Below are 111,464 nucleotides of genomic sequence, written 5' to 3' on the forward strand. Positions count from 1 at the left end.
TCGGTTTCACGGCGTCGGCGACAACCAGCACACCGCGGGCCCGACCGCGAAGTCGCCAGTCTCGGCCGCTCGGCAGCGAGACATCAAGGGCCGCGAACCCGCCGCGCCCGCGCGGCCAACAACACAGGAGTCCTTGGATATGGACGTCGTGATCGGTCAGCTCTTCACCGGTTTGAGCCTCGGATCGATACTTCTGCTCGCGGCGCTCGGCCTATCGTTGACCTTCGGTCAGATGGGCGTGATCAATATGGCGCACGGCGAGTTCATTATGGCCGGTTGTTACACCACTTATGTTGTGCAGAAGGTCATCTCGTCGGCGGGAGTCTCGCTGTTCATCTCGCTGTTGGTCGGGTTCGTGGTCGGCGGTGCGTTGGGGGCGGCGCTGGAGATGGGCCTGATCCGCTGGATGTACGACCGGCCGCTGGACACCCTATTGGTCACCTTCGGTGTCGGTTTGGTCTTGCAACAGGCGGCCCGGGATATCTTCGGCGCGCCCGCCAAGAATGTGCTCGTCCCCGAGTGGTTGAGCGGTGGCGTCACCATTCTCGGCGCGGTGGTGCCGAAGACTCGCATCTTCATTCTAGTGCTGGCCGTTGTCTCGGTATCGGCGCTGGCGGTTGCGCTGAAGGCGACACCGCTGGGGCGGCGTATTCGCGCCGTGGTGCAGAACCGTGGTCTCGCCGAAACCAGCGGCGTATCCAGCCGTTTCACCGATATCAGTACCTTCGTCATCGGTTCCGGTCTGGCCGGTATCGCCGGCGTCGCGCTGACGCTGATCGGTTCGACCAGCCCGACCATCGGACAGAGCTATCTGATCGACGCCTTCCTGGTGGTCGTCATCGGCGGCCTCGGTCAGATCAAGGGCACGGTGATCGCCGCGTTCGCGCTGGGCCTGCTCAATTCCTATATCGAATATTCGACGACCGCGTCCATCGCGAAGGTCGTCGTCTTCGTCCTCATCGTCATATTCCTGCAGGTTCGTCCGCAGGGTCTGTTCACCGTTCGGACAAGGAGTTTGGCGTGACCACACTCACTCGGCGGATGCGGGAGCATTCCTCCGCGACGGCACTCGGCGGGTTCGCGATCGCCGCGATCCTGCTGTTCGCGGTCGCCCCGGCTGTACTCAGCGACTTCCGACTCAATCTGCTCGCCAAATTCCTCTGCTTCGCGATCGTCGCGGCGGGCATCGGATTGGCCTGGGGCCGTGGCGGAATGCTCACCCTCGGTCAGGGCGTGTTCTTCGGTATCGGCGCCTACATCATGGCGATGCATCTGCAAATGGCCGATGCCGCGCGCCTCGGCAACGATGTTCCGGAGTTCATGGAGATCGCGGGCATTCGCGAATTGCCGTCGTTCTGGCAGCCTTTCGCCTCCGCGCCGGTGGCGCTGATCGGCATCCTGGTGCTGCCCGGCTTGATCGCGGCGGTGTTGGGGTATGGCGTCTTCAAGCGCCGGGTCAAGGGCGCCTACTTCGCCATCCTGAGTCAGGCGCTGGCCGCGGCGCTGGCCATCCTGCTCACCGGCCAGCAGGCCATCGGCGGCTTCACCGGACTCTCGGATTTCCGCGCCTTCTTCGGCTTCAAACTGTCCGATCCGGCCAACCGCCGCATGCTGTTCTTCATCGCCGCGGGCACGCTGCTGGTGGTAGTCGCGCTGGTGCGGCAGCTGATGCGCAGCCGCTACGGCGAATTGCTTGTCGCGGTCCGGGATCAGGAGGAGCGGGTCCGATTCCTCGGATACGACCCCGCCAATGTGAAGATCGGCGCGTACGTGGTCGCGGCGTTCTTCGCGGGGATCGCGGGCGCGCTGTTCACCCCCATCGTTGGCATCATCTCCCCCGCCGATATCGGTGTGGTGCCCTCCATCGCCTTCCTGATCGGCGTCGCGATCGGCGGCCGAACCACGCTGCTCGGCCCGGTACTCGGCGCGATCGGCGTGGCGTGGGCGCAGACGGCATTATCCGAGCAGTTCCCGTCCGGCTGGACCTATATGCAGGGCGTGCTGTTCATCGTGGTGGTCGGATTCATCCCCGCGGGCCTCGCCGGGGTGTGGCCGATGCTGAAGGGCCTGCTGGACAGCAGGTTCGGTAAGGAACCCACCGCGCCGGCACCGAGAATCGAACCGGCGCCCGAGGTCGAGACCGCGCCGGTCACCGAGGAAAGGGTGGAATCCCGATGACCACAGCAACCCACGAACCCAAGCTCGGCGGTAACGCGGGCATGGACAGCGACTACCTCGAAATCCGGGGACTTTCGGTTGTTTTCGACGGTTTCAAGGCCGTGACCGACGTCGACCTGACCGTGCTCCAGGGCGATCTGCGCTTTCTGATCGGCCCCAACGGCGCGGGCAAGACCACGCTCATCGACGCGATCACCGGTCTGGTCCCGGCGACCGGATCGGCGTCCAAATCCGGTGCGCAACTGCTCGGCGAGAAGGTGCACCGGATCGCCCGGCTCGGTGTCGGCCGAACCTTCCAGACCGCCAGCGTTTTCGAGCAATTGAGCGTATTGCAGAATCTCGATATCGCGGCCGGCGCGCACCGCTCGGCGCTGACCATGCTGCGCCGCCGCAGGTCGGTGCTGCCGAGTATCGAAGAGGCACTGGAGATCACCGGTCTGGGGCAGCTACGCGATAAACCAGCGGGTGTGCTCGCGCACGGCCAGAAGCAATGGCTGGAAATCGGCATGCTGCTGGTGCAGAACGCCTCGGTGCTGCTGCTGGACGAACCGGTCGCGGGCATGAGCGCCGAGGAGCGCGAGGAGACCGGTAACCTGTTGCGCCGCATCGGCGGTGAACGCGTGGTTGTGGTGGTGGAGCACGATATGGATTTCATGCGCGCCTTCGCCACCTCGGTGACGGTGCTGGCGGGCGGCAAGGTGCTCAGCGAGGGCACCGTCGAGCAGGTACAGGCCGATCCGAAGGTGCAGGAGGTCTATCTCGGCACCGCGGCGGAAGTCGAGTCGACCACGCAGAGCAAGGAGGCAGCCGATGCTTGAACTCATCGATATCCACGCGGGTTACGGGCGCACCGAGGTGATCCACGGTGTCACGGTGACCGTTCCGGACGATAGTGTGGTCGCCATCATGGGACATAACGGCGCGGGCAAAACCTCCTTGCTGCGCACCGCCGTCGGACTGATCGGCGCCAAATCCGGCCGGGTCGTGTTCAATGGTGAGGCGATCACCAAGATGTCGCCGTCGCGTCGGGTCAAGCGCGGCATCGCCTACGTCCCACAGGGTCAGCAGAGTTTCCCGCAGCTCACCACCGCGGAGAATCTGCAGGTGGTGGCCGACGGCCGCAAGCGCGGTAAGGCGCTGATCGACGAATCCCTGGATCTGTTTCCGGCACTGCGCGAATTGCTCACCCGCAAGGCGGGTCTGCTCTCCGGCGGCCAGCGCCAGCAGCTGGCGATCGCGCGGGCGCTGATCACCGAGCCGACACTGCTCATCCTCGATGAACCCACCGAGGGCATCCAGCCCTCGGTGGTCGCCGAGATCGAGCGCACCATCATCGATCTCACCGGCCGCGGCGGGTTGAGCGTGCTGCTGGTCGAACAGCACATCGGCTTCGCACTGCAAGCGGCGCAAAGCTATTACGTTCTGCGATCCGGACGGGTGACCTCGACCGGTGCGGGCGGTGCGGGCGCGGAGACCGACGTCCGCTCGGCGATGGCGATCTGAGACGGCCGCCATGACTCGCAAGGGGCAGGTTCCGCTAGGCGAGCGGGTATATCACTCGCTGCGCCAGGACCTCGCCGCGGGAGCGATCGTGCCGACCGAACGCCTCGGCGAGGAACGCCTCGCGGAAATCTACGGCGTCTCGCGGACTCCGGTGCGCGAGGCGCTGGCACGGTTGCAGGCCGACGGGCTGGTCGAGCGTCACTCCGACGGCCTGTATCCGTACCGGCCCCGGCTCGAAGAGCTCGACAATCTGTACGAGCTGCGAATGGTGCTGGAGACCAGGGGAATTCAGCGGGTGCTCGATCTGTCCGAGGTAGACGCGGCACAACAGGTGGCGGCACACGATCTCGCACCGGTGCGCGCGGAGCTACAGCGGTGGCGGCAGTTGCGCGACGATCCCCCCGAGCCGGGCCCGGCGCTGGTCGCCGCCGACGAGCAGTTCCACACGACCCTGCTCGCGGCGGCGGGCAATGCGGCGCTGGCGGATGCGCTGACCGCGGTCTACGTCCGGGTGCGCCCGGTTCGCACGCTCGACCTGCCCACCCCGGACCGCATGGCGGTGATGGCCGGCGAACATATCGCGATCGCCGAACAGCTGCTCGCCGGTGACCCCGGCGCGGCGCTGCGTACGCTCGTCGCGCATATCGATTCGTCCCGCACCCATGCACTCGCCCGGGCACAGCGGGCTCTTCAGCTGACCAAACTCGCTCGTGCCATGCGTGATTGACCGCTCAGCACCCCGTCTGCAAGGGCCAGCATTCCTTCGGGAGGTACGGGGCGGGTGAGGGCGTCACCGAGGTGGTCCGCTCCGGCCCTGGTTGCTCGCCTGGGCCCGCGGTGTCGCGCACCCAGGCGGAGATGATCACGCCGAATACCACCATCATGCCGAGCAGCGCGATGGCGAGTACGGCCCACCCGCCCGCGGTCTGGCGCTTCGTCGACGGTCCCGGAACGGGTTTCGGCTTGGGTTGCAGTTCGGGCAGCACGGCAGCCAGCACGGACGGCGGGGTCGCGTCGAAGCCGTCCGCGATGAGTTCGGCGCGCGAGGGGCCGTTCTCCAGCCCGAGCGCCTGGGCCGCCGCGACCACCCTGTCGGCGGTCCAGGTGCGCGCGGCGGCGGAGAAGCTGTCGACGTAGATGCGCAGTTCGGTCGAGTCCGGCACATTCGCCACCACGATATCTACGCCGGGGCGCAGGTTGGTGCGCGCGGGCCGGATCACCACACCGCGGAACGGGACCAAGACCACCACACCGCAGACATGGCCGGGATCCAGCAGCGCCCGCTCCAGCTTGCTGCGGACCGCGTATACGCCTTGCTCCAGCCGATCGGAGGGACTCGTCGTGGTCTCGTCGTCCAGATCGGCCGGGGTATCGCTGATCTTCCACGGCCCTTCGTCGGTCACATTGAGGATTCCGCTCTGGCGGCGTCGGAATCCCTTGACCTCAACCACGGTTATGCCGCGCGGGGTGAGCAGTACCGCGTCTATCTGCCGGGTTCCGTTGTCGCCGACGTGGATATCGATCGCCGCGAGACAGGTGATCGGAAACGACCGCAGGCAGTCGACGAACTCCTGTTCGGCCCCGGAGAGAGTCGCTCCGGGCCTGACCTTCACCAGCATTCGCGCTATCCCCTGCCCGCCTGATCCGAACCCTCGGCGTGGCCGACTGCGTGACCGCGACGATCCACACCGGTACTGATGATGCCGCCCCCGGGCACCGAAAACCACTGGAAGCACAAAAGAACGGTTACCGTACGGTACCGGCGCGGCATCCGCCGCGCACTACGCGAGAGGCATACCGCCATGGTTTCGGCGTCGCAACCACGTATCTCGCCCGGTCGGCTTCGAGAACTCGGGCCGATCAACTGGGCTGTCTGGCAGATGCTTTCACGCGCGGCCGGAACTCCGGACGCGCATCTGTTCAGCACGCTCGGCCGCACCAAGGGCCTGTTCCGCGGCTGGCTGCACTATTCGGGCCGGCTGATGCCCGGCGGCAAGCTGCCCCGGCACGAATCCGAATTGGTCATCTTGCGCGTCGCCCATCTGCGCGAGTGCGAATACGAGACCGACCACCACATTCGGCTCGGCCTGCGGGCCGGGGTCACCCCGGAGATCCTGGAGCGGCTGCGCTCCGGACCCTCGGCCCCGGAGTGGTCGGCGAAGCACCGGGCGCTGCTCACCGCGGTCGACCGGATGGTGACCACCCGCGATATCGACGACGCCACCTGGTCGGAGCTCGCGGCGCACTACGACGAGCGCTGTCTGATCGAAATCGTGCTGCTGATCAATCAATACGAGGGCCTCGCCGCGACCATTACCGCCCTGCGCATCCAGCGCGACGGGCTATAGCTCCGCCGATGCCGGGGGTCAGCGTTCCTCGATGAGTACCGCCAAGCCGTCGAGGACGCGGGCCAAGCCGAACTCGTAGGCGTGGTCGGCGCTGTACGCGGCGTTGTGGGCCTCGCCCGCGACCGCGCCGACGCGGGCCGCGAGCGGGTAGCGCTCGGCGTCGAAGACCTGCTCGAGTAGCGGCGCGGCCCGCTCCCACCACTGCCGATCGGATAGCGCGCTGTCGGCGGTGGCGCGGGCGGTGTCGATGGCGATGCGGGCCACCGAGGTGACGAAGCCGAGTACATGGGTGAGGGCGGCGTCCATGTCGACATCATCGAGGCCGAGGCCGTCGAACGCGCGCAGCTCGTGGTCGTACTTGGCGGCCAGGCCGGGGCCGAGCGGCGGGCGGGTGGTCGGCAGGTAGGCCACCCAGGGGTGGCGGTCCAGTAGTGCGCGATTCTGCGCCGCGATCATGGTGACCCGATTCCGCCATGGCAGGTCGGCGAGGTCGGGACGCGGCATTTCGCGATAGACCGCGTCCAGCATGAGGTCGATCAGTTCGGCCTTTCCCGGCACGTAGGTGTAGGTGGCCATCGGGGTGAGACCCAGTTCGGTCGCGACGGCGCGCATGGTGAGCGCGCCCAGACCCTCCCGGTCGGCGATTTCGATGGCCGCCGCGACCACCGCGTCCACACTGCTGCGCTGTTTGGGCCCGCGCGCGGGGGCCGAGCCGCCCGGCAACCGCCAGAGCAGTTCCAGCGTGCGCATGGGATCGCCCGCACCGCTGCGTTCCTTCGGCTCCCTGCGCGGTCCGTCCGTCACACCCGCCTCCTCCGCTGCCCGAATCGTCGATGGTATCGGCGTGAGCCAGGTCATAGTGCGGCGCGCCGGAAATTTCCATACAAAGTACAGCGTACTAAGTATAGAGTTATTTGACCAGCTCAGAGGAGGGCATATGCACATCACCGCTTCCGCCATCTCGCTCAACGTCCCCGACCCACTGGCTTCGGCGCGATTCCTCGTCGACCACCTGGGCTTCGCGGAGAAGATGTCCGCCGACGGCTTCGTCTCCCTGGAGCGGGAAGACGCCGGAATCAATGTCATCTATCTGCGCACCGGATTGGCAACCTTCAAGCCGCAGAGCAGGGCGGGCAGCGCGGGCGAGGGCCTGCTCGTGGTGTTCGTCGTGGACGATATCGACGCCGAATACGCGCGACTCCGGGACGAGGGGGTGCCGATCGTGACGCCGATCGAAACCGAGGAATGGGGTGAACGCTACTTCCAGATGACAGACCCGAACGGCATCGTGATCCAGCTCGTGCAGTGGGTCTAGCCACGACAGCGCTGCCCATGGCCGAGCCCCGTCGCGAAGCGCCGCGACGGGGCTCGGTGCGGCGCTATCAGGCGAGGGCGGCGCGGAAGACCTCGGCCGCGGGGGTCGAGGACCGGCCGATCAGCTTCTGCAGGTCCCCGGAGTCGACATCCAGCAGGCCCGCGACGATCCCGGTATCCGAGTCGGCCAGCGCCGCGGCATAGGGACCCGGCAGACCCGCACCCTCCAGCACGGCGGCGTACTGCGCCTCGGACAGATCCTCGTAGCGCACCTGCTTACCCGCCGCCTCCGAAATCACCTGCGCCAGTTCGGCATAGGTGAGCCGCTCGTCACCACCCAGCTCATACACCGCACCGGCGTGCCCGTCGGTGGTGAGTACCGCGGCGGCGGCCGCGGCATAGTCGGCGCGGGAAGCGCCCGCGACCCGGCCCGCACCCGCCGCGCCGTGCAGTACACCGGACTCGATCGCGTGCGCGAGCCCACCGAGATAGTTCTCCCAGTACCAGCCGTTGCGCAGCAACACGTGCGGGACGGTCGATTCCGCGAGCGCCGCCTCGGTACCCCGATGCTCCTGCGCGAGGATCATCGAGTTCTGATCGGCCTTCGGAATGCTGGTGTAGGCGAGCAGTTCGACACCCGCCCGCTCGGCGGCCCGGATGACATTGGTGTGCTGCGTAACTCGGGCGCCGAATTCGGTGCCGGAGATCAGCAACACCCGGTCCACGCCGGACAGCGCGCGATCCAGCGCGGCCGCGTCGTCGTAGTCGGCCGGGCGTACGTCGACACCGCGCGCGGCCAGATCCGCCACCTTCTCCGGATCGCGCACGATCGCGACCGGGGTGACACCGGCGCGCAGGAGTTCTTCCACCACGAGACGACCCAGCTGTCCGCTGGCACCGGTGACGGCGACGGTCATAGCTACCTCCAAAGTGAGAACGTTTTCGTATGCACTAACTAATAGTTAGTACTATGCATTCCCTCACCGCTGCGGTCAAGTTGGGTACTATCGATTCCATGACCACCCAGCGCACCGCGTCGGAGCAGACCGACGACCCCACGCTGGAAGCCGACGTTTTCGCACGGGACTGCACCTCGCGACCCGTGCTGCAGAACGTGGCCAGCCGCTGGGGCACGCTGGCCCTCGTCGCATTGCGGGAGGGCCCCTATCGCTTCAGCGCGCTGCGCAGGCGCGTCGACGGCGTCAGCGAACGGATGCTCGCGCAGACCTTGCAGGCCCTGGAGCGCGACGGCATGGTGCACCGCGAGGTGCGGGAGACCATCCCGCCGAAGGTCGAATACACCCTCACCGAACTGGGCGCACAGGTCGCCGAACACCTGGAAGCCCTCATTGTCACGCTGGAGACGAATATGGCGCGGGTGGCCGAAGCGCAGGAGTCCTACCACCGCGACTGATCCGCGGTAACCGGAAACCGCCGTCCGGGAACTCCCGCCGGGTGTGAGCGGTTGCACAGGACATGGAACTCTCCACCGCCCTCGATTTCGCCGGCGCCACCCGGCGTTCCGTGCTGACCACCATCCGCCGCAATGGCCGCCCGCAGCTGTCCAATGTGCTGCATGTCGTCGGGGACGACGGCGTCATCCGGATCTCCATCACCGCCGACCGCGCCAAGTACCACAATCTGCGCCGCGACCCCTGGGCCGCCATCCACGTCACCCGCGACGACTTCTTCGCCTACGCCGTACTCGAAGGCACCGTCGAACTCACCCCGGTGGCCGAATCCCCCGACGACCCCGCCGTCGACGAACTGGTCGCCTACTATCGCGCCGCTTCCGGTGAACACCCCGACTGGTCCGACTACCGCAAGGCCATGGTCGAGGAGCGCCGGGTACTCGCCCGCCTCATCCCCACCAACGCCTACGGCATGCTCTGATCAGCGGGTGAGCAAATTGGAGACGGTGACGAAACGGTAACCCGCAGTATGTAATTCGGTGACGATGCGGGGGATGGCGGCACGGGCGTCGACCCCCTGATCGCTCATGACATGCAACAGGATGATCGAGCCGGGACGGGTATTCGCCACGGTTTCGGCGACGATCTCATCGGTGGTCGCGATCTTGCCCGAGTCGGGCTCGACATCCCACATCACCGTGGTGCGGTCGTGGTCCGACAGGTACGCGGGCAGGCCCCAGAGCTTCTTGCCGTAGGGCGGGCGGAAGGTGATCGGACCCAGATAACCGGTCTTCGCGATCTCGGCGTCGGTGCCCTCCACCTCGTCGCGGATGGTGTCACCGGAAACGAAGATCATCCGGCGGTGATTGTAGGTGTGATTGCCGATCTCATGGCCTGCCCGCGCGATCGCGCGACCCGCCTCCGGATGCGCGGCCAGATCCCGCCCATTGAGGTAGAACGTGGCCGGGATATCCGCGTCGGCAAGGACTTTCAGTACCTCGGGAGTGTTGGCGGTCGGTCCGTCGTCGAGCGTCAGCGCGACAACCTTCTCCGCGGTGTCGACCCGATCCACCAACCGCCCCCGCAGCTGGTAGGTGCGCGAATTCATCAGGTAGTAGCCGCCGATCGCCATGACCACCACGACGACCAGGACCAGCGCACCACCGATCAGCAACCTACGACGCATCATTCGTGTCTAGCAGCCGGGCGTGGCCGCCGCCAGCAGGTCCCCACCCGGAAAACGGCGGCGCCCAGCCCTTTCGGACCGGACGCCGCCGCTCGGAGCTACGCGATCAGAAGTTGATCATATGCCCGGCCAGGCCGTGGATGGCCTCCTGCAGGGCCTCGCTCAGCGTGGGGTGGGTGTGCACATTGCGGGCCAGCTCGTTGACCGTGAGATCCCACTTCTGGGCCAGGGTCAGCTCGGGCAGCAACTCGGAAACATCCGGGCCGATGAGGTGGCCGCCGAGCAGCTCGCCGTACTTGTTGTCGGCGATCAGCTTGACGAAGCCGGTCGGGTCGCCCAGGCCGTGCGCCTTGCCGTTGGCGGTGAACGGGAAGGTCGCGACCTTCACGTCGTAGCCCTCGTCGCGGGCCTGCTGCTCGGTGAGGCCGAAGCTGGCGACCTGCGGCTGGCAGAAGGTGGCGCGCGGCATCATCCGGTAGTCACCGAGGGTCACCGTCGGGGCGCCGGCGATGGTCTCGGAGGCGACCACACCCTGCGCCTCCGCGACGTGGGCGAGCTGAAGCTTGCCGGTCACATCACCGATGGCGTAGATATGCGGCACATTGGTGCGCATATTGTCGTCGATCGCGATGGCGCCGCGTTCGAGCGCGACACCGGTGTTCTCCAGACCGTAGCCCTCGACGCGGGGCGCGAAGCCGACGGCCTGTAGCACCTTGTCCACGGTGACGGTCTCGAGCGCACCGGTCTTGTTGTCCTTGATCGAGACGGTGACCTTCGAGCCGTCGTCATCGATGCTCTGCACGGCCGCACCGGTGGTGATGGTGACGCCGAGCTTCTTGTACTGCTTGGTGATCTCCTTGGAGACGTCGGCATCCTCGTTCGGCAGCGCGCGGTCCAGGAACTCCACGATGCGCACGTCAACGCCGTAGTTCTTCAGGACGTAGGCGAACTCCATGCCGATCGCGCCCGCGCCGACGACGAGGATCGAACCGGGCAGATCGCGGGTGAGGATCTGCTCCTCGTAGGTCACCACATTGGCGCTCAGCGCGGTGCCCGGCAGTAGCTTGGTGACGGTGCCCGTGGCGATGATCACGTTGTCGAAGGTGATCGACTCGGTGCCGCCCTTGGTCAGCGCGACCGAGAGGGTGTTCGCGTCGACAAAGGTGCCCTTGCCGTCGAACTCGTCGATCTTGTTCTTCTTCATCAGGAAGTGGACGCCCTTGACCCGGCCGTCCGCGACCTTGCGACTGCGGTCGAAGGCAACCCCGAAGTCGAAGCTCGCCTCGCCGGAGATGCCGAAGGTCTTGGCCTCCTTGGTGAAGATATGGGCCAGCTCAGCATTGCGCAGCAGCGCCTTCGATGGGATGCAGCCGACGTTCAGGCACACACCGCCCCAGTATTTCTGCTCGACAATTGCTGTTCGCAGGCCGAGTTGAGCGGCGCGGATCGCGGCGACGTAACCGCCGGGACCAGCGCCGAGAACGACGACATCGTAGTGGGAAGTCACGCCACCGAGCCTAACTCCGCCGCGCAATCTTCACCCAGCGTCCCCCCGCATCTGTGAGAAGACGACAACGGTGTGCCCTTACCCGGTCCTCAGCCCACCGCTTTCCGCACCAGCTCGCCCAGCTTCGCCTCATCCTCGGCGGTCATCGTCGTCAGCGCGAAAGCGGTCGGCCACATGGTGCCCTCGTCGAGATTCGCGCTGTCGTTGAAGCCGAACGTCGCATACCGCGCATTGAACTTCTGCGCGCTCTGGAAGAAGCAGACGACCTTGCCGTCCTTCGCGTAGGAGGGCATGCCGTACCAGAGTTTCGGGGAGAGCTCCGGCGCGCTGGCTTTGACGACGGCGTGAACCCGCTCGGCCAGAGCGCGATCCGAATCCGCCATCTCGGCGATCTTCGCGAGCACATCGGCTTCCCCGTCGGCCTTGCTGGCGCGGGAACCGCGGCGCGCGGCTGTCTTCAGCTCCTGCGCGTGCTCCTTCATCGCGGCGCGTTCCTCCGCGGAGAATCCCACGGAGGACTTGGTCTCGGCGGCGGTTGCCTCGGTCGACGTCTTCGCTTTGCTCATCGCCGTTTCCTCACTGTCAGTTTTCCGCTTGTGGATGATTCTGATGTTATTGAGGGGATATGGGCGATGGCTTCTCGAAAACTGATCAATCGTTTCCAGGGATCGATGCCACCGCTTCGACCCAGCTGATCCGGCTGGTCCGTGACGTCGCCCTGCGCTCCGGCGTCGGCGCCGACGAGGTGGCCGCGGTGCCGGGTACCGACGATGCGGTGCTGACGGGGGAACTCAACCGGATTCCGCTGAATTCGCTCGTGCGGCTGTGGGAGCTGCTCGCCTACGCGCGGCCGGGCGCGGGGTTGGCGGTGGCCGCGGCCGCGCCGCTCGGAACCCTGACGACCTGGGACTATCTCGTCACCACTGGGCCGACGCTGGCCGATGCGCTGCGGTCCGCACAGCCTTACCACCGGCTGGTAACCGCCGCCGCCGAAGGCTTCGATCTATCTGACGACGGCGAGCTCACCGTCGGCTTCCGCACCACGGCCGGTGATCCGGTGGTCGCCGCGGCGGTCAACGAGTACGTACTCGCCTACTATCTGCGCCGCGCCCGCGAGGCCACCGGCCGTCCGGTGCGGCCCACCCGGGTCACCTTCGGCCACGCCGCGCCGCGCAACCACAAAGCCCTGACCGAGGCCTTCTATATCGCCGATATCGAATTCGACGCGCCCGCCGACACCATCACCTTCGCGGCCGCCGACGCCACCGCACCGCTGCCCCGCGCCGACCCGATGCTTGCCGGACTCCTGCGCAGCCACGCCGACCTGGTACTGGCCTCCGCTCGTCCCATCCCCGGCCCACTGGAAGCCTTCCGCATCGCGCTGGACGCCGCCATCACCGCGGGCGATCCCTCGCTGTCCACCGTCGCGCACCGCCTCGCCGTGAGTCCGCGCACCCTGCAACGCCAGCTCGCCGAACACGGCACCACCTGGCGTCACGAATTCGACCTGGTTCGCTACGAACAGGCGAAAACCCTTCTCGCGCAAGGTCATCTGACCACCGCAGCCATCGCGGGCCGCCTCGGCTTCACCGACGACCGCGCGCTGCGCAAGGCGTTCCGCCGCTGGAGCGGCGCCGCCCCCTCCGCCGCTCGCCCCTGACGCCGGCGCCCGCGCGACAGCGTGGCGCGGATGGACCGGTGGGTGGCGTCGGCGGACCTGGGAACGGGGGTTGTGGGCTCATAACGTTCTGGGTGCCGGATCGAACGGTCCGGCTGACCTCGAAGTAAAGGCAGTGCCATGCAGAACCAGGCCACCCCGAACGCGACCGCGCCGCGGCTCCCGACCACCTCCTGGGAGATCCACCTGGCCGCGCGCCCGACCGGCGCTCCCACCGCCACGAACTTCGCACTCGTCGAGCGTGCGCTGCCGGAGCTGACCGAAGGCCGGATCCTCGTCCGGAACACCTGGATGTCGGTCGACCCGTATATGCGCGGCCGGATGGATGATCGCCCGTCCTACCTTCCGCCGTTCGAGCTGGGTGCGGCGCTGGAGGGTTCGGCGCTCGGTACGGTAATCGCCTCCCGCGTGGCCGAAATCCCGGTCGGCACAATGGTTTCACATTTCGCGGGCTGGCGTGAATACGCCGTGCTCGATGCCGCGGCGGCCACCCCGATCGACCCGGATGTGGCCGATGCGCACCACTACCTCGGCGCGCTCGGCACCACCGGGCTCACCGCGTACGCCGCGCTCACCGATGTGGCGCCGGTCCGGCCCGGCGACACCGTCTTCATCTCGGCCGCCGCCGGGGCGGTGGGCAGCGTCGCCGGGCAGATCGCGAAGGCGCTGGGCGCCGCCCGGGTGATCGGCTCCGCGGGTGGGCCGGTGAAAACCGAACTACTGCTCCAGGAGTTCGGCTACGACGCCGCGATCGACTACCGCGCGGGCGATGTGGCCGGACAACTGGCGGCGGCCGCACCGGAGGGTATCGACGTCTACCTGGACAGCGTCGGCGGCGAACAGCTGCGCGTCGCGGTGGAGGCCATGCGGCCGAAGGGCCGGATCGCGCTGGTCGGCGCCATCAGCGGCTACAACGGCGGCACCGGAGCGGCCGGACCCGACCTGTACCAGGCGGCGACCAAGGAGGTTTCGCTGCGCGGCATGCTGGTGACCAGCTACTTCCCGATCTTCGGCGAGTACATCGGCAAGGCGGCGGGCTGGCTCGCGGACGGCACCCTGCGCACCAGGGAAACGGTCTACGAGGGCCTGGAGCAGGCGCCCGCGGCCTTCCTCGGCGTCCTCTCCGGCGCCAACACCGGCAAGATGCTGGTCCGGCTGGGTTGAGCCGGGTCCTCAGTCGCGCCAGACCCGCGACGCCACCCGCGCGAAGTTCCCGCCGAATACCGCCGCACGATCCGCCGCGGAGAAGCCCCGGTCTGCGAGCACCTGATCCAGACCGGGCACATCGGCCAGACCCATCAGATCCTCGGGCGGAACCCATTGCAGTGCACCGTATTTGGTGTATTCCTCGGAGAAATTCCACGGATGCGCCCTGATCTCGGCGTTGAAATCGTCACCGTCGAACGAGAAGTCCGATCCGACCCCGATATGCTCGATCCCCACCAGTTCCGCCCCGTACTCGATATGCCGAGCCATCGCCGCCACCCGCGCGGCCCGCTCGGATTCCGCGTTGTGCCCCAGGAAGATTCCCACCCCGTTGATGCCGATCACCCCGCCGGTGCGGGCGCAGGCCAGCGCCTGTTCGTCGCTGATATTGCGCGGATGTCCCCACAGCGCGGCGAAATTCGAGTGGCTGTAGATCATGGGGGCCGTCGTCAGCTCGGCCATATCCAGACCGCTGCGCCGCGAACAATGCGAGCCGTCGACGAACATGCCGACCTCGTTGAGGGTGCGCACCAGATCGCGGCCGTAGGCGGTGAGGCCGGTGTCCTCGGCATCCAGGCAACCGCAACCCGCCGCATTGGCGTGGTTGTAGGTGGCGGCGAGGGAACGAACGCCGAGTTCGTAGAACATCGCGACATTGTCGAGATCACCGCCCAGCGGTCCGGAGTCCTCCAGATCGAAGGCCAGCGCGATGGATTCGCCCGCGGTGTCCGCGATATCGGTGTAGCGCCGCACCAACCGGAACCGGCCGTCGTCGAGTGCGTCCTTGCGGAACAGGTGCACCATCGCCAGCGCGTCCGCGGTCGACTGCGGCGCGTATCCGACATTCACCGACAGATACGAACCGACCGGATACCGTGCCAGCTCGGTGATCCGAGCCGAGGGCAGCATCGGCAGGCAGCAATGCTGTTCCCACAGAAAGGGAGACACAATCGGGCTCCTGTTCGCTCGGATCGGAGTATCCGATCCTACGGAGCCTCGATTCGAGACGATGCCGCGACCGAACCGTGTCTAACGACGTACCCGATCTGTCCGATCTATCGGGTAACTCATTGCTACTTCCGAAAGCGGGCGACATGCGTCGCGCATCAATCCTTCTTGCTTCATTCGTGGCCGCCCTCGGCCTCGCGATCATTCCGGCACCGGCGACCGCGACGCCGTCCTATTGCGGCCTGGTCTGGGGATCACTCGACAAGGCGAACTCGAATCCTTCGACGGCGCCGCTCACCGATGTCCGCTCCGGCAGGAACCGCTGCTTCGATCGCCTGGTCCTGGATTTCGCGGGCGCGGTGACCGGCTACCACGTCGGCTATGTCGACTCGGTCTCGATGGACGGATCCGGGGCCGCGGTCCCGCTGCGCGGTGGCGCCTACCTCAGCGTGGTCGCGCTCGCCCCGGCCTATGACGACGCGGGGAGTGGCACCTACCGCCCGGCCGACCGTCGCGAACTGGTCGACGTCACCGGTTACGGCACCTTCCGTCAGGTCGCCTGGGCAGGCTCGTTCGAGGGCCGGACCACGGTCGGGCTCGGCGTGCGCGCCCGGCTCCCATTCCGCGTCTTCGGCCTCGAAGGTCCAGGTAGCGGCTCCAGGATCGTGCTGGATGTCGCACATTACTGGTGACCGCTGCCACTGATCGACCACCCCTCGGCAACAATGTTGAGATGAACGGCGTTGAGCAGAACGTGACCGATCCTTACCTCTGGCTGGAACAGGTGACCGACGAGCGCGCCCTGGACTGGGCCCGCGCACATAACGACGTGGTGGTGACCCGGTTCGCCAGCTCCGACCGGTTCACCGATCTCGAGCGTCGCATCCTGGACATGCTCGACACCGATACCAAGATCGCCTACCCCGGTCGGCGCGGCCGCTGGCTCTACAACTTCTGGCGCGATGCCGACCATCCGCGCGGCCTGTGGCGGCGCACCACCTTCGCCGAGTACGCCAAGGAATCCCCCGTCTGGGACGTGCTGATCGACGTGGACGCGCTGGCCGCCGCCGAGGACGAGAACTGGGTGTGGGGCGGCGCGGCGGTGCTGCGGCCCGAACAGACCCGCGCGCTCATCAGCCTGTCCAGGGGCGGCGCCGACGCCAAGGTGATCCGAGAATTCGATATCGAGAGTCTCGAATTCATCGACCCGGCCGACGGGGGCTTCTACCTGCCCGAGGCGAAATCGGAACTGCGCTGGATCGATATCGACGCGGTGTATGTGGGAACCGATTTCGGGCCCGGCTCACTGACCGATTCCGGATACCCTCGAATCGCCAAGCGCTGGCGACGCGGGACCGAACTCGCCGACGCGCAGACGGTGTTCGAGGGCGAGCCCGGCGATGTCGCGGTGTCGGCCGGATACGACCGGACGCCGGGATACGAACGGCACTACGTCGGCCGCGCCACCGACTTCTTCAATGAAGAGGTGTACCTGCTCGAGGCGGACGGCACACTGCGCCATCTCGACGTGCCCACCGACGCCAGTGAGTCGTGGTACAAGGATTGGCTGCTGATCCGGCTGAAGTCACCGTGGGAGATCGCGGGCACCACCTATCCGGCGGGCGCGCTGCTGGCCACCGACTTCGAGAAGTTCCTGTCCGGCGCACGAGATTTCGAGGTCATCTTCACTCCCGATGCACACACCTCGCTGCACGGCTACGGCTGGACCGAGAACCATCTGCTGCTGATCACCCTGGAGGATGTGCAGACCAAGCTCTACGTCGTCACCCCGGACGCCGACGGCTGGCACCGGCAACCGCTGGCCGATACCCCGCCGATGGCCACCACCAGCGTGATGAATCTGGACCCGCTGGAGGGCGGTGACGAATTCATGCTGACCACCAGCGGATTCACCACCCCGGCGACGCTGCTGGCCAGTGCGGTCGGCGGCAATACCGAGCAGCTCAAGCAGGAGCCGGGCTTCTTCGACACCGAGGGTATCGAGACCGAACAATTCTTCGCCCGCTCCGACGACGGAACCATGGTGCCGTACTTCGTGATTCGGCACCGCGATCACCAGGGCACGCCCGGTCCCACGGTGATGTCGGGCTACGGCGGCTTCGAGGTGTCACGCACCCCCGCCTACAGCGGCGCCTCCGGCATGGGCTGGCTCGAACGCGGCGGCACCTGGGTGATGACCAATATCCGCGGCGGTGGCGAGTACGGCCCGGAATGGCACACGTCGGTGCAGAAGGCCAACCGGCACAAGGTGTACGAGGATTTCTCCTCGATCGCCAAGGATCTGGTGGCGCGCGGCATCACCACTCCCGGACAGCTCGGCGCGGTCGGCGGCAGCAATGGCGGGCTGCTGATGGGCGTCATGTTGACCCGCTACCCGGAACTGTTCGGCGCGATCGTCTGCCAGGTACCGCTGCTGGATATGAAGCGCTACCACCTGCTGCTGGCGGGGGCCTCGTGGATGGCCGAGTACGGCGATCCGGACAAGCCCGAGGAGTGGGAGTACATCGCCGAATATTCCCCCTACCAGAACACCCGCGCCGACGCGGACTATCCGCCGATCCTGATCACCACCTCCACCCGCGACGATCGCGTGCACCCCGGCCACGCCCGCAAAATGACCGCACTGCTGGAGGAACAGGGCCACACCGTCTGGTACCACGAGAATATCGAGGGCGGCCACGGTGGTGCGGCCGACAATAAGCAGTCCGCCTTCCAGGCCGGACTCATCTACGAATTCTTCACCCAGATGCTGGCCGAACGCGGTACGTCGGCCTGATCCACCCGCCGCACCGGGATCGATGCCCGGTGCGGCGCAGCGAACTGCGCTCAGTTCGGCGCGACTACCGGCGTGAGCACCACCACCGGGATCTCCCACGGCACCTTGGATTGGAAATCGACCAGGAATGGGAACCGCTGGAGCGCACTGTCCCACAGCCGCTTTCGTTCCGCACCCTCGACAACTTCGGCGACAGCGGCCGTGGACTCGGCGCCGATTTCGACGCTGACCTCGGGGTTCGCGACGAGATTGTGGTACCAGCCGGGACGATTCGGTCTGCCGCCGTTCGCGGCGAAGATGACCAGCCGCGTACCGTCGCGCCCGTAGCCGAGCGGCCAGGTATAGGACTCGCCGGATTTGGCGCCGGTCGTGGTCAGCAGGAGCAGATCCATACCCGCGAACTGTCCGCCGACCGCTCCGCCATTGGCCCGGAAGTCCGCGATGATATCCCGATTGAGTTGCTGCCGTTGCTCATTGGACACGACTCATGCTAACCGCGAACGCGGAATCTCACCGGTCGCGCAGCCATTTTTCGATCCGGTCGATGGTGGAGTCCGGATCCTGGATCCAGCCATTGTGCCCGAGGCGCTCCGGCTGATGCCAGGTGGTGAGCTCGGCATCCGGCATCTTCGCCAGCAGATGTTCGGCCGAGCCGTTCGGGGTCAGTTCGTCACCGGCCACGGTGATCGACAGCACCGGCAGCTTCAAGCGGGTGATCCGCTCCTCGTAATCGATATCGGCGCCAACCGGCGTGAACCGACCGGTGCGCGCCAACCGGGCCCAGTCCGAGATCAGCACCTTGGACTGACGCCCGAAGCCACCCACCGTGATCCGGTCACCGGGCCAGAATCCGGCCAGATTCGCGGTGGCCGCGGCCGCGGCGGTGCCGAACAGGATGCCAGGGCCGAACACCCCCCGGTAGCCGCGGAAGTACGGTGTGCCGGAGGCGATCAGGATAAGACCGCCGAGCCTGCCGCGGATCCGGGAGGCGTACATGACCGCGAACTGACCGCCCATGCTGTGCCCGAGCAGATACGGGGTACTGGCCGGGAATCGGTCGCGCACCACCTCGAATATCGCGGGGAAATCCACGGATACCAGCTCGTGGTAGCCGTAGGTGCTGGTGGCGCTCGGCTTCGGCCTGCTGTCGCCGTTGCCGCGCAGTTCGCCGATCGCGACGTCGAAACCACGGTCGGCGAGGCGCCGCGCGAACAGTTCGTAGTACCCGCCCGGCACCCCGAGTCCGGGCACCATGACCACCACCGGACGCGGCGCATCCGGCGTCACCGGATGCCGGTGCGCCCCCGTGGCCGGTAGCAGCCGCACCGGAACGGTGCTGCCGTCCGGCATCTGGATCGGAACTGTCTCCATGCAGCGCACGCTACCGCGTCGCGGTTTTCGTGAGGCAGTCCGCTAGGCGCCGACCGCACCCATGATCACCCGGCTGAGCACCTTGATCACATCGTCGAGCGGCGGACGCGGATCCGAGCCGCTCCACGAATCGACCACGTAGTTGACCGCGCCGATAATGGCCAGCACCCGCATCTCGTAATCGCCCGTGGGGATTTCGCCGTGCATCGCCGCGTCCTCCGCGGCGCTGGCGAGTAGCGAGCCCCATACCCGGCGTAGCTCGAGCCGGAACTTCTCGACCTTCGGCCCGGCGCCGACAACTTCGACCAGCGCCACGCGCGCTTTCCTGGGATCGGACCCGATGGCCTCGACGTAGGCGCGGACCGCCGCGTCGATGATCTCCAGAGCGCCGGCTTCGGCCTTCTTGTCCAACGCGGAGGTGACCGCCTGGCGCGACTCCCTATCGATCTGCTCGTAGAGCTCTAGTAGGAGAGATTCGCGCCCGGTGAACTCCTCGTAGAACTGCCGTGAAGAGAGCCCGGCGTCCTTACAGATGGCGCCCACCGAACTATTGGCGTAGCCGTCGCGTGCGAAGACCGTGAGGCCCGATTCCAGAAAACGCGCACGCCGCTGACGTTGCCGGTCCTCTACGGGTTGCCCGGCATACATTCGTCCCGTATTCGCATCCTGTGACATTGGGGCAGACAATACCGAAGGGCTCGATCGCCTCGTCATGGATCGGGCCCTTCGTTTCAACCTTCGGCCGACCGCGTGTTAGCCGAAAGTTGGCAGCACGATTGCTAGATCGCACATATCGCCCGAAACGCCGAAGCCCAGCATCGCCGGAAGTACCTGCGCGAGCGCGCTGTAAAGCAAATATGCCCTATGAAGAGCCCGCTTCAAGGGCGTGACTTCCCTTGTCACTGGTTGTTTGCCGAATCGCGGCGATACTTGGCGTCGAGGTGGTCGTGGGCAATTTTGAAGGGAAATCTTAGAACTTTTTTCGCCCCCTCCATCCCTCCCGATCAGCCCGGCGGCGACCCCTTCTCGAACAACGAAGGCAGGGACGCGACCGAGTCGACGACATGATCCGGTGCGACATCCGCCGTGGCGAGCACGGACTCCCGGAATTTCCCGGTACGCACCAATACTCCCGTCATCCCCACCGCCTGTGCGGCCAGTACATCGGAGTGCAGATCGTCGCCGATCATCAATACCTCGGACGGGTCGAGCCGCATCAGCTGCGCACAGGTGCGAAAACCCGCCGCGGCCGGTTTGCCGACAACCTCGATCCGCGCGTTGCCCGCGGTTTCCAGACCGGGCAGGTAGGCGCCCGCATCGATGCGAAGACCATCATCGGTGGCCCAGGTCAAACCGCTGTGCATGGCGACGACCGGTATTCCGTTCAACATCAATTCGGCCACCCGGCTCAATGCCAGATGCGTGAATTCCACACCGGCCCCACCGATTACGACGACATCGGGATTCCGTTCGTCGAGTTTCACACCGTCGAGATCGGCCTCGATGGCGCCGTGGTTGAGCACCCACACCGCGGCATCCGGAAAGCGCCTGCGGACATATTCCGCGGTGAGCCGGGCGGCGGTGACGATCTCATCGGTTTCGACGTCGAATCCGATGTCGCGCAATCGATGCGCGATTTCCGCGCAAGTGCGGGAGGTGGTGTTGGTGAGAAATGCTCGGCGAATACCGTTTTCGCGCAAGCGGCGAACAGCGGCGGCGGCGCCATCGATCTCCCGCCAGGAGGTCACCAGCACACCGTCGATGTCGTAGAGCACACCTCGGATCCGGCCGTCGGACATATATCGAGCCTACGACCGCGGCCGCCCGCTCACCCCGCGATCCCGGAATCCCGCCGATACAGCGCCCGCACCTGTTCGATCCGGCCGGGCCAGATGCCGCGCCAGATCCGGCCGGGAAGGTAGCGGCCGCGCTCCTCACGCCAGACCCGCCCGCGCGGATGGCCGAGCCAACCGGCCGGACCGGGATCGTAGTCGCGCAGATAGTCGATGGCGCACAAGCGCTTCACGCTCTTGTAGCCGTAATGCGCGGGAGCCACCAGACGCAACGGCGCACCGTGGTCGTCGGTCAGGTCGGCGCCGTCGAGGCGGTCGGCGAGCAGTACGTCGGCGGCGAGTGTGTCGTCCAGACGCATGGTCGCGCGGTATCCGTCCAGACCGGTGAAACGGACCCAGCCCGCCTTCGGATGCGGCCGGACCAGCGCGGTGAGCTCGGCGTGGACCTCCGCGAAAGATACACCCGCCCAGGACAATCGCAGCGAGCTCCAGGTGGTGACGCAGTGCAGATCACTGCGCTGGTCGCGGCGCGTACCCAGTGCGAGCAGTTCATCGACGCGGAATTGCGTCGGGGTTCGGGTGGCGCCGCCGACGGTGACCATATGTCCCGGCACCGGCTGGGCCCGCACCCCGGCGAATTCCGGCAGGCCGAACGGCAGCAGCGGCGCGGCACGCTGACCGGGCGGCAGCGTCGACTCACCGCGCACCGGCACGGACCCGCCGGGCGGCACGCGCCACCATCCAGGGGACGAGTCGGCGATGAAACGGCCGGACCACCGTGAAATACCATCGGCCCGCCCGGGTGCGGTAGCGCACCACGGTGGTCACCGTGACGGTGCCGTCGAGCACCAGCACCGAGGCGAGGAAGTCCAGCGCGACCGATCCGAGCACGGTCACTGACTCGCCGGTGAGGCATTCGCGCCCGTTTCGGTCCCGTTCCGGAAACGGCTTGCCGAAGAAGATCTTTCGCGCCCATTCCCAGGGCTCCGTGGTCGCGCCGGGCGGCAACTCGACGGCATAGGAGTCGGTGTAGTCCCAGCGCTCGAAGGCCTGCCTGGCGAGGGTGGCCCCGGCCGGGATGTCGGTTCGAGCGGCTCGAAGTGTGCGCATCGGATCCCTCCGGATCTCAACGAATCCAACGGTGACGTAAGGACACGGCGCGTCCATACGGTTGCGTATGGATCACCGTACGGTAGCGTATGTGGATGGCACAAGAGGGGAATCGCAAGCTCAGCGCCGAGGACTGGGCCCAGGCCGCGCTGAACGCACTCGGGGAGGGTGGACTGTCCGCCGTCGCCATCGAGCCGCTCGCCAAACGCCTGGGCACCACCAAGGGCAGCTTCTACTGGCATTTCAAGGACCGGGCCGCGCTGATCGAGGCGGCACTGGCCACCTGGGAGCAGCTCGGCACCGACGCGGTGATCGCGGAGGTCGATTCCGAAGCCGACCCCGCCGACCGGCTGCACCGCCTCTTCGCACACGTCATCGATTACGCCGCGCACGACCGAGTCGAACTCGCCCTACTCGCCTCGGCCGATCAGCCGCCGATCGCCGCCATGCTGCGCCGCATCGCCGACCGCCGCATCGAATACGTCGCGGGCCTACTCCGCGAGATGGGTATGCCCGCCGCCGAAGCCCGGACCAGAGCCGTCGTCGGCGTCAGCATCTACCACGGGTTCAACCATCTGGCCCGGGTCGCACCGGAATCCCTGCCCGGTACCGACGAGCAGCGAAAGACACTGGTGGACGCCACCTTCCATACCCTGCTGCCCTGAACCGCCGGGCGGTCATCGCCTCACACGGCCCGCACCGCACCGATGACCAGACAGGACCTGGGTCAGCGTGCCGAGTCGGCGAGAACCGCGCCGAGCAAACCCGGGAAGCGCGCCTCCAGATCCGCCCGACGCAGTTCGACCAGGCGGTTGCGGCCGGAGGCGAAGGTGGTGGTGATTCCGGAGTCCCGCAACACTTTCCAGTGATGAGACAGGGTCGCCGCGGTCACCTCGACATCGAATCGATCGACATTGCAGCTGAGCGGTTCGCGCACCCCGGCCAACGACCGGACCAGCTCCAGCCGGACCGGGTCGGCGAGCGCGCTCAAGACCCGGACCAGATCCAGGTCGGCGGTGCTCGGCTGGGGCAGTTGGCGCACTCCCCGACTCCAATCGTTTGACAATGATCGAAGTATATCGGGGCAGCAGCGGCCCGGATCGTCGCGGCCCTCGGCGCGGCCGCCTTCCAAGCCAACGCCTTCGCGGTCGCCGACGACGCGAACCGCGGCCGTGCGCTGGCGCTGGTCGCCAGCGGCCTCACCCTCTCCACCGTGGCCGGGGTACCGATCGGCATCTTCGTGGAACGCTGGATCGGCTGGCGCGGGGTGCTGTGGCTGATCGCCGCGGGCGGCGCCATCGCGGCGCTACTGGTCGATCGCTACGGACCGAACCGGACACTGACGATCGCGCTCATGGGCACCGGCCTCGGCTTGCTCGCGCTCGGGCCCGCGACCCACACCGCGTGGACGGTATTCGCGGTGCTGGCGGTTACCGGCCTCTTCGGCGGAATGACCATGGTGCCGCAACAGCATCGGCTCTTCGGCATCGCGTCAGACGCGCCGACCGTGGCACTCGGCCTCAACGGTTCCGCGATCTACCTCGGCGGCGGCATCGGTTCACTGCTCGGCGGTGCGGTGCTGGACACCGCGGGCAGCCGCTGGCTGCCGTTGGCCTCGGCCGTCGGGCTGCGCACCGCACGATAGGCCACCGTCACCCCCGCCTGACCCGAAACCATTGCCGCCCAATCCGCCCCGGGACGGCCGAGGATCCCCCGCCACCGGCCACCTCGGGGGCGCGAAAACCGCTTCGACCAGCATGAATACAGATCGGACCAAGCCGGAGCAGGCGCGGTGCCGAATATACTTCTCGACCACCATCGCATCGAACAAGTTCTGAGAAGTCACGAAACACCGGTGCTGCGGTAGCGGCTATCGGTCGAGTGGCATACGCTTCGCGCGGATGAAAACCGCCTTGTGGAGGGACGATTGGCCACTCCGAACTTGACGGAGCACGATGTGGGCGCGACCGGCGAACGACGCACGGTCCCGCTGACCCAGCTGATCCATTTGATGTCCGAGTATTTGAAGCTCGGCGCACACCGTCAGACGTTCCTGCCCGCGCCGGCAGCGAGCGATACGTTGGTGCGCGGATACACCATCGTGGCCGGTGGATTCGGCGTGCTCGGCGTCATCTGCGTGACGGTCGGCGCGGTGGCGGGCGGCATAGCGACCGCCCTGGTCGCCCTGATCCCGATAGCGCTCGCGCTGTGGCGCGCACGGCGCAACCGGCGCAATCGCGCCGCCCGGCTCGATCTGTTCGAATTCGGTATGACCGTGTACCGCCGAGGCGAGCGGGTACAGGGATTCCGCTGGGACAGTGCCGAAGTACGCCAGCAGGTCATCGCCTTCCAGAGCAATATGCCGACCGAGTACTCGTTCGACATGACCGGCCCGGGCGGCGCGCACGCGGTCTTCGACGACGTCCTGTTCGCCGACGGGCCGGAGTGGGGCAGGACGATCCAATCCGCCATCACCGGAACCCAGCTGCCCGGCGCGGTCGCGGCCATCGACGGCGGAGAGACCGTGCACTTCGGCGATATCGGCCTGCACCTGGATGCGCTCGTCTTCCACGGCACGCGCTTCACCTGGGAGCAGATCCAGCTGATCGACGCCCGCAGCGGTCTGGTCCGGATCAAGGTCGACGGTCGCTGGCAATCACTCGTCGCGGTAGCGGCGATCCCCAACTTCTACATCTTCAACGAACTCGCCGAGCGGCTGCGGGTCACACCGTTCGACTGACCACGGTTCCCGGGTCACTCACCTCGGCCGAAAAGTCGCGACGGCGCTAGGTCTTCGAGTCCGCCGTGGGGTCGGCGCGGGTCGCGTCGAAGGCAGAATCGGAAGTTGCGCACCTGCGACGAACTGCCGCACCGCAGCTCCGACCCTGTGTGAACCGCCCGCACGATCCTCCTGTTCCGCCACCGCCGCCGCCCGCTGGTGATGCGGAGCCGCCGGTGTCGGCGCGATCAGCAGGCGGCGAGCGTCGGCTAAGACTTCGAATCGCCTTCGGCGCGGGTCGCGTCGTAGGCGTCGGCGCAGCGGGTGAGAAGGGTTTCCAGGGTGGCGCGTTCGTCGGCGGTGAATGCCGCGGCCACCGCGTGTTCGACCCGAATGGCGCGAGCGTCGGCATCCCGCATCACCTCCTCGCCCCGTTCGGTGAGGCGGGTCTCGAGCACATTCCGATGCCACGCGTGCGGGCTGCGTTCGATCAGTCCGCGGTCCTGGAGGTTGGTCAGGATCGTATTCATGGTCGGCGGGGTGACTCCGCACAGCCGGGCCAGGGCGGCGGCCGAGATGCCCGGGTTCTCGACGAGGAAGAGCAGGGCCGAATACTGCGGCACTGTGACACCCGCCGGCTTCAATGCGGCGTTCTTGGCCATGGCCAAGGCCTGCTCGGCGCGCTTGACATAGGACCCGATGCGCTCGGCGGCCGGCATGGACGTCATGCACGCATCGTATCCGCCCGACTTCTCATTCGACTCTTGACGATCATTAGAACTCTAACCTAGATTCGCATTCGTCATTTGATGTGTCCACATTCGATCATTCGACCCAATAGAGGCAGGACCATGTTCCACGCGCGCTTCCGCCGAACCCTCACCGCGACCACGGCCTTCGCGATTGCCACCCTCGCGCTGACCGGCTGCGGCACGGATGACGCCACCGAGCCGCCCCGTATCGGCACCGCCTACACATTGCCCGGCGATCGCGTATATCCGGAGGGCATCGCCGCCGACCCGCGCACTGGCGACACCTATGTCGGCTCCTACACCACGGGCGCGATCTACCGGGCCGCCCCCGGCGCTACCGAGGCCGAGGTGTTCCTGGCCGAGGGCGCCGATGGCCGCCGCACCGCCAACGGGCTGAAGGTCGACCGGGCCGGTCGGCTGTGGGTGACCGACTCGACCAAGGGGGTGGCCGTTTACGACACCGCCACCCGCGGCCTGATCGCCCGCTTCGACCTTCCCGGCACCGACCCGCGCTTCGTCAACGACCTCGCCATCACCCCGGACGGCACCGCCTACCTGACCGACTCGATCCGCGGCGTCATCTACCGGGTCACCCAGGATCAGCTCCGCGAAGCCTCCGCGCGCGGTGGAACTGCCGATCTGACAGCGCGATTCGACCTGACCGCCAGACTCACCCCGCGCGGCCCCGGCGGCTACGGCCTGAACGGCATCGTCGCCGACCCCGCCGGGAACTACCTGCTGGTCGTCGATATGGCGCCGGGCGAGCTGTACCGCATCGCCCTCACCACCGACGCCACCGATCCGATCCGCAAGGTAGCCCTGCGTGGCGGCGATCTGACCCACGGCGACGGCCTCGAGTTGCGAGACAACACCCTGTGGGCGGCCCAGAACAAGATCAACACCATCAGCCGCTGGTCCCTCACCGACGACGGCGCGACCGCCACCCGGACCGGCCACCGCACCGACGACGCCCTGAAGATCCCCACCACCCTGATCCGCGTCGCGGATCGAACCCTTGTCGTCGCATCCCAATTCGATCGGGGCGGGCCCATGGGTCCCGGCACCCCGACGACCTTCGAGATTCTCACCGTCGACGGCATCTGAGTCCCGCGGGCGAGCGCCCCGGCTTAAGGTGTGGCGCATGGCGAAAGCGCTGCTCTACGGACTGGGCACAGCCGTTCCGCTCATCGTGGGAGCAGCGATCGGGCTGCGGTGGACATTGTCGAAACAGCTGCTGGCGTCGCTGATGGCCTTCGGCGCGGGCACCATGATCGCGGCGGTGTCCTCGGAACTGTTCGAACCCGCTTTCCAGCGGTCCGGCGTGCGCATCGCCGGACTCGCGCTATTCCTCGGCGCGGGTGTGTACGTCATCGCCGATCACCTCATCGAAACTAGGCTGGGTCCGGCCGCCATCGGCTGGGCATTGATGCTCGGCACCATCCTGGACGGTGTTCCGGAGAACACCGCCCTCGGCGTCTCACTGATCTCGGGCGGCGGCCTCGTCCTCCTCGTGGCCGTCGCCGTCGGCAATGTTCCCGAGGCCATCGGCGGTGCCGCCCTCATGCGCGAAGACCACGGACTCTCCCGGATGCGAGCCTTCTCCCTCTGGACCGCAACGGGTCTCGTCCTCGTGGTGGTGACTGTCCTCGGATATACGCTGTCCGACAATCTCTCCGAGGTTCAGATCAGCGCCGTCCAGGCCTTCGCGGGCGGCGCCACCATCGCCGTCCTCGCCGACTCGCTCATGCCGGAGGCATATCGAGAGGGCGGCTGGTGGGTGGGAATGGCCACCGCCGCAGGCTTTCTCGTGGCCTTCATGCTCGAGGGCTGACCCGCCGGTCGTATCGGACAACCCGTGCATGGCACAGAAATGCCGGAAGCCGGCCCACCCGAGAATGGACCGGCCTCCGGTTCGAAATATGGTGCAGGGCACCGAGACTCAGAAATATAGGAAGATGTCACCGGCGGGTGATCCCACCCCAGGGGTCGTGTTGGTCACCGTGACAGCCGCGCCGTTGATCGGAATGGCTACCGCGCCCGCGACGCCGGGGGCGTGGGCGACGGCGCCCGCTCCCCCGACATTGACCGTGAAGGTACCCGCCGCCGGTGTGGTGACCGTGAGATTGCCCGCGATGACACCGGCGCCGATATTAGCGTTCGCACCCGGTGTAAGTGTTTGTGGCATGAAAAACTCCATCTTGCTGATCGGAGTCGTGGATATATTCGCCAACCCCTTTGGGGTGGCGCTGAATTCATTTACCGGGCCCCGGCGCCCGCCGTTTGCGCAATCGCAGAATACCCCGGAATCCAGCCGTACATATTCGGTACGGCGAAACCGAATAAATCCAACCGGTCTCGAAATGCCTTGCCCCAGCGACAATCCGGAGCCACAACCGGGATATCGGCAACGATTTTGCGGCCCCCGAGAACGAGCCGATCAGTTGTCGAGGTCCACGAATGAAATCTTCACCGGGAAAGGCTCATTCAATACGAGAACCTCCTGGTGCGGTTCCGCCCGGCGGGATGCACCTGTGTACCACGACATCCGGTCTGCGGAAAGAGAACCCGAAGGTGCGCGGCCGTATGTTCTTGTAGTGCATCTCATAATCGGTGACTACCCGGATGCATGGATCGCCGGGGCAGGCGGCGTCGAAACCGTTCGCCAGCCGTCGCGCCACGATGTTGTGCTCGACACTGCCCCTGCGGCAGAAGATGACCCTGCCATCGATTACTTCGATCTGCTTCTGCGCTTCTTCGGACAACGCTTCGTACCCCTCCTCGGTGATGAGGAGCATTTCCGGGTCCGATGCCCAGGCCGGCAGGGGCCCCATGGCCACCTCGATTTCGGGGAGCGGGTCCCGCCCATCCTATGCGGAAGGCCGGCCCACCCGACGGTGGACCGGCCCTCCTGACTAGCGAGAACTAGCTGATCGCGTGGATCAGAAGTCCATGCCGCCCATGCCACCGGTCGGGTCGCCCGCGGGAGCGGCGGCCTTCTCCGGCTTGTCGGCCACGACGGCCTCGGTGGTGAGGAAGAGCGCGGCGATGGAGGCCGCGTTCTGCAGGGCGGAGCGGGTGACCTTGACCGGGTCGGCAACGCCGGCGGCCAGCAGGTCCTCGTACACGCCCGAGTCGGCGTTCAGGCCGTGGCCGGCGGGCAGGTTCGAGACCTTCTCCGCGACGACGCCCGGCTCGAGACCGGCGTTGAAGGCGATCTGCTTCAGCGGAGCCGACAGCGCGACACGCACGATGTTGGCACCGGTGGCCTCGTCACCGTCGAGCTTCAGCTCGTCCAGCGACGGAGCCGACTGCAGCAGGGCCACGCCACCACCGGCGACGATGCCCTCTTCGACGGCCGCCTTCGCGTTGCGAACGGCGTCCTCGATGCGGTGCTTGCGCTCCTTGAGCTCGACCTCGGTCGCGGCGCCGGCCTTGATGACCGCAACACCGCCGGCCAGCTTGGCCAGGCGCTCCTGCAGCTTCTCACGGTCGTAGTCCGAGTCCGAGTTCTCGATCTCGGTGCGGATCTGCGCCACGCGGCCCTTGATGGCCTCCGCGTCGCCCGCGCCCTCGACGATGGTGGTCTCGTCCTTGCTGATGACGACCTTGCGGGCCTGGCCGAGCAGCTCGATGCCCGCGGTCTCCAGGGAGAGGCCGACCTCTTCGCTGATGACCTCGCCGCCGGTCAGGATGGCGATGTCGGCCAGCTGGGCCTTGCGGCGGTCACCGAAGCCCGGGGCCTTGACGGCGACGGACTTGAAGGTGCCACGAATCTTGTTCACGACGAGGGTCGACAGGGCCTCGCCCTCGACGTCCTCGGCGATGATCAGCAGCGGCTTACCGGCCTGGATGACCTTCTCCAGCAGCGGCAGCAGGTCCTTGACGGTCGAGATCTTCGAGCCGACCAGCAGCAGGTACGGGTCCTCGAGGACCGCTTCCTGACGCTCCGGGTCGGTGACGAAGTAACCGGAGATGTAGCCCTTGTCGAAACGCATACCCTCGGTCAGCTCCAGCTGGAGCCCGAAGGTGTTGCTCTCCTCGACGGTGATGACGCCTTCCTTGCCGACCTTGTCCATGGCCTCGGCGATGAGCTCACCGATGGACGCGTCGCCAGCCGAGATACCGGCGGTGGCGGCGATCTGCTCCTTGGTCTCGACCTCCTTGGCGGTGTCGAGCAGAGCGGCGGTGACGGCCTCGACGGCCTTCTCGATGCCGCGCTTCAGACCGAGCGGGTTGGCGCCGGCCGCGACGTTACGCAGACCCTCGCGCACCAGCGCCTGGGCGAGCACGGTGGCGGTGGTGGTGCCGTCGCCCGCGACGTCGTCCGTCTTCTTGGCGACTTCCTTGACCAGCTCGGCGCCGATCTTCTCGTACGGGTCCTCCAGGTCGATCTCCTTGGCGATGGACACACCATCGTTGGTGATCGTGGGGGCGCCCCACTTCTTCTCCAGGACAACGTTGCGACCCTTGGGGCCCAGCGTCACCTTGACCGCGTCGGCGAGGGCGTTCAGACCCCGCTCGAGACCCCGACGGGCCTCTTCGTCGTACGCAATTGTCTTGGCCATTGCGTTGAGATCCTCCACATGTAATGGGGCTGACACACAGGACGACCGCTTGTCGGATCGCCCCATTTACGCTGGCCAGGTTCGGTGCCCGCGACGGACGACCGAGGGTGTCGATGGAACCCGGTCTCACCGTCCCGACCCTGGCACTCACAGGTCGAGAGTGCCAAAGCCATTTCTAGCACTCGGGAATGCCGAGTGCAAGGTCCGGGGGACCCGCTACGACCGGTCGTCGATGCGCAGCACCAGCGCCACGAACGCGTCGGTGCGGCGCTCGTCCGGCGTGCGCGGTTCCTCGTTGTCCACGGTGACCAGCTCCGCATCGTGCAGCAGAAGTTCGGCCTCTACCCGCATGATGGCCCTGATGAAGGGCGGCGCCACCTCCGGCGGGAGGTCGCCGTTCACGATGTATTCGCCATCCGGCCCGGACTCGGTGGAGACGTAGGAGAGCGCGCGCAGCAGATCGACGCGTCGTTCCCCCGCGACTAGGTCGGAATCCATTTCATCCGTGTCATCCGCCATCGCTATAGCTTAGCGGGCGGGTCCCGCGTGCTGAGCGCACCAGTACGCAGAAGTGTCGCCGTCACCAGCGACGATGCTCCGGGGCCGGTAGATGACGTGTTCCTCGTCGGCACGCCGACACGGTCCGAACTTAAGGTGACCGGGTGAGTGATAGACCCGGCTGGGATGCGATCGAGGGCGTCCTGGCACCGCTGTACCGCGAGATCACACCCGTGCACTGGGGGACGGAGCAGCCCTGGTCGCTGGGTGGAGCGGATCCGCTGGAGGGGGTCAGCGCCTATCCACGGACCGATCCGGTGCCGCACTGGCACTACATCAGCTTCGGGATGACGGAGCTGTACGAGAAGGAATGGGACAACCCGGACGACTCGGGGTGGGGGTTCGAATTCACCTTTCGGCTCGCGCGGCCGACGGGCGAGACCGAGGCGCCGATATGGCCGGTACGTTTCATGCAGAACCTGGCCAGGTACGTCTTCCAGTCCGGCGAGTGGTTCGAACCCGGACAGACCATCAAGGCGAACGGGCCGATCGCATCGGAGCGCACCGATTCGGCGATTCACGCGGCCGGATTCGTCATCGACCCGGAGCTGGGCACCATCGGCTCGCCGTTCGGCCGGATCGCATTCCTGCAGATCGTGGGGTTGACCATGCCGGAATACCGGGCCGCGCTGGGCGGGAAGCTGCTCGGGATGCTGGGGGAATTGGCGGATCGACTACCGCTGTACGTCACCGATATCGACCGCGCCACCCTGGTCCCCGAGCCGAAGCCGCAGGCGCACTGGCCGCGCTGGGGCGGCGGACTGCGCGGGCGGGCGTAGATTTCGAACCGGACCATGATCATGTTCGTCTCGGAACCCTGAGGGGGCTCGCGGTGCACGACCTGCCGTTCGATTCGCTGTACCGGCACGGATTCGCCCGGGTGGCGGTGGCGGTGCCGCGGATCCGAGTCGCCGACCCCGCCTACAACGTGATCGAGACACTGGAATCAGCGCAACAGGCGGCCGCCGCGGGCGCGGTGCTGACGGTCTTCCCCGAACTCGGGCTCTCCAGCTATACCGCCGACGATCTGTTCCACCAGGACGCGCTGGACGCGGCGGTGACCGACGCCCTGCAACAGGTGGTCACCGAGAGCGCGGATATCGATACCGTGCTGATCGTCGGGGCGCCGGTGCGCGCCCAGGGGCGGCTGTTCAATTGCGCCATCGCGGTGAGCCGTGGAGTCGTACTCGGCGCGGCGCCCAAGAGCTACCTGCCCAACTATCGGGAGTTCTACGAGAAACGGCAGTTCGCCGCCGCCCGCGAGGCCGTGGACGACCACATCACCATCGCCGGGCAGCGGGTGCCGTTCGGGGCCGAATTGCTGTTCACCGCGACGAATCTGGCGGATTTCGTCTTCCACCTCGAAATCTGCGAGGACGGTTGGGTACCGCTGCCGCCCAGCGGATACGCCGCGCTGGCCGGGGCCACGGTGCTGGTGAATCTGTCGGCCAGCAATATCGTCATCGGCAAGGCCGATTATCGGCGTGCGCTGTGCACCTCCCATTCCGCGCGCTACCTGTCCGCGTATCTGTATTCGGCCGCAGGACACGGCGAATCGACCACGGATATGGCCTGGGACGGCCAGGCACTGGTATGCGAGAACGGGGAACTGCTCGCCGAGGGTGAGCGATTCGCCGATCATCCCCAGTTGGTGACGGCCGATCTCGACCTGCGCAGGCTCACCGCGGATCGGCTGCGCACCACCAGTTTCGCCGATACCGTGCACGACCATCGGGAGCGGCTGGCGCGAATGCGGCGCGTTCCGGTGGAACTGCCGATACCGGGTGGGGCGGTCGCACTGCGGCGCGAATTCCCGCGCTTCCCTTACGTTCCCACCGATCCAGCGGCGCGCAACGAACGCTGCGCCGAGGTGCATCACATCCAGGTGGAAGGTCTGAGCACGCGGCTGCGAGCCACCGGCACGCAGCGCGTGGTCATCGGCGTCTCCGGTGGACTGGACTCGACCCAGGCCCTGATCGTCGCGGCCAAGACCATGGACCGGCTGGGGCTGCCGCGCACGAATGTGCTCGCCTACACCATGCCCGGATTCGCGACCAGCACCCGCACCCGCACCGACGCGCACCGATTGATGGACGCCCTCGGCGTCACCGCACAGGAAATAGATATCCGGCCCTCGGCCACCCAGATGCTGCGCGATCTGCATCATCCGGCGGCCGACGGCGCCCCGCAGTACGACATCACCTACGAGAACGTCCAGGCGGGCGAACGCACCTCGCATCTGTTCCGGCTGGCGAACCAGAACCACGCGCTGGTCGTCGGCACCGGCGATCTCAGCGAACTCGCCCTCGGCTGGTGCACCTTCGGTGTCGGCGATCATATGGCGCACTACGGCGTGAACGCGTCGGTGCCGAAGACGCTGATCAAATACCTCATCGCATGGGCGGTGGATACCGATCAGTTCGGCCCGGAAGCGGGTGCCGTGCTGAAATCCATTCTGCGGACCGAGATCTCACCAGAACTCATTCCAGGCGCCGACACTTCCGGACCCGGCCAGAGCTCCGAGGCCACCGTCGGACCCTACGAACTACAGGACTTCCACCTGTACTACCTGCTGCGCTTCGGCTACCGTCCGAGCCGCATCGCGTACATGGCCCGGCACGCCTGGTCCGATCCGGCACGCGGCAGCTGGCCGGACCTGATCCCCATCGACCAGCGCAACACCTACGACCTGCCCGTGATCAAGCACTGGCTGGCCGAATTCTTGCGCCGCTTCATCCAGACCAGCCAGTTCAAACGCTCGACCCTGCCCAACGCACCGAAGGTCGGCTCCGGTGGATCGCTTTCGCCGCGCGGCGACTGGCGTGCCCCGAGTGACGCCTCGGCCGCCGCCTGGCTGGACGAACTCGCCCGCAACGTGCCCGACGTCTGACACCCTCGCCTAGGCATCACACAGGTCGTACCACTGACCTTCTAGGAATCACCGTGGAGCGGTGGATCTTTCGACGGGGGCGCCGGGGGTTCGGCCATGAGCATCCGGAGACCGAGTACGAGGTGGCCGAGCGGGACGCCCGGGTGACGCGGCGAGGATACCGAATCCTGGGCCGCCCCGCCGGTTTCGTCACGGCTCGGCCTCCCGCTCATGACTTTTCGGCGATGAACTGCGAGAGCAGCTCCGTCAGATCGGCTTCGATCTTGTCCTTGTCGAGGCCGAGCCCCGTCAGCAGGCCGTCGCCGTTCTCCTGTTCGAGCAGGGCGAGCAGGACGTGCTCGGTACCGACGTAGTTGTGGCCCAAGCGCAAAGCCTCGCGGAAGGTCAGTTCGAGCACCTTCTTCGCCTCCGGGCCGAACGGGACCAGCGCGGGCACCTCGTCGCCGTCCGCCGCGGGCAGTGCCGCGGTCGCGGCGGCGCGGACCGCGTCCACCTCGACACCATTGGCGATAATCGCTTGCACCGCAAGCCCGCTCGGCTCGGTCAGCAGGCCGAGGACGACATGCGCGGTGCCGATCTGCGTATTGCCCGCCACCCGCGCCGCCTCCTGCGCGGCCATCACCACCGTGCGGGCGCGCGGGGTGAATTTGGCGAACCCCGAATTCGGATCCATGGCGGCCGCGTCCCCCGGCGTCTTGGGCACGAAGCGCTTCTGCGCCGCCTGCTTGCTGACGCCCATGCTGACGCCGATATCGGTCCAGGACGCGCCGGAGCGGCGGGCCTGGTCCACGAAGTGACCGATCAGATGATCGGCCACCTCGCCGAGGTGGCCGGCGGCGACCATGGCATCGGACAGCTGCTCGAGCACATTGTCGGGACGGGCTTTCTTTATGGCCGAGATCAGATCATCGAGCCGGAGCGAAGACGTCATACGTCAACCATAGGTTGACGATCTCGCGTCGTCAACCATTGGTTGACGACTTCTCGGCGCCGCGTGAACCGAGCGCGTTCCGAACCGGCCTAAATCCCGGAATACGCACGGCTCCACCACGATTCAGGGCCGGGCGGCCCATGCGGCGCCACGCACCACCCGCTCTTTGAACCACGCCGCGGTACGCCCGGTCAGCACCGTGCGACCCGGACTGTCATCGGCGTTCAGGAATTGGATGAGACCATCGCGACGCCCCAGGCTCAGGCACTGGAAGACATAACGAAACCGCAGGTCGGCCGCTTCACGACCGCGCATCCGCGCGATCACCGCATCGGCGGCGTGCTTGCCCGTGGGCAGCGCGGTGGCACAGGACATGCGCAATTCCCGGCCGTCGGGTCCGGCGATCACCGCACAGTCGCCCGCGGCGTAGATATCCGGATGCGAGACCGAACGCAATGTGGGTTCGGTCAACACCCGACCCCGGCCGTCGACGGCCAGACCGGCCCGCGCGGCCAGATCCGGCACCCCGAATCCGGCGGCCCAGATGGTCGCCGCCGACCCGACGACAGTGCCGTCGGCGAGCCGGACCCCCGCGGCCGACACCTCGATCACCTTGGCGTCGGAGCGGATTTCGACACCGAGCCGTTCCAGCACCCGCCGCACATGACCCTGCGCGCGCGGCGACATCCAGGCCGCCGGCTCGTCGGAACCGAGCAGCAGCACCCGCGAATCAGGCTGGGATTCGGCGAGTTCCGCGGCCAGCTCGATTCCGGTGGCTCCAGCGCCGACCACGACCACCGGCCCGCCCGAGATAGAGATAGGCAGCGCCCGTGCGTCCGCGGGCGTGGCAACCGACAGCGCATACTCCGCCACCCCGGGCACACCCGTCGAATCACCCGCGCTGCCCAGCGCGTAGACGAGCGTGTCGTAGTCGAGCGCGGGTTCCCGGTCCAGAATCACCCGCCCGCCGACCGTGTCGAGCTCCCGCACCCGATCATGGACGAAATGAATCTTCCTGCGCTCCAACAGCTCCCGAATATCCCAGTGCGGAATTCGCTGTCCGGCGACCTGTTGGTGCAGCCGCACCCGCTCGACGAATTCCGCGTGCGCGTCCACCACGGTCACACGGGCGTCGCGCCCCTTCTTCGCGAAACGGCGGGCGGCGGCAAGTCCCGCGTACCCGGCGCCGAGGACGACGATCCGATGCTGTCCGGTCATGATGGGCTCCTTTTCGATCGGCCGACATCCCTCAGACTGGGCAGCGACGGATTCCCTGACAGCCGGTGACCATGAGCCGGGTCACATCCCGCGGGGCGGGCGCGGCGACCACTCGTTACGCGGTGGACCGCGCCAGATAGACCAGCTTCTCCGGATTCGCGATCAATCGCAGTGCCGTCACCACGTCGCCCGCCGTCTCGATGCCGATCACGATCACCGGATTGCTCTCCGCCCAGGCCGCCACGGCGGTCGCCCCGTTGATCTCCGTCAACTCGATCCGCATACCCGGGACCTCCCAGCGGAACAGCCCGATGAGGTAGCGCGCGACATTGTTCGCGCCGAGCACCGGCCGCCGGGCCGTATTGATCCGCCCGCCGCCATCGGCCGTCGCGGTGACGTCGGTGGCGAGCATTCGCTCCAGCTCCTCGACATCCCCCGTGCGCGCGGCCTTCAGGAAGCGTTCGATCAGCTCGCGCGCCTGATCGGCGGAAACATCGAAGCGAGCCCGGCCCTCGCGCACCCGCTGACTCGCCCGCCGGTAGGTCTGCTGCGAGTTGGCCTCGGTGAGCGCGAGCATGTCGGCGATCTCCCGGTGCGCGTATCCGAACGCCTCACGCAGCACGAAGACGGCCCGCTCGACCGGGCTCAACCGCTCCAGGACGGTCAGCAGCGCCAGCGAAACCTGCTCGCGCTCCTCCACCGTCTCCAACGGCCCCAGCTCCCCGCGCGCGGTCGGCACCGGCTCCGGCAGCCACGGACCGACATACGCCTCACGGCGGGCCCGCGCCGAAACCAGCCAAGTGCGGCACAGATTCACCGTCGCGGTGGTCAGCCATGCCTCGGCGGACCGGATCAGGCCGCGGTCGGTGCCGTCCCAGCGCAGATAGGTCTCCTGCACCGCATCCTCGGCCTCGCTCGCCGATCCGAGCATCCGATAGGCCAGCGCGAACAGCCGTGGGCGATGCGCCTGGAATTCGCGCAGTCCATCGGGTTCCACGGCCACCTTCTTCCGCGCTCGGTTACCGGAGGAGACAGTACCTTTCACGCCGAACCCCCCGACACCGCACGAATATTCCGGCCCCCGCGAGCGTGCGCGGTGGGGCTAGCCGAATCCTTGGGGAAATCAGGAGATTCAGCGCGTGATGTCGTCCGCGGTCGGTCGCTTCGTACCGGGGCGCCGCAGGCGCAGCCTGCTGGAACCGCGGATCGCGGGCCTGCGAATGGCCGGGCGACGCCGTTGCGCCCGGCGCTGGGCGCGCCGCTCGGACGGTTTGTGCTGCCAGGTCTCCGGCCGCGCGGCCACCCAGCGCTGGGAATGCCAGGCGAACGGAATATGCCCCAGATACAGCGCGACCAGGATCAGCAGCAGCACGATCGGATAGGTGACCAAGAGCGCGGCCGCCACGGCGACCAGCACCAGCAGACCGGCCGCGGCCTGCGGCGCCACCGACACCGACTTCATGGCCAGTGTCGGAATGGTGCTGACGGCCAGCGCCGCGGCGAAGATGGTCCAGGCGGCGACCTCGTAGAAGCCGACCCACCAGCCGTCACCGAACTGCACGAACAGCGCGATCGGCACCAGCGCGATCAGCGCGGCGGCCGGTGCGGGCACGCCGACGAAGTATTCGCGCGACCATTCGGGCCGGGTGTCGTCATCCAACAGCGTGTTGAACCGGGCCAGCCGCAGCACGATGCTCACCGCGAACAACAGCGCGATGATCCAGCCCGCGCTGTTCTGGTCGAGCAACGCGATATAGAGCACCAGCGCGGGCGCCACACCGAACGAGATGGCGTCGGAGAGCGAATCCAGCTCCGCGCCCAACTTGGTGGTGGCGTCGAGCATGCGAGCCAGCCTGCCGTCCAAGGTGTCCAGCACCGCGGCCGCACCCACCATCGCGAGCGCGATGTCGAGCTTGTCGTCCAGCGCGAATTTCACCGCGGACAATCCGGCGGCGAGCGCCATGATGGTCACGATGCTGGGGAGCAGCCGGATGGACCGGCGCCTGTTCTGGGTTGGTGTGGGCAGAGCCGCCTCCATCATGAGTCAGCGGATGCGGAACCGGCCGTCGGCAGCACGGCCAGTACGGTCTCCGCGCCGATCGTGCGCTGTCCGGGCTGCACCAGCAGCTCGGTGCCGATCGGGAAGTACGTGTCGACCCGGGAACCGAAACGGATGAGACCGTAGGTGTCGCCGATGGTGAGCACATCGTCGACCCTGGCATCGCAGACAATGCGACGTGCCAGCAGTCCGGCGATCTGCACCACCGCGAGCTGCTGACCCGCCGGGGTTTCCAGGACCATGCTGTTGCGTTCGTTCACCGAGCTGGCCTCGGGCAGATCGGCGGAGCGGAACTGGCCGGGCTGATGGATCACGGTGCGCACGGTGCCGGAGACCGGGGTGCGCTGCACGTGTACGTCGAGCACCGAGAGGAAGATGCTGACCCGGGGCAGCGGCTGGTCGCCCATACCCAATTCGGCGGGCGGAGCCGCGGTGTCCACCAGGGCGATCTCGCCGTCGGCGGGGGCGACCACGACACCGGGCCGATTCGGCGGCACCCGGTTCGGGTGACGGAAGAAGGTCGCGCAGGCCGCGGCCGCGATGAGCCCGGTCCGGCGCACCCATTTGCGTTTGCCGCCGACCACCGCGAGCGCGAGCGGCCCGGCGACGAAGGGAAGCCCGGCGGGGTGCAGCGGGGGAATCGCGGCCCGAACCAGGTCGACGACATGGCCGACTCCGGTGGTCTCGGGCGTGCCGGGCGGGGTGGGACGGCGTGCCACAGGCTCCTCTTTCGTGCTCGATGCAGACGTTTGCGCCCTTTAACGATAGGTCCGGCGCAAGCGATCACACCTTACGGGAACAAGAGCTTGTAGCACCGGTTGTCAGACGGCCTTACGTCCGGTGACCAGTTTCACCAGGAACAACAGGACTATCGCGCCGCCCAGGCAGGTGAAGAAGCTGAAGATGAGACCCCCGCCCTCCACGTCGACTCCTAGCAATTTCAGGAGGAAACCACCTAGAAGACCACCGATCACACCGACCACGATGTTGAGGATGATGCCTTGTTGCGCATCGGTCTTCATGAACTTACTGGCTATCCATCCGGCAAGCCCGCCGATGATGATCCACCCGAAGATCCCGAGACCGAGCATGGTGACCTCGCATCGTTAGTTGGGAGCACGAAGAAACAGCAATCGACGTGCTATTCGAGGGTATACCCGGTCGAATGTGAGAATACGCACTTCCGCCACACCGGCCGGAGGCTAATATGAGGGGGCCTCATGTCTACGGTGACGTAGGAGTGGCCCATGATGAGGACATTTCGGATGCTTCGGGGACAACCCGGCGGCAGCGCCGCAGGTACATAGGAGACGCACCATGTCTGCTCGACTCGCCCAGACCATCGGGGCTGAGCACACCGCGATCCTCGGGCTCGGCGTATATCGCCCCGCCCGAGTAGTGACCAATGACGAGGTCGCGGGGCCGATCGACTCCAGTGACGAGTGGATCCAGACCAGATCCGGGATAAAAACCCGGCGCTTCGCCTCGGAGACCGAGACGATCCAGAGTATGAGCGTGGCCGCCTCGCGCGACGCGCTCGAATCCGCGGGTGTCGCGGTCGACCAGGTCGATTGCGTCATCGTGGCGACCTCCACCCATCTGCTGCTCACGCCCGCGGCCGCGCCGCGGATCGCGACCGAGCTCGGCATGGACGGCGCCGCGGCCTTCGACGTCTCCGCCGGTTGCGCGGGCTTCTGTCACGCGCTGGCCATGGCCTCCGACCTGGTTCGCTGTGGCACGGCGAAGAACGTGCTGGTGATCGGTGTGGAGAAGCTGACCACCACGGTCAACCCGACCGATCGCTCGACCGCCTTCCTGTTCGCGGACGGCGCGGGCGCGGTCATCGTCGGCCCGTCCGAGGAGCAGGGCATCGGTCCGACGGTCTGGGGGTCGGACGGCACCCAGCACCACGCGATCCGCCAGGACAAGGACTGGATGGAGTACTTCGCCGAGATCGATGAGAAGGGCCTGGACGCGGTCCGCCCCTACCTCACGATGGAGGGGACCGCGGTATTCCGCTGGGCGGCCCACTCGCTGGAGAAGGTCTGCCGCGACGCCATCGATCGGGCCGGATTGTCGACCGACGATATGGACGCGATGATCCCGCATCAGGCCAACGGCCGGATCATCGAGATCATGGCGCGGGTGCTGAAGCTGCCGGAGAGCTGCGCGCTGGCCAACGATATCGAGGAGACCGGCAATACCTCGGCCGCCTCGATTCCGCTGGCCATGGAGGCGCTGCTGCGCAAGGGCGAGTCGAAGCCGGGTGATACCGCGCTGCTGATCGCCTTCGGCGCGGGGCTGTCCTACGCCGCGCAGGTCGTCACACTGCCCAACTGGCAGTAGTCACCGCAGCGACCAGGTGACCTTCACCGTGAAGGTCACCGTCTGCGTGCCCGGCTCCAACGCGAACGACTGCGCGGCGGCGTCTCGGCCCGGTTCCTTCGGGCTCTCGTCGGTACCACTGGCCTCGGTGATGGTGATGACATCACCGAGGGTCAACCCGGCGAGCACCGCGTACTGATCGGCCCGCGACTTCGCCTCGGCGAAGGTCGAGCTTTAACCTAATAAGCTGTGAGCGTTTCAAAACAGCCGGACAGCGCGGGCCAGGCCCACAAGCTACGCGGCGAGCGACTGCCCGAGCCGCTGCAACCGGGTGCAGAGTGGCGGCTGCACAGCAACGGCCGCTCGGGCTGGTGGTACCACCCTGGGGGCGTCGACCCGTCGCAGGCGGCGGTGATCTCGGTGCGGTTGTCCAAGGACCGCGAGGGCGCGAAGCTTGGCCCGAGGACTCAAATCAACGATGGCCGTGAACTTGCCGCCGCGAAGGGCCTCACGGTCGTCGGTGAGTTCGTCGACGATGACATTCCGATTTCGGAGTCCAACGGCAGGACGCCGAAGGAGCGGCCCGCATTCAAAGAAATGCTGACCGTCTTGGCTAGCGAGCGTGTGGGCACGCTGATCGCTTGGCACACCGACCGCCTCTATCGTGGCTTCGGCGAGCTGGACAAGTTGATGAAAGTCTGTAAGCCGCTTGAACTTCCGGTGCTGACCGTGAAGTCGGGTGAACTCGATCTGGCCACCGCCACAGGGCGTTTGATAGCGGGAATTCTTGCCGTTGTCGGTATGGCGGAAGTCGAACGCGCTATCGAGCGGATCAAGGCGCAGAAGAGGCAAGCAGCGCTGGACGGGCAGTATCAGGGTGGCCGCAGATCGTTCGGCTTCGAACCGGACGGCGTCACACACCGAGAGGCCGAAGCGAGAGCACTCCGGGATGATTCCAAGCGCGCACTTGCCGATGTAGCGCTCGGTCAGATTTCGCGTGAGTGGAATGCGCAAGGACTTCGGACCACAGGCGGGAAAGAGTTCAGGGCATTGGAGGTCAGGAGGATCCTCCTGCGCCCGAGAAATGCCGGTTACAGCGTGTATCACGGAGAGATCGTGAACGACGCCGTGTGGGACCCGATCGTGGATCGGGACACGTGGACTGCATTGCGAGCGAAGCTGGAGACGCCTGGTCGCGGTGGCAATTCGTTCGAACGCAAGTACCAAGGCTCCGGGGTGTACCGGTGCGGCAAATGCAGTTCGGTGACATATCTTTCGGGCGCGAAGCGTGTCGACGGTACGCCGATCTACAAGTGCAGGGACACGGGCCACTTGTCACGGGCGGTCGAACCCGTTGACGACATGGTTACCAAAGTCATCGTCAAACGCCTTTCACTGCCGGATGCTGCGATCACCTTCGGCACACACAACGGGGTGGACCTTTCGGAGCTTCATACGCGCCGTGCGGCAACCCAAGCTCGGTTGGACGAGTTGGCGGAACTGTTCGCGGCCAGGCACATCGACGCCTCACAGTTGAAGGCTGGCTCGATCCCGCTGCGCGCCGAACTGGAATCTATCGAACAGCAACAGGTTGCGGCACGCGAAGAATCTGTGTTGGCGAACCTTCCGCTCGGCACCGATGGGGTTTGGGAGGCGTGGAAAGCTTGCAGCCCAGATGTGAGGGGAAAAATGATCGACGCCTTGCTGACAGTGACCATCCTCCCCGGACGTGGCAAGTACTTCGACCCATCCAAAGTTCAAATCGAATGGAAGGACGCCGCTGCCGCAGCGTAGCGATGTGAGGTGGTTCCCGGTTCCGGAACTGGTGTCGGGAACCGGAACCACGTCGGCACCACCAGTTGATTCGATGACACCCAGTGACAGACTTAGATGTCTAGCGCTGGGTGCCATTTCGGTTTCCTAGGCGGCTTGGCCGTCTTGCTGTGCTGCCTCCTCGCGCAGCTTCGCCCATGCCGCCAACACGACCCCCCGATTCATCTTCAGCCGCTTTTGCGCGTCGTTGGCGCTCGTAGCGGGAGGGTCCAACAGTTTGATCGCTGCGAGACATTGGCTCACTGCGTCGGCGTCGCTCCCGGCACGCCGGTCCTCGGGCACCCGTTCGCCCTCTTGCGGTGCCCGGATGTCCCACACAAGCGCATCGGATTCCTGGGTGAGAGTGAACAACCCGATAACAGGCTCCTGTGCACCAGAAACGGCACAGTGCACGCTCAGTCCGCCGTGGCGGTCCTTGACGACCGACAAATACGCGGAACCACCCCTACCGGGAATGAACTGTTCTTTGAGTGTCGCCCTGATGTAGGAGCCGTCAACGGCGCGCTTCTTCGCGGCGGTGCCACCGGCACCGTGGTTACGGGAATCGAGCCCTTTCGACATGTGGTCGATGTACACCACGCTCGCACCGGTACGCGCAAGCTTCACCAGTACCGCCCTGTTCACGTTGGTGAATTCGTCGGCGTGATTGGATTTTGCCCCGTACATGGGCAGCAACTCTCCCATGGAGTCGACAACCGCGAATGTCGGTTTCCACCACCGCATCTGATCCACCACCGCCGACAAGTGCCGTGCGTCTTCGGGCTCCACGTGCAGGAAACGGTCAGGGTCCTTCAACACTGCCGCGTCCACACCGAGGTCGAGCAGGCGGCGCAACGTCGAGACGACTCCGTTGTGATCCAGATCGGCGACCAGAACACGACTTCCCGGAATCTTCAACACTTCCTGAGCAGCCGCGAGCGCGAGCCATGTTTTGCCGGTGCCGGGGTCACCGAACACGGCGTTGACCGCTTCCGGATAGAACAGCGACGGGCCGTCATTGCGGGAACAGATCGTTGGTGTCGGAGCTTCGAGGTCGGAGCCGTCCAGCACTGCGGAAACGTTGGTGAACAACTCCAGTCGCAGCCGGTTCCCGGTTCCCGACACTGGTTCTGGAACCACGGAACCATCGTCGCCGGAGCGATCCGCAGCAGCATCGGTATCCATCATCATCTCCCCGGGGTCGTTTTGGTCGCTCAGCGTGGACGCTTGGGCCGCTGTCGGTGTGCCACTCTTCGGCAGGTGGCGGTCACGAATCGCAAGGGCCTGGGCCATGGACGTGATTTCCTGGATGCTCACGCCGCCACGGGCCAATCCTGCTCGGGTTCCTGGGCGGCGGTTGCCGGTACTGTCTTGCCCGTACGCAGCAACGCCGTAATACGTTCCCGGACTTCGGGGGTCAGTGGCGGGGCCTTCGCCACGATGGCATCCACGTACGCGTCGATGTCGGTCACGTTCACTGCGCCCGCCCGTGCAGTTCCACCACCAACGTGTCCAGCTCGCTCGGGTCGACTTTGAAGTTGCGTGGTCCCACCCGGTACCCGGTCAGCAGTCCCGCGTGAATCCATGCGCGGATCGTCTGGGCGGTCACCCCCACCCGCTTGCCCGCTTGGCCCGTCGTGACGTGATCGTTCATAGGGTTACCTCCGGTATTTAGTTGTCTCGGCAAACGCCGCATGAATCCTCCTGCGGTTGCCTCCCCGCATTATTCGGGAAGTTACCTGGTTCGCAAGTTTCTGTCACTCGTCACGACGCACTGTTGCTCGCGTGCTGTTTCTTCCGCGCGCTACCACCGGCCCGAGGAACCCTGGGAATCCGTATACGGAACGCTCATGTGAGCGGTGCGGGCGCAGGTCAGACCCCCGGAGGGGGGTGGTATGCCCCCTGGACGCAGTACGGTCGGACCGCCTTTGTATTGCAACGTCACCTACCTTTTCATTGAGTGTCCGCCACGCGTCAAGTCGCGATTCCGCGCGGCGACCACGGAAATTGTGGTGCCCGGTTGCTTTTCGAATGCCCGCGTATGCCCGCAATTGCCCGGAATGTCCCGCCGTGTCCCGGAAACCCACGAATAACCAACACGGCCAAGTGACGAGCATCACAACGAATACGCGGCGGGCATCGCTATCGGTGAGTGCGCCAGCTGCCCTGGAGGCACGCTCCCGGACGTCTCGGAAACGTTCGGTTGATGCGACGAGACAACGGGTCTACGTCGGCCCATGCGGCTCAGACGTTTTCAGTGACCCGGCTGTCTTGAAAACCCGTCTCATAACCTCTAGCCTCAAAACCTGTCAGGCAACGGGATAACGAGACAGAATCGAACTCAGATGGCCCTCATCGGATACGCACGAGTCAGTACCACCGACCAAGACCCTCAGTTGCAACTGGACGCGTTGGACGCTGCCGGGGCGGTGCGGATCTTCACCGACCAAGGCGTGTCCGGCGCGAAGACCGAACGCCCCGAGCTGGATCGGTGCCTGGACCACCTTCGCGAAGGTGACACGCTCGCTGTCTGGAAGCTGGATCGGTTGGGCCGCAACACCGTTCACGTTCTCCAGCTCATCGAGGAGTTGACCGCCCGGGGGATCGGATTCCGCAGCCTCACCGAGGGACTGCACACCGATGGCCCGATGGGCAAAGCAATGCTGACGATCATGGCCGCGTTCGCGCAGTTGGAGAGAGACACGATGATCGAACGCACCCGTGCCGGACTGGCCGCAGCAGCAGCCAACGGGCGCAAGGGTGGCCGCCCCCGCAAGGTCAGCGACGACGACGCAGCGAAGGCGCGCGCGCTCAAGGCAAAAGACATTCCCGTGCCTGATATCGCGAAGATGCTGGGATGCTCTCGGGCCACCGTGTACCGGTACCTCTCCGACGCTGAGCCCGCCCCTCCCCTGTCCTCGCAAACTCGGTGAGCGGGGTCAGGGGCGGGGAGGCATCGGCACCGCCCGCCCGTCGTTGGTGCGCACCCGGATCTCGGGCAACTCGACCTCTGGGTATTCGCCTGCCCGCGAAAGCACCGATGTCCGCACCAGCGCGAACACCAAACCGTTCTCGCCGACCGGCACGGTCGTCGCATCCGCGCTGGAGGTCAGCGAAACCTCCACCGCATCAGCGGCGGCCTGCCCCGTCACCGCGAACCACGCGAAATCCGATTCTTCGTCGGTCGGCTCGGCCGCGGCAGTCCATCGCGGCGACATACCCGTCAACGGCACCGGACCCGTTTCGGCGTCCTGCTGTTCCTTCATGCGGCGCGGTGTCCCGGTCGTCATCCCCGGCGCAACCCAGCGCCCGTTCTCGCACCGCACGAAAACGACGAACCGCTTATCGCTGCTTTCCAGCAGTACCGCCGCCATCTCCGCGCGCACCAGGATCGCCACCGGAACCAGCTCAGCATCGAGACTGTGCACCACCCCTTCGGCGACGACCACGGCCGGATGCCCCAAACCCGATGCACTCACAAAGTCGCTCCCTTCACTCCATGCTCCCCTGCATATCGGATGGGAGCCAGCGAGCTATTTCGTTGGTTCCCGTTCTTGCTCAACTAGCTGGCAGATCCGAAACCTACTGTCTCGTCGTGACTCACTGAATCCGACTGTATTCCACTGAAAACGTATCTTAAGCGTGTCGCGGGTCAAGTGCAGGAACATGTTCCCCACCTGCGGGTTTCACACGATCGCAAAGGCAAAGCTCCCTCAACGGCATTCGGCCGTTGCTGCGTGGACCAGGCGCACGCTGGTTCGATTCCGAACAACTGTCCTGCAACAGCTCGGACTACCATCTATCGGTCACGGTGCAGGCTACGGTCTCGTTCGCGCCCTTCTTCGATGCCCTGGGTAGGCATCGGTGGGTCAATCGAACGGGACCGTGCCGCTTCGATTACGGGTGCGTTGTGACCGTTATTCATGACGTCGAGCCCGAGCACTAGGTCTAAGCTCAGGCCCTTTTCGACGTTCTTTGTCAGCTCGGCAAGTTGCCGTTCCGGTGCATCGTGCGCGACTTTCACGGGTGGTTTCCCGGCCTGCTGATACGTGTGTGTCTTGTCGCTCGTGTCGTAGCCGAGCGAGCGACCGTCGCGGACTGCCCTGAATATGTCGATATCGAGTTCGGCGACTTTCCCGGGGTCGATGACGAGTCGTTCGGCTTGCCGCTGTGCCTGTTCAACACGCAGTTGCGATTCATAGCCGTGACCGTGACCGCGCGACTGTGCTTCGACTTGCTGTACGTGTTCGACACCACGCTGTTTCGCCCGTACGTTGTGCTGTTCGAGTTCCTGCGCCCAATCTTGCTGACGTACTTCATTCCCGATGCTGTCGATACCTCGCACAACGCCTTTCCGCTGGGCTTCCCGACGCTCTCTCAGGACAGGTTCGATCTGCTGTATCTGCGCTTGGCTGAGTCCGTTTCTTTCGAGCAGTGCGCGGGCTTGCGCGTCCTCCATCCCCCGGACCGCAGCTAGCTGTTTCGCGAGGCTGCGGTGTGCGTCCCGGAGTTCTTTCACGGGAACCGTTGTGCCTTGCTCTCGTGCTTCGGCCAGCCATCTCAGCTGGTCGGCAACGGTTCGTTCGAGTCGGGCTTTCGCCTCTCTCAGCTGTCTTCCGCGCGCCCGCTGTTCGCGTTGCCGCTGTCTGTCGGCGCGTTCTTGCTGCTGCTTCTCGGAACGGACCAGGGAGACGCGAGGTTGCTTGCGCTGCTTGACCAGGGATACGGCAGGTTGTTCGCGTTGTCGCGTCTGTTGGCGTGCCTGCTCGCGGACGCCGGTGATTTCGAGTTGCTGGCCGGGTTCGCGTTGTATTCCAAGTGCCCAGATCTGGCGGGCATCGTCTCGTGAGATGATCTGGTGCGTGAACCTATCCGGGAAGTCTCGGTTCAGGCCATCGATGAGTTTCTGGGCCGCTTTCGATACGTATTCACCCTCGACGGATCGAAGCACGTGCCCTTGAATCACGCCTTTTTCAATTAGGGATCGGACGACTTTTAGTTGTTTATCATCTTTTGGTCCATCGATTCGGCCGGATTTTTCCTCGATAGAGTAGACACGCCCCTGAGAGTCGGTCCTAACTTTGTCGAACTGAATACTTCTGCCCTGATCTTTAAATAGTCCAGTATGTCGCAGGTACCCCTTCTCGTGGTCGCCGAAGTATTCGTTCGCACCCCTTTCGAATATCCGTCCGCGAGTGTTGTTGTCATCGAATGGAGCGCGGTCTTTGTCATACCCGTCAGGCATAGCTCTACCCTCCCCCCGAAGTATGGAATTATGCGGTAATGGAATTTAACGACGAGTCGTCAGTTCGAGAACTCGGTTTCCTCGCGACGTTTCTCTTCATGGTCTGCCGCGTAATCACGCAGCGCAGCCGCCAAGTAAGAGAACATTCCGATATACCCGTCGGGATCGTAAGTGATAATATCTTCCATCAATGACCACATGGTCATTTCGTCGCCATCGTAGGTGTCGCATCGCACCGCCGGGTTCACGTCATCGTAGAACGAATTCTCGCGGCCGAGCCATTCGTAATCGAACCATTCCGCGCCCACAAATCGAACGAAGCACTCTCCAACGAAGCAAATAAACGCATCCGCCATATCCTCGTTCTCGGAAGCCATTGCTGTATCCATATCTGGAAACAGCTTCGCGATGACAGGGTCAAGTCGTTTCACATCCGGTGAGCCTTCCGGCCACGGCTTGGACGGAATGCCTTGCAATCCCGCATAGTCCAAGAATTTCCGCACCTGTGCCGCTCGCCGATCGGGGTCGACCCATTTACCCCATGCGGTTTGCTCGACCTCAACACCGAGGTCCATGCTCAACTGGTCGTCGGTCCCCACGTTTCCTCCTCGCTGATGCGCACTCGGTTGCCGCCCATGGTCGCAGACCCGGGATGACATGGACGGGCGAGCGCACGGTCTGATCGTTGATTTGTCGCAGTTCGAGGGGACAGAAGCCCCCGGGCCGGGGGTGTTCCGTATGCACATCGGACACACCGATTCGGGTTGGCCCAGGGGCTTCTGCTTGCCCGCGCGGCCATCCCACCTGCAAAGGGCATCGGTCACGGTGGGACGCGGGCAAGTTCATTGGTCAGCCTTCCGGCAAATACAGTCGCTCACAGGGGAGACGCGGCCACTGCCCAGTTTCCTCGGTCACCGATACCGCATCCATGTAATGCTGGGTCCGGTGCTCGTGGACGAATTCCATTGCCGCCGTGAGGCATGCGGTGAAGTCGAAACGAGCGCCGTGCAAGAACACCGACAGATGCACGTCTCGTTCGTCCGGTCGCGGAGATATCGTGCCGCTCATAGCCTGGCTCTCCGAGCGACTAGGCACGTGTCGATCGCTGCAATGACATCCATGCCAGAGGGACGAAAAGAGCTGTGCGGCGCTGTGATCCAGCTCCGATATGCCAGTCTCTGATCAGTAGGCGAAGGCAACACGATCTCTCCGGAGCGAAGGACGGTCGCGTGTTTGCGCCAAATCGCGGTGGGGGTGGCGAGGTAAAACGCTGGGATATCCGATCTGACTAGGAACGTCCACGTGTGGCTACGCGGGTGCGAAATGATCGGGCCGCCACCACGTTGCCACCGGTCAAGCTCGCTCTTCACTGTCTGCCCGAGGTCCGAGGCCATCATTACGCCCCATACGTGTGTGGCGCGGAACGTGATTCGACCTGTGTGGTCTGCGACAGCAGGCAAATTGCACACTCGGCGGTAGTACTCGCAGCGCGAGCGTGGGGTATCGGTCATCGTGTCCCTTCCCACACGGTGATGGTCGCCGGGGCCGGAGGAGTCGAGATCACCGCGGCCCCGGGACGTTTAGGGTGCGCCCGGGTTGCCTCTGAGAAAACCGGCCCCGTTGAGGTAGGGGGTTGTTTGTCTCAGCCGGGCGCATGTCCCAGAGCATCACGGCGAGGTTGGTCTGTGCAGGGCTACGCTGTTTCCAAAGGGCGCGACTCCGAAGTGAAAACACGCAGGCGGGTGTGTGGTGGAAGCGGCAGCAACAGGATTGTTGGGGATGGAACCTCAACGGACTGGCCGAGTTCTGAGACAGCTTCGCGACGATCGGGGGCTCAGTCTCCGTGAGCTTGCGGGAATGACTTTCTGTGCTTGGTCGCATCTCGCCAACATCGAGGCAGGCCGACGCTGGCCCAAGGATCGAGGGTGGGCCGAGCGTGTAGACCGAGCGCTCGGCGGCGATGGTGCGTTGATCACGGCATGGGATGCGGACCAACGAGACCAGGCGCGACGGCAGGACACTATGCGGATGCTCGAACGGGCGCGCCGTGAATCCGAAGCGCTGCTTGCCGCCCCGGATGCGGCTCCACTGGATGAGATACAAGACGGCGTAATCGAAGTGGCGCGCAACGCTCGCTTCGAATCCTACGACGAGACTCTCTCCCGAGCCTTGGAGATCAGAGCCGAGCTGATGCGCCGAATCCGTGCTGGTGCCCATCGGCCGGAAGAAGTCCGCGAACTGTACGTAGCCCTGGGACGAGTATGTGGGGTTCTGTCGTACCTGACGCTCGATCTGGGGCAGGCAGACACGGCGCGTGTTCACGCGCAAGCTTCGTTCCAGCTAGGCGACCGTGCTGAGCATGACCAACTACGGGCTTGGGCGCGCGGGACTCAGGCTCTTGCTTTCAGGTTCACGAAGGATTTTGCGAAGGCACGCGACGCCGCGACAGATGGCCTGCAATATGTCACAGCGTCGACTGGGACCGCCGAGGCGCGGCTTCTGTGCGGGCTCGCCGCGTCCGTCGCCAACCTCGGAGATTCGACGCGAGCATTGGAGCTACTAGACGACGCCGAACGGGCGCGTGACGCGGCGGGGCCGGATGAGATTCCGGGCCTGTTCACCTTCACCCCGGCAAAGCAGATCTACTACCGAGGGTTCTCGCTCATGTGGGCCGACGACAACAAGATGCTTCGCAGGTCGGTCAAGGCGTCGGAGGAAGCCATCTCAGCGTGGCAGGTGCAGCGGTCCCCGGGTGACGAGATGCTGAGTCAGATCTACCTGGCGTCAGCGAACGCGCGTCTGGGGGATCTGGACGCATCGCTGGCTGCTGTGACACCCGTTTTGGAAAGCCCGATCTCGGCACACTTCTCTTGGGTCCGTAAACGGCTCAACCAGTTGGAGGAACTGCTAGGTGACAACTTCCCTGATTCGCCGGTTGCGAGCGAGATGCGGGAGACGTTGACGATGTACATACACACCAAGTAGGTAGAAACGGCCCAACGCTGGCTTCACTCCTAGCGAGTGGCACGCCTTCCCGGCTGGCATAGTCAACGCCGAGTTCAACCGTCGCTAGGCCAGTACCGACCAGAGTCCTGCATATCCGGCCTGGATGTGTGGAGCTTCCTACCGTCTGTGGCACTCAAGTCCCTGACCTGCGAGTTTATTTAGGTCATTTATTAGCATTTGCCTCGCCGAAGGCGCGGGCACGCGCGTCGGAGAGCAGCTTCGAGTTGTCGTCCAAGGCGAAAGAGACATTGTGCAGGCGGGTCGCGTTGCCGCCTGCCCGCACCGCGCTGTCCAGGCGGCCACGACGGCGACAACGCGGGTGATTCGTCGCATAACCCGGCAACATACGCACCCCGCGAGCAGGTCCGCGGGCGAACACGCCGGACGTCGGGCGGCTAAACCACCGCCTCGACCGCGGTCTTGATCTTGCCGAGGGTCTCGTTCATGCCCGCGACCAGATTCGTCTCGAAGGCCTGCTCGCCACCGAGGAAGGCATCGACGGCCTTACGCACCGGCCAGGAGACGCCGTTGACGACATCGCGGCGCTCGATCAGGCGGGTCCCGGTCGCGGTCGGCTCCAGCGTGTAGCTCCAGACCGTGAAGTTCTCGTTCATCCGGAAGGCGAAGGCCTGGTTCGGCTCGTACCGCACAATGCGCGAGGTGGTCGGGTAGTACTTCTTGCCGTCCCGGTTCCAGTTGACGGTCCAGGTGCCCGCCTTCGGCTTTCCGAGTGGAACCATGCGGACGGTGTGCGGGCTGAATTCGGGCATCCGCTTGAAGTCGGAGACCACCTGCCATACCCGCTCCGGGGGTGCGGCGATGTCGATGGTGGCTTCGAGAGTGTTGGGCAACGCTGCCTCCGGACGGTGCGCGCGCCCGGCATCCGAGCGCATCTGAACGACGGGTAACAGTAATCCTAGCCGGAGCTGGGTGGAAGGCGCCCAGGTCACATTTTGGCCTTTTGGTGACCCGCCGCTGTAATGCCGAGCGCACAATGGCGGATAGAAGAAGCATCAGACACTGCCACCTACATTTCCGTCCAGCGTGAGGTGATCGGCCGTGAAACTGCGCTCCCTCCTGCATCGTCGGCATGCGGACCGGCTTCCGCTGCTACCCTCCCCCGATCCCGATGAGTTCGGATCGGGCGGTGGCGCCTCGCCCCGCCGGGTGAGAACTCAGGTCCAGGAGGAACGCCTCGAGCGACTGCTCACACCCAGCGAGCTCGAAATGGTCGAACAGCACCGGCTATAGCCACCACGGGGGCGGGGGGACGGGGTGGGAATCCAACGCCGACAGCATCAGTCGTGGCGAGGCGACATACTCGTTAGGTGACTGCACCCGCTGCTACGAAGCCGGCCATCCTCAGCGTCGACGACGATCCCGGCGTCTCCCGTGCCGTCGTGCGTGACCTGCGCCGCCGCTACGGGGCCGACTACCGGATTCTGCGTGCGGAATCGGGCGCCGACGCGCTCGACGCACTGCGTGAGATGAAACTGCGCGGCCAGCCCGTCGCCGTGCTGATCGCCGACTACCGGATGCCGGGCATGGACGGCATCGAATTCCTGGAGCAGGCGATGGACCTGCACCCGTACGCGCGCCGCGTGCTGCTGACCGCCTACGCCGACACCAGCGCCGCGATCGACGCGATCAACGTGGTCGACCTGGACCATTACCTCCTCAAACCGTGGGATCCGCCGGAAGAGAAGCTGTACCCGGTGCTGGACGTCCTGCTGGAGGCTTGGCGCTCCAGCGAGCACCGGCCGGTGACCGAGACCAAGGTGGTCGGCAACCGCTGGTCGCCGCGCTCCTCACAGGTGCGGGAGTTCCTGGCCCGCAATCAGCTGCCCTACCGCTGGTATCTGGCCGACGAGCCGGAGGGCTCGCGACTGCTGGAGGCGGCGGGCACCGACGCCGAACGATGTCCGGTGGTGATCACCTCGGCCGGGCAGGCGCTGATCCAGCCCTCGGACAGTGAGCTGGCCGAAAGCGTCGGCCTCAACGTCAATCCGACCGGCGACTTCTACGACCTGATCGTGGTCGGCGGCGGACCGGCCGGCTTGGGCGCGGCCGTCTACGGCGCGTCCGAAGGGCTGCGCACGGTGCTCGTCGAACGCACCGCCACCGGCGGACAGGCCGGGCAGAGCTCGCGCATCGAGAACTACCTCGGCTTCCCGGACGGGCTGTCCGGCGCCCAGCTGGCCGATCGGGCCCGGCGCCAGGCCGCCAAATTCGGTGCGGAGGTGATCACCACCCGCGAGGTGGTCGGTCTCGAGGTCAACGGATCCGCGCGCACCGTGAACTTCGCCGACGGCGGCCGGCTCTGCGGCCATACCGTCATCATCGCGACCGGCGTCGACTACCGGCGCCATCCCGCGCCCGGGGTGGACGATTTCACCGGGCGCGGCGTCTACTACGGCTCCGCGATGACCGAGGCCTCCGAATGCGCCGACCACGATGTCTACATCGTCGGAGGAGCGAATTCGGCGGGACAGGCGGCGGTGTTCCTCTCCCGCAAGGCGCGCACCGTGCACCTGGTGGTCCGCGCGGATTCGCTGGACAAATCCATGTCGCACTACCTGATCCAGCAGATCGCGCAGATCCCGAATATCAAGGTGCACACCGAAACCGAGGTGATCGCGGCCGACGGCGACGACCACCTCGAGCGGATCGTGCTGCGCAACAACGCATCCGGCACCGAGGAGAAGGCCGAGGCCGAGCGGCTTTTCCTGTTCATCGGCGCCGCACCGCAAACCGACTGGCTCGACGGGGTGGTCACGCGCGACGAGGCGGGCTATGTCCTGGCCGGGCCGGACCTCCTCGTCGACGGCGCCCGCCCGGCGGGTTGGGAGTTGCCAAGGCCGCCACACCATCTGGAGACCAACGTGCCCGGTGTCTTCGTCGCCGGTGATGTGCACGCCGACTCCGCCAAGCGGGTGGCCTCCGCGGTCGGCGAAGGCGCCATGGCCGTCATGCTCGTGCACAGGTATCTGGCGTAATCGGGAGGAGAGGACGCAATGAGCAACGAAACCGCCGCGCGCACCGGCCATCTGGTCTGCGATCCCGCGGAGCTGCGGACCCTGTTCCTCTTCGAGAAGCTGACCGACGAACAGCTGAGCTGGCTGTGCGCGGACGGCCGCATCGAATATATCGAAACGGGACAGGTCTTCCGTGAGGGCGATCCGGCCACCTGCTTCTACGTGTTGATGGACGGCGAGGTGCGCATCACCAAACTGTCCGGCGGCACCGAAATCGAGTTGAACCGCACCGAATACAAGGGCGTCTACTCCGGCGCGTGGACCGCCTATCTCGGTGACAAGGTCGACCAGAACTACACCGGATCCATGTACGTGACCCGCAAGTCGCGGTTCTTCGTCCTGGACGCGGGCACCTTCTCGCGCATGATGCACGAGTGGTTCCCGATGGCGGTGCACCTGCTGGAGGGCGCCTTCTTCGGCAACCGCAATACCAACGAGCGGCTGGCGGAGCGGGAACGGCTGCTCGCACTCGGCTCATTGTCGGCGGGTCTGACCCACGAGCTGAACAATCCGGCCGCCGCGGCGGTGCGCGCCACCTCGGGCCTGCGCGAGCGGGTCGCGGGTATGCGGCACAAGCTGGCCATGATGGCCGAGGGCAAATTCCAGCCGGAGGTGCTGGTGACGCTGGTGCGGCTACAGGAGGAGGCCGCGGCGCAGGTCGCCAAGGCGCCGGAACTGACGCCGATGGAGGCAGCGGACCGCGAGGACCTGCTCGGTGCATGGCTGGAGGAGCACGAGATCTCCGACGGCTGGAATCTGGCTCCGAATTTCGTGCAGGCAGGCTTCGACGTGGACTGGCTGGAGCGGGTCCGCGGCACGCTGGAGGCCTGCCCGAACAAGGTCTTCGAGGGTGCGATCCGCTGGCTCAACTACACCATCGAAACCGAGCTGCTGATGAACGAGATCGCCGACTCCACCACGCGGATCTCGACGCTCGTCAACGCCGCCAAGCAGTATTCGCAGATGGACCGGGCGCCGTTCCAGGTGGTGGATCTGCACGAACTGCTCGACAGCACGCTGGTGATGATGAGCCGCAAGCTCGGCGATGGTGTGCATGTGGTCAAGGAATTCGACCGCGCGCTGCCGCCGGTGCCCTGCTACGCCGCCGAACTCAACCAGGTGTGGACCAACCTGATCGATAACGCCTGCTACGCCATGGACCGCCGCGGCACCCTCACCGTGCGGACCTATCAGGAGAACGATTGCGCGGTGGTCGAGATCGGCGATACCGGCCCCGGCATCCCCGAGGACGTGCGCCGTCGGATCTTCGAACCGTTCTTCACCACCAAACCGGTCGGCGAGGGAACCGGCCTCGGCCTCGACATCTCCTTCCGCATAGTGGTGAACAAGCACGACGGCGACATCCGGGTCGAATCCGAGCCGGGCAATACCAGATTCATCGTTCGGCTCCCCCTACACCGCCCCGATCCCAGCAAAGAAGCAGTCGAAGCCCCACTGTGATCGCCGAACAGTGCCGCGCACAAAGCGAGTCACACACGCGACACGCCCATGAGCGCGGCAAACTACAACCATGACTGACGCAATCGACGGTATTGATCCCGCGGTTCCGCCGAGTGGACCGGGCTGTGTGGAATGCGACGCGAATCGGGGTTGGTGGGTGCATCTGCGCCGGTGCGCGCAGTGCGGGCATATCGGCTGCTGCGACACTTCGCCCGCGCAGCATGCGTCCAAGCACGCCGCGGAGACCGGTCATCCGTTCATTCAGAGCTATGAGCCCGGCGAGGAGTGGTTCTGGGACTTCCGTTCCGAGGAGATGTACGGCGGCGGCCCGGAGCTGACGCCTCCGCACAGCCACCCCGCTGATCAGGGTGTGCCGGGCCCGCGTGACCGGGTGCCAGCGGATTGGCAGCAACACATTCACTGAGTTCGTCGACCGGAGAAGCTCCCTTACCGACCACCCGACGCCACACCCGGTACGCTGCACCGAACGCGCCGGAGGCTCCGGCGCCGGAGTCACCCGGGAAAGCACGAAATGAAGCGAATTTCCGTCATTGTCCTGGCCGCCGGTGCGGTGGCCTTGGCGCTGACCGGCTGCGGCGGGTCGGATGAATCCTCCGATGCCAGCGGCCTGCGCAAGGGCAATACCGGCACCAGCGCGACCAGTACCGCGCGTCCGTCGGCGACGGCTGCCGCGCCCACGAGCGCGGGCCGGGCGTCGACCACCACGAAGGCCGACAGCGCGTCCAACGGAACGGCCTCCAGCACCACCTGCGGTGAGTTCAAGGGGCTCGACGCGGTGGACGAGAAGGCGCTGATCGAGCAGATCCTGGCGGAGAATCCGGACAGCCCGTTCGCGGGTAGCCCGAATGTCGCGCTCGGCACCGCCAAGCTGGTCTGCCTGTCCTCCAGCAATGCCGACAAGCCGGTCGCGCAGGCGGCCGGGATCGTCGTCAAGAAGTAACTCGCGCCCGCCCGGGCTCGCGTCCGGGCGGTAGGGCGCGGTGGCGCGCTCGGCTGCGTGAGTGGGGCCGGGTGGCACGGTCCGGAATTCGTTATCGCCGACCCGCACGAGTCGCGGTGTGATCAGAGCCACTTTCATTGCGCCGTCATGAAACGTTCGATAAGAATGAACGCGTTCGATTCGATTATGTTGACAATCGATTCGCCCGGGGGGGAAATTCACCATTAGGTTGGTCGGGGGAAGTTTCACCGTGGGGAATCGGGGGTCGGGAGGGAAGTCCAATCATGATTCGTCAATCCGTCATTCGGGCGGGGCGCAAGCTGGCGATCGGCGCGTTGCCGTTGGCCGTCGCGGTATCGCTCGTCGGCGCTGGAACCGCTGGTGCGAACGCCGAAGAGGTTGCAGCACAGCAGGTTTCGGCCGTTCAGACCACCGCCACTCCGGCGCAGTACGGCATCGAGGTGGCACCTGTCGCCGCTGCCGAGGCAGCACCCATCGCCGCCGAATTCACTCCGGTTTCCGCCGCGCCGATCGCGGACGCGTCCGCCGACGAAATTGCGACCAACCCGAATGCGCAATTCCCGGATCCGGTGATGAACGGTGCGGCGATCGGCGCCGGTATCGGCGCGCTCATGGGTTTGCCCGGCATTCTGGCCTTCGGCGTCGGGGCCCTGATCTCCGTTCCGGTCAGCGCTATCACCGGTGCCATCATCGGCGCCGTCGTGGGGACCATCGCACCCCAGGTCGTTCCGCAGGTTCTGCCCTGATATTCGGGCGCTGATCGCCGGATATCCGAATATCCGGACGCCAACGCAGCCGCACACCGCCGATGAACGACAGATTTCCGTCGTCGGCCGGTGTGCGGCTTTGTTATGCCGGTCTTCGGACGAATGTGCCGTAACGCGGCAGAATGGCACAGTGGCAGAACTGGCGCTCACCGCTCGACTGAATCCATCCGCCGCCGACGCCCGGCGCGGGGTGGTGCGACTGCATCCGGAGGTGTTGACCGCGCTCGGGCTGCGCGAATGGGACGGGATCGCGCTGATCGGCTCGCGACGAACCGCCGCGGTGGTCGGGGTGGCCCCGACGGGCACCCCCGCCGGGATCGCGCTGCTCGACGATGTCACGCTGTCGAATGCGGGCTTGCGTGCGGACACCACCGTGGTGGTGTCACCCGCGACCGTGTACGGCGCCAAGCAGATCTCGGTGAGCGGTTCGGTGCACGCCGCCCGCAGTATTCCGGCGGCGACACTGCGGCAGGCGCTGCTCGGCAAGGTCGTCACGGTCGGGGACGCGGTCTCGCTGCTGCCACGCGACCTGGGCCCGGATATCCCGTCTTCGGCGGCCAGCCAGGCGCTTTCGCGGACCTTCGGGATCGCCTGGACCACCGAGCTGCTCACCGTCACCGCCACCGACCCGGTGCGCGGCCCGGTGAGCGTACAGCCGAATACCGCGGTGGCGTGGGGCGCGGGGGTGGTGGCGGCCCGCGATGCCGCCGACCGTGCGGCGGGAGAACCGTCCCGCGCCGCGGCCGACGCACTCGAAACAATCGCCGCCACAGATGGATTCGGCACACGCAGCGCTACCGGCGAAGCTGTCGTGGTCGCGGCCGAGGATCTGGTCGGAGCGCACGGGCAGGCCGCCAAACTCGCCGAATGGCTCAGCCTCGCGCTCGACGAACCCGAGTTGCTGAAAACTCTCGGCGCCACACCGCATCTCGGCGTCCTGATCACCGGACCCGCGGGCGTCGGCAAGGCCACCCTGGCGCGTTCGGTGGCCGCACCGCGGCGCGTCGTCGAACTGGACGGGCCAACCGTCGGCGCCGCGGAGAGCGGAGCCCGGCTGCGCGAGGTGGCCGCCGCGGTAGCCGACGTCGGTTCCGGGCAGGGCGGCATCCTGCTCATCACCGATATCGACGCGCTGCTGCCCGCACAGGCCGAGCCGGTCGCGACGCTCATCCTCGACCAACTGCGGGCGGCGGTGGCCGAGCTGTCCATCGCCTTCCTGGCGACCAGCTCGCATCCGGCGGCCCTGGATCCCCGGTTGCGCGCGCCGGACCTGTGCGATCGCGAACTGGCGCTCACACTGCCGACCGCGGCGGTGCGTAAGGCGCTGCTCGAACAGCTGCTGCGCAAGGTACCGACCGATGAGCTGAAACTCGACGAGATCGCCGCCCACACACCCGGATTCGTGGTCTCGGACTTGGCCGCACTGTGCCGGGAGGCGGCATTGCGGGCCGCCTCGCGGTCCAGCAAACAGCAGTCGGAGCCGCGGCTGACCCAGGACGACCTGCTCGGGGCAGCGCGGACGGTCCGGCCGCTCTCGCGGTCCGGTATGGAAGAACTCGCCATCGGCAGCCTCGGACTCGACGACGTCGGCGATATGGTCGAGACCAAGCAGGCGCTCACCGAATCGGTGCTCTGGCCGCTGCGGCATCCGGATTCCTTCGCCCGGCTCGGCATCGATCCGCCGCGCGGCGTACTGCTCTACGGTCCGCCCGGATGCGGCAAGACCTTCCTGGTGCGGGCGCTGGCCGGAACCGGACAGCTGAGTGTGCACGCGGTGAAGGGCGCCGAGCTGATGGACAAATGGGTCGGCGCCTCGGAACGGGCGGTGCGCGAATTGTTCCAGCGCGCACGCGATTCCGCGCCCTCGCTGATCTTCCTGGACGAGGTGGACGCGCTGGCGCCGCGGCGCGGGCAGAGCAGCGATTCCGGCGTAGGCGATCGGGTGGTCGCGGCGCTGCTCACCGAACTGGACGGGGTGGAGCCGCTGCGCGATGTGGTGGTGCTCGGCGCGACCAACCGGCCGGAGCTGATCGATCCGGCCCTGCTGCGCCCGGGTCGGCTGGAGCGGCTGGTCTTCGTGCCACCGCCGGACGCGGACGCACGGCGGGAGATTCTGCGCACCGCGGGGCGTTCGGTGCCGCTGGCCGCCGATGTCGACCTGGCCGCGCTCGCCGCGGAACTGGACGGCTACTCGGCCGCGGACTGCGCGGCCTTACTGCGCGAGGCTGCGCTCTCGGCAATGCGGCGGGATGTGGAAGCAGCCGATGTGACCGCGGCGGATGTCGCGGCGGCCAGGAAGGTCGTGCGCCCTTCCCTGGATCCGGCCCAGGTCGAGTCATTGCGGCAGTACGCCGAGAACCGCGGCTAAACTCGCGCCCGCCGCACGTTTTCCGCCGCGCGACATGGGCGGGCTATCTGTCGGCAATCACAGATTCGGATGCCGGGCCCGGGTAAGTTCGGCTGCGTGCGACGGATCGGCGATACCTTCGACGCGGTCACGGCATTCTTTGGAGCCGCGCTCGCGGGTATCGCATTGTTTCTGCCGATCACCTTCGCCTGGACCAGTGAGACCACCCCGTACCGGATCGCCAGCCTCTACAACAGCGTGCCGCGTGGCGCCGCGATCGGCGTGGTCGTCGCGGCCGCCAGCGCGGTGCTGGTCACCACCTCCGCCCGGCCACTGATCGCCTGGCTCGTCGCCCTCGGCGGCGCGGTCGGAATGTCGGTGAATCACTTTGCCATACGCAATGTTTCCTCGCCCGACATGCTCACCACACAGAATTACATCGACGCGATCTGCGGCGGACTACTGCTCGGCGCGCTGGGCGCGGCCGTGCTGCGCAGGCCACTGCCCGCCTTCGGATTCGCGCTGGGTGGCGTCGGATTCTTCGTCTTCGGCGACTTCGCCGATGTGCTGCACATCAAGGAACGGGATCCATGGGCCGTGCTGGAGACGCCACCGGGCTGGCTCATCGGCATCGCATTGGCGCTGGTCTTCCTCAGCGCCTGTCGCAATCGCTCGCTAGGCGTCGAGTCGCGCGACCCCGAAAGGACGATCGATCTGCCGATCACACCGATCCTGGCCGCGACGCTGCTCGCGCTGGTCGTCCTCGCGGGCAGCGAGTGGCTGGCTCGCCAATACGACCGCGCGAGCGAGTCCGGCAGTCACACGATCGAAATCGCAGTCGTGGTCGGTGCGACGGTGATCGCGGCCATGGTGGCGGCCATGCTGCTGCCCGGACGCGATGGCGCGGGCCTGTTCCTCGCGGTGAGCCTGGTACCCACCGCCGATGCGCTCGGCTCCGCACCACGGCCGGGCTGGAGTCTGCTGGCGGTGCTGGTACTGACCGGAATCGGGGTCCAGGTGGGGAGCAGGCTGCCCGCCACCTCACTCGGGATCATCCTGATCGCGGGGCTGTCGATATTCGCGATCGTCACCGCGCCGCACGATAACGGCGTGCTGTACTCGATCAGCAGCGGCGGGCTGGCATTCACGGCGGGCTACTGCTGCGGCGCGGTCCGGCCCCGGTATGCCCCCAGCGGCGCGCTCGCCATCGCGGCACTCTATCTGCCCTCGGCCGTCAGCGCCCTGCCGAACCAGGACGGCGACTTGCCGATGCGGGAGGGAACGACCGACCCCGGCACCCCCGGACGCACCGCGCTTCTGGTGACGGTCGGCTGTGCGATCGGACTCGCTGCGCTGCATCGGTTCCGGCCGCGCAGTCGGCCCAAGCCCACCGAACCCACCGAACCGGCCGCGGCGGCCCAGTAGCGGACATATAGCCGAAGCGTCGCGGGATGGTCGACGCCATAGTCGCTCATTTTCGCGAAACATCCAGGGTCCACGTAGGATTTTCCTGCACCACCCCGCCGCTACTACCCGACGGAGTGCAGTTTGCTCGCAATCCTGCTCGCCCATGCGTTCGCCGCACTGGCGGCACCGCTGTGCGTGCGGGCCTTGGGGCGCAACGCGTTCTACGTGCTCGCGCTCGTCCCCCTCGGCTGCCTCGGCTGGGTCGTCGCGAATTGGAATAGTACGCAGCAGGTTCAGATCATCTGGGCGCCCGCCGTCGATATGAACATCGATCTGCGGTTCGATTCGCTCGCGGCCGTGCTGGCCGCCCTCGTGCTCGGCGTCGGCGCCCTGATCCTCGGCTATTGCGGCCGCTACTTCGAGGACGACGAACCCCGGCTCGGGGTCTTCGCGGCCGAACTGGTCGGATTCGCCGGAGCCATGTTCGGGCTGGTGACCAGCGACAATATGGTGCTGCTCTACATCTTCTGGGAAGCCACCACGGTGCTGTCGTTCCTGCTGGTCGGGCATGACGCCGAGCGAGCGACGAGCCGACGGGCGGCCATCCAGGCGCTGCTGGTCACCGCGGCGGGCGGGCTATCGATGCTGGTCGGGATCATCATCCTGGGTCAGCGCAGCGGCAGCTATCTGCTGTCGGACCTACTGGCACGGGAACAGCCGCCCGTCGGCATCGCGGTCGATGTGGCGCTGGTGCTGATACTTGTCGGGGCGCTGAGCAAGTCCGCGATCGTTCCACTGCACTTCTGGCTACCCGGTGCGATGGCCGCGCCCACCCCGGTCAGCGCGTATCTGCACGCCGCGGCCATGGTGAAGGCGGGCGTGTACCTGGTGGCGCGGCTGGCGCCGGTCTTCGCGAACAGCCCGCCCTGGCATCCGCTGGTGCTCACACTGGGCCTGGCATCGATGCTGCTCGCCGGGTTGCGGGCGCTACAGGTGACCGATCTGAAGCTGGTGCTTGCCTTCGGGACCGTCAGTCAGCTGGGTTTCCTGATCCTGCTGGTCGGCCTCGGCACGCCCGACGCGGCGCTGGCCGGAGTGGCGTTGATCGTGGCGCACGCTCTGTTCAAGGCGTGCCTGTTCATGGTGGTCGGAATCGTCGACCACGGGGCGGGCACCCGCGATCTGCGTCTGCTGTCGGGGCTCGGCCGCCGGGCGCCGGTGCTGTGCGGGACCGCGGTGCTGGCGGCGCTCAGTATGGCGGGGATACCCCCGTTTCTCGGTTTCGTCGGCAAGGAGAGCGCATTGGGCGCGATCCTGGACGCGGACGATCCGGCCGGGCCGGCTCGGGCCGTCCTCCTCGGCGGTGTGGTGCTCGGTTCCGCGCTGACGGTTGGCTACAGCGCGCGTTTCATCTGGGGTGCGTTCGGCGACAAGGCCGTTCGTACGCCGGAGACTCCCGCCCTGGGCCCGGCGGACACTGCGCGAGAAGGGGTCTGGCACGGGCCGGGGGCGCTATTACTGGCCGCGCCGGCGCTCTTGGCGGTGGCCGGGGCGGTCGCCGGGCTCGGTGCGCCGTGGCTGGACAACCTACTGCGCCCCTACGCGGAAACCCTTCCAGGTTCGCTGGATTCGCATCTCGCGCTGTGGCACGGATTCACCGGGCCACTGGCGCTGACGGCGGTGATCATCGCGGCGGGCGCCGTATTGTTCCTGCTGCGCGAGCGGTTCGGCGAATCCAGGCACCCCCGGCTCGGCAATGCCGACCGCGCCTATGACGCGACACTGCGCGCGATGGACCGGCTGTCACTGCGGATGACCGGATCGGTGCAGCGCGGTTCACTGCCGCTGAGTCAGGCGACCATCCTCGTCACCCTGATCGTTCTGCCGACCGTCGCCCTGGCGCTCGGCACCCGCACCGGGGTGCGACTACGCCTGTGGGATTCCCCGCTCCAGCTGGCCATCGGCGCGATCATGGCGGCAATGGCGCTGAGCGCCACGGTATTACGCAACCGACTCGCCAGCGTGCTCGTCGTCGGCGTCACCGGCTACGGATGCGGCGTGATCTTCGCGATGCACGGCGCACCGGATCTGGCGCTCACCCAATTCCTGGTCGAGACGCTCACCCTCGTGATCTTCGTGCTGGTGTTGCGCGCCTTCCCGGCCGAGATCGAGGAGGCGCGCACCGCCGCCTTCAAGGTGCGCCGGGCACTGCTGGCCGCCGGCGTCGGCGCCACCGTCGCGTTGCTGGCCGCCTTCGCCACCGCGGCCCGATCCAGCGAACCCATCTGGCATCGGATCCCCGAGGCGGCGTACCGGTTCGGCGGCGGCAAGAACGCGGTCAATGTGCTGCTGGTGGATATCCGCGCCTGGGACACCCTCGGCGAGGTCTCGGTGCTCATCGTCGCCGCGACCGGCGTCGCGTCACTGGTGTTCCGTACCCGCCGCTTCGGCAGCGCGCCGCGTGCGGCGGATTCCCCGCGGTACGACCCGGATGCGGTGAGCTGGCTGCCCGCGGCCCGGCTGATGGCGCGCGAGGAGCGCTCGATGGTCCTCCAGATCACCACGCGGCTGGTCTTTCCGACCATCATGGTGCTGTCGGTCTACTTCTTCTTCGCCGGTCACAACGCCCCCGGCGGCGGCTTCGCGGGCGGGCTCACCGCGGGCTTGGCGCTGACGCTGCGCTATCTGGCCGGTGGGCGTTACGAGTTGGGCGAGGCGCTGCCGGTCGATGCCGGACAAGTGCTCGGCGCCGGACTGACGCTGGCCGCGGGCACCGCCGCGACCTCGCTGCTGCTCGGGGCGCCGCCGCTGTCCTCGGCCGTCATCGAGGTGACGCTGCCGTTGGTCGGGCACATCAAGCTGGTCACCGTCCTGCTCTTCGATCTCGGCATCTACCTGATCGTGGTCGGACTGGCACTCGACGTGCTGCGCAGCCTGGGCGCACGCCTGGACAGCGAGCTGGCCGACACCACCGAAACCACCTCGGCACGAGGAGGTTCCCGGTCGTGACCTCGAATCTGACGCTACTGATCCTGATCGGTGTCCTGGTCGCCTGCGGGGTGTACCTGATCCTGGAACGTGCCGTCTCGAAGATGCTGCTCGGCATGATCCTGTTCGGCAACGCGGTGAACCTGTTGATCCTCACCGTCGGCGGATCCGACGGGCGACCGCCCATCCGGGGCGCTGCCGAGGGCGCGGACACCGAGATGGCCGATCCACTCGCCCAGGCCATGGTGCTCACCGCAATCGTCATCACCATGGGTCTGGCGGCCTTCGTACTCGCGCTCGCCTACCGGTCCTACATCCTCACCACCACCGAGGATGTGCAGAACGACCCCGCCGATGTCGAGGTGGCCACGCGGCGCGAGCGGGAGGATCCGGAAGCTTGAGCCTCGCACCCGATCTGCTGCCCGTCCTCGCACCGCTGCCGGTGCTGGTTCCACTGCTCGCGGCCGCCGCGACCCTGGTATTCGGCCGCAGGCCGCACATCCAGCGCACGGTCATGCTGCTCGCACTCGCCGCCGTGGTGGTGATCAGCGGACTGCTGCTCCACGTGGTCGATCGCGACGGCACCACCGCACTCCAGGTCGGCGGCTGGCAGACCCCGATCGGGATCACCCTGGTGGTGGACCGGCTCTCGGCGGCCATGCTGCTGGTCTCATCCATTGTGCTGCTCGCGGTTTCGCTCTACGGCGCGGGCCAGAACATCCGCGACGGCGACGCGCGGCAGCCGACCTCCATCTACCGTCCCACCTATCTCGTACTCACGGCCGGAGTTTCGGCGGCCTTCCTGGCCGGTGATCTGTTCAACCTGTTCGTCGGCTTCGAAATCCTGCTGGCCGCGTCGTTCGTACTGCTCACCGTCGGCGCGACCGCACAGCGGATCAGGGCGGGTGTGGCCTATGTGATGGTGTCGATGCTGTCGTCGCTCATCTTCCTCATCGGCATCGGCCTGGCCTACGCGACCACCGGCACACTGAATCTGGCCCAGCTGGCGGTGCGGATGGACGAAGCGCCAGAGGGGATTCGCACCTCCGTATACGCTGTGCTGCTGGTGGCGTTCGGCATCAAGGCCGCGGTGTTCCCGCTGTCGAACTGGCTGCCGGATTCCTACCCCACCGCCCCGGCCCCCGTGACCGCGGTCTTCGCCGGTCTGCTCACCAAAGTCGGTGTGTACGGGATCATCCGGACGCACTCGCTACTGTTCCCCGACGGCAGTTTCGATACGGTGTTGTTGGTCTGCGGGCTGCTCACCATGCTGATCGGCATTTTCGGCGCGATCGCCCAGAGTGATATCCGCAGGCTGCTGTCGTTCACCCTGGTGAGCCACATCGGGTACATGGTCTTCGGTGTCGGGCTCGGCAGCGCGGCCGGGCTGGCGGGCGCGATCTACTATGTGGCGCACCACATTCTGGTACAGACCACACTGTTCCTGGTGGTCGGCCTGATCGAGCGGCAGGCCGGATCCACGTCGCTGCGCCGCCTCGGCGGGCTGGCGAGCACGAGTCCTCTGCTGGCGGTGCTGTTCCTTGTTCCGGCACTGAATCTCGGTGGGATACCGCCGTTCTCGGGCTTCATCGGCAAGATGGCGCTACTCCAGGCCGGTGCGGCCGACGGCCGCGCACTGGCCTGGGTGCTGGTGGCGGGCGCGGTGCTCACCAGCCTGCTCACCCTGTATGTGGCGGCGCGGACATGGGCCAAGGCCTTCTGGCGGCCGCGCGCGGAGGCGCCGGAGGGCCATCTGGCGGCCGCGAGTCCGCCCACGCTGATCGAGGAATCCGAAGACGTGCTGTACGACGAGCGCCCCGATCCGGGCCGGATGCCGCCGCTGATGCTGTTCGCGACGGCGGCGCTGGCGGCGGCCGGACTGAGCCTGACCGTGCTGGCCGGACCGATTCTCGCCATCGCCGACCGCGCCGCGGCCGATCTGCACGACCCTGCCGTCTACATCGGCGCGGTGCTCGGCGACCCGGGAGCGTTCCGGTGAGCGCCCCGCATCGCCGCGCGCTGAACCGGGACAATGTGGTCCGGGTCGGCGTGCTGGTCTGGCTCACCCTGGTCTACACGGCGCTGTGGGGTGATCTGAGCGTCGGCAATCTGCTCGGCGGACTGGCCATCGGCGCGCTGATCATGGTGGCGCTGCCGCTGCCGCGGATACCGGTCACCGGCAGGCTCAATCCGCTGTCGCTGGTCGAATTGCTCGTGGTGAGTACGTATTACGCGCTCGAATCCAGTTTCCAGGTGGCGTGGTTCGCGGTTCGCCCCGCACTGCCGCCGGTCTCCGGTGTGCTCCGGGTGAATCTGAGCACCCGCTCCGATCTGGTGCTCGTGCTCTGCACCGACCTGCTGAATCTGATCCCGGGCACCATGGTGCTCGAGATCGATAGACCGCGCTGCGTCGTCTACGTCCATGTCCTCGACGTGGGCAGTGACGCCGCCGTCGACAAGTTCTATCGGACCACCCGCAGGCTGGAGCGACTGCTGATCGACGCCTTCGAGCGGCCCGTTCGAAAATCCTTCCGGAGGTGAACAGATGACCGTCGTCGCCGTCATCGCGGCCGTCCTGCTCACGGCCGCCGCGGTAATCACCAGCTATCGCATTCTGGCGGGTCCGAACACGCTGGACCGCGTCGTCGGCATCGATTCGCTGATGGCCATCGCCGCCTCGGGCCTCGCGGTCTGGGCGGCATACAGCGACGACACCACCGTCATCCCCGCGATCGTCGCGCTGGCCCTGGTCGGGTTCCTCGGATCGGCCGCCGTCTCACGTTTTCGCGTTCGGGACGACCGATGACGCCGTGGCAGTGGCTGTCCGCCTTCCTCATCGTGACCGGTGCGTTCCTCGCATTCACCGCCGCACTGGGCATCCTGCGCTTCCCCGACACCCTCACCCGCATGCACGCCGCCACCAAACCCCAGGTGGTCGGTCTGATCCTGATTCTCATGGGCACCGCGATCGACCTGCGCCGCGACGCCAATGCCTGGATGCTGGTGCTGGTCGGATTGTTCACCCTCCTGACCGCCCCGGTCATCGCCCACCTGATCGGCCGTACCGCCTACCGTGAACAACGCCACCGCGACGGTTTGCTCCGCGTCAACGAACTGGGCGACGAGATCGATTGAGGAAACCGCGTACCCGCTCGGATCCCCGCCGATACCCGTCACCTCGAACGACCCGGACGAGGCCGCCGGATTCAGGGGGTAGCGGGTTCGACTTCGATCGGCTCGGCGACGACCTCTCGCTGCCCCGCGAACCAGGTGGCGTGGAAGGCGGCCGCGATGCCCGCGAGCAGGGCGAGCACGACGGTGCCCGCGAGGGCGGGGTACTCGGCCATCGGAACGGCGAGGTAGCGGTAGGACAGCAGCAGCGCGGCCAGGACGGTGACGCCCGCGCCGACCAGGCGGATGCGGAACCAGCCCCAGCCGCGTTCCGGTTCGCGCAGCGCCGATTCGACGGTCAGGCAGAGCACCGCGCCCGCGACGAGATCGACGCCGTAGTGGTAGCCGAAGCCGAGGGTGGCGACCAGGGTGGCGACCAGCCAGAAAGCGCCTCCCCAGCGCAGCCAGGCGGGCGCGCGGATGCCGTCGGTATCGCGGCGGGTGTGGATGAAGACCGACAGCGCCCACGCGGTGTGCATGGACGGCATGCAGTTGCGCGGGGTGGCGGCATCGAAGGGCAGTGCCGTCGGATCGCGGTCGATGGGCGGGACCATGCCGGGCCAGTAGTTGCCGACTTGCAGGCCGTGACCATCCGGTCCGAATGCGAACATGGGGCCGACCACCGGGAAGAGCACGTAGACGACCGGGCCGATCAAGCCGAGCACCAGGAAGGTGCGCACCAGGAAGTGGGTGGGCCACTGTCCGGTCGACACCACCCGGCGCAGCTGCCACACCGCGACCACGATCGCCGCGACCGGCAGTTCGATATAGACCCAGTGCAGCACCGCGTAGACGACGGGACCGAGCGCGTCGAGCACCCGACCCAGCACCCACGACGGATCACCGAGCGCATGGTCGGCGAGCATCACGTATTCGTCGAGCACCTCCGGTCGCGTCACCACCGTGACGTGCAACCAGACATCGCCCACCTTGGTGGCGAGAATCAGCAGCGCCCCCAGCGCCGCGGCATGCAGCGCATTGCGCCGTTCCACACCGCTCCAGCGCAGCCAGGCGATCAGGGCGATCGCGGTGAGCACGATCACCGGACCATTGCCCACGGTCGGCGGATCTCCCGCCAGCAGCCGCAGTCCCGCGCACACCAGGTCGATCGCGATGGCCGCGCTCAGCGCAATGATCCGGCGCTGCTTGGAAATACCGACCAGGGCCAGCACCAGCCCGGCCCACGGCACCGACATGGATTTCGGGGTGCCCGCGTAGTCCTTCCACAGGCTCGCCAGCGGCCCCTCGAACCCCTGCTGGGCGGCGATCACCTGCAGCACGATCAACAGCACCGGCACCGCGGCGACAGCGGCCCCGAACCAGATCCGGGTTCGCGGTACGGCCGCTCGCCGCGCCGCTCTTCCTACGCCGGAACCCGGATCTTCGACAAGCACTCGACCATAGTAAACAAGCGATGAACGCCGTCCCCCTGGCGAATTGAACGACAGACGACCGGATCGGTCCGAAAACTATTGATCCAACTCTTTGACCAGCGCGTCCACCACGGCGACCAGATCGCCCTGGGATGCGGCGGCCACCTTGCGCTGCCGCTGGTACGACGCGCCACGCATCGGAATCTCGGCCACCGCGGCCAACTCGTCCGCGCAGCCCAGAAACTTGGCCGTCGGCTCCAACCGGTTCAATAGCTCCATCAGGTCGTCGGTGACCAAGCGCTCATTACTGGCGGCGTCCACGATGACGATCGCGTCCAGCCCGTACCGCGCGGCCCGCCACTTGTTCTCCTGCACATGCCATGGCGGCAGCGTCGGCATCTGCTCCCCGTTCTCGACCCTGCGGTCCAGATCGACGATCAGGCAGTGGATGAAAGCGGCTATCGAGGCCAACTCGGCCCGGGTCGAGGTGCCGTCGCAGATCCGCACCTCGATGGTGCCCCATTTGGGCGCGGGGCGGATATCCCAATGCATGCCGCCGAGTTGTTCGAACACCCCGGTCTTGAGCTGGTCGTACACGAAATGCTCGAACTGGGTCCAGTTTTCGAATTGGAACGGCAGTCCGGCGGTGGGCAACTGCTGGAACATCAGCGTGCGATTGCTGGCGTAGCCGGTATCGGAACCGGCCCACATCGGCGAGGACGCGGACAGCGCGAGCAGATGCGGATATGACAGCAGCAGCGAGTTCAGGATCGGAAAGACCTTGTCCCGGTGTGAGACTCCGACGTGCACGTGGACGCCCCAGATCATCATCTGGCGGCCCCACCACTGGGTGCGCTCGATCAGTTCGTCGTAATGCTCCGACCGGGTCAGCTGTTGGGCCGACCACTGGGCGAAGGGGTGGGTGCCCGCGCAGAACAGGTCGACACCGAGCGGGTTGGCGGCGCGGCGCACGGTGTCCATGGTGCCGTGCAGATCTTCCACCGCGGCGCCGACGGTATCGTGCACCCCGGTCACGATCTCGACGGTATTGCGCAGCAACTCCTTGGTGACCTGCGGGGTGCCGTCCCAGGCACGCAGATCACCGACGGCGTCGAAGACAGCCGAGGCCGTGTTGGACAGATCGCGTGTCACTTTGTCGACGAGCGCGATCTCCCATTCGATGCCGATGGTGGGCCGGGGAGAACCTTTGAAGGGAACGTGTTCAATTCCTGCCCCGGCCATCTCGCACCTTGTCTACGCGATTACGCCACAGGCGACGCGGCCCCCCGCGTCGCCTGTCGCTAGCGTGGTGTCGTCCGGGCCTGCCACACCGTCGGCACGAACGTAGCGGTTGGGAATGTTGCCGAAGTTATCGGCGTCGGCGTGGATGATCAGCGCCTTGCCCTTGATATCCGCCAAGGTCACGGCGTCGGTCGTGGTGAGGAGGGTGGCCGAACCGTCCGAGCGCACCTCGAGGGAGGTCAGGTCGCCGCTGGCCGGATGCGCGTTCGCGCTACCCACCTGCAGGTGCCCACCCGCGGAGAGGAAGTCGCCCGCCGCACCGCCGGTCGGGGCCACCGAGTTGGGCTCGCATTTGCCGATCTGGTGGATGTGCATGCCGTGGAAGCCGGGGCGCAGGCCGTGCGCCTCCACCTGGACCTGCAGGTGGTTGCCCGTGGCGGTGATGGTCGCGGTACCGACCGACTTGCCCGAGGCGTCCTTCAGATCGATCTTGGCGCCGGGGTTCGTCTCGGCATTGCCGTGCTGCTGGCCGGACTCGCCGACTGGCGGGGTCGCCGCACCGGTCCACACCGGGGGCGTCGTTCCCTTGACATCGCTCGACTCCTGGCTGTTCGAACAGGCAGCGAGGCCGAAGACCGCGACCGCAAGCACCGGGGTCACAGTCCGCCAGGACGGGCGACGAGTTGTGGACGGGGCCATTGGGGGAACTCCTTTACGAGTACCGAGTTTACGAGTAAAGCTGGGTGGACACGTTCGTTACCGTCCAAGATGATGCCACGCCCGCCGTGTCGCGCAGTGACAGGGCCGTGTGGCTCGGTTGGCTCTACCGTCAGTTACCGGTCAAAATGACGACCACACCCGCGGTCGAGTCACCGACTCCGGCGGACTTCGGCTCGGCGGTGGCGCCGAGCTCCGCCGCGATCGCCAGGGCAGCATCCCGCTCGCCCGGCGAGTTCCCGTAGTACACAGTGGTTTTCGCGATTGTGCCGCCCGAGTAGTTACCGGACGACACATTGGTCCAGCCGTCGGCCGCGAGTTGCTCGGCGGTGCGCCCCGCCAGCCCCGCGACCAGGCTGTTGTTCAGAACTCGAATCGGCACTGCGCGATTCACCGTCGCGGCGGTGGTGGTCGGCGTCTTGGTGCTGGTGGGGGCCGTGGTGTTCGCCGCCACAGTTGTGGTCGCCGGGGCAGTGGTCGCCGGGGCAGTGGTCGCCGGGGCAGTGGTCACCGGGGCGGAGGTCACCGAGGCGGAGGTCGCCGCCGTGGCCTGCGCCGCCGCCGAAGCGGTCGCGCCGGTCGAGGACTCGGCCGCCGTCGAGGTGCCGGAATCGGAACTCGACAACGACATCGCACCGAGACCGGCGAATACGATGGCCAGCGCGATCAACACCATCGCCAGCGCGCGCAACGGCGGCCCGCCGGAGGTGGGATTGGGGTAGCTCACGATGTCGACCCTAGTCCCACATCGGGTTCCGACGCCCGCATCGCACCGGGAAAGCGGGTCATACCTGGAAACCGAGGCGCCGTGCGGCTCTGGCCTTCTGCCTACTCGCCCGGAGCCGACGCAACCGTTTCACCAGCATGGGGTCGACGGCAAGCGCCTCCTGCCGGTCGACCACCGCGTTGAGCACCTGGTAGTAGCGGGTCGGCGACATGCCGAACAGCTCCCGGATGGCCTCTTCCTTGGCACCGGCGTACTTCCACCACTGCCGTTCGAAGGCCAGAATGTCGTGTTCGCGGCGGCTGAGACCACCGTCACCCTCCTCGGCCGGGGCGCTGACCCCGACCGGCAAACCTTCGCTCGCGGAAGGGCCGTCCTGGATCGCGGAAAGATTCCGTGCCGCTGCGCCGTCCATCTCGCTCCCTCGCCGAGTTGCCACCAGACGAAAAATGGTGCTTGTACGTCGCGGATCATTCAACCACGGGACCACGGACAGCCCGGCCTTACTCCCGGCGTGTTTACCGGACAGTAGGCAGTTGCCTCGCCTTAGCTCGACCGCGCGCAGGTCATCGGCCGGAGTCCGATGCGCGGCGTCCGATATGGGCGTGTCACCTACCGATCGCCACCCGACAACCGGGCATTCGGCACCCAGTAGGCTTATTGTCCATGGCAATCCTCCCCATCGTGATCGTCGGTGACCCCGTTTTGCACAACCCCACCGAGCCGGTCAACCAGACACCGGAGGAGCTGGCCGAACTCATCGCGGATATGTACGAGACGCTGGACGCCGCGAACGGCGTCGGCCTCGCCGCCAATCAGGTCGGCGTCCCGCTGCGGCTGTTCGTCTACGACTGCCCCGATATCGCCGAGGACGGCTCCGCCACCCGGCGTAAGGGCGCGGTGATCAACCCGGTGCTGGAGACCTCGGCGCTGCCGGAGACCATGCCCGACCCGGACGAGGACGAAGAGGGCTGCCTCTCGGTGCCCGGCGAGCAGTTCCCCACCGGGCGAGCCGAGTGGGCCAGGGTGACCGGCACCGACGAGCACGGCAATCCGGTCGATATCGAGGGCAAGGGCTTCTTCGCCAGGATGCTGCAGCACGAGGTCGGCCACCTCGACGGATTCTTGTACGTGGACGTGCTGATCGGGCGCAACGCCCGCGCGGCGAAGAAGGCGATCAAGCGCAACGGCTGGGGCGCGTCGGGCCGCAGCTGGCTTCCGGGCACCGTGCCCGATCCGTTCGGGCATGACGACTGAATCGGCGGCCCAGCCCCCGGAGATTCCACTCGGCCGCCGGGTCGTGCTGCGGTATAGGTTGCCCGCGGGTTATCCCCAGCCGCTCACCGATGTGATCGGCGAGCTGGTCTCGATGGATCCACTGACCGTCCGGGCCGCGGACGGCCAGCTGATCTCGATCTCTCCCGACCGGGTGGTCGCGCTGAAAGCATTGGGTCCCAGACCGATTCGCACGAGCGAGATCCGGGCGCTGGAGACCGCGGCGGCGCATGCCTGGCCCGGCCTGGAGCAGGCCTGGATCGACGGCTGGCTGCTGCGGGCAGGCAATGGATACACCGGCCGCGCGAATTCGGCGGTACCGCTGGGATATTCGGGTGCGCCCGCACTCCTGACGGCCGAGACGGTGCATCGCATCGGCGAATGGTTCACCGGACATGGCCTGCCGCTGCAATTGCTGCTGCCCGATCGCCTGGCCCCGGTGCCGCACGGGTGGCGCACCTGGAACGAAACCGCGGTGCTCGGCATCGATATCGAGAATTTCGTACTGCCGCAGGGGCCGCCGATGGTCCGGATCGCCTCGGCGCCGGACGCGGCCTGGCTGGATATGCATCGGTACCGCGGGGAAAATCCTGCGGCGCAGGCGGTTTCGGCACCGGTTCCGGTGCCGGAGGTGCTGACCGCGGTGCATGAGGGCGAAGTGGGTTTCGCGTCGCTCGGGGTGCCGCAGCCGATCGCGATCGGGCGCGGGGCGATCACCGACGCGCCGGACGGGCGCCGCTGGATCGGGCTGACCTGCGTGGCGGTCGGCGCCGAGCATCGCAGGCACGGACTCGGATCGCTGGTCTGCGCCGAGCTGATCCGCTGGGGCCACGACCGGGGCGCGACACACGCCTATGTGCAGGTCGAGGTCGAGAATACGGGGGCACTGGCGCTCTACCGCGATCTGGGGTTCCTGGATCACCACGGCTACCGGTACGCCGCGCCCGCGCCGGGATGAGCGTAGAACAGACCTATCAGCCGATTGCGTAAGGAAGGCATTTCGTGCGTCTCGCGACCTGGAACGTCAACTCGATCCGTTCCCGCATCGACCGGGTGGCGGAGTTTCTGGACCGCCAGGACATCGACGTACTCGCCATGCAGGAAACCAAGTGCCGGGACGATCAGTTCCCGTTCGAGCGCTTCGACGAACTCGGCTACGAGGTCGCTCATCTAGGGGTGAACCAGTGGAACGGCGTGGCCATCGCCTCCCGGGTCGGCCTGACCGATATCGAGTTCGCCTTTCCCGACCAGCCCGGCTTCGACAAGGACGCGGGCGAATCCCTGCTCAGCACACCGGTCGTGGAATCCCGTGCGCTCGGCGCCACCTGTGGTGGCGTGCGCGTCTGGAGCCTCTACGTACCCAACGGGCGCACCCTGAACGACCCGCACTACACCTACAAACTGGAATGGCTCGCCGCCCTGCGCGACAACGGCACGAAATGGCTGGCCGAGGACCCGCAGGCCCGGATCGCCCTGGTCGGCGACTGGAATATCGCGCCCACCGACGATGACGTCTGGTCGGTCGAATTCTTCACCGACAAGACGCATACCTCGCAACCGGAACGCGATGCCTTCGACGCCATCGTCGACACCGGCTTCGCCGATGTCATGCGTCCCTTCGCCCCCGGCCCCGGGGTCTACACCTATTGGGACTACACCCAATTGCGCTTCCCGCGTAAAGAGGGCATGCGCATCGACTTCATCCTCGCCTCACCGGCATTGGCCGGGAAGGCGAAGGATGCGATGGTCGACCGCGAGGAGCGAAAAGGTAAGGGCGCCAGCGATCACGCGCCCGTGATCGCCGAATTCGACGACTGATTCATCCCGGTTCAACACTGGGCGAACGCGTCGCGAGCCGTATCCGCCCAGACCGGCTGCCATTCCGGGGGGCGGGTCTCGAGTTCGGCGACGATATCGGCGCGGTCCGGGTCGTTGCGGTACGGGTTGAGCGGATACCAGCTCGGCCAGTGATCGTAGGCGCGTTCCACCCGGACGCCCGCGTGGTCGGCGCGGAACCGGATGAACAGCCATCGGCCGTATTCGGCCGCTTCGGCCGCGCGCAATCGCCGCAGTCCGGCCGGGATCTTGCGCGTGCGGGGTGTTCCGGTGGCCACCCGGCCCCCGACGCGGTACGCGTATTCGACCGTTCCGTACTCGTCCCGCAGCGCCTCGATCCGCGCGATGACATCGGCCAACTCGGGGGTGTCCCGCGGTGTGGGCCTCGGCAATTCGCTCGCGCCGACCATGGCCGCGACGAGTTGACGCCGATGCTCGGCCGCGGTGATCCGCCGGCGCGGGCGGGGTCCGGGCGCCGGCGCCGGAAGGGGTTCGGTGACGGCCGCCGAACCCGCCATCACACCGCCTCGGGTGAGGTAGTCCCCGACCGCATCCCAGAGCGCGGGCTCGAGTCCGTCGACCATATCCTTGGAGACCGCACCGGCTTCGGCGGCCGCGAACAACCGCTCGACCTCATCGAGTGTCACGCCGTGCAGCGAATCCGCGAAAACTCCCACGAGCTGGTCGAATTCGAGCAGAGGATAGAGCGCGACCGCCGTCTCGTATTCGACCCGCAGCCGGTCCAGTTGTTCGGCATGGTGCCAGCGCCCGCTATCCCACCAGCGCACGAAATCGATCTCCTCGGCCAGCACCAGCGGCGTCAGATCGGCCTCCGGCACCCACTCGGGCGCCCCCGCCAGCGGATCCTGTGGTTGATCGGGCGCGAGATAAGTATCGTCACGCCCCCGCCCGAACAGCACAGCCCGGCCCCGCGGATACCGCACCAGGGTGAACCAGTTGTCCCGGTAGCGCATATCGAAAGTGACCCTGCCACCGACTAGTTCACCGAGTTGCCCCGAGCCCTCCGGATCCTGCACCACCTGAACGACGAGGGTGCGCCCCCACAGAGCTTCGGGCGCGGGCAGCTCGAATTGCATGACCCACAACCTAATCCCCGCGGACGACGGCCGTCAGGTCACCGCAATCAGGACACCCAGGCCTTCAGCGGTTCGGTCTGCAACGTGACGCGCACCGGGTCGGGCAGTTCCACGGCTACACCGAACGGCACAGTCACAATCCGCTCGTATCGACCACCGTTCGGCTCGCTGTGCACTGTCACCAGGCACGAGTCCCTATCGATGAGGAGATACACCGGGATGTCGGTCATCGCATAGGCGCGCGGCTTCTCCTCCCGGTCGCGACGGTCGGTGTCCTGATCGTGCGAGGTCACCTCGACCGTCATCAACACCGGACCGGGGTCCGCCCATTCTGGTTGACCGGCGAATGCGCCGCTCGGCGCGAGGGCGCCGTCCGGCCTGGCCCGTCCTGACCGGTAGCCTTCGATCTTCAGGCCCTGCTCTTGGAAGAGCCACAGCTCCGGACGCACCAGCAGAAGCACGCGAATCAACCATTCGACTATGCAGCCGTGATCACCATCCGGCACAGCTTTGGCCCCCAACTGCCCGTCGATGAACTCGAGTCGCACACCCTCCGAGACACGACCTGCCAGCCGATCGAGTTCCTCGAACTCCTCGGTAGTCATGAGCGACTCATGCACGGCGGTCATGTCCTCACGGTACGGGTGCGATGGATCGAAACACCGGTCGAGTGGAAGCCGATTTCAGGATATCGCCGTAGCCGCGGCGAGTCGGTTCCTACAGCCGTATCCGTGTCGCCTAACCGGACGATGCGGCCGGGCGGGCGCCGGGGTTCATCTCGTAGCCACCGGCGTGCGCCCGGGCCTGCGCGAGCACCCGCTCGAATCGGTCGAGATCGGCGACCGGGCGGCGGAGGAGATCCAGCGCCCTGGTCTGCTGCGCCTTGGTCGCGGCCGGCTTGGTGTGCAAAGTCAGTGCGTTCTTGGAGAATTCGCGCACGAAACCGTCGAAGATCTGGTCGAGCATCGCATCCGAGGTGCCCTCGATCTCGGCCTGCTCCAGAATCAGCTGGGCATAGGGCACCGCCGTGAACAGCTCGCCGAGCGCGAACAGGAAGTCCACGTCGCGTTGTTGCGCCGGGGTCGGCGCGGCGGCGGCCAGCAGGGTCTGGAAGGCCAGCGCCTGTTCCAGGAAGACCGCGACATTCGGTACACGCGTGAACTTCTCGAAGACCGGACGCCAGTCGCGGAACCGGATCCGGCCCAGCCCGCTGCTCGGGCCCTGGCGGAAGAGGAACTCGTCATCCGCCGCGTCACGCCGGGTCGGGACCGGCGCGTAGCGCGCACCGGCGAGCTCCGAGCGCAGCCTCGGCACCGCGGCCCCCGCGCGCGGGGTGAGCTTGCGGCTCGACCAGCTCAGCGCACCGGATACCGCGCGCACCGTCCCCTTGGGCGCGACACCCGCGCCGGGCAGATAACGCAGCGCGGCCAGGCCCGCATCGGCGGGATGGAACATGTAGTTGGCCATGAATTTCAGCGACAGCGCCATATTCACGTGTACCGTGCCCTCGAGCCGCGGCAGGCCGAACAGGCCCAGCATCGCCATCGGGAAGTACATATCGTTCTCGAAGCCGCGCGCGGCGATCACATCGGCGAGATCCTCGATGATCCGCTGTCCCTGCCGGGTGACGGTCATTTTCTCGATCGCGTTGAACAGCAGGTAGCGCCGGTCCTCCGGGTTGGCCGAGCGCAGGTAGTCGATGGCCCGCTCGCTGTAGAGCTTCATCCCGATCAGCCGCGCGTAGGAGTCGGTTATCAGTGACCGCACCTGCGGGAACTCGGTTACCCGGTGGCCGAACAGGATTCGATTCTCGGCGTGCGTAATCGCCTCGTAGAAGGCGTGTTCGCAGGCGCCTACGGCGCCGAAGCCCAGGTTGAACTTGCCGACATTGACGGTGTTCATCGCGGCATGGAAGGCGTTCTCGCCGCGGTGCAGAATGTCCTCCTCGGCGACCGGGTACTTCTCCAGATCGAAGGCGGCCACGTACATCTGGCTGTCGACCACATTGCGGCGCAGCTTGTAGTTCTTGTGCTTGCTGTCCGCGATGAAGAACAGATACCTCTCGTAATCGTCCTGCGTCGGTTTGGTTTCCAGGGCCGTAGAGCTGTCGATGATCGGCTTGTCGGCGCGGCGACCGAAGACCGACACCATACCCGCGAGGTTGCCGTTGCCGATGTAGTGCTTACTGCCGGTGGCGGTGTATCCGCCGTCGCGCTCGGGCTCGAGCACCATATCGGTGGAGTAGACGTCGGCGCCGTGATCCTTCTCGGACAAGCCGAAGGCGAAGATCTCGCCGGAATCCAACAGCGCCGCCGCCTTCTGTTTGGCGGCCTTGTTCTCGCTCTGCCAGATCGGGCCGAGCCCGAGGATGGTGACCTGCCAGACGTACCAGTAGGACATGCCGTAGAAGCCGAGGATCTTGCTCATCATCGCGATCCGGCCGGTGTCCCAGCGCTTGTTCGGATCGCCGTTCGCTTCGGCGGCCGGGGTCAGGAAGGTGGCGAAGATCCGCTCGCGCTTGACGAAATCGAGGAAGTCCGAGTACCAGATCCGGTCCCGGTCGTCGCTCTTGAGCATCGCCTTGCCGCGGGTCTCGAACCATTCCACGGTGGCGCGCAACAGCCTGCGGGTCTCCGCGTCGAACTCGGCGAACTCGCAGGTCTTGGGGTTGAACAGGGTTTCGGACATCGGACCTCCTCGGCGTGGCACGGCGTGGGCGACTGATGGGGCAGATCGCACGAAGCTGTCAGCCGACCACGGCGTCTCCCGGCCGACTTCATTCGTGACTGTAGCATTATTGTTCGCGGGCGTAGGAAATTGATCATGACGCGCACGACCTGCGAGAACTCCGGGACACCACTGCGCGTGAGCACTGATATCTTGGTCCGCATGGGTATCGAGCAGGTCGCGCAACCGCGTCAGCGAGCGCAGCATCTCGGCCCCGAGCGCCGCCGCCCGCAGGTCCTCGATACCGCGCTGGCCATCGCCGTCGAACACGGCATCGCCGCCGTTACCATCGCCGCGGTAGCCGAGCGCATGCAGGTGACCCGCCCGGTGGTCTACGCCTGCTTCGCCGACCGGGTCGAGCTGATCCAGGAACTCATCCGCCGCGAGGAGGACCACCTGATCAGCGGCCTGCTGGAGGCGACGCCGCAGCGCACCGTCGACGCGGGCGAGACCGTCTTCGTCGAGGGCTTCCAGGCACTGCTCGAGATCGCCGCCGCCCGCCCGGACGCCTGGCGTCTGCTGTACGGCAATCCCGATCCCGCCGTTGCGGATTCGTTCGGCCGTGGCCGCGCGCTCGCCGTCGAACGATGCACCACCCTGCTGCGCCCGACATTGCGCGCCTGGGGCACCGACGATGCCGACCGGAAGCTTCCGGCGCTGGTGGAGCTCTGGGTCTCGGCGGGTGAGGGCGCGGTGCGGACCCTGCTCGCGGATAACGGCGCGTGGGATCCGCGCAGCCTCGGCGCCTTCGTCGGCTCCGCGGTCTACCGCGCCCTGCGCGAGGCGTAGGTTGACAGTTTTTCGCCACCGCGCCGAATCCTCCGGCTGAATGCCGAGTATCACGCCGAAATCCTGACATATTTCGCGCCCGACTCCCTGATTTTCCGGTCATTCGAGTGTGCCCATTACTAGGATGGAGGGCGACAATCCGACCAGCGAACTGGCGGGAGGTGCGGTCATGGCGTTCTATCGGCAGGTGGGATCGGTGCCGCCCAAGCGGCACACGCAGCACCGCGACGAACACGGCAAACTCTTCTACGAGGAGCTGATGGGCGAGGAGGGATTCTCCGGGGATTCCTCGCTGCTCTATCACCGGGGTCTGCCACCGGCGATCGTCGATTCGACGGTCTGGGAGCTACCGGATCAAACCACCACGCCGAATCATCCACTGCGCCACCGGCATCTGCGACTGCACGACCTGTTCCCCGGGGACATCCCCGCCGGTACGGACCCGGTGACCGGCAGGCGGCTGCTACTCGGCAATGCCGACGTACGAATCTCCTACGTGGTGGCCAAGGGAGCGTCACCGCTGTACCGCAATGCGATCGGCGATGAACTGGTGTATGTGGAGGCCGGATCCGCCGTGGTGGAGACGGTCTTCGGGGAATTGCCCGCGCGCCAGGGCGATCAGGTGCTCATCCCGCGGGCGACGACACACCGCTGGCTACCCGCGGGACCGGAACCCCTGCGCGCCTATGCGATCGAGGCATCCGGTCACATCACCCCGCCGAAGCGCTACCTCTCCAAATTCGGTCAGCTGCTGGAACACGCGCCGTACTGCGAGCGGGATCTACACGGGCCACGGGCGCCGCTGGTCGAAACCGGCGCCGACGTAGAGGTGCTGGTCAAGCATCGGCCGGGCGGACGGGTGGTCGGCACCCGAATGCTGTACGCGACGCACCCGTTCGACGTGGTCGGCTGGGACGGCTGCCTCTACCCGTTCACCTTCAATATCGGTGATTTCGAACCGATCACCGGGCGCATCCACCAACCTCCACCCGCTCACCAGGCCTTCGAGGGCGGCAACTTCGTGGTGTGCAACTTCGTGCCGCGCAAGGTCGACTACCACCCGCTCTCGATTCCGGTGCCGTACTACCACTCCAATGTCGACTCCGACGAGATCATGTTCTACTGCGGCGGAAATTACGAGGCGCGCAAGGGTTCCGGCATCGGCCAGGGTTCGGTGTCGGTACATCCGGGCGGATACGCACACGGCCCGCAGCCCGGGGCCTACGAGGGCAGCATCGGAATCGAATTCTTCGACGAGTTGGCGGTCATGGTCGACACCTTCCGCCCACTGGAACTCGGCGAAGGCGCGCTGGCCTGCGAGGATTCCCGCTACGCGTGGACCTGGTCCGGCCGGGGACCACATTGACCCGCGTCGAGGTGCCGCCGGATTCGCTGTTCGGCCCGGACAATCTGCCCTACGGGGTGTACGTGCCGCGCGGGACGGACCATCGGACCGGCGCGCGGGTGTGCACCCGCCTCGGCGATCACATCATCGATCTGTCGGTGGCGCTGAACGATCCGGATTTCGCGAGCCGCGACCTCAATACCTTCCTCGCCCGCGGTCCGAGGCGGTGGCGGGAGGTACGCGAACAGCTGCGTGAGCTCGTCGACCGGGATATCCATGTCGAGGCCATCCACCGGCCGGCCGAGGTGGAACTGCTGCTGCCCGTGCGGATCGCCGATTATGTCGACTTCTACGCGAGTATCGACCACGCGACCAATCTCGGCAGGCTCTTCCGGCCGGATTCCGAACCGCTGCTGCCCAATTGGCGGCATCTGCCGGTCGGCTACCACGGCAGGTCGGGGACCGTGGTGGTGTCGGGCACCGATATCGTTCGTCCCCGCGGGCAGCGCAGGACCGATTCCGGCGCACCGGATTTCGGCCCGTCGCGCCGGTTGGATATCGAAGCGGAACTGGGATTCGTGATCGGCGTCGGGTCCGAGCTCGGAACCTCCATCGACACCGCGGAATTCGCCGACCACGTATTCGGCGTTGCCCTGGTCAACGACTGGTCCGCCCGCGATATCCAGGCCTGGGAGTATCAACCGCTCGGACCGTTCCTCGGCAAATCCTTCGCGACCTCACTCGCGGGTTGGGTCACGCCGCTCGCGGCGCTGGATTCGGCGCGGGTGCCGCTGCCGGATCAGGTCCCCGAACCCCTTCCGTACCTGCGGGAATCCGAAAAATGGGGCCTCGATATCGAGCTCACCGTGCGGTGGAACGGACAGGTCGTCTCACACCCGCCGTACTCCAGGATGTACTGGTCTCCCGCGCAGATGCTCGCTCACCTCACCGCCAATGGCGCCGCGACCCGCACCGGTGATCTCTACGCCTCGGGCACCATCTCCGGCCCCGCCCCGGACCAGCGCGGTTCGTTCATCGAATTGTCTTGGGGCGGTTCGGAACCGGTAACTCTGGACGGCGACACCCGGACCTTCCTCGAGGACGGCGACGAGGTGGTCATCACCGCATCGGCCCCCGGCCCAGGACGGCGACGCATCGGACTCGGCGAAGTGCGCGGCAGGATCCGGCCCGTACACGAATCGCGGTGAAGCCCACAGAATTCGGGCCCACATAATCGGTGGCTTCTTGGACGATCGACCAGTTAATAGAGTCTGTGATCGGAGGAGGGCGAGTGCCCGGGCAGTAGGACAGAAGGATTCACATGAAGCGCGCTCTCGCGGGAATCGCGGTCATCAGCGCCGTACTAGTTCCCGGTCAGCTCATCGCGGCCACGGCGGCATCGGCGAACCCGAACACCGGTTCCGGATGCACTTCCAGCCAACCGCCGACGTGTTCGCCCGGCGCGGGCGTATTGGTCGGTCTGCTGGACCTCCTGAACACCGGCTCCGCCAAGTAACCGATCCGCGACAGTGTCGACCGGTCTCGCGCAGCCCCGGGCGGGATGCGCACGCTGGTCGACCCTTCCGCGCCGAATATGCTCCGCCGCAACGATGCCCGGTGCACGACGGACCGCCTTATCGCGCCCCGGACCGCCCGGCATCGATGACGGTGAGGAATACCGTCAGATCCTCGATCAACCTCTCCGCCGCATCCGGCGCACCCCCGTCGTCGTGATGATGCAGCCAATCCGCGACGAGCTCGAACATGCCACCGATGGTGGCCAGCGCCAAGGCCATCCGGGCGTGATCGGGCTCGCCCGCCGTCGCACCGGACCACTGCCGATCCAGGAAGGCCGCCGCCCAGCGTCGATTGCCGCGCCGCTGGCGCTCCACCACCGGTGAAATACCGCCCGCCTCACCGAAAGTCACCTTTGCCAGACGCGGATCGTCCGCGATGGCGTGCACGAACGCAGAGACCACCACCGCCGAGCGCTGCGACCAGTCCGACCCCTCCGCTTCGGCCGCCGCGGCCGCCTCGCCGACACGTTGCTGGATCTGCGCGGTGATCTGTTCCAGCAGGGCGATGTAGCACGCTTCCTTGCTCTCGAAGTGGTCGTAGAAACCCTTGGTGCCGACATAGGCATGCTGACAGATCTGTTCTATCGATGTGCCCGAAAAGCTGTGCTCGGCAAATAGTTCGGTGGCGGCGTCGAGCAGTTGGCGACGCCGTTGCGCGCTGCGCTGCTCGGCGTCGAGGCCACGGATCCGGCGCCGCGCCGGTGCCGGGGCGGGCCGCGCGGCGGATTTGCTGCGGGTCATCACACGACTTTAGCGGGAGCCATTTCAACAAGGCATCTTGTTCGTAATATGGCATCGTGCTGTAATCACTGTCACGTCGATGAGGAAGGACGGACGTGTCTGTGATCAAAGGGGATCCGACCGGCATACATCGTCGGGGCATCCGGGCCGTGGCAGCCGCGGTGACCATGGCCGTCACCGCGACCACCGCATTGCTGGCGGGTGGCATCACCGCGCCTCCGGCCATCGCGGTCCCACTGCCGCAACAGGATTCGTTCTATCGACCGCCCGAGGGCTTCGAAACCCGCGAGCCGGGCGATATTCTGCGGTCACGCGAGGTCCGTCTCGCCGTGCTCACACTGCTGCCGCTGAACGTGCGCTCCTGGCAGCTGCTGTACCGCACCACCGACCTGTTCGGGCAACCGGCGGTCGCGGTGACCACGGTGGTACTGCCCGCGGGCGCCGACCCGAACCGGTCCCGGCCGCTGGTATCGCTGCAGTTCTACTACGACAGCGCCAGCCCGGCATGCGCGCCGTCATTCGTACTCCAGCAGGGCGCGGGACTACCCGGCGCGGAGGGGATCCACTCCAATAGCGAACTGATCGCGCTGGCGGCATTGATCAGCCAGGGCTGGGCCATCTCGATCCCCGACTACGAGGGACTCGACGGGCATCTGGCCGCGGCCGAGGAACCCGGCTACATGACACTCGATGGTATCCGCGCCGCCGAACGCTTCGAACCGCTCGGCTTGGACGGCGCCGACACCCCGGTCGCCCTGTGGGGCTACTCCGGTGGTGGCATGGGCACCGGCTGGGCCGCCGAGATGCAGCCGAGCTACGCGCCCGAGTTGAATGTCAAGGGCGCCGCCATGGGCGCACCGGTCTCGGATGTGGAATCCCTACTGCACGTCAACGGGTCTTTGTTCTCGAGCCTGATCGGCATCGGCATCTCCTCGCTGCGCAATGCCTACCCGAAATTCCGCGAGGCCTCCGATCGCTACCTGACCCCCGAGGGCCGGGCACTGATGGAACGGACCCAGGCGCAGTGCCTGCCGCGCAACGCGCTGAGCATGATGTTCGTGGATTACCAACGGCTGCTGACGATTCCGATACCGGAATTCCTCGCGGTGCCGGAGATAGCGGAGGTCTTCGACGCGACCGTACTCGGCCGCAACACCCCCACCACGCCGATCTTCCTCTACCAGGGCGTATTCGACGAGGCGGTGCCGGTGTGGACCAATGATCTTCTGGCGCAACAGTATTGCGCGGCGGGCGCGTCGGTGGTCTACAAACGCGACCATCTCAGCGAACATCTGAGCCTGCCGTCGCTCGGTATGGCGGACACCTTCAATTGGTTGAAGTCGCGCCTGGCCCCGAACGCCACGGACCAGATCGGCTGCCGCACCGAGAATGTTGTCTCCATGCTCGCCGACTTCAACGCGTTGGTCAGCCAGATCGAGATCAACCTCAACGCGACCTTCGGCGCCCTCGGTTTCCCGATCGGCCCGCACGAAAGCTGAGTTGCTCGAACGCTGGGCCGCCCGAACGCCGAACCGCCTGAATATCGGGCCGCCTGAATGCCGAGCCCCGCCCGGAACCGGACCGGTCGGGGCTCGGCCCTTTCCCGGTAAGCCACCATTCAGTGCGGAAGCGATGAATTCCCCGCTTCCGAGGCGTCACCATCGATGCAGGCACAGGCCGACAACCGGGAGACCGTTATGCAGAAGATCGTCACGAACCTCTGGTACGACACCCAGGCCGAGGAGGCCGCCGAGTTCTACTGTTCGCTCTTCTCCGATTCCAAGATCATCGATGTGCAGTACTACAGCGAGGCGGGCCCGCGCGAGTCCAGCCTGGCCATGGTGGTCGACTTCGAGCTCAACGGACAGAGGTTCACCGCCATCAACGGCGGCGGCGAATACCACTACACGCACGCCATGTCGCTGCTGGTGAACTGCGACAGCCAGGAGGAGGTCGACCGCCTCTGGGAGGCGCTGCTCGCCGACGGCGGCCAGGAGATCGAATGCGGGTGGCTCAACGACAAGTACGGCGTACCGTGGCAGATCTGGCCGGTCGAGGCCAATGAGCTGTTCAAGGGCGACCCGGCCGCCGTCACCCGCGCCACCAAGGCCATGTTCGGCATGAAGAAGCTGGACGTCCAGGCCATGCGCGACGCTTACAACGCCGACTGACCTCGCGCTCGGACCGCCCGCGGACTGCACCGCAGGGCGGTCCACGCCCGTCGCGTGCCCGCCGCACGATAGGCCGGTTGTCGAATCGACCAGCCGGTGTAGGTGCTCGGCGGTGGCGAATCGGCGCATCCTCCGATCATCGGGCGGGCGCCCGAGGTGGGCAGGTATGGTCGGGCGGGAAAATTCACATCGCCAACGGGGGCTCGCACCAGCGGGCTGAGAGGACGGCTAACGGGCCGTCGACCGTATGAACCTGACCGGGTAATGCCGGCGTAGGGAGGAAATCCATGACAACCGCACCTGTCGACACCGTGACCACGGGCCCGATCGAAGGCAGCGTCAAGCACTACCGAGAGGTCGACGACCTGCGGATTCCGGTGCGCAGGATCAATCTGACGACCGGCGGGCATTTCGACGTCTACGACACCAGCGGCCCGTACACCGACGAGACGGCCACCATCGATCTCGAAGCCGGTCTGCCCGGCCTGCGCGACGGCTGGGACAAGCCGCAGGTCGAGGGACCGCCGACCCAGCTGGCCTGGGCGCGGCAGGGCATCATCACCCCGGAGATGCGGTTCATCGCCGCGCGCGAGGGCGTGACGCCCGAGCTGGTGCGCGACGAGGTGGCCGCGGGTCGCGCCGTGATCCCCGCCAACCACAAGCATCCCGAGCTCGAGCCGACCATTATCGGCAAGAAGTTCCTGGTGAAGATCAACGCGAATATCGGCAACTCGGCCGTCTCCTCCTCCATTGCCGAGGAGGTCGAGAAGATGGTGTGGGCGACCCGCTGGGGTGCGGACACCATCATGGATCTGTCCACCGGCAAGAACATCCACGAGACCCGCGAGTGGATCCTGCGCAACTCCCCCGTGCCGGTCGGCACCGTGCCGATCTACCAGGCGCTGGAGAAGGTGAACGGTGATCCGACCCAGCTCACCTGGGAGATTTACCGCGACACCGTGATCGAGCAGTGCGAGCAGGGTGTGGACTATATGACCGTGCACGCGGGCGTGCTGCTGCGCTACGTGCCGCTCACCGCGAAGCGCGTCACCGGAATCGTCTCGCGCGGCGGATCCATCATGGCCGCGTGGTGTTTGGCCCACCACCAGGAATCGTTCCTGTACACCCACTTCGAGGAGCTCTGCGAGATCCTCGCGAAGTACGACGTCACCTTCTCCCTCGGTGACGGCCTGCGCCCCGGATCCATCGCCGACGCCAACGACGAGGCCCAGTTCGCCGAGCTGCGGACCCTCGGCGAACTGACCAAGATCGCGAAATCCCATGGCGTGCAGGTGATGATCGAAGGCCCCGGCCACGTGCCGATGCACAAGATCGTGGAGAACGTGCGGCTCGAGGAGGAGCTGTGCGAGGAGGCGCCCTTCTACACCCTCGGCCCGCTCGCCACCGATATCGCGCCCGCCTACGATCACATCACCTCGGCCATCGGCGCGGCGATCATCGCCCAGGCCGGCACCGCGATGCTCTGCTACGTCACCCCGAAGGAGCATCTGGGCCTGCCCAACCGCGATGACGTCAAGGTCGGCGTGATCACCTACAAGATCGCCGCCCACGCCGCGGACCTCGCCAAGGGCCACCCGCACGCCCAGGACCGCGACAACGAATTGTCCAAGGCTCGTTTCGAATTCCGCTGGCGCGACCAATTCGCACTGTCCCTGGACCCGGATACGGCCCGCGAGTACCACGACGAAACCATGCCCGCCGAGCCCGCCAAGACCGCGCACTTCTGCTCCATGTGCGGACCGAAGTTCTGCTCCATGCGCATCTCCGCCGATGTGCGGGAATACGCGGAGAAGCAAGGACTTACGGACGTGGAAGCGCTGGAGGCCGGTATGGCGGAGAAGTCCGCCGAGTTCACCGGAGCCGGTGGTCAGGTCTACCTGCCGGTCGTTTCCTGATCGCGACGCAACCGTTTCCGCGATCCCGGGCCGCACAGCGCGGCCCGGGATCGCGAACGTCGATAGGTTAGTTCAGTGCGGCGGCAGCCGCGAGGGCGTCCGTGCGATCAACAATTCGTTCGGCTTCGGCGGGCACAATGTCGCGCTGGCGTTCGGCCGGGCCTGAGCCCGAAGCCCGCGACGGTTCGCGGGTCCACCGCGATAACAGCGGGTGCGACCAGCCTCCGGGGCGGACCGGAGCCCGATTCGGCCCGGAGTACCGTCCAGGCAGAATCGTTAACCGAACGAACAAACCACCGACCGGCAGAGCCGCCGGTCCGAGGGACGGACGACAACCGTGACCGACGCTTTCTACCTGCCCGATCCGGGGAACCCGAACCGGTTCATCTCCACCGAGCTGACCCGTGGGCCCTGGTCGCCGGATGCCCAGCACGCGGGTCCGCCCTCGGCGCTACTCGGCCACGCGATCGAGCGCTGCGAGCCGCGGGAGGGATTCCAGGTCGGCCGGGTCGCGGTCGAGATCCTGGGCCCGGTGCCGCTGGAGCCGCTCACCGTCGAGACCCGGGTGGTCCGCCCCGGCCGCAGTGTCGAACTGATCCAGGCCACGCTCTCGACCGACCGCGGCCCGGTCATGACCGCCAACGCCTGGCGTTTCAAACTCGCCGACCCGGAACTCGAACTCCCCGAAGGCATTCTGCCGAGCGGCACCCGCCCCGGCCCCGACCAGGCGCCGGAGCCCGCACCGTTCCCGTCCACGCAGCCGGTCGGCTTCCACACCGCGATCGAATATCGGTTCGTGACGGGCGCTTTCACCGAACCGGGCCCCGCGATCTGCTGGATCCGGCTGAAGTATCCGGTCGTCGCGGGCACCACCCCGAGCCCGCTGGAGCGCACGCTGGCCGCCGCGGACTCCGGCAATGGCGTCAGCGCGGTGCTGGATTGGAATCGCTACCTGTTCATCAACACCGATCTGACGGTGACGTTGCACCGGCAGCCGGTGGGCGAATGGGTATGCCTCGACGCCGTCACCTATCCGCAGCCGCACGGCATCGGCCTCGCGGAGTCCACGCTCTTCGACGAGAAGGGCCCGCTCGGCCGCAGCACCCAAACCCTCCTCCTCGGCTCGCGCTGACTCAGGGGTGAGCTTAGGCGCGGCTGGAGATCTGCTGCACGGCCCAGCCGTTGCCGTCCGGGTCGCTGAAGAAGAGGAACCCGACGTTGTCGAGCGGGTCGGGTGTCGGAGTGGGGTTCTGGCCCAGCACCTGGACATCGCCGACCTCGACTCCGCGGGCGACCAATTCGGCGTGCGCCTTGCGGATATCGGGGACAACCAATTGCAGCCCTTGGATGGAACCCGGTTCCATCTTCGGGACCGCGCCCTTGCCGATGACGACGGAGCACCCGGATCCGGGCGGGGTCAGCTGCACGATGCGGATGTCAGCACTGATCACGGTGTCGTGGTCGATCGCGAAACCCAGTTTCTCCGAGTAGAACTCCTTGGCGCGGTCGATATCCGAGACCGGCACGATCACGACTTCGAGTGTCCAGTTCATAGTCAGCCCTTTGCGTTGACAGACGTGGGTATACCTCGCTGTGCAGACGCCCCGGCGCCGCGAAATTCATCGGCGGAAAGCCCGGAGCCGGGCATCGTTTCGGTAAGTGCCGCCAGGCTATCGCGTGCGATCGGCCGAGGCGGTGGATCGACACGGTCCGCTCAGGAGTCGCGGCGCTCCCATCGCCAGGCGAATTCACCCGTCTGCGGTGGGGGGCCCGGGAGATCACCGTCCGCGGCGAGACCGGCGACGAGCAAAGCCAATGTGCGACGGCGCAATTGGGCGGTGCGAGTCGCATCCGGCATGGCGATCGCCGCGCAGGCCTCCAGGACCAGGCCGAGGTCCTGCGAGTTCACTTCGGGACGCAGCCGACCGGTGGCATGCGCGCGGCGCACCAACTCCTCGGTCGCCTCGCCCGAGTGCATGACATCGGGCAGCATCGACTCATCGGGGGTGAAGGTGCCCGCCAGATGCACAGTCAACGAGTGCACGTCGACGTCGACCACGCGCTCCAGGAACCCGACCAGTGCCTGCCAGCCATCCTCTTCCGCCAGCGCGGCGTCGGCCTCCGCGTTGTAGCGGCGCAGCCCGTCGTGGCAGAGCGTGCGCAGTAGCACCTCCTTGCTCGGGTAGCGGCGATACAGCGCGCTGATGCCGACGCCCGCGCGCTCGGCGACGGCGGAGATCGGGGCGTTGGCGTCGGCCAGGAATACCGCGCGGGCAGCCTCGAGGATGAGGCTGTCATTGCGGGCCGCCTGCGCCTTGCGGCCGGGCAAACCCTTCTGAGCTGGCGCATCGGATGTCTTCGGCATGAAATCAGACTAACACTTGAAACGGAATGATCCGTTCTGATACTGTTCAAACAGAACGAAAGATTCCGTTCCAAACGAGGAGATCGTTATGACCGCCAACGCCATCCGCCCCTTCCGCATCGAGATCTCGCAGGCCGACCTGGACGACCTGCAGAACCGACTGGCCCGCACCCGCTGGGCCGACCAGATCCCCGGTTCGGGCGACACCTACGGCGTGAGCGTCGACCGGGTGCGGCACCTCGTCGACTACTGGCGCGGCGGCTTCGACTGGCGAGCCGTCGAGGCGAAGCTGAACGCCTACCCGCAGTTCCGCACCGAGATCGACGGGCAGGACATCCACTTCCTGCACGTGAAGTCGGCAGCGGACAACGCCTTCCCGCTGATCCTGAGCCACGGCTGGCCGGGCACCTTCGTCGAATTCCTCGGTGTCATCGAGCCGTTGACCGCCGCGGGCTACGACCTGGTCATCCCCTCGGTGCCGGGTTACGGCTTCTCCGGTCCGACCACCGAGGCGGGCTGGAACGACACCCGGATCGCCAACGCCTGGGCCGAACTGATGCGGCGCCTCGGATACGAGAAGTACGGCACGGTCGGCAATGACGGCGGCTCCTCGATCTCCCCGGAGGTCGGCCGGGTCGCGCCGGAAAGCGTGGTGGGCGTGCACGTTACGCAGGTGTATTCGTTCCCGACCGGCGACCCCGCGGAGCTGGCCGACCTGACCGAGGACGAGCAGCAGTCGCTGGCCACGCTGGACTGGTTCGTGAAGAACAAAATGGGCTTCAACGTGTTGCAGTCACAGCAGCCGCAGACGCTGGCACACGCCATCATGGATTCCCCCGCGGGCCTGGTGGGTTGGAACAGCCAGCTGCTCGGCCCGGATCTGGACAACGAATTCGTGCTGACCAATATCGCGATCCACTGGTTCAGCGGCAGCGCGGGTTCGGCGATCCGGCACTACTTCGAGAAGGCGCAGGCGCAGCACCCGACCGAGCCCACCACGGTGCCACTGGCGCTGTCCGGTTCGGCGGGCGACTTCCACGGCATCCGGCGCTTCGCCGAACGCGACCACAACATCGTCTCGTGGCAGACGCACAACGTGTACACCCACTACTTGCACCATGTGGCGCCGGAACTGATGGCGGACGAGATCGCGAAGTTCTTCACCCAGTACCGCTGACATCGTCATCGCGGCCCGCGCCCATCCGCGCGGGCCGCACTTCCCAAGCCTCGCTAGGAGTCCGAACATGAACGCCATCAAGCCCTTCCGCATCGACATCCCGCAGACGAAGCTCGACGACCTGGCCGACCGGCTACACCGGGCACTGTGGCCCGACGAACTCCCCGGCGTCGGCGACGCCTACGGGGTGTCCAACAATCGGGTGCAGAGCCTCACCCGGTACTGGCTGGAGCAATTCGATTGGCGAGCGCTGGAGGCGCGGCTGAACGCACTGCCGCAGTTCACCACCGAGATCGACGGCGAGGACATCCATTTCCTGCACATCCGCTCGTCCCGGCCCGACGCCACACCGGCAATCCTCACCCACGGCTGGCCGGGCACCATTCTCGAATTTTTGAATATCATTGCGCCACTGACCGAACCGGAATCGGCGGATGCGCCCGCCTTCCACGTCGTGATCCCCTCGCTGCCCGGCTTCGGCTTTTCCGGGCCCACCCGCAGCACCGGCTGGAATCGTCACCGCACCGCCCGAGCCTGGCTGGAACTGATGTCCCGCCTCGGCTACCAGAAGTTCGGCGCGATCGGCAACGATGCCGGTTCGATGATCTCCCCCGAAATGGCCCGGATCGCACCGGACCGGTTGCTGGGAATCCATGTGACGCAGCTGTATTCGTTCCCGTCCGGTGATCCGGCCGAGTTCGAGGGTCTATCCGGCGAGGATATGGCGGCGCTGGGGCACCTGCAGTGGTTCCACGACAACAAGATGGCCTTCAACACGCTGCACAGCCAGCAGCCGCAAACGTTGGCCTTCGCATTGGCCGATTCGCCGGTGGGTCTACTCGGTTGGAACGCACAGCTTTTCGGTGCGAGCCTGGATCTCGACTTCATTCTCGGCAATGTCGCCATCCTCTGGCTGACCGGGACCGCGGGCTCGTCCATCCGGTTCTACTACGAGGACGCCCACACCGCCGAGCAGCCGCAGCAACCGACCACGACGCCCATCGGGCTGGCCATGTTCAAGGGTGATTTCCAGTCCATCCGCCGCTTCGCCGAGCGCGACCACGAGAACATCGTCAGCTGGAACTCCTACGATCCGGGAATTCCCGCGGGCGGACCCAACGACGCGGCCGGACACTACGCCGCGCACGAGGCGCCCGAACTGCTGGTCGGCGATATCCGTCGCTTCTTTTCGCAGGTCATCTAGGTTTTCGCAGCGTCGAGCGCGGCCCGTTACCCGGTCTCCGGGGCACGGGCCGCGAGGCGTTTTCCGGCCATGGACACTCGCTTATGTCCGCGAGACGCACGACCATGGTTCGGGGCTCTCTCCGCTGATGTACTGGATTCACCAACAGCTCAACAGCTTTGAAACACAGGGAGAGAAACCATGAAAATCGCAGTCTTCGGAGCCACCGGTACCGTCGGTCGTCTGGTCGTCGAGCAGGCGCTGGAGCAGGGGCACGAGGTGACGGCCTTCACCCGCAACGCCGCCGGCATCGCGCAGCGCCACGAGCGGCTGCGCATTGTCGAGGGCGATGTGTTCGATACCCACGCGGCCGAGCGGGCGGTGGCCGGTCAGGACGCGGTGATCGTCGCGCTCGGCGACGGCCGCAAGGGCCTGGTTCGCTTCGCCGGCACCAAGGCGGTCGTCGAGGCGATGCAACGGACCGGGGTGAAGCGGCTGATCTGCCAGAGCAGCCTCGGGGTCGGCGACAGCCGCGGCAACCTCAACTTCCTGTGGAAGTACCTGCTGTTCGGGATGCTGCTGCGCAAGGCGTACAACGACCACGTGAAGCAGGAGGAGCTCGTCCTGGCGAGCGATCTGGACTGGACCATCGTGCGGCCGAGCGCCTTCACCGACGGACCGCGCACCGGCAGCTTCCGCCGCGGCTTCCCGGCCGACGCGAAGGGGCTCACGCTGAAGATCTCCCGCGCCGATATCGCGGATTTCCTGCTCGAGCAGCTGACCGATACGACCTACGTCCACCAGGCTCCGGGCATTTCCCACTGAGGACGGCGGCATATGCCGCGCCCGCGCGATCGGCCGGATCCCCCCGCGACCCACGCCCCGAAGTTCGGGAGCGTGGGTCGCGGACGAACTCGCTGTACCACGTCGCTCCTATACGACGCGGCGCCGGCGAGTGGGCTCTCCCGGAGCGGGCCACCGGTGCCTTGCCACACTGCTCACTTCAGGCGTGTTCGTGCAGATCGCCCCACGCCGGGAAGGGGTCGGGGTAGGCGGACCATTCCGTTGGGCCCGCGGCGAATTCGGCATCGGTGAGCAGAGCGGCGTCCAGCAGGGCGCGGACGTGATCGCCGTCGAGCCGCACGCCGATGAAGACGATCTCCTGCCCGGCGGGGACTTCCAACGACGACCACCAGGCCGCGGGTTCGAAGGTCAGGTTCGGCCCGGCCTGCGACCAGACCGCCGCGAAACCGGGACGGCTGGCGAGCCAGCAGAAACCCTTGCTACGCAATATGCCTCGGAGTTGATTCAGTGCGTCGGCGAGGCGCCCGGGGTGGAACGGCCGTTCCGCGGCGTAGGTGATGCTGCGGATGCCGTACTCCTCGGTCTCGGGGATATGCCCACCCGCCAATTCCTCGGCCCAGCCCTCGGTTTCGGCGGCGACCACCGGGTTGTAGCGGCCGGTGTCGAGCACCTCGGCCAAATCCACCTCACCGTTCGCGATACGCAGCACCTGCGCGCGTGGATTCAGCCTGCGCACCGTGGCCTCCACGGTTCCCGCCGCGTTATCGCTCACCAGATCGGTCTTATTGATGAGCAGTACATCGGCGAATTCCACCTGATCGACAAGCAGATCCGCGATGGTGCGGGTATCCCCTTCGCCCACTTCGAGATTCCGCTCGGCAAGGGCTTGGCCGCGAGCCACCTCGGCGAGAAAGGTCGAGGCGTCGACCACGGTCACCATGGTGTCGAGCCGAGCGATATCGCCGAGCCGGAAGCCGTCCTCGAATTCCCAGTCGAAGGTGGCGGCAACCGGCATCGGCTCGGAGATCCCGGTCGACTCGATGACCAGCTGATCGAAGCGACCCTCCTTGGCCAGCCTGCCGACCGCCTCGATCAGATCCTCGCGCAGCGTGCAGCAGATGCACCCGTTGGTGAGTTCGACCAGCTTCTCCCGCGTCCGATCCAGCTGCCCCTGGCCCGCCACCAGCGCGGCGTCGATATTGACCTCACTCATGTCGTTGACGATGACCGCCACCCGACGGCCCTCCCGGTTGGCGAGGATGTGGTTGAGCAGCGTGGTCTTGCCCGCGCCCAGGAAGCCGGACAGCACGGTGACGGGCAGCAGGTCGGTGCGCGATGATGTGGTCACAAAGTTAATGATAACGATTGTCATTAACAATCACTCATCGGGTCCCGCTCCCACACACTCCGAGCCGGGGCGAGACGTCGTAGGGTCGTCCCGTGAAGCTGTTGCCGATTCCCGCGAACGGGGAGACCCCCATTCGCGTCCTGACCATTGCGGGCACCGACTCCGGCGGCGGCGCCGGAATCCAGGCCGATACCAGGACCATGGCGCTGTGCGGTGTGCACGCCCTGGTCGCGGTGGCCGCGGTGACGGTGCAGAACTCGGTGGGGGTGAGCGGCTTCCACGAGATCCCGCCGCGGGTCGTGGCGGATCAGGTGCGCTCGGTGGCGGGCGATATCGGTGTCGGCGCGGCCAAGACCGGCATGCTGGCCTCGACCGCGATCATCGAGGCGGTTGCCGAGGTCTGCCGGGAGGTCGGTATCGGCCGCGACGGCGCTGTACCGCTCGTGGTCGATCCGGTGGCGGCCTCCATGCACGGCGATCCGCTGCTGCACGAGGAGGCACTGGATGCGGTGCGGCACACGCTGATTCCGCTCGCCACCGTGGTGACGCCGAATCTCGACGAGGTCCGGCTGATCACCGGCATCGACGTCACCGACGACGCGAGCGCCCGGCGCGCCGCCGAGGCCCTGCACGCGCTCGGCCCGAAATGGGTCATCGTCAAGGGCGGCCACCTGCGCTCCTCGCGGTACAGCACCGACCTGCTCTTCGACGGCGATCGGTTCCTCGAGTACCCCGCACCCCGCATCGAAACCGGCAACGATCACGGCGGCGGCGACACCCTCGCCGCGTCCATCGCCTGCGCCCTGGCCCACGGCTATCCGGTCCCCGAGGCCGTCGAGTTCGGCAAGGAATGGACCCGCCGCTGCCTGGAAGCCGCCTACGACCTCGGCGCGGGCCACGGTCCGGTGTCCCCGTTCTGGCGCCTGAACCAGTCCTGAATCCGGGCGGTCGCGTGCCGCAGAAACTTGTCGGTGGGTGGGTTCAGACTGTGGTTGTCGCAAACAGATCGGCCTCAATGGCGCGGCCGAGCGAGAACAGCGTCGTTCGAATGGATGCGACGAGGTACTACGTTCGCCAGGCGTGACGGCGTCACCGATGGGCAGCGTGGTAGTCCGCCGGTGTCGGCGGAGCACAGCCACCGCGTCTCGTCGGTGGGCGTGAAAGTCCTGTACGAACACCAGGGCGGCGGTCACGCAGGCGACGTAGTCCATGAGCATGTCGTGCAAGAACACCGACGAGTGCGCGCCGGGTGTCACCCGGTGGCGATAACATCGAAAGGCTACTGAACAAGCTCTGCGCCAGAGGATTGTCGGCTGAACGACGCAACCGAGGAGCAGCATCATGACAGTGGTCCAGAACTTCATCGACGGCAAGCTCGTCGACTCGGTAAGTGGTGCGACGATGGCACTCGTCGACCCCACCACGGGCGATCAGTACGGCACCGCCCCGGTGTCGAACGAACAGGACATCGATAACGCGTACGCGGCGGCGGCCAAGGCGTTCTGCGACTGGAAGCGCACGACGCCGTCGCACCGCCAGATGGCGCTGCTCGATTTCGCCGACGACTTGGAGAATGTCGCCGACGCGCTGGTCGAGGCCGAGGGCCGCAACACCGGCAAGCCGAACCACCTCACCTCAGCCGTGGAAATCCCGCAGATGCTGGACCAGACCAGGTTCTTCGCGGGGGCGGCACGGGTTCTGGAGGGCAAGTCGGCCTGCGAGTACCTGGCGGGCCATACATCGTGGATCCGCCGGGAGCCGATCGGCGTCATCGGGCAGGTGACACCGTGGAACTACCCGATGATGATGGCGATCTGGAAGTTTGTTCCCGCGATCGCGGCGGGCAACACCGTGGTGATCAAGCCGAGCGACACCACCCCGGTGACGACGGTGATGCTGGCCGAACTGGCCTCCGAGCACCTACCGCCGGGCGTGCTCAACGTGGTTACCGGTGACCGGAGGACCGGTGCGGCGGTAGTGGCGCATCCGACCCCGGCGATGGTGTCGATCACCGGTTCGATCGCCGCGGGACGTGCGGTCGCGGAGTCGGCCGGAAGCCGCCTGAAGCGCACCCATCTGGAGTTGGGCGGCAAGGCGCCGGTAATAGTGTTCCCCGACGCCGATATCGCCGCGGCCGCCAAGGGCATCGCGGCCTCGGGCTATTTCAACGCCGGGCAGGATTGCACGGCGGCCACCCGGGTCCTCGGTCACGCCTCGGTCGCCGATGATTTGACCGCGGCGCTGGCCGAGCAGGCCGGCAGTGCGACAACGACATTCGGCAAGGCCGCCGATGACGAGACCGCCTGGGTGCCACCGGTCAACAACGCCGACCAACTACAGCGGGTGCTCGGCTTCCTCGATCAGGTGCCCGATCACGCTTCGGTTATGGTCGGCGGGCACCGGCAGGGTGACCACGGCTATTACGTCGAGCCGACGGTCATCGGCGGGCTGCTCCAGGATGACGGGCTGAGCCAGCACGAGATCTTCGGCCCGGTGATCACCGTGCAGTCGTTCACCGACGAAGACGAGGCGGTCCGATGGGCCAACGGCGTCGAATACGGTCTGGCGTCCTCGGTGTGGACCAAGGACGTGTCGAGGGCGCTGCGCGTATCGGCCGCCCTCGACTTCGGCTGCGTGTGGATCAACACCCACACCGCGCTGATCGCCGAGATGCCGCACGGCGGGTTCAAGTCGTCCGGGCACGGTAAGGACCTATCGATGTACGGGCTGGAGGACTACACCCGCATCAAGCATGTGATGGCCAGAATCGACTGACCGGCCTCGGCCGATCAGAGCCGGAAAGTGTTGGAACGCACCGACGCCGGGAGGATGCCCCGAAGCGACCGGCACGAGTCACGGGGATGTGGAGAAAGCCTGGTGCAGCGGCAGGTCGGCGTCGATGACGATGCCGTTGAGGCGAGCGCTGGCCTCCGCGAGCGCGGAGATGATCTCGCCGAGATAGGCGACGAATTTCTCGATGGGCATGGCATTGCCGTGCAGGCGGTTGGCGCCCAACCACCAGTCGGTGGCGGAGGCGACGGCGCCGAAGATCGAGTAATTGACCAGCTCGACACTGGCGACGTCGAACGATTCGTCCTCGACGAGCCCGGCGAGCAGATCCGCGGCGCGGCGCGCGGATTGGCGGGCCGACTGCAAGGCCCGCGCGGATTCGTCGGTCTGCTGCGTGAAGTGGCTGTGCAACATGAAACGGAAGACATTGGGGTGCTCGGTGACCACGAGCACGTATTCGGCGGCGCCCCGACGCACCAGCTCCCGCGCCGAATCGTGGGTCAGATCAATGCTGGAGATGATGCGCTCCCACAGCATGTCGCGGACCCGGTCGACGATGGCGTTGTAGAGGTCGGTCTTATCCTCGAAATGCCGGTACAGCTTCGGCTTCGCCGCACCGGCCTCCTTGGCGATATCGCCCATGCTGACCTCGGGCCCGTATTTGTCGAGCGCACGGAAGGCGGCGTCGACGAATTCGTCACGCACCTTCAGCCGATGCTCGCGCCACCGCTCGGTGCGGGCGTCGACGCGCTTGGGCGGCGCCTCGTCTAGTTTCCGGCCGCGTTGCATCACGAATCCGACCGTACCAACCCGCGATACGACCCCGGTCACCTCGGTCGGCCGCGCCTGATATTCCTCGACCGGCTGTCCATATTGCCGAAACGGCAAGGAAACTGGCACGGTGCGGCGGACCGGGCCCACCATGTCGGCATGACCGATACCGCCGCGCCGAGCAGCGCACAGGAGTACTGGGAAGGCTTCTATCGGGAGCGTGACCAGATATGGACCGGCAACCCGAACCCGCTGCTGGTGCGCGAGGCGACCGATCTCGCCCCCGGCACCGCACTCGACCTCGGCTGCGGCGAGGGCGCCGACGCGATCTGGCTGGCACAGCGCGGATGGCGAGTGACCGCCGTCGATATCTCCGCGACCGCGCTGGGCCGGGCCGCCGCACACGCCGACTCCGCCGGTGTCGCGGACCACATCGTCTGGGCCGAGCACGATCTCGCCCGGTCGTTTCCGGATGGTGCGTTCGATCTGGTGTCGGCGCAGTTCTTCCATTCTCCCGTCGCGCAGGCCGACGAACGTACGGCGGTGCTGCGCCGGGCCGCCGCGGCGGTGGCATCGGACGGGGTATTGCTGATAGCGGGACATGCGGGCTGGCCCACCTTCGCCCAGCACTCGCACGCCGACCATGCCCGCCCCGATGTGCACTTCCCGACGATTCCCGAGGTGTTGGACGGACTCGCGCTGGCGCCGGGCGAGTGGCAGGTCGAGGCCGACGACGAGGTCGAGCGGGAGATGACCGGGCCCGACGGTCAGCGGGGGCGGCGCGTCGACCATATCCTGCGCATCCGCCGCACAGCCTAGGGTCCCAGCAACCTCACAGCTGGAATCCAGCTTGCCTGTAGCGCGGCTGTCGAAGGTAGTCGGCATGACCGATACCGCGACCGCCGCGCACCGGGCGGAACCGATCGAAGCGGTGATCACACCCGTGCTCGACGTCGTGATCCCCGTCTACAACGAAGAGGCCGACCTCGGGATATGCGTGCGCAGGCTGCACGCCCACCTGCATGACGGATTCCCGTTCCCGGCCCGGATCACCATCGCCGACAATGCGAGTACCGACGACACCATGCGGGTCGCGCGGCTGCTCGCGGATGAACTCGACGGCGTCCGGGTGGTGCATCTGGACGCCAAGGGACGAGGCCGGGCGCTGCGGGCGGTGTGGGAGCGCTCCGACGCGCAGGTCGTCGCCTATATGGACGTCGATCTGTCCACCGACCTCAACGCCTTGCTTCCGCTGGTCGCGCCCCTCATCTCCGGGCACTCCGATGTGGCTATCGGGACCCGGCTCGATGCGGCGTCGCGGGTAGTGCGAGGCCCCAAGCGCGAATTCATTTCCCGTTGCTACAACCTGATCCTGCGGGCCTCGCTGCGGGCACGGTTCTCCGATGCCCAGTGCGGGTTCAAGGCGATGCGCACCGAGATCGCGCGACGGCTGCTGCCACTGGTCGAGGACGGCGAATGGTTCTTCGACACCGAACTGCTGGTGCTCGCCGAGCGCGCGGGACTGCGCATCCACGAGGTGCCGGTCGACTGGATCGACGATCCGGACAGCCGGGTGGATATCGTCGATACCGCGCGCAAGGATCTGCTCGGGGTGTGGCGGCTGGCGCGCGGGCTGACCACCGGAGCGCTGCCGCTGGAGGAACTGCGCCGCGCGGTGGGCCGTGAACCACTGGTGCCCGGGGTGCCGCTCGGCATGGTCGGGCAGGTGGTGCGATTCGCCATCGTCGGCGTCGTATCCACCCTCGCCTATGCGCTGCTGTACATGCTGTTGCAGCCGTTCGCGGGCGCCCAGATCGCGAATCTCGTCGCATTGCTGGTGACCGCGATCGGAAATACCGCGGCCAACCGGACCTTCACCTTCGGCGTGCGCGGATCGAACGGCGTTGTCGCACACCAGTTCCAAGGGCTGCTCATCTTCGGCTTCGGGTTACTGGTCACCAGCGGATCACTGTTCGCGCTGCACCGCTGGGCGCCGGACGCGTCGGTGCATCTGGAGCTCGTTGTCCTGGTGCTCGCCAACCTGGTCGCCACCCTGACCCGATTCATCGGTCTGCGCTGGGTCTTCCGCGATAGCGGACCGACCGGGGAGCCGCGGCGCGCGCCCGCCTGCACCGGTTCCGAATTCGAGGGGGCGGACAACCGATGACCGCCACATTGACACCGCGGCCCGCCATCCGGCCGCGAAAATCGCTGCCCCGCCGCGGAATCGACTGGGAATATCGGACGCTGGCCGCCCTGCTGCTCGGCACCGGCCTCGCCTACCTGTGCAATCTGAGCGCCAACGGCTGGGCCAACTCCTTCTATTCGGCGGCGGTGCAGGCGGGTTCGCAATCCTGGGAGGCATTCTTCTTCGGCTCCTCGGATGCGGCCAACTCGATCACCGTCGATAAACCACCGGCCTCGCTGTGGTTGATGGAGCTGTCGGTGCGGGCGTTCGGGCTCAACAGCTGGAGCATCCTGGTCCCCGAAGTGCTGCTCGGCGTCGCCTCGGTGGCGCTGCTGTGGGCAACGGTGCGCCGACCGTTCGGGCCTGCCGCCGGGCTGCTCGCCGGACTCGTCCTGGCCGTTACTCCCGTTGCGGCGCTGATGTTCCGGTTCAACAATCCGGACGCGCTGCTGGTCTTCCTGATGGTGGGCGCGGCCTGGGCGATGACGCGGGCTGTCGAGGACGGCCGCACCCGCTGGCTGGTGCTCACCGGTGCGTTCATCGGATTCGGCTTCCTCACCAAGCAATTGCAGGTGCTACTGGTGGTGCCCGCGCTGGCGCTGACCTATCTGATCGCCGGGCCGCCCAAACTCGGCACCCGGATCACGCAGTTGCTGGCCGCCGGTGCGGCGATGATCGTCGCGGCTGGATGGTGGCTGTTGGCGGTCGAGCTGTGGCCCGCGCAATCGCGGCCGTGGATCGGTGGCTCGCACAATAATTCGATCCTGGAGCTGACGCTGGGCTACAACGGGCTCGGCCGTTTGAACGGCAATGAACGCGGCAGTGTCGGCCCCGGCGGTGAACTCCCCGCCGGCGGCAACGGAATGTGGGGCAGCACCGGGATCACCCGAATGTTCGAACCCGCCCAGGGCGGTCAGATCGCCTGGCTCATCCCGGCGGCGCTGATCGGTCTGGTCGCCGGAATCCTGCTGCGCGGCAGGGCCGCACGCACCGACAGCCAGCGCGCCGCCCTCATCCTGTGGGGTGGCTGGGGGCTGATGACCGGCTTGGTGTTCAGCTATATGGCGGGCATATTCCACCAGTACTACACCGTGGCACTCGCGCCCGCGGTCGCCGCACTGGTCGGCGCGGGCACGGTACAACTGTGGCGCGAGCGTGGCAGGCTGTGGGTACGGCTCGTGCTGGCCCTCGCGATCGGTCTCAGCACCGCGACATCGTGGATGTTGTTGTCGCGCAGCGCGAGTTTCCTGCCCTGGCTGCGGTGGACGGTGCTGGCCGTCGGGATGGTGGCGACCATTGCCGTCGCCTTCCCTGCCCCGCGGAAGGCCACCGTGGCCGCGGCGGTGGCGGTCGCATTCGTCGGACTGGCCGGACCGGTCGCCTACACCGTCGACACCATTGCCACGGCGCACCAGGGTTCGATTCCGTCGGCCGGGCCGAATGTCGGCGGTATGCACGGCCCGGGGCCGATGCGTGCCGACGGTGACGCCGGTGCGATGCCCGGTCCGGGCGGACGGAATACCCGGCCCGACGGTCGCATTCCGGCCGACGGCGGCGCGAATACCGGTCCGGGCGGTGCGACCACCGCCGGTCCGGATGGGGACGCGATGACGGGCGGATTGCTCGGCGCGAGCCGCCCGAGCGACCGCGTGGTGGCACTGTTGGAAAACGATGGCGGAGAGTACACCTGGGTGGCGGCCGCGATCGGCTCGAACAGCGCCGCGGGCTTCCAGCTGGCCACCGAACTGCCCGTAATGCCGATCGGCGGCTTCAACGGCAGTGACCCGTCACCGACGCTCGAACAGTTCCAGCAGTATGTCGCGCAGGGCAAGATCCACTACTTCATCGGTGGCGAGAGTCGCGGGGATCGCGGTGGCGACGCCTCGACCGGCGCCGCGATCACCCAATGGGTGCGGGAGCACTTCACCGCCACCGAGGTGGACGGGGTCACGCTCTACGACCTGACCGCCGCCCGGTGATGTTCGCTCAGTTGGCGGCCAGCCACTCGGCGAAGGTCGGGCCGCCGAGCTTCGCGTGCGCGCCGGGCAGCAACGTGCCGTTCTCGAACTGCTCGCGGTCCGGGTTGGCGGGGTCGCTGACCTCCTGGATCCGGACCGGGCTGCCGAGCGCGGCCACCAGCTGCGCGGCGGCGCCCGCCATGGTCTCCGGTCGCGGGCCCGCGACCTCGGGGAACGGGCCGTCGGTGCGGACCGGTGCGGTATCGACGGCCATTTCGACCAGTGCCTCGGCGACCGTGCGGGCGGCCACCAGCTGCGTCCGCATATTCGCCAGGTAGGCGACCTCACCCTGGGTGCCCCACTGCACCATCACCTCGACCAGTTCGTGGAACTGCGCGGCCCGCAGGATCTGCACCGGCAGCGGGCCTTCGAGCAGCGCCCGCTCGTGCGCCAGTTTGGCCGCGTTATAGCCCGCGACCGAATCATCGATGCCGATGATGGAGACCACGACCAGCTTCTCGACGCCGGTCTTCCGGCCCGCCTCGTGCAGGTTCCCGGCCGCGGCGGTGAAGAATTCGGTGGCGATGTCCTTATCGGCGGACGGGGTGCTGGAGGCGTCGATCACGACCTGAACGCCCTCCAGCGCCTCGACCAGCCCCCGGCCGGTCTCGATATCCACACCGTTCGCGCGGGAGAACGCGACCACCTCGTGGCCCTGCTCGTGCAGCACGTCCACCACATGCTTGCCCAGCCGCCCGGTCGCACCGGCCACCGCGATCTTCATCGGCTTCGTCATTTCGCTGCTCCTTGTTCTCGGCTCTTTCGCGGCGTTGTTCCGCGTTCACAGGGAGGACGACGCAGCGCAGGCGAGTGTGACATCGCGAGAAAAGCCATTGAACCGCAAGGCATTATCCGGGCCAGGCGGAGGAATGATCCTCAGCGGGGTGCGCCGAGGGCGGCGTGCAGAGTCGCCGACCACTGCTGGATGATCTCCTTGCGGCGGGCCGAGTCATCGGTCAGGACATCGGCGAGCCCGAGCCCGCGGGCCAGGTCCAGGGTGGCCTGGACCAAGTGGTGCGCGACCGGATCGGTGTCGTCGACGCCGAGCGCCTCCACCGCGCGGCGATGCGACGCGCGACCGAACCTCGCCTCCAGCGGTACGATTCGCTCCCGCAGCGCCGGATCGGCGGCCGCATGCGTCCACACCTGGAGCGCCGCCTTGAACAGCGAACTGGTGTAGGACTCGACCAGGCCCGCCACCACGGCCTCGGTGCGTGCGACGCCGTCGACCTGCTCCGTCAGCGTCGCTGCCTCCTCCTTGGCCTGCTCGTTGCGGGTGTCGAACATGTACTCGAGTGCGGCGGTGATCAGATCCTCCCTGGTCGGGAAGTGATGCTGCGCCGCGCCACGCGACACCCCGGCCCGTTCGGCGACCACCGCGACGGTGGCAGCGGCCCAGCCGGTCTCGGCTAGGCAGTCGATGGTCGCCTCCAGCAGGCGCTGCCGGGTGGCACGGCTGCGGTCCTGCTTGGGTTCGTGAGGTGTCGCCATGGGATTATTCTGCCCAGCTCGGCGGACGGCGCTGTAAGAAGGCCAGCATGCCCTCATGCACCTCTGGGGTGCCGAAGAAGCTCGCCGAGCGCCGGGCGAGTTCCTCGGCGGAGTCGTCGAACCCGGCCAGGATCTCCGCGTTGACGAGCCGCTTGGCCTCGGCCAAGCCCTGCGGGGACCCCTTGCGCAGCTCTCCGCAGAGCCGTTTCACCTCGGCGGCCGGGTCGGCGGCGGTGACCGTGACCAGCCCGATCTGCTCGGCGATAGCGGCATCGAACTTCTCGCCGGTCAGGTAGTACCTGCTCGCCGCGCGGGGGTCCAGCCGGGGCAGCAGGGTCAGCGAAATCATGAACGGCGCCAACCCGATTCGCACCTCGGTCAAGGCGAAGGAGCTGCCCGGCCCGGCCACCACCAGATCGCAGCCCGCGACAATGCCCATGCCACCGGCCCGCACATTCCCGTCGATCTGCGCGATCACCGGCTTCGGAATCTCCACCAATCGGCGCAGCACGCCGATCATCACCCGGGTGCGCTCGTCGGCGGCGACGGCCGGATCGGCATTGCTGGCCTCGCTGAGATCCGCACCCGCGCAGAAGGTATTGCCGTTGTGCGCCAATACGATTCCGCGCACCGAGGGATCGGCGGCCGCGTCATCGAGCCCCCGCAGTAGTTCGGCCACCAACCGCGACGACAGGGCGTTGCGGTTGTGCGGCGAATCGAGGGTGAGCGTTGCGAAGCCGTCCCGGACCTCGTACCGGACGTACGGCGCGGTGGTTGGGTCGCTCAAGGTGTCCTCCGTGTGATCGAGACCCGGCCTAGGCGGACATTCCGGCCCGCAGCGAACGGAAAACCGTCACGCATGCGGAGGAATGTCCGCCCAGGCCGGTGGGCATCAGTACGACTTCGGCAGACCCAGCGAGTGCTGGGCGACGAAATTCAGCACCATCTCACGGCTCACCGGCGCGATCCGGCCGATGCGGGAGGCGGCCAGCATGGAGGCCAGGCCGTAATCCTTGGTCAGGCCCGCGCCGCCGTGCGTCTGGATGGCCTGATCCAGCGCCTTGATACTCGCCTCGGCCGCAGCGTATTTCGCCATATTCGCCGCTTCCGCCGCGCCCATCTCGTCGCCTTCGTCGTACAGCGCGGCGGCCTTCTGCATCATCAGCTTGGCCATCTCGAGTTCGATCTTCACCTGCGCCAGCGGATGCGAAATGCCCTGGTGCGCACCGATCGGCGTCTTCCAGACCGTGCGTTCCTTGGCGTACTCGACGGCCCGGTCGATGGCATAGCGGCCGAGGCCGATGGCCATCGCCGCACCCATGATCCGTTCCGGGTTCAAGCCCGCGAACAACTGCATCAGCGCCGCGTCCTCCTTGCCGACCAGCGCGGTGGAAGGTAGGCGGACGTCGTCGAGGAACAGGTTGTACTGGTGGTCCGGCTCGATAATGTCCATCTCCTGCGCCACCTTGGTGAAACCGGGGGCGTCGGTGGGCACGATGAACAGCGCGGGCTTGAGCTTGCCGGTCTTGTGGTCCTCGGTGCGCGAGACGATGAGCACCGCCTCGGCCTGGTTCACGCCGGAGATGAAGATCTTGCGGCCGTTGAGGATCCAGTCCTCGCCATCGCGGCGGGCGGTGGTGGTGATCTGGTGCGAGTTGGAACCGGCGTCCGGTTCGGTGATGCCGAAGACCATCTTGCCGGTGCCGTCGGCGAGTTTGGGCAGCCATTCCTGCTTCTGCTCGTCGGTGCCGTACTTGGTGATGATGGTGCCGCAGATAGCCGGGGAGACCACCATGAGCAGCAGACCCGCGCCCTGCGCGGAGAGCTCCTCCATCACCAGCGACAGCTCGTACATGCCCGCGCCACCGCCGCCGTACTCCTCCGGCAGGTTGACGCCGAGGAAGCCGAGTTTGCCCGCCTCCTGCCACAATTCGTCGAGCGGCTCGTTCTTGCGCGCCTTCGGTAGCACATAGTCGCGGTAGCTGTACTTCGCGGCGAGCGCGGCCACCGCGGCCCGCAATGCCTTGCGCTCTTCGGATTCGATGAAACTCATTACTCAGCTCTCCTGGTTCGCTGTATTGGATTCGGCGTCCGCGGGCCCCTCCGTGGTTACGCGGGCTGCCTCCTCCGGGTCCGTCGCTACCGCCGTATTGGATTCGGCGTCCGCGGGCCCCTCCGTGGTTACGCGGGCTGCCTCCTCCGGGTCCGTCGCGGGGTCGTCGACGACCGCGAGAACAGCTCCGATGTCGACCTGCTGGCCGACGGTGACATTGAGGGCGCTCAGCACGCCCGCGGCGGGGGCGGCGATGGTGTGCTCCATCTTCATCGCCTCCAGCCAGAGGATCGGCTGGCCCTGTTCGACCCGGCTGCCGACCTCGGCGCCCAACCGGATCACACTTCCCGGCATGGGCGCCAGCAGCGAGCCGCTGGCCACCTGCGCGGACGGATCGGTGAAGCGCGGCAGTCTGCGCACGGACACCGGACCCAGCGGCGAGTCGATACAGACCAGATCGCCGTAGCGGGCGACGCCGAATTGCCTGCGCACCGAGCGGCTCTCACCCACCCCACCGGCTGCCGTCCCCGTGAGCTCACCGGGCACCGCCAGCACGACGCGGTCCGGCGTGGCCTCGATCAACGTGAGACCCTCGTGCCCGTCCACCGCGACACCGCCGCCGCGGTCGAACCGGTAGCCGACCTCGTGGACGCCGCTGGTGCGACTCTCATAGGACTTGCGCTGCGACTGCGAGGGCAGGTTGCGCCAGCCGCTCGGCAGGCCGCCGCCGACCCGGGACGCGCCACGATTGGCCGCGGCATCGGCCAGTGCGGCTGCCACGATCGACAGCGCCTCGTCCGCCTCGGCGACCAGAGGAGTCGCCAGCGCGTCCAATCCGTGGGTATCGAAGAAGGCGGTATCGGTGTCACCGGCCAGGAAGGCCGGATGCCGCAGCACCCGGACCAGCAGGTCGCGGTTGGTCACCAGGCCGTGGATCTGTGCGCGCTGGAGGGCCGAGGCGAGCAATCGTGCTGCCTCGGTGCGGGTTTCGGCGTAGGAGATGACCTTGGCCAGCATCGGGTCGTAATGCACGCCCACCACCGAGCCGTCCAGCACGCCGGTGTCCAGCCGTATGCCCGGTCGATCGAGCAGGTCGAATTCGGTGGCCACCAACGGGATATCGATGCGGTGCACGGTGCCGCTCTGCGGCTGCCACTCGTGCGCCGGGTCCTCGGCGTAGAGCCGGACCTCGATCGAATGTCCGCGCAGGGCGGGCGGTTGCGCGGGTAGTGCGGCGCCCGCGGCCACATCCAGTTGCAAGCGAACCAGATCCAGGCCGGTGGTGCATTCGGTGACCGGATGCTCCACCTGTAGGCGAGTATTCATCTCGAGGAAGAAGAACTCGCCCGCCTCGTCGGCGAGGAATTCCACGGTGCCCGCGCCGGTGTAGCCGATGGCGCCCGCGGCCAGCCGCGCCGCCTCGAACAGCCGATCACGCATGCCCGGCACCGCGGCGCCTGCTTCGCCTCGCAGGGCATCGATGCGCTCGACCAGCGGCGAGGGCGCCTCTTCGATGACCTTCTGATGGCGACGCTGGATGGAGCATTCGCGTTCGCCGACAGCCCAGATGGTGCCGTGCGTATCCGCCATGACCTGGACCTCGATATGCCTACCGGTCTCCAGGTACCGCTCGCAGAACACCGTAGGGTCACCGAAGGCGGACTCCGCCTCGCGCCGGGCCGCCTCGATCTGCGGCTCGAGATCCGCCAGGACACGCACCACTCGCATGCCGCGGCCGCCACCACCGGCGGAGGCCTTGATCAGCACCGGCAGATGCTGCTCGGTGACCTCGGCCGGATCCAATTCGGCCAGCACCGGCACGCCCGCCGCGTCCATCATCTTCTTGGAGGCGACCTTCGAACCCATCTGTTCGATGGCCTCGACCGGCGGACCGATCCATACCAGCCCGGCGTCCTGTACGGCCTTGGCGAAATCGGCGTTCTCCGAAAGGAATCCGTAACCGGGATGAATGGCGTCCGCCCCGGCGGCCAACGCGGCCTCGATGATCAGCTCGCCGCGCAGATAGGTCTGCGCGGGCGTATTACCGGGCAGACGCACCGCGGCGTCGGCCTCGGCGACATGCGGGGCGGCGGCATCCGCATCGGAGTACACCGCCACGGTGCCGATTCCCATCCGTCGGCAGGTGGCGAAAACCCGCCGGGCGATCTCGCCGCGGTTGGCTACCAGAACACTGCTGATCATGTTCGGCCTCACATCCGGAAGACGCCGAAGCCCTCGGCGCCCTTGATCGGGGCATTGTGGATGGCGGACAACGCCATTCCCAATACCGTGCGGGTGTCGCGGGGGTCGATCACGCCGTCGTCGTAGAGGCGACCCGACATGAACATCGGCAGCGATTCGGCCTCGATCTGCGCCTCCACCATCGCCCGCATCCCGGCGTCGGCCTCCTCATTGAACGGCATGCCCTTGGCCTCGGCCGCCGCCCGGCCCACGATCGAGATGACGCCGGCCAGCTGCGCACCGCCCATAACCGCGGATTTCGCACTGGGCCACGCGAAGACGAACCGCGGATCGTAGGCGCGCCCGCACATGCCGTAGTGCCCGGCACCGTATGAGGCGCCCATCAGCAGCGAAATATGCGGCACCTTCGAATTGGAGACCGCGTTGATCATCATCGCGCCATGCTTGATGATGCCCTTCTGCTCGAACTCCTTGCCGACCATATAGCCGGTGGTGTTGTGCAGGAACAGCAGTGGCGTGTTCTTCTGATTGGCCAGCTGGATGAACTGGGTGGCCTTCTGCGACTCCTCGGAGAACAGCACGCCCCGGGCATTGGCGAGGATGCCGACCGGATAGCCGTGCAGCTCCGCCCACCCGGTGACCAGGCTGCTGCCGTAGAGCGGCTTGAACTCGTCGAAGTCCGAGCCGTCCACGACGCGGGCGATCACCTCGCGTGGATCGAATGGGATCCTCAGATCCGACGGCACGATGCCGAGCAACTCCTCCTGATCGAAGAGCGGGTCGATGACCTCGGCGCGCGGACGCGGGCCCTGCTTGGTCCAGTTGAGCCGCTTGATGATCGAGCGACCGATGCGGATCGCGTCCTGTTCGTCGGCGGCCAGGTAATCGGCCAGACCGGAGACGCGGGCGTGCATTTCGGCGCCGCCGAGTGATTCGTCGTCGGACTCCTCACCGGTGGCCATCTTCACCAGCGGCGGGCCGCCGAGGAACACCTTGGAGCGTTCCTTGATCATCACCGTGTAGTCGGACATGCCGGGGATGTAGGCGCCGCCCGCGGTGGAATTGCCGAAGACCAACGCGATCGTCGGAATGCCCGCCGCCGACAGCCGGGTCAGATCGCGGAACATCCGCCCGCCGGGGACGAAGACTTCCTTCTGGGTGGGCAGATCCGCGCCGCCGGATTCGACGAGGCCGATCACCGGCAACCGGTTCTCCATCGCGATGTCGTTGATGCGCAGGTTCTTCCGCAGCGTCCACGGATTCGAGGTGCCGCCGCGCACGGTGGGATCCGGCGCCACGATGATGCATTCGACGCCCTCCACGATGCCGATGCCCGCGATGACGCTGGCGCCGACGTGGAAGTCGCTGCCCCAGGCCGCGAGTGGGCACAGCTCGAGGAACGGCGAATCCTCATCGATGAGCAGTTCGATGCGCTCGCGCGCGGTGAGCTTGCCGCGCTTGCGATGCCGGGCCAGCTTGTCCGGGCCGCCACCGGCGATCGACTTGGCGAACTCGGCCTCGATCTCGGTGAGCTTGGTCGTCATGGCCTCGGCGGCCGCGGTGTACTCCGCCGAGCCGCTGTCGAGGGTGCTGCGCAATGTGGTCAAGACTGGTACCCCAATCGCTTTGCCGCCAATCCGGTGAGAATTTCGGTGGTGCCGCCGCCGATACCGAGGATGCGGATATCGCGGTATTGGCGCTCCACCTCGGATTCGCTCATGTAGCCGAGGCCGCCGAAGAGCTGAACGGCCTGGTTGGCCACCCACTCGCCCGCCTCGACGGCGGTGTTCTTGGCGAAGCACACCTCGGCGATCAGATCGATTTCGCCGTTCGCGCTGCGCTGCGCCACATCCCGGGTGTACACCCGGGCCACGTCGATGCGCCGGGCCATCTCGGTGACCGTGTTCTGTACCGCCTGCCTGCTGATCAGCGGACGGCCGAAGGTCTCCCGGTTGCGCACCCACTCCAGGGTGAGGTCCAGGCAGCGCTGCGCCTGCGAATAGGCCTGTACCGCAAGGCCGACCCGCTCGCTGACGAAGGCGCCCGCGATCTGATAGAAGCCGGAGTTCTCCTGACCGACCAGATTCTCCACCGGCACCCGTACGTCCACGTAGGACAGCTCGGCGGTGTCGGAGGCACGCCAGCCCATCTTGTCCAGCTTGCGGCTGACCGTGAAGCCGGGCGTGCCCTTCTCGACCACCAGCAGCGAGATGCCACCGGAGCCCGGGCCGCCGGTGCGCACCGCGGTGACGACGTAATCGGCCCGGCAGCCGGAGGTGATGTAGGTCTTCGCGCCATTGACGATGTAATGGTCGCCGTCGCGGCGTGCGGTCGTGGTCAGATGCCCGACGTCCGAGCCGCCGCCCGGTTCGGTGATGGCCAGCGAGCCGATCTTCTCTCCCGCCAGGGTCGGCCTGGCGAAGCGCGCGATCAGATCCTCGTTGCCGGACGCGATGATGTGCGGCACCGCGATGCCGCAGGTGAACAGCGAGGCGAACAGACCGCCGGATCCACCGGCCTGGTGCATCTCCTCACAGACGATCATCGCGTCGATGCCGTCACCGCCGGAACCGCCCGCCGATTCCGGGAATTGGATGCCGAGCAGGCCCAAGGCGCCCGCCTTCTTGTGCAGCTCGCGCGGGATCTCACCGTCGCGCTCCCAGTCGTCGAGGTACGGCAGCACTTCCCGTTCGGCGAAACCCCGTACGGTCGCCCGCAATTCGCGGCGCTCCGGGGTATTCCAAGGACTCACAGCGTTCATGGCAACAGCTCCAAGGGAATTTCGATGTGCCGGGAGCGCAGCCATTCGCCGAGCCCCTTGGCCTGCGGATCGAAACGGGCCTGGTAGGCGACGCCCTTTCCGAGCAGACCGGAGATGATGAAGTTCACGGCGCGCAGATTCGGCAGCACATGCCGGGTGACGGTCAGCGGTTCCGTCTCGGGCAGTAGCTCTTTCAGACGCTCCACCGTCAATGTGTGCACCAGCCAACGCCACTGCTCATCGGTGCGCACCCAGACGCCGATATTCGCGTCGCCACCCTTGTCGCCGCTGCGCGCCAGCGCGATGCTGCCGAGCGGCGCCCGCCGGGTCTCGCTCGCGGACAGTGGTTCCGGCAGCTCCGGCTCCGGAACCGATTCCAGCGCGCGGGATTCGGCTGCGGGCGTGACCTCGATCCGGGTGCCCTCGGGCAGTACCGCGGTGTGCGGGACTTCGGTGGCGTCGACGAATCCGGGGGTGTACACGCCGTACGGAGATCCGTTGCCCGGCAAGGTGGTAAAGCTGCAACCCGGGTAGCTGGCCAGGGCCAGCTCCACCGCGACACTCGAGAAGGTCCGTCCGACCTTGTTCGGATCGGGATCGCGCACCACACAGCGCAGCAGCGCGCTGGCCTGTTCTTCGGTCTCGGCGTCGGGTCGGTCGAGCCGGGCCAGCGTCCAGTCCAGTTCGGCGGGTTTCACCGGCAGCCAGGACTCCAGCTGTCGCTGGGCCAGTGCGGCTTTGGCCTCGATATCGAGGCCGGTCAGGATGAACTCCATCTCGTTGCGGAAGCCGCCGAGGGTGTTCAGTGAGACCTTCAGCCGCGGCGGCGGGGCCTCGCCGGTCACCCCGCTGATCAGTACCCGATCCGGGCCGTCCTGGCGCAGCCCGATGCTGTCCAGCCGCGCGGTGACATCCGGTCCCGCATAGCGCGCGCCCTGGATTTCGTACATCAACTGCGCCTCGACGGTGTCCACGGTGACCGCGCCGCCGGTGCCCGCGTGTTTGGTGATGACACTGCTTCCGTCCCTGCGGATTTCCGCGATGGGGAAGCCGGGGCGTCCGAGATCGGCCAGTTCGGTGAAGAAGGCGTAGTTGCCGCCGGTGGCCTGGGTGCTGCACTCGATGACGTGTCCTGCCACCACCGCGCCCGCCAATGCGTCGTAATCGGTTCGGCCCCAGCCGAAGTGGGCCGCAGCGGGTCCCACGATAACGGAGGCGTCGGTGACCCGCCCCGTGACCACGATATCCGCGCCCGCGTTCAGGCATTCCACAATGCCCCAGGCACCGAGGTAGGCATTCGCGGTGAGCGGGGCGCCGAGGCCCAGTTCGGCCGCGCGGCCGACCAGATCGTCGCCCTCGACGTGCGCGACCTTCGCATCGAGCCCGAGGTCGGCGGCCACCTTGCGCAGCCGCTCGGCCAGACCGGCCGGATTCAGCCCGCCCGCATTGGCGACGATCTGCACATTGCGTTCCAATGCCAGGCCGAGGCAGTCCTCGATCTGCTTGACGAAGGTCTTGGCGTAGCCGAGGCTGGGGTCCTTCATCCGGTCCCGGCCCAGGATCAGCATGGTCAGCTCGGCGAGATAATCGCCGGTGAGTACGTCGAGCTGCCCACCTTCGAGCATCTCCCGCATCGCGCCGAGCCGATCGCCGTAGAACCCGGAACAGTTGCCGATTCGGATCACATCCGGATCGGCGGCCAGCATACTCATCAGCTGGAGGCCTCCCTGTGCGGCGAACCGTCCGGGCGCGGCCGCATTACCGCGCCGGTGATGTTCGCGTTCCGGAGACCAGCATCACATCCGTTCGAGAAAAAATCAAGCACGCGTGCTTGTTAGTTATTTCCGCAGCTCAAACACCACCGCGCCACACCCCCGAAGTGCGACGCGAGACATACAGGCAGACAACCCACACCCTCTGTCCGCCCGAAGCGAGTCTTATCAGCGACCCGTTCGCAGCCGTCTCGCCACCGAGCGGCCGAAGCCCACGCGACGCAGCCGCAAGAAGCCAGACCCCAGAACCGCACAGCAGCCAAGACTTACGACCGACTATCCGCTCCCAACTCAGCCCCGTCCGGAGCGAGCCTTACGAGCGACCCATTCGCAGCCGTCTCGCCACCGAGCGGCCGAAGCCCACGCGACGCAGCCGCAAGAAGCCAGACCCCAGAACCGCACAGCAGCCAAGACTTACGACC

At 66.7% G+C, this 111,464-nt stretch carries 110 protein-coding genes, 2 pseudogenes and 1 riboswitch; of the genes and pseudogenes, 58 read left to right on the forward strand and 54 right to left on the reverse strand.

All coding sequences use genetic code 11. From position 1 onward, the window contains the following. Nucleotides 1-139 precede the first annotated feature (139 nt). The 5 genes from urtB to AB0H61_RS18815 are packed head-to-tail and all read left to right on the forward strand — an operon-like array spanning nucleotide 140 to nucleotide 4,408. Entirely contained in the window at nucleotides 140-1,024 is an 885-nt protein-coding gene (urtB, locus tag AB0H61_RS18795; protein WP_357306453.1) for an urea ABC transporter permease subunit UrtB, read from the forward strand. Between the two features lie 17 nt (nucleotides 1,025-1,041). After that, on the forward strand, nucleotides 1,042-2,178 hold the full coding sequence (gene urtC, locus AB0H61_RS18800; protein ID WP_357306455.1) for an urea ABC transporter permease subunit UrtC: 1,137 nt from the start codon (nucleotides 1,042-1,044) through the stop codon (nucleotides 2,176-2,178). Beyond that, nucleotides 2,175-2,996 (forward strand): urea ABC transporter ATP-binding protein UrtD, encoded by an 822-nt coding sequence (urtD, locus tag AB0H61_RS18805; protein WP_357305907.1) that lies wholly within the window; start codon nucleotides 2,175-2,177, stop codon nucleotides 2,994-2,996. Before urtC ends, urtD begins: the two co-directional genes overlap by 4 nt. After that, nucleotides 2,989-3,681 (forward strand): urea ABC transporter ATP-binding subunit UrtE, encoded by a 693-nt coding sequence (gene urtE, locus AB0H61_RS18810; protein WP_357305910.1) that lies wholly within the window; start codon nucleotides 2,989-2,991, stop codon nucleotides 3,679-3,681. The genes urtD and urtE overlap by 8 nt, the downstream gene beginning before the upstream one ends. A gap of 10 nt (nucleotides 3,682-3,691) precedes the next feature. Next, a complete protein-coding gene (locus AB0H61_RS18815; RefSeq protein ID WP_357305913.1) occupies nucleotides 3,692-4,408 on the forward strand; it encodes a GntR family transcriptional regulator in 717 nt (238 codons plus the stop codon). A gap of 4 nt (nucleotides 4,409-4,412) precedes the next feature. Here the strand turns inward: AB0H61_RS18815 and AB0H61_RS18820 are convergent, their stop codons facing one another. Continuing rightward, nucleotides 4,413-5,300 carry a nuclease-related domain-containing protein gene (locus tag AB0H61_RS18820; protein WP_357305917.1) on the reverse strand — a complete coding sequence of 296 codons (888 nt, stop codon included), beginning with the start codon at nucleotides 5,298-5,300 and terminating at the stop codon, nucleotides 4,413-4,415. Nucleotides 5,301-5,483: 183 nt separating this feature from the next. Between AB0H61_RS18820 and AB0H61_RS18825 the strand changes: the two genes are divergently transcribed. Next, entirely contained in the window at nucleotides 5,484-6,029 is a 546-nt protein-coding gene (locus tag AB0H61_RS18825) for a carboxymuconolactone decarboxylase family protein (protein WP_357305920.1), read from the forward strand. Between the two features lie 18 nt (nucleotides 6,030-6,047). On the opposite strand, the gene AB0H61_RS18830 is transcribed toward AB0H61_RS18825, so the two are convergent. After that, a complete protein-coding gene (locus AB0H61_RS18830; RefSeq protein ID WP_357306458.1) occupies nucleotides 6,048-6,779 on the reverse strand; it encodes a TetR/AcrR family transcriptional regulator C-terminal domain-containing protein in 732 nt (243 codons plus the stop codon). A 187-nt stretch (nucleotides 6,780-6,966) separates the two neighbouring features. Between AB0H61_RS18830 and AB0H61_RS18835 the strand changes: the two genes are divergently transcribed. Continuing rightward, nucleotides 6,967-7,344, forward strand: a complete 378-nt coding sequence (locus AB0H61_RS18835; protein WP_357305924.1) for a VOC family protein — start codon at nucleotides 6,967-6,969, stop codon at nucleotides 7,342-7,344. 67 nt (nucleotides 7,345-7,411) lie between these two features. On the opposite strand, the gene AB0H61_RS18840 is transcribed toward AB0H61_RS18835, so the two are convergent. Next, nucleotides 7,412-8,260: an SDR family oxidoreductase gene (locus AB0H61_RS18840; RefSeq protein ID WP_357305926.1), complete on the reverse strand. Its 849-nt coding sequence runs from the start codon at nucleotides 8,258-8,260 to the stop codon at nucleotides 7,412-7,414. 98 nt (nucleotides 8,261-8,358) lie between these two features. On the opposite strand from AB0H61_RS18840, the gene AB0H61_RS18845 reads away from it, so the two are divergent. Then, the gene (locus AB0H61_RS18845) at nucleotides 8,359-8,757 is read left to right on the forward strand and encodes a helix-turn-helix domain-containing protein (protein WP_357305929.1); all 399 of its coding nucleotides are present in this window, start codon (nucleotides 8,359-8,361) and stop codon (nucleotides 8,755-8,757) included. 62 nt (nucleotides 8,758-8,819) lie between these two features. Continuing rightward, nucleotides 8,820-9,236 carry a PPOX class F420-dependent oxidoreductase gene (locus tag AB0H61_RS18850; protein WP_357305932.1) on the forward strand — a complete coding sequence of 139 codons (417 nt, stop codon included), beginning with the start codon at nucleotides 8,820-8,822 and terminating at the stop codon, nucleotides 9,234-9,236. On the opposite strand, the gene AB0H61_RS18855 is transcribed toward AB0H61_RS18850, so the two are convergent. The 3 genes from AB0H61_RS18855 to AB0H61_RS18865 form a co-directional block, all read right to left on the reverse strand. Further along, nucleotides 9,237-9,941 (reverse strand): polysaccharide deacetylase family protein, encoded by a 705-nt coding sequence (locus AB0H61_RS18855; RefSeq protein ID WP_357305934.1) that lies wholly within the window; start codon nucleotides 9,939-9,941, stop codon nucleotides 9,237-9,239. Between the two features lie 106 nt (nucleotides 9,942-10,047). Beyond that, a complete protein-coding gene (gene lpdA, locus AB0H61_RS18860; RefSeq protein WP_357305937.1) occupies nucleotides 10,048-11,448 on the reverse strand; it encodes a dihydrolipoyl dehydrogenase in 1,401 nt (466 codons plus the stop codon). Between the two features lie 89 nt (nucleotides 11,449-11,537). Next, entirely contained in the window at nucleotides 11,538-12,014 is a 477-nt protein-coding gene (locus AB0H61_RS18865) for a DUF1801 domain-containing protein (RefSeq protein WP_357305939.1), read from the reverse strand. A 59-nt stretch (nucleotides 12,015-12,073) separates the two neighbouring features. On the opposite strand from AB0H61_RS18865, the gene AB0H61_RS18870 reads away from it, so the two are divergent. Both AB0H61_RS18870 and AB0H61_RS18875 read left to right on the forward strand, forming a co-directional pair. After that, entirely contained in the window at nucleotides 12,074-13,108 is a 1,035-nt protein-coding gene (locus AB0H61_RS18870; protein WP_357305942.1) for an AraC family transcriptional regulator ligand-binding domain-containing protein, read from the forward strand. Between the two features lie 138 nt (nucleotides 13,109-13,246). Then, entirely contained in the window at nucleotides 13,247-14,290 is a 1,044-nt protein-coding gene (locus AB0H61_RS18875) for an NADP-dependent oxidoreductase (RefSeq protein ID WP_357305944.1), read from the forward strand. 9 nt (nucleotides 14,291-14,299) lie between these two features. Here the strand turns inward: AB0H61_RS18875 and AB0H61_RS18880 are convergent, their stop codons facing one another. Further along, nucleotides 14,300-15,280, reverse strand: a complete 981-nt coding sequence (locus AB0H61_RS18880; RefSeq protein WP_357305946.1) for a membrane dipeptidase — start codon at nucleotides 15,278-15,280, stop codon at nucleotides 14,300-14,302. 179 nt (nucleotides 15,281-15,459) lie between these two features. Here AB0H61_RS18880 and AB0H61_RS18885 point away from each other — a divergent pair, with 179 nt between their 5' ends. After that, the gene (locus AB0H61_RS18885) at nucleotides 15,460-15,972 is read left to right on the forward strand and encodes a hypothetical protein (protein ID WP_357305949.1); all 513 of its coding nucleotides are present in this window, start codon (nucleotides 15,460-15,462) and stop codon (nucleotides 15,970-15,972) included. A 41-nt stretch (nucleotides 15,973-16,013) separates the two neighbouring features. Continuing rightward, the gene (locus tag AB0H61_RS18890; protein WP_357305951.1) at nucleotides 16,014-18,077 is read left to right on the forward strand and encodes a prolyl oligopeptidase family serine peptidase; all 2,064 of its coding nucleotides are present in this window, start codon (nucleotides 16,014-16,016) and stop codon (nucleotides 18,075-18,077) included. Nucleotides 18,078-18,127: 50 nt separating this feature from the next. On the opposite strand, the gene AB0H61_RS18895 is transcribed toward AB0H61_RS18890, so the two are convergent. From AB0H61_RS18895 to AB0H61_RS18920, 6 genes are all read right to left on the reverse strand, one after another. Continuing rightward, complete coding sequence (locus tag AB0H61_RS18895; protein WP_357305954.1) at nucleotides 18,128-18,559, reverse strand: nitroreductase family deazaflavin-dependent oxidoreductase; 432 nt, start codon at nucleotides 18,557-18,559, stop codon at nucleotides 18,128-18,130. A 28-nt stretch (nucleotides 18,560-18,587) separates the two neighbouring features. Further along, complete coding sequence (locus AB0H61_RS18900) at nucleotides 18,588-19,448, reverse strand: alpha/beta fold hydrolase (RefSeq protein ID WP_357305957.1); 861 nt, start codon at nucleotides 19,446-19,448, stop codon at nucleotides 18,588-18,590. A gap of 42 nt (nucleotides 19,449-19,490) precedes the next feature. After that, nucleotides 19,491-20,123, reverse strand: a complete 633-nt coding sequence (locus AB0H61_RS18905; protein WP_357305960.1) for a TetR/AcrR family transcriptional regulator — start codon at nucleotides 20,121-20,123, stop codon at nucleotides 19,491-19,493. 329 nt (nucleotides 20,124-20,452) lie between these two features. Then, a complete protein-coding gene (locus AB0H61_RS18910; RefSeq protein ID WP_357305963.1) occupies nucleotides 20,453-21,247 on the reverse strand; it encodes an HAD-IIA family hydrolase in 795 nt (264 codons plus the stop codon). Between the two features lie 29 nt (nucleotides 21,248-21,276). Next, nucleotides 21,277-21,972 carry a molybdopterin-dependent oxidoreductase gene (locus AB0H61_RS18915; protein WP_357305966.1) on the reverse strand — a complete coding sequence of 232 codons (696 nt, stop codon included), beginning with the start codon at nucleotides 21,970-21,972 and terminating at the stop codon, nucleotides 21,277-21,279. Beyond that, on the reverse strand, nucleotides 21,938-22,351 hold the full coding sequence (locus AB0H61_RS18920) for a DUF2867 domain-containing protein (protein ID WP_357305969.1): 414 nt from the start codon (nucleotides 22,349-22,351) through the stop codon (nucleotides 21,938-21,940). Before AB0H61_RS18920 ends, AB0H61_RS18915 begins: the two co-directional genes overlap by 35 nt. Nucleotides 22,352-22,446: 95 nt before the next feature. Between AB0H61_RS18920 and AB0H61_RS18925 the strand changes: the two genes are divergently transcribed. Further along, nucleotides 22,447-23,016, forward strand: a complete 570-nt coding sequence (locus tag AB0H61_RS18925; protein WP_357305971.1) for a TetR/AcrR family transcriptional regulator — start codon at nucleotides 22,447-22,449, stop codon at nucleotides 23,014-23,016. A gap of 62 nt (nucleotides 23,017-23,078) precedes the next feature. Here the strand turns inward: AB0H61_RS18925 and AB0H61_RS18930 are convergent, their stop codons facing one another. Then, a complete protein-coding gene (locus AB0H61_RS18930) occupies nucleotides 23,079-23,393 on the reverse strand; it encodes a helix-turn-helix transcriptional regulator (RefSeq protein WP_357305974.1) in 315 nt (104 codons plus the stop codon). A 171-nt stretch (nucleotides 23,394-23,564) separates the two neighbouring features. On the opposite strand from AB0H61_RS18930, the gene AB0H61_RS18935 reads away from it, so the two are divergent. Continuing rightward, the gene (locus AB0H61_RS18935; protein WP_357305977.1) at nucleotides 23,565-23,996 is read left to right on the forward strand and encodes an MFS transporter; all 432 of its coding nucleotides are present in this window, start codon (nucleotides 23,565-23,567) and stop codon (nucleotides 23,994-23,996) included. A gap of 282 nt (nucleotides 23,997-24,278) precedes the next feature. Further along, the gene (locus tag AB0H61_RS18940) at nucleotides 24,279-25,091 is read left to right on the forward strand and encodes a DUF6585 family protein (RefSeq protein WP_357305979.1); all 813 of its coding nucleotides are present in this window, start codon (nucleotides 24,279-24,281) and stop codon (nucleotides 25,089-25,091) included. 248 nt (nucleotides 25,092-25,339) lie between these two features. Here AB0H61_RS18940 and AB0H61_RS18945 read toward each other — a convergent pair whose 3' ends face one another. After that, entirely contained in the window at nucleotides 25,340-25,798 is a 459-nt protein-coding gene (locus AB0H61_RS18945; RefSeq protein WP_357305982.1) for a MarR family transcriptional regulator, read from the reverse strand. A 123-nt stretch (nucleotides 25,799-25,921) separates the two neighbouring features. Here AB0H61_RS18945 and AB0H61_RS18950 point away from each other — a divergent pair, with 123 nt between their 5' ends. Continuing rightward, nucleotides 25,922-26,926, forward strand: coding sequence for a superoxide dismutase (locus AB0H61_RS18950; RefSeq protein WP_357305984.1), 1,005 nt, complete (start codon nucleotides 25,922-25,924; stop codon nucleotides 26,924-26,926). A gap of 37 nt (nucleotides 26,927-26,963) precedes the next feature. Continuing rightward, nucleotides 26,964-27,653, forward strand: a complete 690-nt coding sequence (locus tag AB0H61_RS18955; RefSeq protein WP_357305987.1) for a ZIP family metal transporter — start codon at nucleotides 26,964-26,966, stop codon at nucleotides 27,651-27,653. Nucleotides 27,654-27,761: 108 nt separating this feature from the next. Here the strand turns inward: AB0H61_RS18955 and AB0H61_RS18960 are convergent, their stop codons facing one another. The 4 genes from AB0H61_RS18960 to AB0H61_RS18975 all read right to left on the reverse strand — a co-directional run bounded on the left by AB0H61_RS18960 (nucleotide 27,762) and on the right by AB0H61_RS18975 (nucleotide 30,906). Further along, on the reverse strand, nucleotides 27,762-28,007 hold the full coding sequence (locus tag AB0H61_RS18960) for a hypothetical protein (protein ID WP_357305990.1): 246 nt from the start codon (nucleotides 28,005-28,007) through the stop codon (nucleotides 27,762-27,764). Between the two features lie 295 nt (nucleotides 28,008-28,302). Then, nucleotides 28,303-28,617, reverse strand: a complete 315-nt coding sequence (locus AB0H61_RS18965; RefSeq protein WP_357305991.1) for a hypothetical protein — start codon at nucleotides 28,615-28,617, stop codon at nucleotides 28,303-28,305. A gap of 144 nt (nucleotides 28,618-28,761) precedes the next feature. Next, nucleotides 28,762-30,387, reverse strand: coding sequence for a chaperonin GroEL (gene groL / locus AB0H61_RS18970; RefSeq protein WP_357306461.1), 1,626 nt, complete (start codon nucleotides 30,385-30,387; stop codon nucleotides 28,762-28,764). Between the two features lie 216 nt (nucleotides 30,388-30,603). After that, nucleotides 30,604-30,906 (reverse strand): hypothetical protein, encoded by a 303-nt coding sequence (locus tag AB0H61_RS18975; RefSeq protein WP_357305994.1) that lies wholly within the window; start codon nucleotides 30,904-30,906, stop codon nucleotides 30,604-30,606. Nucleotides 30,907-31,049: 143 nt separating this feature from the next. On the opposite strand from AB0H61_RS18975, the gene AB0H61_RS18980 reads away from it, so the two are divergent. Both AB0H61_RS18980 and AB0H61_RS18985 read left to right on the forward strand, forming a co-directional pair. Further along, nucleotides 31,050-31,724 (forward strand): suppressor of fused domain protein, encoded by a 675-nt coding sequence (locus AB0H61_RS18980; protein ID WP_357305996.1) that lies wholly within the window; start codon nucleotides 31,050-31,052, stop codon nucleotides 31,722-31,724. Between the two features lie 53 nt (nucleotides 31,725-31,777). Then, entirely contained in the window at nucleotides 31,778-33,835 is a 2,058-nt protein-coding gene (locus tag AB0H61_RS18985) for an NAD(+) synthase (RefSeq protein ID WP_357305999.1), read from the forward strand. Between the two features lie 208 nt (nucleotides 33,836-34,043). Here the strand turns inward: AB0H61_RS18985 and AB0H61_RS18990 are convergent, their stop codons facing one another. The 6 genes from AB0H61_RS18990 to AB0H61_RS19015 form a co-directional block, all read right to left on the reverse strand. Next, complete coding sequence (locus AB0H61_RS18990) at nucleotides 34,044-34,766, reverse strand: Clp protease N-terminal domain-containing protein (protein ID WP_357306001.1); 723 nt, start codon at nucleotides 34,764-34,766, stop codon at nucleotides 34,044-34,046. A gap of 123 nt (nucleotides 34,767-34,889) precedes the next feature. Beyond that, nucleotides 34,890-35,984: an FAD-dependent oxidoreductase gene (locus AB0H61_RS18995; protein WP_357306004.1), complete on the reverse strand. Its 1,095-nt coding sequence runs from the start codon at nucleotides 35,982-35,984 to the stop codon at nucleotides 34,890-34,892. A 115-nt stretch (nucleotides 35,985-36,099) separates the two neighbouring features. Beyond that, the gene (locus tag AB0H61_RS19000) at nucleotides 36,100-36,981 is read right to left on the reverse strand and encodes an RNA polymerase sigma-70 factor (RefSeq protein ID WP_357306007.1); all 882 of its coding nucleotides are present in this window, start codon (nucleotides 36,979-36,981) and stop codon (nucleotides 36,100-36,102) included. 135 nt (nucleotides 36,982-37,116) lie between these two features. Continuing rightward, entirely contained in the window at nucleotides 37,117-38,022 is a 906-nt protein-coding gene (locus AB0H61_RS19005) for a phosphatidylcholine/phosphatidylserine synthase (RefSeq protein ID WP_357306464.1), read from the reverse strand. Beyond that, a complete protein-coding gene (locus AB0H61_RS19010; RefSeq protein WP_357306010.1) occupies nucleotides 38,022-38,762 on the reverse strand; it encodes a phosphatidylserine decarboxylase in 741 nt (246 codons plus the stop codon). The genes AB0H61_RS19005 and AB0H61_RS19010 overlap by 1 nt, the downstream gene beginning before the upstream one ends. Nucleotides 38,763-38,864: 102 nt before the next feature. Further along, the gene (locus AB0H61_RS19015; RefSeq protein ID WP_357306012.1) at nucleotides 38,865-39,134 is read right to left on the reverse strand and encodes a GlsB/YeaQ/YmgE family stress response membrane protein; all 270 of its coding nucleotides are present in this window, start codon (nucleotides 39,132-39,134) and stop codon (nucleotides 38,865-38,867) included. Between the two features lie 226 nt (nucleotides 39,135-39,360). Between AB0H61_RS19015 and AB0H61_RS19020 the strand changes: the two genes are divergently transcribed. Further along, entirely contained in the window at nucleotides 39,361-40,389 is a 1,029-nt protein-coding gene (locus AB0H61_RS19020; RefSeq protein ID WP_357306015.1) for a beta-ketoacyl-ACP synthase III, read from the forward strand. Here the strand turns inward: AB0H61_RS19020 and AB0H61_RS19025 are convergent. Further along, a pseudogene (locus tag AB0H61_RS19025) lies at nucleotides 40,390-40,578 on the reverse strand (SIMPL domain-containing protein); the annotation flags it as partial. It lies immediately after the preceding gene. Between the two features lie 39 nt (nucleotides 40,579-40,617). Between AB0H61_RS19025 and AB0H61_RS19030 the strand changes: the two are divergent. After that, nucleotides 40,618-42,162 (forward strand): recombinase family protein, encoded by a 1,545-nt coding sequence (locus AB0H61_RS19030; protein WP_357306017.1) that lies wholly within the window; start codon nucleotides 40,618-40,620, stop codon nucleotides 42,160-42,162. Between the two features lie 126 nt (nucleotides 42,163-42,288). Here the strand turns inward: AB0H61_RS19030 and AB0H61_RS19035 are convergent, their stop codons facing one another. From AB0H61_RS19035 to AB0H61_RS19045, 3 genes are read right to left on the reverse strand one after another with little or no spacing between them, the layout of a single operon-like run. Further along, nucleotides 42,289-43,497, reverse strand: coding sequence for an AAA family ATPase (locus tag AB0H61_RS19035; protein ID WP_357306019.1), 1,209 nt, complete (start codon nucleotides 43,495-43,497; stop codon nucleotides 42,289-42,291). After that, the gene (locus tag AB0H61_RS19040; RefSeq protein ID WP_357306022.1) at nucleotides 43,494-43,658 is read right to left on the reverse strand and encodes a hypothetical protein; all 165 of its coding nucleotides are present in this window, start codon (nucleotides 43,656-43,658) and stop codon (nucleotides 43,494-43,496) included. Before AB0H61_RS19040 ends, AB0H61_RS19035 begins: the two co-directional genes overlap by 4 nt. Continuing rightward, nucleotides 43,655-43,834: an excisionase family DNA-binding protein gene (locus AB0H61_RS19045; RefSeq protein WP_357306024.1), complete on the reverse strand. Its 180-nt coding sequence runs from the start codon at nucleotides 43,832-43,834 to the stop codon at nucleotides 43,655-43,657. The genes AB0H61_RS19040 and AB0H61_RS19045 overlap by 4 nt, the downstream gene beginning before the upstream one ends. Nucleotides 43,835-44,525: 691 nt before the next feature. Here AB0H61_RS19045 and AB0H61_RS19050 point away from each other — a divergent pair. After that, the gene (locus AB0H61_RS19050; RefSeq protein WP_357306026.1) at nucleotides 44,526-45,113 is read left to right on the forward strand and encodes a recombinase family protein; all 588 of its coding nucleotides are present in this window, start codon (nucleotides 44,526-44,528) and stop codon (nucleotides 45,111-45,113) included. Nucleotides 45,114-45,119: 6 nt separating this feature from the next. Here the strand turns inward: AB0H61_RS19050 and AB0H61_RS19055 are convergent, their stop codons facing one another. The 3 genes from AB0H61_RS19055 to AB0H61_RS19065 all read right to left on the reverse strand — a co-directional run bounded on the left by AB0H61_RS19055 (nucleotide 45,120) and on the right by AB0H61_RS19065 (nucleotide 48,024). Then, on the reverse strand, nucleotides 45,120-45,659 hold the full coding sequence (locus AB0H61_RS19055) for a hypothetical protein (RefSeq protein WP_357306029.1): 540 nt from the start codon (nucleotides 45,657-45,659) through the stop codon (nucleotides 45,120-45,122). 320 nt (nucleotides 45,660-45,979) lie between these two features. Continuing rightward, a complete protein-coding gene (locus AB0H61_RS19060; RefSeq protein ID WP_357306031.1) occupies nucleotides 45,980-47,425 on the reverse strand; it encodes a hypothetical protein in 1,446 nt (481 codons plus the stop codon). A gap of 59 nt (nucleotides 47,426-47,484) precedes the next feature. Next, entirely contained in the window at nucleotides 47,485-48,024 is a 540-nt protein-coding gene (locus tag AB0H61_RS19065) for a hypothetical protein (RefSeq protein WP_357306034.1), read from the reverse strand. 1,180 nt (nucleotides 48,025-49,204) lie between these two features. On the opposite strand from AB0H61_RS19065, the pseudogene AB0H61_RS19070 reads away from it, so the two are divergent. Both AB0H61_RS19070 and AB0H61_RS19075 read left to right on the forward strand, forming a co-directional pair. Continuing rightward, nucleotides 49,205-49,393, forward strand: a pseudogene (locus tag AB0H61_RS19070) (helix-turn-helix transcriptional regulator); the annotation flags it as partial. A gap of 60 nt (nucleotides 49,394-49,453) precedes the next feature. Then, a complete protein-coding gene (locus AB0H61_RS19075; protein ID WP_357306523.1) occupies nucleotides 49,454-50,410 on the forward strand; it encodes a hypothetical protein in 957 nt (318 codons plus the stop codon). A 416-nt stretch (nucleotides 50,411-50,826) separates the two neighbouring features. Here the strand turns inward: AB0H61_RS19075 and AB0H61_RS19080 are convergent, their stop codons facing one another. Next, nucleotides 50,827-51,282, reverse strand: a complete 456-nt coding sequence (locus tag AB0H61_RS19080; RefSeq protein WP_357306037.1) for an SRPBCC family protein — start codon at nucleotides 51,280-51,282, stop codon at nucleotides 50,827-50,829. A 208-nt stretch (nucleotides 51,283-51,490) separates the two neighbouring features. On the opposite strand from AB0H61_RS19080, the gene AB0H61_RS19085 reads away from it, so the two are divergent. The 14 genes from AB0H61_RS19085 (at nucleotide 51,491) to mnhG (ending at nucleotide 66,553) form a co-directional block, all read left to right on the forward strand. After that, a complete protein-coding gene (locus AB0H61_RS19085; RefSeq protein ID WP_357306040.1) occupies nucleotides 51,491-51,682 on the forward strand; it encodes a hypothetical protein in 192 nt (63 codons plus the stop codon). A 77-nt stretch (nucleotides 51,683-51,759) separates the two neighbouring features. Then, nucleotides 51,760-53,427: an FAD-dependent oxidoreductase gene (locus AB0H61_RS19090; protein WP_357306042.1), complete on the forward strand. Its 1,668-nt coding sequence runs from the start codon at nucleotides 51,760-51,762 to the stop codon at nucleotides 53,425-53,427. 18 nt (nucleotides 53,428-53,445) lie between these two features. Continuing rightward, on the forward strand, nucleotides 53,446-54,927 hold the full coding sequence (locus AB0H61_RS19095) for an ATP-binding protein (RefSeq protein ID WP_357306044.1): 1,482 nt from the start codon (nucleotides 53,446-53,448) through the stop codon (nucleotides 54,925-54,927). Nucleotides 54,928-54,997: 70 nt separating this feature from the next. Next, entirely contained in the window at nucleotides 54,998-55,351 is a 354-nt protein-coding gene (locus tag AB0H61_RS19100) for a UBP-type zinc finger domain-containing protein (protein WP_357306046.1), read from the forward strand. Nucleotides 55,352-55,459: 108 nt separating this feature from the next. Then, a complete protein-coding gene (locus AB0H61_RS19105) occupies nucleotides 55,460-55,888 on the forward strand; it encodes a hypothetical protein (RefSeq protein ID WP_357306049.1) in 429 nt (142 codons plus the stop codon). A 284-nt stretch (nucleotides 55,889-56,172) separates the two neighbouring features. Further along, on the forward strand, nucleotides 56,173-56,655 hold the full coding sequence (locus AB0H61_RS19110) for a hypothetical protein (RefSeq protein WP_357306051.1): 483 nt from the start codon (nucleotides 56,173-56,175) through the stop codon (nucleotides 56,653-56,655). 151 nt (nucleotides 56,656-56,806) lie between these two features. Next, nucleotides 56,807-59,044, forward strand: coding sequence for an AAA family ATPase (locus AB0H61_RS19115; RefSeq protein WP_357306054.1), 2,238 nt, complete (start codon nucleotides 56,807-56,809; stop codon nucleotides 59,042-59,044). Nucleotides 59,045-59,140: 96 nt separating this feature from the next. Then, nucleotides 59,141-60,448, forward strand: coding sequence for a hypothetical protein (locus AB0H61_RS19120; RefSeq protein ID WP_357306057.1), 1,308 nt, complete (start codon nucleotides 59,141-59,143; stop codon nucleotides 60,446-60,448). A 123-nt stretch (nucleotides 60,449-60,571) separates the two neighbouring features. Beyond that, a complete protein-coding gene (locus AB0H61_RS19125; protein WP_357306060.1) occupies nucleotides 60,572-63,439 on the forward strand; it encodes a Na+/H+ antiporter subunit A in 2,868 nt (955 codons plus the stop codon). Then, nucleotides 63,436-63,819, forward strand: a complete 384-nt coding sequence (locus tag AB0H61_RS19130; protein ID WP_357306063.1) for a Na(+)/H(+) antiporter subunit C — start codon at nucleotides 63,436-63,438, stop codon at nucleotides 63,817-63,819. The genes AB0H61_RS19125 and AB0H61_RS19130 overlap by 4 nt, the downstream gene beginning before the upstream one ends. After that, nucleotides 63,816-65,417, forward strand: coding sequence for a Na+/H+ antiporter subunit D (locus AB0H61_RS19135; protein ID WP_357306066.1), 1,602 nt, complete (start codon nucleotides 63,816-63,818; stop codon nucleotides 65,415-65,417). Before AB0H61_RS19130 ends, AB0H61_RS19135 begins: the two co-directional genes overlap by 4 nt. Before the next feature lie 20 nt (nucleotides 65,418-65,437). After that, nucleotides 65,438-65,959 carry a Na+/H+ antiporter subunit E gene (locus AB0H61_RS19140; RefSeq protein WP_357306467.1) on the forward strand — a complete coding sequence of 174 codons (522 nt, stop codon included), beginning with the start codon at nucleotides 65,438-65,440 and terminating at the stop codon, nucleotides 65,957-65,959. A gap of 4 nt (nucleotides 65,960-65,963) precedes the next feature. After that, a complete protein-coding gene (locus AB0H61_RS19145) occupies nucleotides 65,964-66,224 on the forward strand; it encodes a monovalent cation/H+ antiporter complex subunit F (protein ID WP_357306069.1) in 261 nt (86 codons plus the stop codon). Further along, nucleotides 66,221-66,553 (forward strand): monovalent cation/H(+) antiporter subunit G, encoded by a 333-nt coding sequence (mnhG, locus tag AB0H61_RS19150; RefSeq protein WP_357306072.1) that lies wholly within the window; start codon nucleotides 66,221-66,223, stop codon nucleotides 66,551-66,553. Before AB0H61_RS19145 ends, mnhG begins: the two co-directional genes overlap by 4 nt. 71 nt (nucleotides 66,554-66,624) lie before the next feature. Here the strand turns inward: mnhG and AB0H61_RS19155 are convergent, their stop codons facing one another. The 5 genes from AB0H61_RS19155 to AB0H61_RS19175 all read right to left on the reverse strand — a co-directional run bounded on the left by AB0H61_RS19155 (nucleotide 66,625) and on the right by AB0H61_RS19175 (nucleotide 71,060). Next, on the reverse strand, nucleotides 66,625-67,914 hold the full coding sequence (locus AB0H61_RS19155; RefSeq protein WP_357306470.1) for a DUF5933 domain-containing protein: 1,290 nt from the start codon (nucleotides 67,912-67,914) through the stop codon (nucleotides 66,625-66,627). A 144-nt stretch (nucleotides 67,915-68,058) separates the two neighbouring features. Beyond that, a complete protein-coding gene (locus AB0H61_RS19160; RefSeq protein ID WP_357306075.1) occupies nucleotides 68,059-69,204 on the reverse strand; it encodes a glutamate--cysteine ligase in 1,146 nt (381 codons plus the stop codon). 12 nt (nucleotides 69,205-69,216) lie between these two features. Further along, entirely contained in the window at nucleotides 69,217-69,903 is a 687-nt protein-coding gene (locus tag AB0H61_RS19165) for a superoxide dismutase family protein (protein WP_357306078.1), read from the reverse strand. A 130-nt stretch (nucleotides 69,904-70,033) separates the two neighbouring features. Continuing rightward, complete coding sequence (locus tag AB0H61_RS19170; RefSeq protein ID WP_357306081.1) at nucleotides 70,034-70,648, reverse strand: LytR C-terminal domain-containing protein; 615 nt, start codon at nucleotides 70,646-70,648, stop codon at nucleotides 70,034-70,036. Between the two features lie 58 nt (nucleotides 70,649-70,706). Next, nucleotides 70,707-71,060, reverse strand: a complete 354-nt coding sequence (locus AB0H61_RS19175; protein ID WP_357306084.1) for a DUF3263 domain-containing protein — start codon at nucleotides 71,058-71,060, stop codon at nucleotides 70,707-70,709. 251 nt (nucleotides 71,061-71,311) lie between these two features. On the opposite strand from AB0H61_RS19175, the gene AB0H61_RS19180 reads away from it, so the two are divergent. Genes AB0H61_RS19180 through AB0H61_RS19190 form a run of 3 tightly spaced genes read left to right on the forward strand, consistent with a single transcriptional unit; the run spans nucleotide 71,312 to nucleotide 73,738 of the window. Continuing rightward, the gene (locus tag AB0H61_RS19180; protein ID WP_357306087.1) at nucleotides 71,312-71,902 is read left to right on the forward strand and encodes a peptide deformylase; all 591 of its coding nucleotides are present in this window, start codon (nucleotides 71,312-71,314) and stop codon (nucleotides 71,900-71,902) included. Then, entirely contained in the window at nucleotides 71,892-72,878 is a 987-nt protein-coding gene (locus AB0H61_RS19185; RefSeq protein ID WP_357306090.1) for a GNAT family N-acetyltransferase, read from the forward strand. The genes AB0H61_RS19180 and AB0H61_RS19185 overlap by 11 nt, the downstream gene beginning before the upstream one ends. 44 nt (nucleotides 72,879-72,922) lie before the next feature. Beyond that, nucleotides 72,923-73,738 (forward strand): exodeoxyribonuclease III, encoded by an 816-nt coding sequence (locus AB0H61_RS19190; protein ID WP_357306093.1) that lies wholly within the window; start codon nucleotides 72,923-72,925, stop codon nucleotides 73,736-73,738. Between the two features lie 11 nt (nucleotides 73,739-73,749). Here AB0H61_RS19190 and AB0H61_RS19195 read toward each other — a convergent pair whose 3' ends face one another. The 3 genes from AB0H61_RS19195 to AB0H61_RS19205 form a co-directional block, all read right to left on the reverse strand. Continuing rightward, nucleotides 73,750-74,853, reverse strand: a complete 1,104-nt coding sequence (locus tag AB0H61_RS19195) for a hypothetical protein (RefSeq protein ID WP_357306096.1) — start codon at nucleotides 74,851-74,853, stop codon at nucleotides 73,750-73,752. 47 nt (nucleotides 74,854-74,900) lie between these two features. Further along, a complete protein-coding gene (locus AB0H61_RS19200; protein WP_357306098.1) occupies nucleotides 74,901-75,482 on the reverse strand; it encodes a Uma2 family endonuclease in 582 nt (193 codons plus the stop codon). A 109-nt stretch (nucleotides 75,483-75,591) separates the two neighbouring features. Beyond that, complete coding sequence (locus AB0H61_RS19205; protein WP_357306101.1) at nucleotides 75,592-77,541, reverse strand: acyl-CoA dehydrogenase family protein; 1,950 nt, start codon at nucleotides 77,539-77,541, stop codon at nucleotides 75,592-75,594. Between the two features lie 201 nt (nucleotides 77,542-77,742). Here AB0H61_RS19205 and AB0H61_RS19210 point away from each other — a divergent pair, with 201 nt between their 5' ends. The 4 genes from AB0H61_RS19210 to AB0H61_RS19225 all read left to right on the forward strand — a co-directional run bounded on the left by AB0H61_RS19210 (nucleotide 77,743) and on the right by AB0H61_RS19225 (nucleotide 81,230). Next, entirely contained in the window at nucleotides 77,743-78,369 is a 627-nt protein-coding gene (locus AB0H61_RS19210; RefSeq protein WP_357306473.1) for a TetR/AcrR family transcriptional regulator, read from the forward strand. A gap of 169 nt (nucleotides 78,370-78,538) precedes the next feature. Further along, nucleotides 78,539-79,735 (forward strand): homogentisate 1,2-dioxygenase domain-containing protein, encoded by a 1,197-nt coding sequence (locus AB0H61_RS19215; RefSeq protein ID WP_357306104.1) that lies wholly within the window; start codon nucleotides 78,539-78,541, stop codon nucleotides 79,733-79,735. After that, nucleotides 79,732-80,922 (forward strand): fumarylacetoacetase, encoded by a 1,191-nt coding sequence (gene fahA / locus AB0H61_RS19220; protein WP_357306476.1) that lies wholly within the window; start codon nucleotides 79,732-79,734, stop codon nucleotides 80,920-80,922. The genes AB0H61_RS19215 and fahA overlap by 4 nt, the downstream gene beginning before the upstream one ends. A gap of 113 nt (nucleotides 80,923-81,035) precedes the next feature. Further along, nucleotides 81,036-81,230, forward strand: coding sequence for a hypothetical protein (locus tag AB0H61_RS19225; protein ID WP_357306107.1), 195 nt, complete (start codon nucleotides 81,036-81,038; stop codon nucleotides 81,228-81,230). 118 nt (nucleotides 81,231-81,348) lie between these two features. On the opposite strand, the gene AB0H61_RS19230 is transcribed toward AB0H61_RS19225, so the two are convergent. After that, nucleotides 81,349-82,032, reverse strand: coding sequence for a TetR/AcrR family transcriptional regulator (locus tag AB0H61_RS19230; protein WP_357306108.1), 684 nt, complete (start codon nucleotides 82,030-82,032; stop codon nucleotides 81,349-81,351). A gap of 95 nt (nucleotides 82,033-82,127) precedes the next feature. On the opposite strand from AB0H61_RS19230, the gene AB0H61_RS19235 reads away from it, so the two are divergent. The 4 genes from AB0H61_RS19235 (at nucleotide 82,128) to AB0H61_RS19250 (ending at nucleotide 87,251) form a co-directional block, all read left to right on the forward strand. Further along, complete coding sequence (locus tag AB0H61_RS19235) at nucleotides 82,128-83,531, forward strand: lipase family protein (protein WP_357306111.1); 1,404 nt, start codon at nucleotides 82,128-82,130, stop codon at nucleotides 83,529-83,531. 165 nt (nucleotides 83,532-83,696) lie between these two features. Next, the gene (locus AB0H61_RS19240) at nucleotides 83,697-84,203 is read left to right on the forward strand and encodes a VOC family protein (RefSeq protein WP_357306113.1); all 507 of its coding nucleotides are present in this window, start codon (nucleotides 83,697-83,699) and stop codon (nucleotides 84,201-84,203) included. A gap of 187 nt (nucleotides 84,204-84,390) precedes the next feature. Continuing rightward, nucleotides 84,391-84,496, forward strand: a riboswitch (TPP riboswitch). Next, a complete protein-coding gene (thiC, locus tag AB0H61_RS19245) occupies nucleotides 84,491-86,119 on the forward strand; it encodes a phosphomethylpyrimidine synthase ThiC (RefSeq protein ID WP_357306116.1) in 1,629 nt (542 codons plus the stop codon). (Overlaps the previous riboswitch by 6 nt.) 337 nt (nucleotides 86,120-86,456) lie before the next feature. Then, complete coding sequence (locus AB0H61_RS19250; RefSeq protein ID WP_357306119.1) at nucleotides 86,457-87,251, forward strand: thioesterase family protein; 795 nt, start codon at nucleotides 86,457-86,459, stop codon at nucleotides 87,249-87,251. 13 nt (nucleotides 87,252-87,264) lie between these two features. Here the strand turns inward: AB0H61_RS19250 and AB0H61_RS19255 are convergent, their stop codons facing one another. Together AB0H61_RS19255 and AB0H61_RS19260 are read right to left on the reverse strand one after the other, a co-directional pair. Further along, nucleotides 87,265-87,672, reverse strand: coding sequence for a VOC family protein (locus AB0H61_RS19255; RefSeq protein ID WP_357306121.1), 408 nt, complete (start codon nucleotides 87,670-87,672; stop codon nucleotides 87,265-87,267). A gap of 161 nt (nucleotides 87,673-87,833) precedes the next feature. After that, complete coding sequence (locus tag AB0H61_RS19260; protein WP_357306124.1) at nucleotides 87,834-88,484, reverse strand: helix-turn-helix domain-containing protein; 651 nt, start codon at nucleotides 88,482-88,484, stop codon at nucleotides 87,834-87,836. A gap of 88 nt (nucleotides 88,485-88,572) precedes the next feature. Between AB0H61_RS19260 and AB0H61_RS19265 the strand changes: the two genes are divergently transcribed. The 3 genes from AB0H61_RS19265 (at nucleotide 88,573) to AB0H61_RS19275 (ending at nucleotide 91,669) form a co-directional block, all read left to right on the forward strand. Further along, entirely contained in the window at nucleotides 88,573-89,661 is a 1,089-nt protein-coding gene (locus AB0H61_RS19265; protein WP_357306127.1) for an epoxide hydrolase family protein, read from the forward strand. Nucleotides 89,662-89,728: 67 nt separating this feature from the next. Then, entirely contained in the window at nucleotides 89,729-90,865 is a 1,137-nt protein-coding gene (locus AB0H61_RS19270; RefSeq protein WP_357306130.1) for an epoxide hydrolase family protein, read from the forward strand. Between the two features lie 180 nt (nucleotides 90,866-91,045). Continuing rightward, nucleotides 91,046-91,669: an SDR family oxidoreductase gene (locus tag AB0H61_RS19275; RefSeq protein WP_357306132.1), complete on the forward strand. Its 624-nt coding sequence runs from the start codon at nucleotides 91,046-91,048 to the stop codon at nucleotides 91,667-91,669. Nucleotides 91,670-91,847: 178 nt separating this feature from the next. Here the strand turns inward: AB0H61_RS19275 and AB0H61_RS19280 are convergent, their stop codons facing one another. After that, nucleotides 91,848-93,020 carry a GTP-binding protein gene (locus AB0H61_RS19280; protein ID WP_357306134.1) on the reverse strand — a complete coding sequence of 391 codons (1,173 nt, stop codon included), beginning with the start codon at nucleotides 93,018-93,020 and terminating at the stop codon, nucleotides 91,848-91,850. Between the two features lie 68 nt (nucleotides 93,021-93,088). On the opposite strand from AB0H61_RS19280, the gene thiD reads away from it, so the two are divergent. Then, nucleotides 93,089-93,934 carry a bifunctional hydroxymethylpyrimidine kinase/phosphomethylpyrimidine kinase gene (gene thiD / locus AB0H61_RS19285; protein ID WP_357306137.1) on the forward strand — a complete coding sequence of 282 codons (846 nt, stop codon included), beginning with the start codon at nucleotides 93,089-93,091 and terminating at the stop codon, nucleotides 93,932-93,934. A 403-nt stretch (nucleotides 93,935-94,337) separates the two neighbouring features. Next, nucleotides 94,338-95,771 carry an aminobutyraldehyde dehydrogenase gene (locus AB0H61_RS19290; RefSeq protein ID WP_357306140.1) on the forward strand — a complete coding sequence of 478 codons (1,434 nt, stop codon included), beginning with the start codon at nucleotides 94,338-94,340 and terminating at the stop codon, nucleotides 95,769-95,771. A gap of 78 nt (nucleotides 95,772-95,849) precedes the next feature. Here AB0H61_RS19290 and AB0H61_RS19295 read toward each other — a convergent pair whose 3' ends face one another. Then, a complete protein-coding gene (locus tag AB0H61_RS19295) occupies nucleotides 95,850-96,575 on the reverse strand; it encodes a TetR/AcrR family transcriptional regulator (RefSeq protein ID WP_357306478.1) in 726 nt (241 codons plus the stop codon). 141 nt (nucleotides 96,576-96,716) lie between these two features. Between AB0H61_RS19295 and AB0H61_RS19300 the strand changes: the two genes are divergently transcribed. The 3 genes from AB0H61_RS19300 (at nucleotide 96,717) to AB0H61_RS19310 (ending at nucleotide 100,724) form a co-directional block, all read left to right on the forward strand. Further along, nucleotides 96,717-97,376, forward strand: a complete 660-nt coding sequence (locus AB0H61_RS19300; RefSeq protein WP_357306143.1) for a class I SAM-dependent methyltransferase — start codon at nucleotides 96,717-96,719, stop codon at nucleotides 97,374-97,376. A 64-nt stretch (nucleotides 97,377-97,440) separates the two neighbouring features. After that, nucleotides 97,441-98,724, forward strand: coding sequence for a glycosyltransferase (locus tag AB0H61_RS19305; RefSeq protein WP_357306146.1), 1,284 nt, complete (start codon nucleotides 97,441-97,443; stop codon nucleotides 98,722-98,724). Next, nucleotides 98,721-100,724, forward strand: a complete 2,004-nt coding sequence (locus AB0H61_RS19310) for a glycosyltransferase family 39 protein (RefSeq protein WP_357306148.1) — start codon at nucleotides 98,721-98,723, stop codon at nucleotides 100,722-100,724. Before AB0H61_RS19305 ends, AB0H61_RS19310 begins: the two co-directional genes overlap by 4 nt. Before the next feature lie 7 nt (nucleotides 100,725-100,731). Here the strand turns inward: AB0H61_RS19310 and AB0H61_RS19315 are convergent, their stop codons facing one another. The 8 genes from AB0H61_RS19315 to AB0H61_RS19350 all read right to left on the reverse strand — a co-directional run bounded on the left by AB0H61_RS19315 (nucleotide 100,732) and on the right by AB0H61_RS19350 (nucleotide 110,982). Further along, a complete protein-coding gene (locus AB0H61_RS19315) occupies nucleotides 100,732-101,499 on the reverse strand; it encodes an NAD(P)H-binding protein (RefSeq protein ID WP_357306151.1) in 768 nt (255 codons plus the stop codon). A 140-nt stretch (nucleotides 101,500-101,639) separates the two neighbouring features. Then, on the reverse strand, nucleotides 101,640-102,254 hold the full coding sequence (locus tag AB0H61_RS19320) for a TetR/AcrR family transcriptional regulator (protein WP_357306153.1): 615 nt from the start codon (nucleotides 102,252-102,254) through the stop codon (nucleotides 101,640-101,642). A gap of 4 nt (nucleotides 102,255-102,258) precedes the next feature. Beyond that, nucleotides 102,259-103,041, reverse strand: coding sequence for an enoyl-CoA hydratase family protein (locus AB0H61_RS19325; RefSeq protein ID WP_357306156.1), 783 nt, complete (start codon nucleotides 103,039-103,041; stop codon nucleotides 102,259-102,261). Nucleotides 103,042-103,146: 105 nt separating this feature from the next. Further along, nucleotides 103,147-104,307 carry an acyl-CoA dehydrogenase family protein gene (locus AB0H61_RS19330; RefSeq protein WP_357306158.1) on the reverse strand — a complete coding sequence of 387 codons (1,161 nt, stop codon included), beginning with the start codon at nucleotides 104,305-104,307 and terminating at the stop codon, nucleotides 103,147-103,149. Between the two features lie 3 nt (nucleotides 104,308-104,310). Beyond that, nucleotides 104,311-106,509, reverse strand: coding sequence for a biotin carboxylase N-terminal domain-containing protein (locus AB0H61_RS19335; protein WP_357306161.1), 2,199 nt, complete (start codon nucleotides 106,507-106,509; stop codon nucleotides 104,311-104,313). Nucleotides 106,510-106,517: 8 nt separating this feature from the next. Continuing rightward, nucleotides 106,518-108,116, reverse strand: coding sequence for a carboxyl transferase domain-containing protein (locus tag AB0H61_RS19340; protein ID WP_357306163.1), 1,599 nt, complete (start codon nucleotides 108,114-108,116; stop codon nucleotides 106,518-106,520). Further along, nucleotides 108,113-109,261 (reverse strand): acyl-CoA dehydrogenase family protein, encoded by a 1,149-nt coding sequence (locus tag AB0H61_RS19345; RefSeq protein WP_357306481.1) that lies wholly within the window; start codon nucleotides 109,259-109,261, stop codon nucleotides 108,113-108,115. Before AB0H61_RS19345 ends, AB0H61_RS19340 begins: the two co-directional genes overlap by 4 nt. A 5-nt stretch (nucleotides 109,262-109,266) precedes the next feature. Beyond that, on the reverse strand, nucleotides 109,267-110,982 hold the full coding sequence (locus tag AB0H61_RS19350) for an acyclic terpene utilization AtuA family protein (RefSeq protein WP_357306166.1): 1,716 nt from the start codon (nucleotides 110,980-110,982) through the stop codon (nucleotides 109,267-109,269). Nucleotides 110,983-111,464 lie beyond the last annotated feature (482 nt).

Source organism: Nocardia sp. NPDC050710 (assembly GCF_040654375.1).
GTDB lineage: Bacteria > Actinomycetota > Actinomycetes > Mycobacteriales > Mycobacteriaceae > Nocardia.

What these genes read in the sequence shown, in the direction of transcription:
- urtB (WP_357306453.1), top strand. Translation starts at nt 140, where the DNA reads ATGGACGTCGTGATCGGTCAGCTCTTCACCGGTTTGAGCCTCGGATCG.
- urtC (WP_357306455.1), top strand. Translation starts at nt 1,042, where the DNA reads ATGCGGGAGCATTCCTCCGCGACGGCACTCGGCGGGTTCGCGATCGCC.
- urtD (WP_357305907.1), top strand. Translation starts at nt 2,175, where the DNA reads ATGACCACAGCAACCCACGAACCCAAGCTCGGCGGTAACGCGGGCATG.
- urtE (WP_357305910.1), top strand. Translation starts at nt 2,989, where the DNA reads ATGCTTGAACTCATCGATATCCACGCGGGTTACGGGCGCACCGAGGTG.
- AB0H61_RS18815 (WP_357305913.1), top strand. Translation starts at nt 3,692, where the DNA reads ATGACTCGCAAGGGGCAGGTTCCGCTAGGCGAGCGGGTATATCACTCG.
- AB0H61_RS18820 (WP_357305917.1), bottom strand. Translation starts at nt 5,300, where the DNA reads ATGCTGGTGAAGGTCAGGCCCGGAGCGACTCTCTCCGGGGCCGAACAG.
- AB0H61_RS18825 (WP_357305920.1), top strand. Translation starts at nt 5,484, where the DNA reads ATGGTTTCGGCGTCGCAACCACGTATCTCGCCCGGTCGGCTTCGAGAA.
- AB0H61_RS18830 (WP_357306458.1), bottom strand. Translation starts at nt 6,779, where the DNA reads ATGCGCACGCTGGAACTGCTCTGGCGGTTGCCGGGCGGCTCGGCCCCC.
- AB0H61_RS18835 (WP_357305924.1), top strand. Translation starts at nt 6,967, where the DNA reads ATGCACATCACCGCTTCCGCCATCTCGCTCAACGTCCCCGACCCACTG.
- AB0H61_RS18840 (WP_357305926.1), bottom strand. Translation starts at nt 8,260, where the DNA reads ATGACCGTCGCCGTCACCGGTGCCAGCGGACAGCTGGGTCGTCTCGTG.
- AB0H61_RS18845 (WP_357305929.1), top strand. Translation starts at nt 8,359, where the DNA reads ATGACCACCCAGCGCACCGCGTCGGAGCAGACCGACGACCCCACGCTG.
- AB0H61_RS18850 (WP_357305932.1), top strand. Translation starts at nt 8,820, where the DNA reads ATGGAACTCTCCACCGCCCTCGATTTCGCCGGCGCCACCCGGCGTTCC.
- AB0H61_RS18855 (WP_357305934.1), bottom strand. Translation starts at nt 9,941, where the DNA reads ATGCGTCGTAGGTTGCTGATCGGTGGTGCGCTGGTCCTGGTCGTCGTG.
- AB0H61_RS18865 (WP_357305939.1), bottom strand. Translation starts at nt 12,014, where the DNA reads ATGAGCAAAGCGAAGACGTCGACCGAGGCAACCGCCGCCGAGACCAAG.
- AB0H61_RS18870 (WP_357305942.1), top strand. Translation starts at nt 12,074, where the DNA reads ATGGGCGATGGCTTCTCGAAAACTGATCAATCGTTTCCAGGGATCGAT.
- AB0H61_RS18875 (WP_357305944.1), top strand. Translation starts at nt 13,247, where the DNA reads ATGCAGAACCAGGCCACCCCGAACGCGACCGCGCCGCGGCTCCCGACC.
- AB0H61_RS18890 (WP_357305951.1), top strand. Translation starts at nt 16,014, where the DNA reads ATGAACGGCGTTGAGCAGAACGTGACCGATCCTTACCTCTGGCTGGAA.
- AB0H61_RS18900 (WP_357305957.1), bottom strand. Translation starts at nt 19,448, where the DNA reads ATGGAGACAGTTCCGATCCAGATGCCGGACGGCAGCACCGTTCCGGTG.
- AB0H61_RS18905 (WP_357305960.1), bottom strand. Translation starts at nt 20,123, where the DNA reads ATGTCACAGGATGCGAATACGGGACGAATGTATGCCGGGCAACCCGTA.
- AB0H61_RS18910 (WP_357305963.1), bottom strand. Translation starts at nt 21,247, where the DNA reads ATGTCCGACGGCCGGATCCGAGGTGTGCTCTACGACATCGACGGTGTG.
- AB0H61_RS18920 (WP_357305969.1), bottom strand. Translation starts at nt 22,351, where the DNA reads ATGCGCACACTTCGAGCCGCTCGAACCGACATCCCGGCCGGGGCCACC.
- AB0H61_RS18925 (WP_357305971.1), top strand. Translation starts at nt 22,447, where the DNA reads ATGGCACAAGAGGGGAATCGCAAGCTCAGCGCCGAGGACTGGGCCCAG.
- AB0H61_RS18945 (WP_357305982.1), bottom strand. Translation starts at nt 25,798, where the DNA reads ATGACGTCCATGCCGGCCGCCGAGCGCATCGGGTCCTATGTCAAGCGC.
- AB0H61_RS18950 (WP_357305984.1), top strand. Translation starts at nt 25,922, where the DNA reads ATGTTCCACGCGCGCTTCCGCCGAACCCTCACCGCGACCACGGCCTTC.
- AB0H61_RS18955 (WP_357305987.1), top strand. Translation starts at nt 26,964, where the DNA reads ATGGCGAAAGCGCTGCTCTACGGACTGGGCACAGCCGTTCCGCTCATC.
- AB0H61_RS18960 (WP_357305990.1), bottom strand. Translation starts at nt 28,007, where the DNA reads ATGCCACAAACACTTACACCGGGTGCGAACGCTAATATCGGCGCCGGT.
- AB0H61_RS18965 (WP_357305991.1), bottom strand. Translation starts at nt 28,617, where the DNA reads ATGCTCCTCATCACCGAGGAGGGGTACGAAGCGTTGTCCGAAGAAGCG.
- groL (WP_357306461.1), bottom strand. Translation starts at nt 30,387, where the DNA reads ATGGCCAAGACAATTGCGTACGACGAAGAGGCCCGTCGGGGTCTCGAG.
- AB0H61_RS18975 (WP_357305994.1), bottom strand. Translation starts at nt 30,906, where the DNA reads ATGGCGGATGACACGGATGAAATGGATTCCGACCTAGTCGCGGGGGAA.
- AB0H61_RS18990 (WP_357306001.1), bottom strand. Translation starts at nt 34,766, where the DNA reads ATGACGTCTTCGCTCCGGCTCGATGATCTGATCTCGGCCATAAAGAAA.
- AB0H61_RS18995 (WP_357306004.1), bottom strand. Translation starts at nt 35,984, where the DNA reads ATGACCGGACAGCATCGGATCGTCGTCCTCGGCGCCGGGTACGCGGGA.
- AB0H61_RS19005 (WP_357306464.1), bottom strand. Translation starts at nt 38,022, where the DNA reads ATGGAGGCGGCTCTGCCCACACCAACCCAGAACAGGCGCCGGTCCATC.
- AB0H61_RS19015 (WP_357306012.1), bottom strand. Translation starts at nt 39,134, where the DNA reads ATGCTCGGTCTCGGGATCTTCGGGTGGATCATCATCGGCGGGCTTGCC.
- AB0H61_RS19020 (WP_357306015.1), top strand. Translation starts at nt 39,361, where the DNA reads ATGTCTGCTCGACTCGCCCAGACCATCGGGGCTGAGCACACCGCGATC.
- AB0H61_RS19045 (WP_357306024.1), bottom strand. Translation starts at nt 43,834, where the DNA reads ATGAACGATCACGTCACGACGGGCCAAGCGGGCAAGCGGGTGGGGGTG.
- AB0H61_RS19050 (WP_357306026.1), top strand. Translation starts at nt 44,526, where the DNA reads ATGGCCCTCATCGGATACGCACGAGTCAGTACCACCGACCAAGACCCT.
- AB0H61_RS19060 (WP_357306031.1), bottom strand. Translation starts at nt 47,425, where the DNA reads ATGCCTGACGGGTATGACAAAGACCGCGCTCCATTCGATGACAACAAC.
- AB0H61_RS19075 (WP_357306523.1), top strand. Translation starts at nt 49,454, where the DNA reads ATGCTCGAACGGGCGCGCCGTGAATCCGAAGCGCTGCTTGCCGCCCCG.
- AB0H61_RS19095 (WP_357306044.1), top strand. Translation starts at nt 53,446, where the DNA reads ATGAGCAACGAAACCGCCGCGCGCACCGGCCATCTGGTCTGCGATCCC.
- AB0H61_RS19100 (WP_357306046.1), top strand. Translation starts at nt 54,998, where the DNA reads ATGACTGACGCAATCGACGGTATTGATCCCGCGGTTCCGCCGAGTGGA.
- AB0H61_RS19105 (WP_357306049.1), top strand. Translation starts at nt 55,460, where the DNA reads ATGAAGCGAATTTCCGTCATTGTCCTGGCCGCCGGTGCGGTGGCCTTG.
- AB0H61_RS19110 (WP_357306051.1), top strand. Translation starts at nt 56,173, where the DNA reads ATGATTCGTCAATCCGTCATTCGGGCGGGGCGCAAGCTGGCGATCGGC.
- AB0H61_RS19145 (WP_357306069.1), top strand. Translation starts at nt 65,964, where the DNA reads ATGACCGTCGTCGCCGTCATCGCGGCCGTCCTGCTCACGGCCGCCGCG.
- mnhG (WP_357306072.1), top strand. Translation starts at nt 66,221, where the DNA reads ATGACGCCGTGGCAGTGGCTGTCCGCCTTCCTCATCGTGACCGGTGCG.
- AB0H61_RS19160 (WP_357306075.1), bottom strand. Translation starts at nt 69,204, where the DNA reads ATGGCCGGGGCAGGAATTGAACACGTTCCCTTCAAAGGTTCTCCCCGG.
- AB0H61_RS19165 (WP_357306078.1), bottom strand. Translation starts at nt 69,903, where the DNA reads ATGGCCCCGTCCACAACTCGTCGCCCGTCCTGGCGGACTGTGACCCCG.
- AB0H61_RS19175 (WP_357306084.1), bottom strand. Translation starts at nt 71,060, where the DNA reads ATGGACGGCGCAGCGGCACGGAATCTTTCCGCGATCCAGGACGGCCCT.
- AB0H61_RS19180 (WP_357306087.1), top strand. Translation starts at nt 71,312, where the DNA reads ATGGCAATCCTCCCCATCGTGATCGTCGGTGACCCCGTTTTGCACAAC.
- AB0H61_RS19185 (WP_357306090.1), top strand. Translation starts at nt 71,892, where the DNA reads ATGACGACTGAATCGGCGGCCCAGCCCCCGGAGATTCCACTCGGCCGC.
- AB0H61_RS19195 (WP_357306096.1), bottom strand. Translation starts at nt 74,853, where the DNA reads ATGCAATTCGAGCTGCCCGCGCCCGAAGCTCTGTGGGGGCGCACCCTC.
- AB0H61_RS19200 (WP_357306098.1), bottom strand. Translation starts at nt 75,482, where the DNA reads ATGACCGCCGTGCATGAGTCGCTCATGACTACCGAGGAGTTCGAGGAA.
- AB0H61_RS19205 (WP_357306101.1), bottom strand. Translation starts at nt 77,541, where the DNA reads ATGTCCGAAACCCTGTTCAACCCCAAGACCTGCGAGTTCGCCGAGTTC.
- AB0H61_RS19210 (WP_357306473.1), top strand. Translation starts at nt 77,743, where the DNA reads ATGGGTATCGAGCAGGTCGCGCAACCGCGTCAGCGAGCGCAGCATCTC.
- AB0H61_RS19215 (WP_357306104.1), top strand. Translation starts at nt 78,539, where the DNA reads ATGGCGTTCTATCGGCAGGTGGGATCGGTGCCGCCCAAGCGGCACACG.
- AB0H61_RS19225 (WP_357306107.1), top strand. Translation starts at nt 81,036, where the DNA reads ATGAAGCGCGCTCTCGCGGGAATCGCGGTCATCAGCGCCGTACTAGTT.
- AB0H61_RS19230 (WP_357306108.1), bottom strand. Translation starts at nt 82,032, where the DNA reads ATGACCCGCAGCAAATCCGCCGCGCGGCCCGCCCCGGCACCGGCGCGG.
- AB0H61_RS19240 (WP_357306113.1), top strand. Translation starts at nt 83,697, where the DNA reads ATGCAGGCACAGGCCGACAACCGGGAGACCGTTATGCAGAAGATCGTC.
- thiC (WP_357306116.1), top strand. Translation starts at nt 84,491, where the DNA reads ATGACAACCGCACCTGTCGACACCGTGACCACGGGCCCGATCGAAGGC.
- AB0H61_RS19255 (WP_357306121.1), bottom strand. Translation starts at nt 87,672, where the DNA reads ATGAACTGGACACTCGAAGTCGTGATCGTGCCGGTCTCGGATATCGAC.
- AB0H61_RS19260 (WP_357306124.1), bottom strand. Translation starts at nt 88,484, where the DNA reads ATGCCGAAGACATCCGATGCGCCAGCTCAGAAGGGTTTGCCCGGCCGC.
- AB0H61_RS19265 (WP_357306127.1), top strand. Translation starts at nt 88,573, where the DNA reads ATGACCGCCAACGCCATCCGCCCCTTCCGCATCGAGATCTCGCAGGCC.
- AB0H61_RS19270 (WP_357306130.1), top strand. Translation starts at nt 89,729, where the DNA reads ATGAACGCCATCAAGCCCTTCCGCATCGACATCCCGCAGACGAAGCTC.
- AB0H61_RS19275 (WP_357306132.1), top strand. Translation starts at nt 91,046, where the DNA reads ATGAAAATCGCAGTCTTCGGAGCCACCGGTACCGTCGGTCGTCTGGTC.
- AB0H61_RS19280 (WP_357306134.1), bottom strand. Translation starts at nt 93,020, where the DNA reads ATGACAATCGTTATCATTAACTTTGTGACCACATCATCGCGCACCGAC.
- AB0H61_RS19290 (WP_357306140.1), top strand. Translation starts at nt 94,338, where the DNA reads ATGACAGTGGTCCAGAACTTCATCGACGGCAAGCTCGTCGACTCGGTA.
- AB0H61_RS19295 (WP_357306478.1), bottom strand. Translation starts at nt 96,575, where the DNA reads ATGCAACGCGGCCGGAAACTAGACGAGGCGCCGCCCAAGCGCGTCGAC.
- AB0H61_RS19300 (WP_357306143.1), top strand. Translation starts at nt 96,717, where the DNA reads ATGACCGATACCGCCGCGCCGAGCAGCGCACAGGAGTACTGGGAAGGC.
- AB0H61_RS19305 (WP_357306146.1), top strand. Translation starts at nt 97,441, where the DNA reads ATGACCGATACCGCGACCGCCGCGCACCGGGCGGAACCGATCGAAGCG.
- AB0H61_RS19310 (WP_357306148.1), top strand. Translation starts at nt 98,721, where the DNA reads ATGACCGCCACATTGACACCGCGGCCCGCCATCCGGCCGCGAAAATCG.
- AB0H61_RS19315 (WP_357306151.1), bottom strand. Translation starts at nt 101,499, where the DNA reads ATGACGAAGCCGATGAAGATCGCGGTGGCCGGTGCGACCGGGCGGCTG.
- AB0H61_RS19320 (WP_357306153.1), bottom strand. Translation starts at nt 102,254, where the DNA reads ATGGCGACACCTCACGAACCCAAGCAGGACCGCAGCCGTGCCACCCGG.
- AB0H61_RS19330 (WP_357306158.1), bottom strand. Translation starts at nt 104,307, where the DNA reads ATGAGTTTCATCGAATCCGAAGAGCGCAAGGCATTGCGGGCCGCGGTG.
- AB0H61_RS19335 (WP_357306161.1), bottom strand. Translation starts at nt 106,509, where the DNA reads ATGATCAGCAGTGTTCTGGTAGCCAACCGCGGCGAGATCGCCCGGCGG.
- AB0H61_RS19350 (WP_357306166.1), bottom strand. Translation starts at nt 110,982, where the DNA reads ATGAGTATGCTGGCCGCCGATCCGGATGTGATCCGAATCGGCAACTGT.